The organism is Streptomyces fulvorobeus (assembly GCF_013167895.1).
Classification (GTDB): Bacteria; Actinomycetota; Actinomycetes; order Streptomycetales; family Streptomycetaceae; genus Streptomyces; species Streptomyces fulvorobeus.
The window spans coordinates 1-115,343 of sequence record NZ_BLWC01000001.1 but is presented as its reverse complement, the minus strand read 5'-3'; the positions used below and the strand labels follow the sequence as shown (position 1 = coordinate 115,343).

General features: G+C 67.6%; 87 protein-coding genes and 16 pseudogenes. 49 read left to right on the top strand and 54 right to left on the bottom strand.

Going from position 1 to position 115,343, the window contains the following annotated elements; translation table 11 throughout:
- Positions 1 to 137: 137 nt before the first annotated feature.
- A complete protein-coding gene (locus Sfulv_RS00495; protein WP_173310229.1) occupies positions 138 to 1,481 on the bottom strand; it encodes a M14 family metallopeptidase in 1,344 nt (447 codons plus the stop codon).
- A 651-nt stretch (positions 1,482 to 2,132) separates the two neighbouring features.
- On the opposite strand from Sfulv_RS00495, the gene Sfulv_RS00490 reads away from it, so the two are divergent.
- Complete coding sequence (locus tag Sfulv_RS00490) at positions 2,133 to 2,384, top strand: hypothetical protein (RefSeq protein WP_173310227.1); 252 nt, start codon at positions 2,133 to 2,135, stop codon at positions 2,382 to 2,384.
- A gap of 345 nt (positions 2,385 to 2,729) precedes the next feature.
- Here Sfulv_RS00490 and Sfulv_RS00485 read toward each other — a convergent pair whose 3' ends face one another.
- Together Sfulv_RS00485 and Sfulv_RS00480 are read right to left on the bottom strand one after the other, a co-directional pair.
- Positions 2,730 to 4,838 carry an MMPL family transporter gene (locus Sfulv_RS00485; protein WP_173310225.1) on the bottom strand — a complete coding sequence of 703 codons (2,109 nt, stop codon included), beginning with the start codon at positions 4,836 to 4,838 and terminating at the stop codon, positions 2,730 to 2,732.
- Positions 4,839 to 5,016: 178 nt separating this feature from the next.
- The gene (locus Sfulv_RS00480; protein ID WP_173310223.1) at positions 5,017 to 5,943 is read right to left on the bottom strand and encodes a 3-methyl-L-tyrosine peroxygenase-related protein; all 927 of its coding nucleotides are present in this window, start codon (positions 5,941 to 5,943) and stop codon (positions 5,017 to 5,019) included.
- 134 nt (positions 5,944 to 6,077) lie between these two features.
- Between Sfulv_RS00480 and Sfulv_RS29990 the strand changes: the two genes are divergently transcribed.
- From Sfulv_RS29990 to Sfulv_RS00470, 3 genes are all read left to right on the top strand, one after another.
- A complete protein-coding gene (locus tag Sfulv_RS29990; RefSeq protein ID WP_256668760.1) occupies positions 6,078 to 6,608 on the top strand; it encodes a pyridoxal-dependent decarboxylase in 531 nt (176 codons plus the stop codon).
- A gap of 14 nt (positions 6,609 to 6,622) precedes the next feature.
- On the top strand, positions 6,623 to 7,453 hold the full coding sequence (locus Sfulv_RS29985; RefSeq protein ID WP_256668759.1) for a pyridoxal phosphate-dependent decarboxylase family protein: 831 nt from the start codon (positions 6,623 to 6,625) through the stop codon (positions 7,451 to 7,453).
- Between the two features lie 176 nt (positions 7,454 to 7,629).
- Positions 7,630 to 8,961 carry a WS/DGAT domain-containing protein gene (locus tag Sfulv_RS00470; RefSeq protein WP_173310221.1) on the top strand — a complete coding sequence of 444 codons (1,332 nt, stop codon included), beginning with the start codon at positions 7,630 to 7,632 and terminating at the stop codon, positions 8,959 to 8,961.
- 298 nt (positions 8,962 to 9,259) lie between these two features.
- Here Sfulv_RS00470 and Sfulv_RS00465 read toward each other — a convergent pair whose 3' ends face one another.
- From Sfulv_RS00465 to Sfulv_RS00445, 5 genes are all read right to left on the bottom strand, one after another.
- Complete coding sequence (locus Sfulv_RS00465) at positions 9,260 to 10,210, bottom strand: acyl-ACP desaturase (RefSeq protein WP_173310219.1); 951 nt, start codon at positions 10,208 to 10,210, stop codon at positions 9,260 to 9,262.
- Positions 10,211 to 10,442: 232 nt separating this feature from the next.
- Complete coding sequence (locus Sfulv_RS00460) at positions 10,443 to 11,666, bottom strand: beta-ketoacyl-[acyl-carrier-protein] synthase family protein (RefSeq protein WP_173310217.1); 1,224 nt, start codon at positions 11,664 to 11,666, stop codon at positions 10,443 to 10,445.
- The gene (locus tag Sfulv_RS00455) at positions 11,656 to 11,913 is read right to left on the bottom strand and encodes a phosphopantetheine-binding protein (protein WP_246352944.1); all 258 of its coding nucleotides are present in this window, start codon (positions 11,911 to 11,913) and stop codon (positions 11,656 to 11,658) included. Before Sfulv_RS00455 ends, Sfulv_RS00460 begins: the two co-directional genes overlap by 11 nt.
- A 78-nt stretch (positions 11,914 to 11,991) precedes the next feature.
- Positions 11,992 to 12,912, bottom strand: a complete 921-nt coding sequence (locus tag Sfulv_RS00450; protein WP_173310213.1) for an acyl-ACP desaturase — start codon at positions 12,910 to 12,912, stop codon at positions 11,992 to 11,994.
- Between the two features lie 673 nt (positions 12,913 to 13,585).
- On the bottom strand, positions 13,586 to 13,744 hold the full coding sequence (locus tag Sfulv_RS00445) for a hypothetical protein (RefSeq protein ID WP_173310211.1): 159 nt from the start codon (positions 13,742 to 13,744) through the stop codon (positions 13,586 to 13,588).
- A 314-nt stretch (positions 13,745 to 14,058) separates the two neighbouring features.
- Between Sfulv_RS00445 and Sfulv_RS00440 the strand changes: the two genes are divergently transcribed.
- A complete protein-coding gene (locus Sfulv_RS00440) occupies positions 14,059 to 15,777 on the top strand; it encodes a glycosyl hydrolase (RefSeq protein WP_256668758.1) in 1,719 nt (572 codons plus the stop codon).
- 265 nt (positions 15,778 to 16,042) lie between these two features.
- Here the strand turns inward: Sfulv_RS00440 and Sfulv_RS00435 are convergent.
- Positions 16,043 to 16,255, bottom strand: a pseudogene (locus Sfulv_RS00435) (serine protease); the annotation flags it as partial.
- Between the two features lie 1,749 nt (positions 16,256 to 18,004).
- On the opposite strand from Sfulv_RS00435, the gene Sfulv_RS00430 reads away from it, so the two are divergent.
- The 4 genes and pseudogenes from Sfulv_RS00430 to Sfulv_RS00415 form a co-directional block, all read left to right on the top strand.
- Entirely contained in the window at positions 18,005 to 20,530 is a 2,526-nt protein-coding gene (locus Sfulv_RS00430) for an RICIN domain-containing protein (RefSeq protein ID WP_173310207.1), read from the top strand.
- Entirely contained in the window at positions 20,527 to 22,407 is a 1,881-nt protein-coding gene (locus Sfulv_RS00425; RefSeq protein ID WP_305961356.1) for a family 43 glycosylhydrolase, read from the top strand. The genes Sfulv_RS00430 and Sfulv_RS00425 overlap by 4 nt, the downstream gene beginning before the upstream one ends.
- A gap of 62 nt (positions 22,408 to 22,469) precedes the next feature.
- The gene (locus Sfulv_RS00420; protein ID WP_173310203.1) at positions 22,470 to 24,191 is read left to right on the top strand and encodes a ricin-type beta-trefoil lectin domain protein; all 1,722 of its coding nucleotides are present in this window, start codon (positions 22,470 to 22,472) and stop codon (positions 24,189 to 24,191) included.
- Between the two features lie 83 nt (positions 24,192 to 24,274).
- Positions 24,275 to 24,988 (top strand): annotated as a pseudogene (locus tag Sfulv_RS00415) (IS701 family transposase); the annotation flags it as partial.
- Positions 24,989 to 25,020: 32 nt separating this feature from the next.
- On the opposite strand, the gene Sfulv_RS00410 reads toward Sfulv_RS00415, so the two are convergent.
- A protein-coding gene (locus Sfulv_RS00410; protein ID WP_173310201.1) for an IS3 family transposase occupies positions 25,021 to 26,186 on the bottom strand; the annotation gives its coding sequence in 2 pieces (ribosomal slippage) (positions 25,021 to 25,922 and positions 25,922 to 26,186; 1,167 coding nt in all).
- Between the two features lie 64 nt (positions 26,187 to 26,250).
- Positions 26,251 to 26,886 (bottom strand): annotated as a pseudogene (locus tag Sfulv_RS00405) (IS256 family transposase); the annotation flags it as partial.
- A gap of 710 nt (positions 26,887 to 27,596) precedes the next feature.
- Here Sfulv_RS00405 and Sfulv_RS00400 point away from each other — a divergent pair.
- The gene (locus tag Sfulv_RS00400; RefSeq protein ID WP_173310199.1) at positions 27,597 to 27,986 is read left to right on the top strand and encodes a peptidase inhibitor family I36 protein; all 390 of its coding nucleotides are present in this window, start codon (positions 27,597 to 27,599) and stop codon (positions 27,984 to 27,986) included.
- A 349-nt stretch (positions 27,987 to 28,335) separates the two neighbouring features.
- Here Sfulv_RS00400 and Sfulv_RS31360 read toward each other — a convergent pair whose 3' ends face one another.
- Positions 28,336 to 28,488, bottom strand: a complete 153-nt coding sequence (locus Sfulv_RS31360; protein ID WP_371874612.1) for a hypothetical protein — start codon at positions 28,486 to 28,488, stop codon at positions 28,336 to 28,338.
- The gene (locus tag Sfulv_RS31355) at positions 28,464 to 28,799 is read right to left on the bottom strand and encodes a transposase (RefSeq protein ID WP_371874611.1); all 336 of its coding nucleotides are present in this window, start codon (positions 28,797 to 28,799) and stop codon (positions 28,464 to 28,466) included. Before Sfulv_RS31355 ends, Sfulv_RS31360 begins: the two co-directional genes overlap by 25 nt.
- Positions 28,800 to 29,565: 766 nt before the next feature.
- Here Sfulv_RS31355 and Sfulv_RS31090 point away from each other — a divergent pair.
- Together Sfulv_RS31090 and Sfulv_RS00390 are read left to right on the top strand one after the other, a co-directional pair.
- Positions 29,566 to 29,916 (top strand): annotated as a pseudogene (locus Sfulv_RS31090) (transposase); the annotation flags it as partial.
- A gap of 61 nt (positions 29,917 to 29,977) precedes the next feature.
- Positions 29,978 to 30,172 carry a hypothetical protein gene (locus tag Sfulv_RS00390; RefSeq protein WP_173310197.1) on the top strand — a complete coding sequence of 65 codons (195 nt, stop codon included), beginning with the start codon at positions 29,978 to 29,980 and terminating at the stop codon, positions 30,170 to 30,172.
- Positions 30,173 to 30,729: 557 nt separating this feature from the next.
- Here Sfulv_RS00390 and Sfulv_RS00385 read toward each other — a convergent pair.
- Positions 30,730 to 31,140, bottom strand: a complete 411-nt coding sequence (locus Sfulv_RS00385; protein WP_173310195.1) for a RidA family protein — start codon at positions 31,138 to 31,140, stop codon at positions 30,730 to 30,732.
- A gap of 76 nt (positions 31,141 to 31,216) precedes the next feature.
- Here Sfulv_RS00385 and Sfulv_RS00380 point away from each other — a divergent pair, with 76 nt between their 5' ends.
- Entirely contained in the window at positions 31,217 to 31,594 is a 378-nt protein-coding gene (locus Sfulv_RS00380; RefSeq protein WP_173310193.1) for a winged helix-turn-helix transcriptional regulator, read from the top strand.
- 195 nt (positions 31,595 to 31,789) lie between these two features.
- Entirely contained in the window at positions 31,790 to 32,452 is a 663-nt protein-coding gene (locus tag Sfulv_RS00375; protein WP_173310192.1) for a GOLPH3/VPS74 family protein, read from the top strand.
- A gap of 18 nt (positions 32,453 to 32,470) precedes the next feature.
- On the opposite strand, the pseudogene Sfulv_RS29980 reads toward Sfulv_RS00375, so the two are convergent.
- From Sfulv_RS29980 to Sfulv_RS00365, 4 genes and pseudogenes are all read right to left on the bottom strand, one after another.
- Positions 32,471 to 32,828, bottom strand: a pseudogene (locus tag Sfulv_RS29980) (transposase); the annotation flags it as partial.
- 260 nt (positions 32,829 to 33,088) lie between these two features.
- On the bottom strand, positions 33,089 to 33,280 hold the full coding sequence (locus Sfulv_RS29975; protein WP_256668756.1) for a hypothetical protein: 192 nt from the start codon (positions 33,278 to 33,280) through the stop codon (positions 33,089 to 33,091).
- Entirely contained in the window at positions 33,277 to 33,600 is a 324-nt protein-coding gene (locus tag Sfulv_RS29970) for a hypothetical protein (protein WP_256668755.1), read from the bottom strand. Before Sfulv_RS29970 ends, Sfulv_RS29975 begins: the two co-directional genes overlap by 4 nt.
- A gap of 18 nt (positions 33,601 to 33,618) precedes the next feature.
- Positions 33,619 to 36,540, bottom strand: a pseudogene (locus tag Sfulv_RS00365) (RHS repeat-associated core domain-containing protein); the annotation flags it as partial.
- Here Sfulv_RS00365 and Sfulv_RS00360 point away from each other — a divergent pair.
- Positions 36,530 to 36,745: pseudogene (locus Sfulv_RS00360) on the top strand (hypothetical protein); the annotation flags it as partial. The pseudogenes Sfulv_RS00365 and Sfulv_RS00360 overlap by 11 nt on opposite strands.
- Before the next feature lie 451 nt (positions 36,746 to 37,196).
- Here Sfulv_RS00360 and Sfulv_RS00355 read toward each other — a convergent pair.
- From Sfulv_RS00355 to Sfulv_RS00335, 5 genes are all read right to left on the bottom strand, one after another.
- Positions 37,197 to 38,459 carry a hypothetical protein gene (locus tag Sfulv_RS00355; RefSeq protein ID WP_173310189.1) on the bottom strand — a complete coding sequence of 421 codons (1,263 nt, stop codon included), beginning with the start codon at positions 38,457 to 38,459 and terminating at the stop codon, positions 37,197 to 37,199.
- 310 nt (positions 38,460 to 38,769) lie between these two features.
- Positions 38,770 to 38,982 carry a hypothetical protein gene (locus Sfulv_RS00350; RefSeq protein WP_246352940.1) on the bottom strand — a complete coding sequence of 71 codons (213 nt, stop codon included), beginning with the start codon at positions 38,980 to 38,982 and terminating at the stop codon, positions 38,770 to 38,772.
- On the bottom strand, positions 38,972 to 39,202 hold the full coding sequence (locus tag Sfulv_RS00345) for a hypothetical protein (RefSeq protein ID WP_173310187.1): 231 nt from the start codon (positions 39,200 to 39,202) through the stop codon (positions 38,972 to 38,974). The genes Sfulv_RS00350 and Sfulv_RS00345 overlap by 11 nt, the downstream gene beginning before the upstream one ends.
- 833 nt (positions 39,203 to 40,035) lie before the next feature.
- Positions 40,036 to 40,992, bottom strand: coding sequence for a hypothetical protein (locus Sfulv_RS00340; protein WP_173310185.1), 957 nt, complete (start codon positions 40,990 to 40,992; stop codon positions 40,036 to 40,038).
- Between the two features lie 208 nt (positions 40,993 to 41,200).
- Entirely contained in the window at positions 41,201 to 43,549 is a 2,349-nt protein-coding gene (locus Sfulv_RS00335) for an Orn/Lys/Arg family decarboxylase (protein WP_173310183.1), read from the bottom strand.
- A 475-nt stretch (positions 43,550 to 44,024) separates the two neighbouring features.
- Here Sfulv_RS00335 and Sfulv_RS00330 point away from each other — a divergent pair, with 475 nt between their 5' ends.
- Complete coding sequence (locus Sfulv_RS00330) at positions 44,025 to 45,035, top strand: ferritin-like domain-containing protein (protein ID WP_173310181.1); 1,011 nt, start codon at positions 44,025 to 44,027, stop codon at positions 45,033 to 45,035.
- Positions 45,036 to 45,220: 185 nt separating this feature from the next.
- Positions 45,221 to 45,361 (top strand): annotated as a pseudogene (locus tag Sfulv_RS00325) (transposase); the annotation flags it as partial.
- A 172-nt stretch (positions 45,362 to 45,533) separates the two neighbouring features.
- Here Sfulv_RS00325 and Sfulv_RS00320 read toward each other — a convergent pair.
- Positions 45,534 to 45,737 (bottom strand): hypothetical protein, encoded by a 204-nt coding sequence (locus Sfulv_RS00320; protein WP_173310179.1) that lies wholly within the window; start codon positions 45,735 to 45,737, stop codon positions 45,534 to 45,536.
- An 868-nt stretch (positions 45,738 to 46,605) separates the two neighbouring features.
- Here Sfulv_RS00320 and Sfulv_RS31680 point away from each other — a divergent pair.
- Positions 46,606 to 47,678, top strand: a protein-coding gene (locus Sfulv_RS31680) for an IS630 family transposase (RefSeq protein ID WP_425576920.1) whose coding sequence is annotated in 2 segments (ribosomal slippage) — positions 46,606 to 47,116 and positions 47,116 to 47,678 — 1,074 coding nt in all. Because the reading frame shifts where the segments join, the coding sequence is not laid out codon by codon here.
- A gap of 17 nt (positions 47,679 to 47,695) precedes the next feature.
- On the opposite strand, the gene Sfulv_RS00305 is transcribed toward Sfulv_RS31680, so the two are convergent.
- Positions 47,696 to 49,525 (bottom strand): PhoX family protein, encoded by a 1,830-nt coding sequence (locus tag Sfulv_RS00305; protein WP_173310174.1) that lies wholly within the window; start codon positions 49,523 to 49,525, stop codon positions 47,696 to 47,698.
- Between the two features lie 396 nt (positions 49,526 to 49,921).
- Here Sfulv_RS00305 and Sfulv_RS00300 point away from each other — a divergent pair, with 396 nt between their 5' ends.
- Positions 49,922 to 50,359: a GNAT family N-acetyltransferase gene (locus Sfulv_RS00300; RefSeq protein WP_173310172.1), complete on the top strand. Its 438-nt coding sequence runs from the start codon at positions 49,922 to 49,924 to the stop codon at positions 50,357 to 50,359.
- 496 nt (positions 50,360 to 50,855) lie between these two features.
- On the opposite strand, the gene Sfulv_RS00295 is transcribed toward Sfulv_RS00300, so the two are convergent.
- Both Sfulv_RS00295 and Sfulv_RS00290 read right to left on the bottom strand, forming a co-directional pair.
- Entirely contained in the window at positions 50,856 to 51,065 is a 210-nt protein-coding gene (locus Sfulv_RS00295; RefSeq protein WP_173310170.1) for a hypothetical protein, read from the bottom strand.
- 998 nt (positions 51,066 to 52,063) lie between these two features.
- The gene (locus tag Sfulv_RS00290; protein WP_173310168.1) at positions 52,064 to 52,420 is read right to left on the bottom strand and encodes a MerR family transcriptional regulator; all 357 of its coding nucleotides are present in this window, start codon (positions 52,418 to 52,420) and stop codon (positions 52,064 to 52,066) included.
- Between the two features lie 427 nt (positions 52,421 to 52,847).
- On the opposite strand from Sfulv_RS00290, the gene Sfulv_RS00285 reads away from it, so the two are divergent.
- The 7 genes and pseudogenes from Sfulv_RS00285 (at position 52,848) to Sfulv_RS00255 (ending at position 60,121) form a co-directional block, all read left to right on the top strand.
- A complete protein-coding gene (locus tag Sfulv_RS00285) occupies positions 52,848 to 53,753 on the top strand; it encodes an NADP-dependent oxidoreductase (RefSeq protein WP_173310166.1) in 906 nt (301 codons plus the stop codon).
- 803 nt (positions 53,754 to 54,556) lie between these two features.
- Positions 54,557 to 55,651, top strand: a complete 1,095-nt coding sequence (locus Sfulv_RS00280) for a replication-relaxation family protein (protein WP_173310164.1) — start codon at positions 54,557 to 54,559, stop codon at positions 55,649 to 55,651.
- A 1,238-nt stretch (positions 55,652 to 56,889) separates the two neighbouring features.
- Positions 56,890 to 57,435, top strand: a complete 546-nt coding sequence (locus tag Sfulv_RS00275; protein ID WP_173310162.1) for a replication-relaxation family protein — start codon at positions 56,890 to 56,892, stop codon at positions 57,433 to 57,435.
- A complete protein-coding gene (locus Sfulv_RS00270) occupies positions 57,432 to 58,247 on the top strand; it encodes a replication-relaxation family protein (protein WP_173310160.1) in 816 nt (271 codons plus the stop codon). The genes Sfulv_RS00275 and Sfulv_RS00270 overlap by 4 nt, the downstream gene beginning before the upstream one ends.
- Positions 58,248 to 58,561: 314 nt before the next feature.
- Positions 58,562 to 59,029: a hypothetical protein gene (locus Sfulv_RS00265; RefSeq protein WP_173310158.1), complete on the top strand. Its 468-nt coding sequence runs from the start codon at positions 58,562 to 58,564 to the stop codon at positions 59,027 to 59,029.
- Between the two features lie 114 nt (positions 59,030 to 59,143).
- On the top strand, positions 59,144 to 59,812 hold the full coding sequence (locus tag Sfulv_RS00260) for a ribonuclease FAU-1 family protein (RefSeq protein ID WP_173310157.1): 669 nt from the start codon (positions 59,144 to 59,146) through the stop codon (positions 59,810 to 59,812).
- Positions 59,813 to 59,881: 69 nt separating this feature from the next.
- Positions 59,882 to 60,121, top strand: a pseudogene (locus Sfulv_RS00255) (hypothetical protein).
- A gap of 11 nt (positions 60,122 to 60,132) precedes the next feature.
- Here the strand turns inward: Sfulv_RS00255 and Sfulv_RS00250 are convergent.
- Entirely contained in the window at positions 60,133 to 60,978 is an 846-nt protein-coding gene (locus Sfulv_RS00250; RefSeq protein ID WP_173310156.1) for an IS5 family transposase, read from the bottom strand.
- A gap of 311 nt (positions 60,979 to 61,289) precedes the next feature.
- Between Sfulv_RS00250 and Sfulv_RS00245 the strand changes: the two genes are divergently transcribed.
- The 6 genes and pseudogenes from Sfulv_RS00245 (at position 61,290) to Sfulv_RS00225 (ending at position 64,623) form a co-directional block, all read left to right on the top strand.
- On the top strand, positions 61,290 to 61,979 hold the full coding sequence (locus Sfulv_RS00245) for a transposase family protein (RefSeq protein ID WP_376772353.1): 690 nt from the start codon (positions 61,290 to 61,292) through the stop codon (positions 61,977 to 61,979).
- Positions 61,886 to 62,434 carry a transposase gene (locus Sfulv_RS00240; RefSeq protein WP_173310155.1) on the top strand — a complete coding sequence of 183 codons (549 nt, stop codon included), beginning with the start codon at positions 61,886 to 61,888 and terminating at the stop codon, positions 62,432 to 62,434. The genes Sfulv_RS00245 and Sfulv_RS00240 overlap by 94 nt, the downstream gene beginning before the upstream one ends.
- A gap of 166 nt (positions 62,435 to 62,600) precedes the next feature.
- Positions 62,601 to 63,053: pseudogene (locus Sfulv_RS31780) on the top strand (3-methyl-L-tyrosine peroxygenase-related protein); the annotation flags it as partial.
- Positions 63,054 to 63,269: 216 nt separating this feature from the next.
- Entirely contained in the window at positions 63,270 to 63,464 is a 195-nt protein-coding gene (locus Sfulv_RS29725) for a hypothetical protein (protein WP_218578026.1), read from the top strand.
- 62 nt (positions 63,465 to 63,526) lie between these two features.
- Positions 63,527 to 64,207, top strand: a pseudogene (locus Sfulv_RS00230) (O-methyltransferase).
- A gap of 26 nt (positions 64,208 to 64,233) precedes the next feature.
- A complete protein-coding gene (locus tag Sfulv_RS00225) occupies positions 64,234 to 64,623 on the top strand; it encodes a methyltransferase family protein (RefSeq protein WP_246353318.1) in 390 nt (129 codons plus the stop codon).
- A 32-nt stretch (positions 64,624 to 64,655) separates the two neighbouring features.
- Here Sfulv_RS00225 and Sfulv_RS00220 read toward each other — a convergent pair.
- The 3 genes and pseudogenes from Sfulv_RS00220 to Sfulv_RS00210 form a co-directional block, all read right to left on the bottom strand.
- A pseudogene (locus Sfulv_RS00220) lies at positions 64,656 to 64,868 on the bottom strand (IS30 family transposase); the annotation flags it as partial.
- Between the two features lie 8 nt (positions 64,869 to 64,876).
- A pseudogene (locus tag Sfulv_RS00215) lies at positions 64,877 to 65,226 on the bottom strand (helix-turn-helix domain-containing protein); the annotation flags it as partial.
- Positions 65,227 to 65,443: 217 nt separating this feature from the next.
- On the bottom strand, positions 65,444 to 66,007 hold the full coding sequence (locus Sfulv_RS00210; protein WP_173310066.1) for an Ig-like domain-containing protein: 564 nt from the start codon (positions 66,005 to 66,007) through the stop codon (positions 65,444 to 65,446).
- A 223-nt stretch (positions 66,008 to 66,230) separates the two neighbouring features.
- Here Sfulv_RS00210 and Sfulv_RS29720 point away from each other — a divergent pair, with 223 nt between their 5' ends.
- Positions 66,231 to 66,467, top strand: a complete 237-nt coding sequence (locus Sfulv_RS29720; protein WP_218578025.1) for a tryptophan synthase subunit alpha — start codon at positions 66,231 to 66,233, stop codon at positions 66,465 to 66,467.
- A 4-nt stretch (positions 66,468 to 66,471) separates the two neighbouring features.
- A complete protein-coding gene (locus Sfulv_RS00200) occupies positions 66,472 to 67,380 on the top strand; it encodes a DMT family transporter (protein WP_173310151.1) in 909 nt (302 codons plus the stop codon).
- Positions 67,381 to 67,572: 192 nt separating this feature from the next.
- On the opposite strand, the pseudogene Sfulv_RS29965 reads toward Sfulv_RS00200, so the two are convergent.
- The 9 genes and pseudogenes from Sfulv_RS29965 to Sfulv_RS00160 all read right to left on the bottom strand — a co-directional run.
- Positions 67,573 to 67,863 (bottom strand): annotated as a pseudogene (locus Sfulv_RS29965) (IS701 family transposase); the annotation flags it as partial.
- 204 nt (positions 67,864 to 68,067) lie between these two features.
- On the bottom strand, positions 68,068 to 68,760 hold the full coding sequence (locus Sfulv_RS00195) for a CehA/McbA family metallohydrolase (protein WP_246352938.1): 693 nt from the start codon (positions 68,758 to 68,760) through the stop codon (positions 68,068 to 68,070).
- A gap of 211 nt (positions 68,761 to 68,971) precedes the next feature.
- Positions 68,972 to 69,748 carry an SDR family NAD(P)-dependent oxidoreductase gene (locus Sfulv_RS00190; RefSeq protein WP_173310150.1) on the bottom strand — a complete coding sequence of 259 codons (777 nt, stop codon included), beginning with the start codon at positions 69,746 to 69,748 and terminating at the stop codon, positions 68,972 to 68,974.
- 19 nt (positions 69,749 to 69,767) lie between these two features.
- Positions 69,768 to 70,925, bottom strand: coding sequence for an MAB_1171c family putative transporter (locus Sfulv_RS00185; protein WP_173310149.1), 1,158 nt, complete (start codon positions 70,923 to 70,925; stop codon positions 69,768 to 69,770).
- Positions 70,915 to 71,445 carry a hypothetical protein gene (locus Sfulv_RS00180; protein ID WP_246352934.1) on the bottom strand — a complete coding sequence of 177 codons (531 nt, stop codon included), beginning with the start codon at positions 71,443 to 71,445 and terminating at the stop codon, positions 70,915 to 70,917. The genes Sfulv_RS00185 and Sfulv_RS00180 overlap by 11 nt, the downstream gene beginning before the upstream one ends.
- A gap of 166 nt (positions 71,446 to 71,611) precedes the next feature.
- Entirely contained in the window at positions 71,612 to 72,094 is a 483-nt protein-coding gene (locus Sfulv_RS00175) for a helix-turn-helix domain-containing protein (protein WP_173310148.1), read from the bottom strand.
- A 478-nt stretch (positions 72,095 to 72,572) separates the two neighbouring features.
- Positions 72,573 to 72,947 (bottom strand): hypothetical protein, encoded by a 375-nt coding sequence (locus tag Sfulv_RS00170; RefSeq protein ID WP_173310147.1) that lies wholly within the window; start codon positions 72,945 to 72,947, stop codon positions 72,573 to 72,575.
- Between the two features lie 48 nt (positions 72,948 to 72,995).
- Positions 72,996 to 73,139, bottom strand: a complete 144-nt coding sequence (locus Sfulv_RS00165; protein WP_173310146.1) for a hypothetical protein — start codon at positions 73,137 to 73,139, stop codon at positions 72,996 to 72,998.
- A gap of 45 nt (positions 73,140 to 73,184) precedes the next feature.
- On the bottom strand, positions 73,185 to 73,394 hold the full coding sequence (locus Sfulv_RS00160) for a transposase (protein WP_173310145.1): 210 nt from the start codon (positions 73,392 to 73,394) through the stop codon (positions 73,185 to 73,187).
- Positions 73,395 to 74,116: 722 nt separating this feature from the next.
- Between Sfulv_RS00160 and Sfulv_RS00155 the strand changes: the two genes are divergently transcribed.
- The 12 genes and pseudogenes from Sfulv_RS00155 to Sfulv_RS00085 all read left to right on the top strand — a co-directional run.
- Positions 74,117 to 75,679: an amino acid adenylation domain-containing protein gene (locus Sfulv_RS00155; protein ID WP_173310144.1), complete on the top strand. Its 1,563-nt coding sequence runs from the start codon at positions 74,117 to 74,119 to the stop codon at positions 75,677 to 75,679.
- A 1,124-nt stretch (positions 75,680 to 76,803) separates the two neighbouring features.
- On the top strand, positions 76,804 to 78,006 hold the full coding sequence (locus tag Sfulv_RS00150; RefSeq protein WP_173310143.1) for an ATP-binding protein: 1,203 nt from the start codon (positions 76,804 to 76,806) through the stop codon (positions 78,004 to 78,006).
- A 177-nt stretch (positions 78,007 to 78,183) separates the two neighbouring features.
- A complete protein-coding gene (locus Sfulv_RS00145) occupies positions 78,184 to 78,939 on the top strand; it encodes an SDR family NAD(P)-dependent oxidoreductase (protein WP_173310142.1) in 756 nt (251 codons plus the stop codon).
- A gap of 35 nt (positions 78,940 to 78,974) precedes the next feature.
- Entirely contained in the window at positions 78,975 to 79,979 is a 1,005-nt protein-coding gene (locus Sfulv_RS00140) for a Fe(II)-2OG oxygenase family protein (protein WP_173310141.1), read from the top strand.
- A 53-nt stretch (positions 79,980 to 80,032) separates the two neighbouring features.
- Positions 80,033 to 86,611 (top strand): annotated as a pseudogene (locus Sfulv_RS29960) (AMP-binding protein); the annotation flags it as partial.
- Between the two features lie 116 nt (positions 86,612 to 86,727).
- Complete coding sequence (locus Sfulv_RS00115; RefSeq protein WP_443098601.1) at positions 86,728 to 89,586, top strand: non-ribosomal peptide synthetase; 2,859 nt, start codon at positions 86,728 to 86,730, stop codon at positions 89,584 to 89,586.
- A complete protein-coding gene (locus tag Sfulv_RS00110) occupies positions 89,478 to 90,677 on the top strand; it encodes a thioesterase domain-containing protein (protein ID WP_173310139.1) in 1,200 nt (399 codons plus the stop codon). The genes Sfulv_RS00115 and Sfulv_RS00110 overlap by 109 nt, the downstream gene beginning before the upstream one ends.
- A gap of 49 nt (positions 90,678 to 90,726) precedes the next feature.
- Positions 90,727 to 91,497, top strand: coding sequence for a CatB-related O-acetyltransferase (locus Sfulv_RS00105; RefSeq protein WP_218578024.1), 771 nt, complete (start codon positions 90,727 to 90,729; stop codon positions 91,495 to 91,497).
- Between the two features lie 200 nt (positions 91,498 to 91,697).
- The gene (locus tag Sfulv_RS00100) at positions 91,698 to 92,699 is read left to right on the top strand and encodes a cytochrome P450 (protein ID WP_256668751.1); all 1,002 of its coding nucleotides are present in this window, start codon (positions 91,698 to 91,700) and stop codon (positions 92,697 to 92,699) included.
- A gap of 37 nt (positions 92,700 to 92,736) precedes the next feature.
- On the top strand, positions 92,737 to 92,949 hold the full coding sequence (locus Sfulv_RS00095) for an MbtH family protein (protein WP_281385845.1): 213 nt from the start codon (positions 92,737 to 92,739) through the stop codon (positions 92,947 to 92,949).
- Positions 92,950 to 92,999: 50 nt separating this feature from the next.
- Complete coding sequence (locus Sfulv_RS00090) at positions 93,000 to 93,350, top strand: nuclear transport factor 2 family protein (protein ID WP_218578023.1); 351 nt, start codon at positions 93,000 to 93,002, stop codon at positions 93,348 to 93,350.
- 565 nt (positions 93,351 to 93,915) lie between these two features.
- Positions 93,916 to 94,177 (top strand): annotated as a pseudogene (locus Sfulv_RS00085) (IS110 family transposase); the annotation flags it as partial.
- Between the two features lie 838 nt (positions 94,178 to 95,015).
- On the opposite strand, the gene Sfulv_RS00080 reads toward Sfulv_RS00085, so the two are convergent.
- The 11 genes from Sfulv_RS00080 to Sfulv_RS00030 all read right to left on the bottom strand — a co-directional run bounded on the left by Sfulv_RS00080 (position 95,016) and on the right by Sfulv_RS00030 (position 109,210).
- Entirely contained in the window at positions 95,016 to 99,584 is a 4,569-nt protein-coding gene (locus Sfulv_RS00080) for a non-ribosomal peptide synthetase (RefSeq protein WP_173310136.1), read from the bottom strand.
- Positions 99,581 to 100,606 carry a branched-chain amino acid aminotransferase gene (locus Sfulv_RS00075; RefSeq protein ID WP_371874713.1) on the bottom strand — a complete coding sequence of 342 codons (1,026 nt, stop codon included), beginning with the start codon at positions 100,604 to 100,606 and terminating at the stop codon, positions 99,581 to 99,583. Before Sfulv_RS00075 ends, Sfulv_RS00080 begins: the two co-directional genes overlap by 4 nt.
- Positions 100,596 to 102,041 carry an amidase family protein gene (locus tag Sfulv_RS00070; protein WP_173310134.1) on the bottom strand — a complete coding sequence of 482 codons (1,446 nt, stop codon included), beginning with the start codon at positions 102,039 to 102,041 and terminating at the stop codon, positions 100,596 to 100,598. Before Sfulv_RS00070 ends, Sfulv_RS00075 begins: the two co-directional genes overlap by 11 nt.
- Positions 102,038 to 103,327: a glutamate synthase-related protein gene (locus Sfulv_RS00065; protein ID WP_173310132.1), complete on the bottom strand. Its 1,290-nt coding sequence runs from the start codon at positions 103,325 to 103,327 to the stop codon at positions 102,038 to 102,040. Before Sfulv_RS00065 ends, Sfulv_RS00070 begins: the two co-directional genes overlap by 4 nt.
- Positions 103,324 to 104,337: an asparagine synthetase A gene (locus Sfulv_RS00060; protein ID WP_305961355.1), complete on the bottom strand. Its 1,014-nt coding sequence runs from the start codon at positions 104,335 to 104,337 to the stop codon at positions 103,324 to 103,326. Before Sfulv_RS00060 ends, Sfulv_RS00065 begins: the two co-directional genes overlap by 4 nt.
- A 16-nt stretch (positions 104,338 to 104,353) precedes the next feature.
- Complete coding sequence (locus Sfulv_RS00055) at positions 104,354 to 105,607, bottom strand: methylaspartate mutase (RefSeq protein ID WP_173310130.1); 1,254 nt, start codon at positions 105,605 to 105,607, stop codon at positions 104,354 to 104,356.
- Positions 105,604 to 105,987, bottom strand: a complete 384-nt coding sequence (locus Sfulv_RS00050; RefSeq protein ID WP_246352931.1) for a cobalamin B12-binding domain-containing protein — start codon at positions 105,985 to 105,987, stop codon at positions 105,604 to 105,606. The genes Sfulv_RS00055 and Sfulv_RS00050 overlap by 4 nt, the downstream gene beginning before the upstream one ends.
- Positions 105,988 to 106,085: 98 nt before the next feature.
- Positions 106,086 to 107,123, bottom strand: coding sequence for a 2-ketoarginine methyltransferase (locus Sfulv_RS00045; protein WP_173310127.1), 1,038 nt, complete (start codon positions 107,121 to 107,123; stop codon positions 106,086 to 106,088).
- A 6-nt stretch (positions 107,124 to 107,129) separates the two neighbouring features.
- Positions 107,130 to 108,125, bottom strand: a complete 996-nt coding sequence (locus Sfulv_RS00040) for a pyridoxal phosphate-dependent aminotransferase (RefSeq protein WP_173310125.1) — start codon at positions 108,123 to 108,125, stop codon at positions 107,130 to 107,132.
- Positions 108,094 to 108,903, bottom strand: a complete 810-nt coding sequence (locus tag Sfulv_RS00035) for a thioesterase II family protein (RefSeq protein WP_173310123.1) — start codon at positions 108,901 to 108,903, stop codon at positions 108,094 to 108,096. Before Sfulv_RS00035 ends, Sfulv_RS00040 begins: the two co-directional genes overlap by 32 nt.
- The gene (locus Sfulv_RS00030; RefSeq protein WP_173310121.1) at positions 108,890 to 109,210 is read right to left on the bottom strand and encodes an acyl carrier protein; all 321 of its coding nucleotides are present in this window, start codon (positions 109,208 to 109,210) and stop codon (positions 108,890 to 108,892) included. The genes Sfulv_RS00035 and Sfulv_RS00030 overlap by 14 nt, the downstream gene beginning before the upstream one ends.
- A gap of 222 nt (positions 109,211 to 109,432) precedes the next feature.
- Between Sfulv_RS00030 and Sfulv_RS00025 the strand changes: the two genes are divergently transcribed.
- The 3 genes from Sfulv_RS00025 to Sfulv_RS31675 are packed head-to-tail and all read left to right on the top strand — an operon-like array spanning position 109,433 to position 111,820.
- The gene (locus tag Sfulv_RS00025; RefSeq protein WP_173310119.1) at positions 109,433 to 110,017 is read left to right on the top strand and encodes an ArsR/SmtB family transcription factor; all 585 of its coding nucleotides are present in this window, start codon (positions 109,433 to 109,435) and stop codon (positions 110,015 to 110,017) included.
- Between the two features lie 32 nt (positions 110,018 to 110,049).
- Positions 110,050 to 111,330 (top strand): MFS transporter, encoded by a 1,281-nt coding sequence (locus Sfulv_RS00020; RefSeq protein ID WP_173310117.1) that lies wholly within the window; start codon positions 110,050 to 110,052, stop codon positions 111,328 to 111,330.
- 7 nt (positions 111,331 to 111,337) lie between these two features.
- Positions 111,338 to 111,820 carry a zinc finger domain-containing protein gene (locus Sfulv_RS31675; protein WP_443098529.1) on the top strand — a complete coding sequence of 161 codons (483 nt, stop codon included), beginning with the start codon at positions 111,338 to 111,340 and terminating at the stop codon, positions 111,818 to 111,820.
- Between the two features lie 57 nt (positions 111,821 to 111,877).
- Here Sfulv_RS31675 and Sfulv_RS00015 read toward each other — a convergent pair whose 3' ends face one another.
- From Sfulv_RS00015 to Sfulv_RS00005, 3 genes are all read right to left on the bottom strand, one after another.
- Positions 111,878 to 112,900, bottom strand: coding sequence for an ATP-binding protein (locus tag Sfulv_RS00015; RefSeq protein WP_173317458.1), 1,023 nt, complete (start codon positions 112,898 to 112,900; stop codon positions 111,878 to 111,880).
- Between the two features lie 165 nt (positions 112,901 to 113,065).
- The gene (locus tag Sfulv_RS00010) at positions 113,066 to 114,079 is read right to left on the bottom strand and encodes a TniB family NTP-binding protein (RefSeq protein WP_218900255.1); all 1,014 of its coding nucleotides are present in this window, start codon (positions 114,077 to 114,079) and stop codon (positions 113,066 to 113,068) included.
- A 71-nt stretch (positions 114,080 to 114,150) separates the two neighbouring features.
- Positions 114,151 to 115,343 (bottom strand): TnsB C-terminal domain-containing protein (locus tag Sfulv_RS00005; protein ID WP_173310115.1); only part of this gene is annotated, 1,193 nt, incomplete at its 5' end.

The following is a 115,343-nucleotide window of genomic DNA, read 5'->3' as shown; positions in this document are numbered from 1 at the left end:
GAATTGTCAGACAGGTCCTAGTCGGCGTGCCAGGGAGACAGCCGATTCCTCGGCGGTGCCAGCCCCGGTCACGTTGCCCCGGGACGGGCCCCCGCCCCCCTAAGGCGCCGGTGGAAGCCAAGCACCGGCGGCCTGCGTCAGGCGCAGTACTGCTGCTCCTTGCCGATCGAGCGGTACATGCAGTCCGCGTTCTCGATCAGTTGGAGCACCGCGTCGCGGTTGCGGCTGGTCTCGCGCTCGATGACCTCGTCGGGCGGGTAGAAACCGCCCCCGCTGGCACCACCCGGGTACATCTCGAAGGTGTAGCCGAAGATCTTCTGGTTGCCCCACAGCCAGTCGTCGATGGAACCATCGGTGATGTACAGGTCACTCGACTGCTCCGGCGTGTAGCCGTTGCTGGCGGCCATCTTCCCGCCGACGGCGGCGAAGGCGTTGCGGTCGTCCTGGGTCAGGCCCGGCGCCGTGTCGGCGCTGGTGTAGCCGAACGGCCAGAGGATCAGCTCGCTGTACGTATGGAAGTCGATGCCCGCCCTGATCTGCTGTTTGCCGCCGATCACCCGGGAGCGCACGAAGTCGGCGACGACCTTCACCTCGGGAGCCGACTCGGCCGACGGGCCGCGATAGGTCTCCGAGCTGGTCGAGCCCGAGGAACCGCCGCAGCAGCCCCACTTGAAGTTCCAGTTGCGGTTCATGTCCGTGCCGACGTACGACGAGCCGGCGTTGGGCTGCCGGTTCTTGCGCCAGCTGCGGTAGGAGCCGGAGGCGATGTCGTACTCGCCGCCATCCGGGTTGAGGTCCGGCACGATCCAGAGTTCACGGCCGTTGACGGCGTTGGTGATCCGGGAGTCGGAGCCGTAGCCCGCGCCCAGCTCGCGCAGCAGGTACAGGGCCATCTCGACGGTGAGGTGCTCGCGTGCGTGCTGGTGGTGCGTGAAGAGGACCTCGGGCTCGTTCTCGTCGGTGGCCACGTTGTCACTGACCTTGATGGCGATGATGTCCCGGCCCTGGTACGTCTTGCCTATAACCCGCTTGGTCATGATGCCCGGGTACTGCTGGAGCCGCTGATTGATCTCCGTGTTCATCTCGGCGTAGTTGTGGTAGCGGGAGTCGGCGGAGGGGAAATCCATCGGCCGCACGGCCCGTCCCCCGGTCCGGTCGGGCGGCGCTGGCAGCACCTTCAGGCTGTGACCGAGTGCCCGCAGGCGGGCAGCCTGCTCGGGGTTGGCGCTGACGACGACCACGTGGCCGTCCGCCTCGTCGACGGAGACGCCCGCGGCGGTGAGGGCGGTGCGTTCGGCTGCGGTGTCCGGGCCGTGGATCTCGTACTGCCGGATGACCTCCTCGCCTGCCGCGACCGGTGTGGTGGCCGGTGATGCGGGCGAGCTCGGGGTGGGCGCGGTGGCGGTGAGCGGTACCGCGACGGCGAGCGCCAGTAAGGCCGTGAGGGTGGCGGACCTTCTGCCGCGTATGCGAAGTCGCATGCTGTCTCCTGGGTGGGGGTACGAGGGCTTCCCGTGCGACGCATCGTGCAGGCATGGCATGGACTCGTCAAGAGAGCCACTCGGGCCAAGGTCCCGTCCTGCATTCCTGAGTGGTCGGCTCCGGAAGTCCTTCGGGGGTTGATCATGCGGCCAAGGCGGCGGAGGATTCTTCGTGCCGGCTGGGTTGGTGCCGGTCGAGTCTGGCCAGAAGATCGTCCAGGTCGGAAGTGGTGATCTTCCACTGGAACGGCTGTGCCGTGGCGTTGTAGCGGTCTGACCCCCTCCACCTTGCCGAGCTGTTCGGGCTCCACGAGAGGACCGCCATGCGCTATGCGGACTCCGCACGGGCCCTGCTGGAACAGGCCGCTGAACAGCAACTTCGACAAAACCTGCTCGGCCAGGACGCACGGTGAAGGCAATCATGAGTGAGTGACGTCGACCGAAGCAGCAGAAACCGCCCTCCAGGATCATGCCGCTTCCTCCACGCGTCGCGGTCCTCGCGCAGCCACAACCCGTGGTCGAGGACGACGTCGTGGCGGCCGCCGGCTCGTCGGCCACCTGCTGTCGTACCGGAGTTCGGGCGGTGGACCTTGGTCGTAGGTCACCGGTCCTGGCAGGGTTGTGGTGCGTGAGGTCTTGAGGTGCCGGGGTGTGACCGGCGGCCGCTTCCGCGCGGGTCTGGCCGGCGCGGGGGTTCCACTGGAAGCCGCTGCGGGCTTCGACGCTGGGCAGGAGCCGCTGGTCGGGTCCGTAGTCCTCGCGGGGGTGCATGAAGAGGGGGTCGGTGGTCTCGATGGTGCACAGGTGTTCGGCGTAGGCGTCGAGGTACCCCTTGCGTCCCTGCTCGGTGGCGAGGCGGGGGCGAAGGCAATGAACGGGGGCAAGGGCGTGAAGCCCATGTAGTGGAAGATCCCGTTGTTGACCGGCCACAGCAGATGCAGGATGTCGAGGTTCGGGGAAGTCGTGCAGCCCGCCAGCGGCTGACTGCCCGTCGCCCGCGATGGCGGCCGTTGCCCCAAGCCGCACCTGCACGTGAGCAGCAGCGTCTTCGCCTCGTACTTCTATCAGGACAGCCCGGAGCGGGGGGGCGTACCGCCGAGGTCGGCTCTCCCGGCCCGCCAAGCCGGCGACCACGGCTAGCGGGGCCCACCGCGTTGTTCAGGAGCCGCCTCGCGCATCAGCCGGTTGCCGTCACCGTTCACCGTGACACAGGCGGTGGGTGTGGGTGGTGGCCGGGCAGCCGGGCGGTCAGCTCGCCGCGGGTTCAGTGGTCGCGGTGCGCGGGCCGCGACGACGTCGCCGGCCGATGGGCGCGGGTTTCCACCAGTTGGCGGGGCCGAGAAGTGCCATGACGGCGGGGACGAGGATTCCGCGGACCAGGATCGCGTCGAGGACGGCTGCGGAGGCGATGCCCGCGCCCATGAGTTTGAGGATAGTGACGTGGGAGGTCGTGATGGCAGCGGTGGAGATGGCGAGGGCCGCTGCGGCGGAGGTCATCAGCCGGCCGGTGCGGGAGATGCCCTTGACGATGGCCGACTGGTTGTCCAGGCCGCGGTCGAACTCCTCCCTGATTCTGCCCAAGAGGAAGACCTCGTAGTCGATGGACAGGCCGAACGCGACGGCCAGGGTGAACAGCAGCAGACTTGCGTCGAGGGAACCGGTGACCGTGAACCCGCCCAGCACGTCCGCCCCGTGTCCGTACTGGAAGGCCCACACGATCAAGCCGAGAACGGCAGCCAGGCTGATGAGGGCCACCGCGAGCGCTTTCAAGGGGGCCATCGCACTGCGGGTGAACGCGGTGAGTGCGGCCAGCAGAACCACACACATCGCCACTGCCACCCAGGGCAGTGCGCCGCGCACCGCGTCTGTGGTGTCGGTGATCTGCGCGGCCCGACCGCCTACCAGGACCAGGCCCGGCGCGGGAGTCTTGCGCAGCCCATCGACCAGGCGCGCGGCCTGGGGCGTGTCGGGTCCCACCGTTGCCGCCACCAGCACCGCTGCCGGGCGCCGCTCCTGCGCCACATGTCCAGGCCGACCCGCCGCAGGACTGGGCACCACGCGCACCGCACCCGCATGCGGCAGCCGGGCCACGGCGGCCGTGTAGTTGCCAAGGCCCGCTCCCGGCTGTTCGAGGACCACCACCTGGACTCGTTCCGGGGGTACGTCGAAGCGCCCGCGGAGGTCCGCGGCAGCGGCGGCGGCTGAGGCCGTCGGCGGCAGCGTCCGCTCGTCGATCGCGCTCAGCCGCAGACCTGTTGCGGGCCAAGCCATCACCACCAGCACCGCGAGCGCCCCCAGGCCCGCCGCCACAGGCCGGGCAGTGACACGCCGGGCGGCCTTCTGCCAGAACCGGCTGGCTCCTCCGATCGGCGCCCGGCGCAGCCTGCGCAGCGGGTCGGCGCCATCGACGCGATCACCCAGTAGCGTCAGCGCGGCCGGCAGCACCGTCAACGCGGCCAGCGCCGCGAGCAACGTCACCGTCACACCCGCGAGGGCGAGCGCGCGCAGCAGCGGGACGGGGATGGCGGCCATCGCCACCAGGCATGATGAGATCACCACAGCCGAACAGAACACGCAGCGACCCGATGTATTGAGCGCTACGTCCAGTGCTCGGGCGCGCGGCATTCCTTTCACGTGTTCCTCGCGGTAGCGGGCGAGGACGAACAAGGTGAAGTCGATGGACAGACCGAAGCCGATGGCTGCGGCCGCGTTGACCGCGAACGCGGACACATCACTCACGTGGGCCAGCAGACCCAGCAAGGGAACAGAGCAGACGACGGCCAGCATGGCGACGACGAGGGGCAGCGCGGCCGCAGCCCACGAACCGTAGGTCAGCAACAGGAGAAGCACGATGAGCGGCGCAGCCCAGAGTTCCGCCTTCAGCAGATCGGCCCCGCCTTGCTGGTCGATCTCGGCCGTCGCCCATGAGACGCCGCTCGCGTCCACCCGCATCCCCGGCACAGCCGCACGCGCCTTGGGCACGAGACGTAACGCCGCTTCCTTGCGGTCCGCGTCGCTGCCCGACAGCGAGACCGTCACCAGTCCGGTGCGTCCGTCCCGCGAAATCAGCCAGGGATCTCCCGTGGCGGCCGACTGCACCGTACGCACAGCCGGTTCGTCCGCCAGCACACGGGCAACGGTCCCGGTACCCGCTGCAACCGCCGGCCGTGCGCTCCCGTCGCGCATCGTCAGGGCGAGCACCAGATCCGCAGTGCCGACGCCCAGCCGCTCAGCCTGGGTCTGAGCCCTGGCTGACTCGGTGCCTGTGGCGATGGTCCCGCCTGCGCCGAAAGCGCCGGACACCGCTGGGAGACTCAAAAGCGCCACGCCCAGCGCAACCGCCGCGCACACCACCACCCCCCAGGCCCGGGACGTTGACCACGCCCCCCTCCCTGTCACATCCCCGCTGTGTACTGGCATACCTGCACTAACGATCAAGGCGTACCCAAAGTGATGTTGCTGCTGGCCGGAAGTCCACCCAGCCGCCGAGCCGAGCCGGCTTCCCCCGCCCGCTCCAGGCGCGTCAAGTGCGGGTTCAGTGGTGAAGGGTGAGGTCTTCATTCCGGGCGTCACGCAGTTGGGCCGGCCTGCCGTCGGGCGCGGCGTCCAGAGCGGTGCGGCGCCGCTGGCACAGGCGGTCCAGGACCTGCACCCCCGGTTCCGCGCCGCGGAGCAGGGAGGGCCCGGAGCCGACGAAGCGCGAGCAGACGCCCACGTGGGCGTGGTGAACATCTGTCAGGACTTCCACCAGGCGCCGGTGGGCGGGGCGCAGGATAGAAGACCTGGCCGGTGCGGCCAGGCCCCACTCGCGCAGACTCTGCACCAGGACACGATGATCGGCCGACCACAGGCCGGAGAATCCACGGGGAGCCTGCGGTGGGGCCATCGAGGGCCTGACCGTGTCGTGGTATGCCTGCGCGTCGAAAGACGCGGTGATGCGCAGGGCGGACGCGCTGGCGCGCAGGAAGTGAGCGGCGCTTTCCAGGCCGAGGGCGGAACCTGCGGGCGAGGGGGCGCGAAGGGCGTGCCGCAGGGCGATGACGGTCGCCTGGGTGAGGGCGAAGAACAGCCGGTGCCCCTGGATCCAGCGCTGGCGCACCGTGGCCTGCGTCCGGGACTCGGAGAGGCCGGTTCGCGGGATCAGGCCGGCCGCGTGCGCGGCGAGATCGAGGTCGGGCTCCGTCAGAGATCCGTCCGGGTTCCGGGAGAAGGCCCGCACTGTGGCCAGGGTGTCGTCGAGGGCGTCGATCAACAAGAGCGCGGGGGTGCAGGCGCACCGTGCGACCGCGAAGAATTCGTCGAAGGCGGCCTCGCGGGGGTCGCGTTCGGGGAGCCGGCGGTGGTCCGGGGCTGGGTGGTGACGGTCAAGTCGGTCCGCGGCCTCCCGCAGGGTCGCCAAGTCGTGGGGCAGGTGCTGAGGCGGGGCGAGCCACAGCACGGATTCGTCTGTCATCTGGGTCATTTCACTAGTTTTTATGCGGTACGTTACCCGGCATGTCAGTGACTCCTGGTGATGATTCGTTTCGCAGCGCAATCGGCGAAGTCGCCGCGATCCTCGAGGACTATTGGGAGGACCTGCGCGAGGAACGCCTGCCGGTGACACCAGACCTTCACCCCGGGGACGTACGTGCGATGCTGCCGGACTGTGCACCGGTGCACGGCGAGCCGATCCGGGATGTCCTGGCCGATGTACGGCGGGTGGTGATCCCCGGGCTCGTCCACTGGCAGCACCCTTCGTTCCTTGGCTACTACCCCACCCAGACCAGCCCCGCGTCGGTGGTCGGCGAGCTTCTTGCCTCCGGCCTGGCGGTCCAGCACATGATGTGGTCGACGGGCCCGGCCGCCACCGAACTCGAGGAGACGGTCCTGGACCACCTCGCGGTCGCGCTGGGCCTGCCGGAGCGCTTCCTCAGCACCGGGGACGGCGGCGGGGTCCTGCAGGACTCCGCGTCCTCAGCGGTCCTGGTGGCCGTAGCCGCCGCCCTGTACCGGGCCTCGGGTGGGCGCTGGCGCGAGCACGGCACCGAGGGGCGCTACCGCCTGTACTGCACCGACCAGGCGAACTCCTGCGTCCCCAAAGCATCACGCATCGCCGGCCTGGGGAACCCACCCAGATCCCCACCCTGACAGGCACCTGCGAGATGGACCCCCGCGCCCTGCGTGAGCAACTGGCAGCCGATCGCGCGGCAGGCGTCGTTCCCGCGATCGTGGTCGCCTCGGTCGGCACCACGGGCACCTGCGCCATCGACCCGGTCGCCGACATCGCCGTCGTATGCCGGGAGTTCGGTGCCTGGCTGCACGTGGACGCCGCCTACGCCGGCTCGGCCGCCGTCTGCCCCGAGAACCGCTGGATCAACGAGGGTGTCGAGCACGCCGACTCCTACGCCGTGAACTGCCACAAGTGGCTGCTTACAGGACCGCCCTGCGACGCCATGTGGGTAGCTGACCGCCACAGCCTCACCGCCGCCATGGACATCTGCCCGCCTTTCCTGCGCAACCAGGCCAGCGAATCGGGCGATGTCACCGACTTCCGCGACTGGCAGGTGCCGCTCATGCACCCATTCCGTGCCCTGAAACTGTGGTTCGTCCTACGCACCCACGGCGTCGAGGGCCTGCGCGCACACATCCGCGAACAGCTCTCCCACGCCGCGCTGCTCGCAGACCTGGTGCGGGACAGCCCCGGCTTCGAACTGGTCTCGCACTCACTCGGACTGGTGTGTTTCCGCCTCACCGGTGACAACGCCCGAACCGAGTGCCTGCGCAACGATCTCGACGCCACCCACCAGATCCTGGTAACCCCCACCACCGTTGACGGCCGCTACATCCTGCGCGCGGCCCTGGGCTCGCGCCTGGCGTCCCAGACCTCTGTACGCAACGCCTGGGCTCTGGTGCGCGAGATCGCAGCCACGATCCCCGACAACCGGCCCGCGTCATCCGAATCCTCGCCGACGACCCCGGTCGGCGCCCGGTAACCAGGTACGTGCCCGGACATCGCTCAGGGGGAGCCGCGGACCGTGAACGGGAGCAAGTGAGATCCGGCCGCACCGGGCGCTGCGTCGATGTCGTGTCCCACGGCGTGGCGTGCCTCATGAACACAAGCCCATCGCCTCAGCCTTCGCCACGCGAACGACATTCAGCGGAGAACCCTGTGCACGACCATGACGATGCGACCGCGGCGGGCGAACGCTGGTTCGACTACGCGGCCGCGCACCCGCACACGAACGTCGAGATCGGCGGGGTGGCCGTGGTCGCCGGCCCCGCCCCTTCGACCGTCGAACTGCACGCGTTGATCAACTTGATGCGGGCGGCCCACCCGCCGCTGCGCGACCGCGCTCGCCCACGGGGCGCGAGCGCGGTAGGCCCTGCAGCGCCAGCCGATCACCTTGAGGAGGTCGCGCTGACGGCGTTGGGCGGTGACCTCGCGCTGCACGCGGCGATCGAGCGCGTGTGCGCCCAGCCGCTTAGGGACGTCACCTGGGGCATGACCTTGCTCCACGGCCACCGTGACAACGAGTTCGCCCTGCTCCTTCGCGCCCACCACGGCCTCCTCGACGGCATGTCCCTGATCGCGATCACGCTCGCCGCGGTGCGGGAACCCGGCCTCCCGCGCCGCCGTACACCCCCCGTGCACCCACCCTCCTGGACGAGCGCACGCGTGCGCGCCCTGCTACGCGCGGTCGTCGGTATCGCGCTGCCCGCGAACGCGATCAGCCTCGGCCCCGACCGTGTGCAAGCCCCGACCGGCCCACCCAGGCGCATGTGGGTCCACACCCCCCTGCCTCGTATGAAGGCCATCGCCCGGGAAGGTGGTGTCAGTCTCAACGACGTCTACCTGGCCGCCCTCGCCGGCGCCCTGCGGCCCTGGCTGCCCGACCGGACCACAGGCACCGTACAGGTGACGGTCCCCCTCAACACCCGGCGCAGCAGTACGAACACCGCGCTGGGCAACTTCCACCGCGGTGTCCCCGTCATCCTGCCCTGCCACCTGCCCACCGCTGCCGAACGCCTGGCCGCCACACGCCTGGCCACCAGAAACATCCGGTTCAGCCACCGCGATCCCGACGCGGATGTTCTGTTCGACATCCTGCCCACGCGCTGGCATGGCAGAGCCCTGGCACGAATCCTGCACCCGCGACGCACCACCATGGTGGCCACCCACGTCCCCGGTCCCGCACGTCCCCTCGAACTCCACGGCCACAGCATCAACGCCTTGCTGCCGCTGATGTTCCTGCCCGCAGGACACCACCTGTCGGTCTGCCTGGGCGAATACGCCGGAACCGCGCACCTGGCCGTCGTCGGCGACCCCAGCCTGCCCGAGATCGACGAACTCCCCGCCCGCTGGCTCGCCGAGCTCGACGCGCTTGAAGGTGCTTTCACACAGCCCTGCCCTGCCACAGCTTCCATGCCCAGCACAATCAGGGATCCGGCACCGGACAATGCGGAACGTGTCGTGACAGGTTCCGCCGAACAAGACGCGTAGCTGAAGCAGTACAGATTCCTGGACGCGCCGGGCAGACGGCCTGCTGCCGAGTCGGAGCAGACCCGGGCTGCCCGCGCTGGGCCGGCAGATCGCAGGTCGTCCGGCGGTGACGCAGGATTCCCTGCGCGCCCTGGCACGAACTCCCCCTGGGCCTGTTCGCCGGGCCATGGGTTCACGGCAATCTGGACCACCACAGGCTGCGGTCCAGATTGCCTGCGCCCCCAGGCTGCCCCTACGGGGACTCGAGGGGGCGGCCACTGACGTCTCCGTGGAAAGCGGCGCGGATCTGCAGCCCTGCTCAGTGCACCGAGGCTGGGTTGGACGGGGCTGAGGATTCGAAGATGCGGGTGAACCGCGCGGCCTGGCCGGCGGAGTGCTCAAGCACGGCCGCGAGTTCCTCTCGAGCCTGTTCGCCGTCCGGGCGCAGGCCACTGGCGTCGAAGATGCCCAGGAAGCGCACGATGGGCTGCAAGACCTCTTCGTAGTGGGTGACGGGGCTGTAGATACCGGAGCGCGCCATCGACTGAGCCAGCCGTGCATAGCCGGGGGCACCGTGGCCGGGCGCACGGATGGAAGCGGCGACATCTGCCACAGCCCGTACGGTTCGGTCAGGATGCAGATCCATCGCTGCCGCCAGGACCGTGCGGTAGAAGAGCATGTGCCGGTTCTCGTCCATGGCAATGCGGTTGAGCATTGCCTCGCAGGCCGAGTCGCCGCACTGAAGCTTGATGTTGCGGTAGGAGACGCGGGTGCCGAGTTCCTGGAGGGTCACATAGACCAGGGAAGCGACGACATCGTCGCCGTAGTCCATGCCCCAGCCGTTTTGGACGTGGGCGGTTCGGTCGTTCTCCAGGGCGACAGGATCAACCGCGCGGGTGACCATGAGGTAGTCGCGAATGGCGATACTGTGGCGGCCTTCTTCGACTGTCCAGCGATTGACCCAGGTTCCCCAGGCTCCGTCCCGGGTGAAGAGCTCGGCGATCACACGGTGGTAACTCGGCAGGTTGTCCTCGCTGAGGAGGTTATGCACCAGGCCGTCCCGGGCTGCCTTGCCGAGAGTGCCCTGTTCCGGCTCCCAGGGTGTCCCGCCCAGCACGCCGTCGAAGTCGGCGCCGCGACTCCAGGGGGTGTACTCATGGGGATACCAGTCATCCGCGCTCTCCAAATGGGCGTCCACCGCCTTCGCCACCACCGGCTCGAGCTCGCGCAGCAGGCTGACGTCACGGCGAGGTGCCTGGTAGGGGTCCATGGTTACTCCAAGGGATCTCGACCTGCGGAGCGCCGCTGGTCCGGCCCTCCGACAGGGGTGTCACGTGATGTCCGGTCCTCCCCTGACGGCTACACCTGCGGGGGTGGCTCCTGGACCTGCACCCGTTCGTTGTCGTCGACGTCCGGCGCGGCCCTCGGGGGCCCGTGGCAGGACCGTCACCACCGGGTCAGGTTCAGCTCGATGGCCGTACGATGTGGCGTGCTGCGGTTGGCTATGTGCTGGTGAGCAGCAGGACCGCGTTCTGGCCGCCGAAACCGAAGGCGCAGCTGACGGCTGTGTTGGTGGTGACCGGACGAGGCGGTCCGGCCACGATGTCCAGCATGTGCTTGCTGTCCTGCTGCTGGAAGTTCGCGGTGGGCGGGACCGTGCCGTGGCGTAGCGCGAGTACCGTGTACGCCGCCTGGATCGCGCCCGCCGCCCCCAGGGAGTGTCCGATCACCCCCTTGGACGCCGTGACTGGAGGCGTGGTGTCGCCGAAGACGCGCGCCAGCGCTGCGGCTTCTGCCTTGTCGCCAAGCGGGGTGGAGGTGCCGTGCGCCTGTACGTGTCCGATGTCGCGAGGGCTGCACCCCGCGTCCTGGAGGGCGGACACGATTGCGCGGACGGCGCCGTCGCCCTGTGGGTGCGGGGCGACGGGATGGTAGGCATCGGAACCCGCACCGTAACCGCGCAGCAGGGCCAGCACCTCGACCTGACGAGCGCGTGCGTCGGCGGCCCGTTCCATGACGAGGACGGCGGCGCCCTCACCGAGGACGAATCCGTCCCGAGCCGCGTCGAACGGCCTGCTGGCCGACTCGGGTTCGTCGCGGCGCGGCGACAGCGCGCGCATCCGGGTGAAGCAGGTGGCCGTCATCCGGGACCGGCCCGATTCACTGCCGCCCGCGAGCACGATGTCGCAGGTTCCCGACCGCAGCAGATCGCGTGCCACCCCGATCGCGGTCGCGCCCGAGGCGCAGGCGCTCGCGGTGGTGAAATTGGGACCTTGGGCGCCGAGGTCCATGGCGACCTCACCGGCAGCCATGCTCGGCACGCTGCGCGGCAGCGCGAGCGGCGAGACACGCACCGGCCGGCCCGCGCCGAGATGGCCGAACTCGGTGACGTATGTGCTCAGGCAGTTCGATCCGACGCCGAGCACGACCCCGACCCGTTCGCCGAGTCCGACATCCGTGGGCAGACCGGCGTCGATGACTGCCCGGCGGGCGGCGAGAAGCGCGAACTGGATGAACCGTCCCACCCGCCGGGCCAGCGGCGGGCCGAGTCCCGCCGCAGCGTCGAGGCCGGTCACCTGGCAGGAGAAGTCGACGGGCAGGCCGACGAGCTCGGGGTCCTGGGCGGCCAGCGATCGGCCCCGGCACAGGGCCGCCCAGTTCTCCTCAAGCGTGTGCCCGGCCGGGGTGACGAGCCCGAGCCCGGTGATGGCGACGTCAGCGGGCATGGGCGAAGGCACGGGCGGCGGCGGCGAGGGTGGCAGACGGGGCCAGGTCCATCGCCTCTTCGGAGGGCACGATCCCAAACCGCTCCTCCGCCGCCACGACCAGTTCCATCAGGGCCAGGGAGTCCATGCCGAGACTCTCGAAGGTGAGGTCCGGCGTGAGTTGCCGGGCCTGTGCCTCGCCGCCCAGCTGCTCATTGACCAGGGCCACAAGCTGCTCGGGAAGGGTGTTGTATGAGGCTTGGGTCATGTCTGGTTCCTCCTGCAAGAGTTCTCTGTCTGTACGTGGCTCGCGGCAGTCACGCCGGTCCTCATTCGGATGAACGACTCACGGCCTCCATGCGCTCGAACAGTTCCCGAGCTCGGGCCCCCGTTCCGCGAGCTGCTCCACATGCGCACCCAGGCGTTCCTGCGCCTGCTCGCCGACCGCTCCGAGGCCGGCCAGAGAGGTGACCTTCAGCGCCCGCACAAGAGGGGCCACCACATGCTCGAGGTGGACATCCAGGTTGTAGATGCCGGACGCCGCGATGCGCGCCGCACGTCTCCGGAAGCCAGGGATCATCGCGCCGGGCATCTCGAAGTGTTCGAGGACATCGGCCAGAGCGGCGAGCGCCGCGCCGGGGTACAAGGCAAGCGCGTCAGCGAACAAGTCCCGGTAGAAGAGCATGTGCAGGTTCTCATCGGCCGCAATCCGTGCCATCAGCTGCTCGCCGACCTGGTCCCCACAAGCTGTCCCGGCATTCCGGTGGGCCTGTCGAGTCGCCAGTTCCTGGACGGTGACGTAGGCCAGCGCATGCAGGGGCGTTGTCGCACCGGAGTGGTAGCCGGTGCCGACGTGCCGCATCCGCAGATTTTCGAGGGCGATGGGGTCCACGACGCGGCGGGCGTGGACGTAGGCGCGCAGGACCGAGGCATGCCGGTCCTCCTCGGCCGTCCACCGATGTACCCAGGTGCCCCAGGCACCGTCCCGCCCGAATCGGGTGGCGATCTCGAAGTGGTAGCTGGGCAGGTTGTCCTCGGTCAGCAGATTGACCACCAGCACGTCCTGCACGGCCTGGGGCAGTGCTGTCTGCTCCGGTGACCAGGCCGTGCCGTCCAGCGGGCCGTCGTAGTCGCGCGCTGCGCTCCACGGCACGTACTGGTGCGGGAACCATTCACGGGCGGTGGCCAGATGCCGCTCGAGGAGTCGCTCCACCGCCGGCTCCAGCTCCCGCAGGACGCGCTCCGTCTCGGCCAGAGCCTCGGTCATCCACCTGTGCCCTTCTCCATATGCAGGGACATGCCTGTCCGCAGACTGCAAACGCATACGGCGGGAACCGGAAACGATCATTCACCCGTTTGATTGATGGGCGGCATGTGATGTGCATTGGGTGTGCCTCACTGGTTTTCACTGGTGGTGGGTGTGGCGGGCTTGGTACCGCGTTGTTGGGGTGTCCGTGGTGAAGGATGCTGTCGATTTCTGGTGAAGGCCGGTTGTCGTGTGTGCAGGGCGTGGCTGTTCAGGGTCGGTTTTTGTGATCAGTTCAGGGTTGGCTGAGCTGGGCTGATCAGTTGCAGGTCGGGGCTGGGTTCGTGGGGGAGTGGTTGGGAGGCCATCGCTGGTGGCTGGGTTGTCGGTCTTGGTCATGGTGTGAGCTGTGGGTTTGTCAGGTGTCAGGCTCGCTGATCAGGTGTGGTCAACTTTTCTGTGCGCTGGTCACTTTCGCTGATCATGGGTAGGTACGGGGCCGCGTGGTGGTGTGTCGGAGAGAGAGCCGGCGTACGACGGAGCGGGCCGTCGGCGCTGGTGGGCGTCGCGAAGGGCGGGCAGGCGTCACCACAGTTCGGCCGAGTTTCAGTGCAGGAACCTGCCCTTTGCCCCGGCGCGTGTCAGCCCCCGGGGGCGGGACGCTCACGTAGCCGAGCGCCACCGCCTGCAGGGCTCAGGGCTGGCGAAACCCGCGACCGGGATCACGAGCCTGATCCGGGCGGAAGGGCTCGAACCACTCGGCGGCGCCCAGGCTCGACAAGCCCCCCGCCTGGTTGATCTCATTGCCGCTGTTCTCGATCCCATACAGAGAAACGTCGAACAGCATCAGCACATCGTGGTCCTCGAACAGAACACTCGAGCACCACCGGATCGCCGGTCTCTTCAGGAGTTGGGGCGCGGGGTTCAGGCTGCCCGCGTACTGTTCTCCAATGCTCCGCGAGACCGGAAACGGGGCGTACGACCGCCGTTTTTGGACGGAGAATGCCAGGTCATTGACAGGTTCGCGAAGCTCCGGGTCAATGGGAGCGCTCCCACTCCATGTTTTCTCGCCCAGGAGGTACCGCGCCGATGCCTGTACCGCTCGTACCGCCCCGCCCGGCCGCACCGCGGCCCCGAAGACTGGTCCGACGCGTGCCGCGTCGGTCGGTGGCCGTCCTGACGGGCCTCTTGATCGCCGCCTCGTTGCCCGCCATGACCGCGCACGCCCGGACGGAGCCCTCCGCGGCCGTCACCGTCATCGAGGCGGAGGACGGTGAACTGCGGGGCGTCACCGTGGCGTCCACCGCTCCCGGCTTCTCCGGCGCCGGCTACGTCGAGGGGTTCGACACGGCCGAGGACGAGGTGACGCTCACCATTCCGGACAGCCCCGGTGGGCTTCACGACCTGACCGTGCACTACCGCGGGCCCTTCGGCTCCAAAGTCACCTCGCTCCTGCTCAACGGCGAGGGGGCCGGCGACGTCCCACTGCCGGAGTCCCATGCCTTTACCACCGCAGACGCCGGCCGGCTTCTCCTCCGGCCCGGCGACAACACCGTCACCCTCCGCAGCAACTGGGGCTGGTACCAGATCGACGGCATCAGCATCAGCCCGACGCCGCCGCGCGGACCGCACCAGGTCCACGGCACGCCGGTCGACCCGCGGGCCACGCCCGGAGCGCGGTCCCTGTTGCGCTACCTCTCCGACAACTACGGCGAACACACCCTCAGCGGCCAGCAGGACATGGACTCGCTCGCCTGGGTGGAGGAACATGTGGGCCGCACCCCGGCCGTCGCCGGACTGGACATGATGGACTTCTCCCCGAGTCGGGTGGAGCGCGGAGCCTCCTCCAAGGAGGTGGAGCACGCGCTGGCCTGGCACGCGCGCGGCGGCGTCACCGCCTTCGTCTGGCACTGGAACGCCCCCGCCGGGCTGATCGACGAGCCCGGGAAGGAGTGGTGGCGCGGTTTCTACACCGACGCGACCACCTTCGACCTGGCCGCCGCCCTGGCCAACCCCTCGTCCGCGGAGTACCGGCTCCTGATCCGCGACATCGACGCCGTCGCCGCCCAGCTCTCCCGCCTCCAGGACGCTGGCATCCCCGTGCTCTGGCGGCCCCTGCACGAGGCGGAGGGCGGCTGGTTTTGGTGGGGGGCCAAGGGACCGGGACCGGCCAAGGAACTGTACCGCCTGATGTACGACCGCATGGTCGGTCACCACGGACTGCACAACCTGCTGTGGGTGTGGAACTCGCTTGACCCCGAGTGGTATCCGGGTGACGACGTCGTCGACATCGTCAGCGCCGACACCTATCCGCCGGCAGGCGACCACAGCGCTCAGAGCGGTGCGTACGAGCGACTGGTAGAGCTGGTGGGTGACAAGAAACCGGTCGCCCTCAGCGAGAACGGCCCCATCCCCGACCCCGACCTGACCCGCGCCTACCAGGCCCACTGGAGCTACTTCACGACTTGGAGCGGCGGCTTCGTCAAGGACGGCGTCAGCAACTCGCGGGAGCACCTGAAGCACGTCTACGGCCACCGGGACGTCATCACCCTCGACGAGTTGGGTGACTTCACCCGCCACGGCGGCTGCCGGGCCGACTGGGAGGTCGTCGGCGCCTGGGGCGAGGGCCATCTGGTCAAGGTCACGGTCACCAACGACGGGGACGAGCCGCTCTCCGGCTGGCGAACCGGCGCCAACCGGAAGCCCGGCACCGCGCTCGGCGACCACTGGAACGCCCGGGTGGATCTCACCCCGGGTGGCTGGTCGGCCGTGAACCTCGGCTGGAACGCCGCTCTGGAACCGGGTGATTCGACATCCTTCTACCTCCGATGGACCGCAGCCGAACCGGCGGCCTCGTCACCGGCGTTGAGTTGCCAGGCCCGGTAGCCCCGGCCGGGCGGCGCCCGGGGGTGCCGGGCGCCGCCCTTTCGCCGGCGGGTGCGCGGCCGTGAACACGACAGATCGCCGTCCGCCGGCTCAGCACCGTCGTCCGCCCGACGACGTGAGGCGGCCCATACCCGTGAATTGGCAGGTACGGGCCGGTGAAGACCGGATCCGGGTTCTTCACTCAGCTGTTCGGCGGGCCCCATGGTCCTTTGGAACGCCGGGTGGATGACGCCCCGGTTCTCACGGCTTCATGATCGCGGACGCTCTAGGAGACGTTGAGGCCGTACAGGCTCAGCGGCCGGGTGACCGGCTCGAAGAACGTGGTGCCGCCGCTGTCGCCGGGTTCGGCGCAGGCGTTGGTCTGGATCGTGTTGTAGACCAGTTGGCCTCCGCCGTAGTTGACGGTGGCGTTCAGGCCGGTGACGGAGCCGGTGGTGCTGCCCGAACGTTCGATGCGCTGGCCGACGGTGGGGCTGGCACGGGTCTTCAGGGCGAGGTGTTCGAAGACAGGAATGTCTTGACCTGCATGTGTCCTCCGATGAGGGGTCCTGGGCCCGTCCGGTGCCCGGGCCGCCGGCACGACAGCGGCAGGCCCAAGGACCGTGGGGGCGCCCTGGGAGTGCCACATCGATTGGGTGAAGCTTCGATGGAGCAGTCCTTGCCAACAAGTTCGACTTTCGGACAGCCCGGTGCAGAGCTGTGGGCGCGGGGCGGTTTTGGCAGGTTGGCGCCCTTGCCGGGTCCGGCGCCGGATGCAGTGGGAAGGGTGCGATAACGGTCTCCCCGACCCGCACGTATGGACCGCACGGTGCCGGTGCCGCTGCGCAGGCCGCGTAGTGGTGAGAAATGCGCCACCTATGACCATGGCTCACGATTTCTCACGACATGAGGCGTGACGGAGATGGTGCTGCTCAGGGTCGGGCTGCTGTCTGGGGAGTCGATTCCGCCGCCCGAGACATTTGGGGCGCGGCTGGTTCATGCCGTGCCGGGAAGGTGAGTCGGTGCAACGGGGAGGGTGTGGGCGTCGCCCGTCTCCAGTCCGGGGACGGCCCGGAGATGATGCTGCTTCGTGTGCGGTTACGGCGAAAACACTTCGGGTACTCGCCATGAGAACAAAGGCTTTATGAGAGAAATTGTCAGAACTTGTTGTGTTGGTTGGGTGTCCGGTTCGGGACCTCTCAGGCGAACGGTGTTCCTTCGGGCGCTTGGGTTCTCATACGGTCGTGGCCCGCGGGCACCTGTCACCGTGCCGGTCTCGCGGAACGCTGATCGGGTCACATCTGCCGACAGGCGTTCCGCGAGACCGGGGTTCGAGCTGCCTTGATCGCTCGTCCCACTCAGGTGGCCGTCAGGAAAGGCCGCGGGGAAAGGGCGGCAGTACCGGTCCCCTTCGGTTTGAGCTCCCCAACGACCGGCCGCCTTGCCGCTTGCCGAGCAGCCTTTTCGAGGGCAGGGGCATCGTCGGAGTTGCGGTGAGCCGTAGCGGCCAGGCGGTCGGGATCTCCGACGTCTTCGTGCTTGCGAGCGACCCCGACGTGGCCTGACCGGTCCTACCGGACACGATGCACCGCCTGGTCCTCGCCCTGCCTGCGGTCGGCTTTGAGCACGGGCGAGATCCGGCAGCGGCCGTGCGCCAAGGCTTTCAGCGCGCCGCGCCGTTGCGGATTTGGCTGCAGGGAGCGAAGGAGCGGAAGGTCCATGGAGACTTGCTGGGAACGGCCTGAACCCCCGAACGCCGAAAGGGGTGCCGATCACTCTGAAGAAATGTCGGGCGTCACTGCGTGCCTGGCCTTGGAACTGAACCGGAGGCGCCCTTCCAGGCGGGCGCGTCGGAGGGAGCCGCTCGCGCGAGGTCGCCGGACACGGGGCCCGGTCAGGAGGTGCCGCGCAGTCCGGCCTCCTCGGCCGCAGCGGCGGCACGGGTGAAGGGCTCGCCGTGGCCCGGCTTGTTGGCGTTCTCACGCGAGTGTCAACGACCTCATGACTCTACGTCACCACCGAATGTGAGACAGGGCCGAAAACCGCACAGTTCCTGGCGTGGTCCCGTCGTCTCGCATCGATTGCCGAACCTATTGACGCGCGCCGCCGACGAATTTACAGTTCGGTATTGATTGATTTTGGTGACTCGTGTTGGGCGCTTTGGTCGATCAGCTCGGTTCGGCCGAACGTACCCCCAACCCGGGAATCGCTGCCTCGGCTCTCCCGACCGCCATATGGGAGCACTCCCATGAAACCTCTCTTCTGGCACCACCAGCTCGCCCCGACACCCGCGGCCGCCCTGGTACCTCTGACGGTGATCGCATCAGCCGTCGCCGACACCGGCACCTACTGGGCCGAAGGCGGTTCCCTGAGCGGGGTGTTCACGGCGACGGTCGTCCCGGACTGCTCGGCCAGCGGCTGTGTGGCCGGCTTCGACGACCCCACGGACCAGATCGCGATCACCGTGGCGGGCGGTACCGGCGGGCTGTTCGACGTCGCGGGCGTCTACCGCTCACCGTTCGGATCGACACAGACTCGGCTGCTATTGAACGGCACCTTGGTCGGCGGTCTGGAGCTGCCCGGCGCCGAGACCTTCGGCAGTGTCCCGGTCGGACGCATACTGCTGCGGCCCGGCGGCGACATGGTGACCCTACAGAGCAACTGGGGCTGCTGCGAGATCGGCGCGCTACGGCCGACTACCGCCCCGGCATCGCCGCCCGGTGGCTTCCTCACCGACGGCCGGTCCAATTCCCTGGACTTCCTGCGCCGGTTCCATGCCCACCCGCGGGTGGATACGCTCGGCGTGGCCGGCGACCTCAAGCACCGGCCACGCGCCGTCTCGATCCGTACGGTCGGCGACCGCTGCGTCGACGTGGTCGGCGGCAACCGGGCGAACGGCACCCGATCCTCCTCTGGGATCGCATCTGTGGCGGTGTGCGGATCTGGACCGTACGCAGTAACGGCACCCTGCGTGCTGGGCAAGTGCCTCGACATCAAGGTGACCGCGGCGACCGGCCGGGACACCAAGCCGGTACACCCGTGCAGATGTGGGGCTGCTGGGATAGCCCGACGCGGCGCTGGGTCCCGCAGCCTGCGCGATCCGTACTCCGGCCGATGCCCGGACGCCCCGGCCGGCCACACCCGGCCCGGCCCCCGCCTGCAGATCTGCAACCAGCTTCCCTCTCAGGTGTTTCCGCCTTCCCCGAAGCCTGGAGTTCCCATGTCCGACCAGTCCCCGTCCCGGCGCACGCTGCTCCGCACGGTCGCGCTCGGCCTGCCGCTTGCCGCGGCCGGCATTCCGACGAGCAGCGCGCACGCGGCGCCGCTGCCGGACATGACCCGTTCCCTGCACCTCGACAGCACGCCCGACGCCGTGGGTATGTGTTACTCGGTCTGGCTGAACCTGGCCGTCGGGGTAGGGCAACCGATCTACGACAACACCGACCTGCTGGCCGAGGCAGCCCGGACCGGCCAGCCGCCCCGATGGGGCCCCGCGAACTGGTGGCACCACTGGGGCCGCCCGGCCGGCGGCTACTACCGCAGCGACGACCGGGCCGTGTTGGACCGACATTTCCAGCAACTGTCCGACGCCCGCGTTGACTTCATTGTCGTGGACGCCACCAACTGCAGCGGTTACGGCGGGTACGACAACCTGTTCACCCATCCGGTCGACGTCCTGCTGGATCAGATGCGGGTCGCCCGGGGCGCCGGGCGACGGACTCCGCACGTGGTGTTCTGGGTGGGCAGCTGGGCCAACTCCGGGGACGCCTCCGCAGTGGCCCGCTTCGTCTGGGACCGCTGGTACGCCAACCATGCCAACGATCATTTGTTCGCCTTTTATCAGGGCAAGCCGCTGCTGCTGGTGACGGAGGTGGTCCCAGGGCAGCTCGCCGACCGCTTCACGCTGCGCAAGATGTGGGGCCTGCAGGCCAGCCTGCCGCAACGCGAGTGGTCGTTCCTGCAACCGTCTCCTCAGCAGGTCGCCTACGACGGCGGGGCCGCCGAGCAGATCACCGTCAGCGCCGCCCTGCAGCGCAGTTACATGACGGACGCCGGGAGCGCGATCTGGCGTCGCGGTGGGCTGACCTTGCAGGAACAGTGGCGGAGGGCGTTCCAGGTCCGTCCTCGCATCACCGTGCTGACCTGGTGGAACGAGTGGATCGCGCAGCGCTTCCTGGACGGGTCGGGCAACACCCGGTTCGTCGACAACTACCACTCGTCGGCCAGCCGCGATCTGGAGCCGCAGGATCCCGGTCAGTCCGGCGGCAACGGCGACCGCTACTACCGATGGACCCGGCAGTACATCGCCGCCTACAAGGACCATGCCGGCTTCCCGGAAGGGCTCACCGACAGCGGAGGCGGTTGGACTGCCCTGCGAAACCGGCACTCCGGCAAGGTGCTGGACGTCTCGAACATCTCCCAGGACAGCGGGGCGCGGGTCTGGCAGTGGCACGAGACCGGCGGGGCGAACCAGAAATGGCGTTTCGTCGACAACGGGGACGGCTGGTTCCGGCTGCAGGTGCAGCACAGCAGCAAGGTCCTCGCCGTCGCCGGGATGTCGCGCGACAAAGGTGCCTGGATCACCCAGTGGAACGACACCGGAACAACCGACCACCTGTGGCGACGGCTCGACCGCGGCGACGGCTGGTTCGTGCTGCAGAACCGGCACAGCGGCAAGATCCTCGCGGTCGACGGCATGTCGTTGCTGGACGGCGCCCAGACCACGCAGTGGGACGACAACGGCACCCCCGACCACCTGTGGCGCCTCGCATGAACCGCCCCACCCACCGAGAAAGGTCTTCCATGACCAGATTACAGCGATGCCTCCTGGTAATTGCCATGCTGCTCACCGGTAGTCTGTTCGCCGTCTCCAACGCGCCGGACAGCGCCGCGGCAGCTCCGGCGAACACGTTTCGCAACCCGCTGAGTCCGGCACCGGACCCCTATATCACTCATCACAACGGCCGCTACTATGCCGTTGAGACCGGCGGCGACAACACCCTCCGAATGCGCACCGCGGCCAGCCTCGGCGGATTGCTCGCCGCACCCGCAGCCGTCATCTGGACTGAGACCAACACCAACCGCAACCGCAACATCTGGGCGCCGGTCGTCGTCAGCCTCAACGACCGCTGGTACGTGTACTGGACCGGCGACGACGGTGACGTCTTCAAGCACCGCATGCAGGTCCTCGAGTCCGACGGGTTGGTCTCGCAGGGAGCGACCCCGGCCGGCCCGTACCATTACAAGGCCCAGCTGAACGACCCGAGCAGCGGCTACTTCGGCATCGACGGGGTGCCGTTCCTGCACAACGGGTCGCTCTACTTCGTCTGGGCCTCCGGTTACTGCTGCGGCTTCGACCGGCTGCGGCTCGCCCCGATGGCCAACCCGTGGACATTGACCGGCACCAGTTACGAGATGCCCGTCGACATCTGCGACGCCGTCGCCGAGGCACCGGCCACCCTGCACCGCAACGGGCGTACCTTCCTCACCTACTCGGTCTGCGACACCGGTAAGCCCACTTATCAGATGAAGATGCTGTCGATCGGTGACGGTGCCGACCCGATGAACGGCGGCCACTGGCGCAACCACGGCACGGTCTTCGCCAGCAACCCGGCCGCCGGGGCCTACAGCGTCGGCAGCAACGGCTTCTTCACCTCGCCGGACGGCACCCAGGACTGGATCGTCTACCAGGCGAAGAACACCGATGCCGCAGGCGACAACACCTACGCCGGGCGCGACACCCGCGCACAGCGGTTCACCTGGAACGGCGATGGCACACCCAATTTCGGTACGCCGGTGGCCAAGGGCGCCGACCTTGCGCTGCCGTCCGGCGATCCCGGCCCGGCGCCGAAGGTTGTCAACGACACCGACACCCAGGGCAGCGGCGCCGTGACCGGCCCGATCCGCGGCCCCGGCAACACCGGCAAGTGCATCGACGTCAGCGGTGTGGACACCGGAAGTCTCGGCGCGAAGGTGCAGCTCTGGGACTGCCAGAACGCGCAGGATCAGCAATGGACCGTCCAGGGCGACGGCACACTCCGATCGATGGGCCGGTGCATGGACATCGAGGGCTACGGCACCGCCAATTTCTCGAAGGTCCATCTGTGGGACTGCCACGGCGGGGCCAACCAGATCTGGCAGCCGCAGCCGAACGGGGCCTTGCGCAACCCGGCCTCTGGACGTTGCCTCGACCTCAATGCCGGTAACACCACCAACGGGGTGCAACTGCAGCTCTACGACTGCAACAACCAGTGGCCCCAGCAGTGGCAGCTACCGGCCGCCGGCAGCTCGACGGTGTCGTACTCCGCCGGCTGGAGTGCCGGAACAACCTGTGGCACTCAGTGCTACCAGGGCGACGACCACTACACCAACCAGAACGGCGCCACCGCGACGATCACCTTCACCGGAGCTCAAATCGCCCTGCTCGGTGTACGCGACGTCGGCAACGGCATCGCCGCACTGTCAATCGACGGCGGACCGGAGACTACCGTCGACCACTACGGCCCGGTCCGGGACGGAGAAAGAGTCCTCTGGGTCAGCCCGCGGCTGAGCCCCGGCCCGCACACCCTGCGGATCCGCAACACCGGCACCAAACAGCCGGCGTCACAGGCCACCTACATCGGCTTCGACCGCGCCGAGATCTACCCGTAGCCGCAATACCGGGCGCGCCCGCCGGAGGCGGCCCCCGAAAACCGATCACACAAGGAGCACACATGCTCAGCATGCCGCATATCACTCCGCTGCTGCGCGGGTCGGCCGGCGTGGCAGCGCTGGCCCTGCTGATGTCGGTGGGCCTGCAATCCAGCCCGACACCGGCACACGCCGACGCCGACGCCGCAGGGCCGATCCGAGGACCGGGAGCGGCCGGCAAATGCATCGACGTCAGCGGTGACGACGTCGGGCACAACGGCGCGTCTGTACAGCTCTGGGACTGTCTCGACGCCCGCGACCAGATCTGGACGGTGGTGGCCGCCGACAACACCGTCCGCACCCTCGGCAAGTGCATGGACGTCGAGGGTTACGGCACCGCCAACTTCTCGAAGGTCCAGCTGTGGGACTGCCACGGCGGGGCCAACCAGATCTGGCAGCCGCAGCCGAACGGGGCGCTGCGCAACCCGGCCTCCGGACGCTGCCTCGACCTCAATGCCGGCAACACCACCAACGGGGTGCAACTGCAGCTCTACGACTGCAACAACCAGTGGCCCCAACAGTGGCAGATCCCCGGCGGCTCGAGCGGCGGACCGTTCGGCAACACCACGATCCATCCACAGAAGCTGGGAATCTACGCCATCCCCGACCTGTACTACAGCGACTCCAACCGCACGCTGGCGTCGCTGCGCCGGCTGCACGGCATCCTGCCCGACGCGTGGCTTCGATGGGACAACGAGACCGGGCACTGGCGCAACACCCCGGCGGCGGTTCAGGGCTTCATCGCGCAGGCCGACCAGGCCGGCATTCCGATGATCATCGCGGCGTGCTGCGTCGACGGCTACGACAACTGGTGGGCGGGTGGCGGGCGTCAGCCCACCGTCTCGATCACTCAGATCGCCGATGGCCCGTACCTGGCCTTCGCCGACCGGATGCGCCGCACCTATCCGAATGTGCGTTACATCGAGACCATCAACGAACCGGACACGCATTGGTTCGTCGCCGACCCGGACAACGTCGGTGCCTGGAACCACTACATGAATCGGCTGTATGCGGCCGTCGGCAACAACACCGGCATCCTGATGGGGCCGGCCACCGCCTTCCGTAGCTCGCAGATCTGGAACAACACGGTCGCTCGACCAGAGATCCGTCAGGTGTCGTACCACACCTACGGCGGCTGGCAGTCGCTCGGCGACATCCCCGGCAAGGCGGGAACCTGGGTGACCGAGTACGGCGACGACGGTGTTTCCGACGCCGTCGAGCGATCACCTGGCCATGTCCTGACCGACCTGTGGCATGCCGAACGCAGCGGCAAGCTGTCCGGTAGTATCCGGCAGCTGTTCTACGTCGACCTGCAGCACATGGTCACCGCGGACACGCTGGAAGGCGACCACTACGGCTTCTCCGGCCATCTGCGGACCCTGGCCGCCTACCACGCTCTGGGCCGAATCTCGTCCCGGGCCTACCTCGACCCGGCCCACCCCGACTTCGCCGCAGCCGACAACGGCGGCGGCCAGTTCGCGGCGCTGCTGTGGAACAACAGCCCCGGCATCTCGAGTGGGCAGCGCCGAACGGTACCGAATACCAGCCTGCCCGCCGGCGTGCCGCTCAACGTCCTGACGGTCTTCGATCGCCCGTCGCACGCGGCCGAATGCGTCCCCCTGAGCGGACAGAACCGGATCGGTGTGGCGGTGCAGGGCTCCACCGTCACCCTCGACGTCCGCGCGCTCGACCCGAGGGCCGCGGTGCTGGTCAGCACCGCTCCATGCACCGACCTGGCGAGCTGATCATCCACTGTGATGCGCCTGAACTCCCGATACTGCAAAGGCGTTTGGCGTTACTGGTGGCCAGGTTGGTCGTTGGGCTGGTTATGGGTGGGGTACTTGGTGATGTGAGGGCGTGGGCGGCGGGTCTGGGTGAGGTGCATGAGCGGTTCGTGCACCGGTTTGCCCGGTCGGAGCCGCGGGAGTCGGCGCTGGCGTATATGCGGGGGCTCATAGCGCCGTTGGAGCGGAAGCACGGCTGGACGCTCGCGGAGGAGGCTGGGCATGGGAGCCCTGACCGGATGCACCGGCTGCTGAACCGATGTGACTGGGACGCCGATGAGGTACTGGACGACGTGCGTGACTATGTGGTCGAGCATCTGGGTGACCCCGGTGCGGTGCTGATCGTGGACGACACGGGCTTCCTGAAGAAGGGGGTCCGCTCGGCCGGGGTCCAGCGCCAATACTCGGGAACGGCGGGGCGGACAGAGAACTGCCAGGTGGGCGTCTTCCTCGCCTATGCCGGCGAACGCGGCCGCACGTTGATCGACCGGCGTCTGTATCTGCCCACATCATGGACCGATGACCGGCAACGCTGCCGGGCCGCGGGCATCGAGGACGCGGTCGCCTTCGAGACGAAGGTGGCCATCGCCAAGACGATGGTCCGCCGGGCGATCACGGAGAAGATCCCGTTCCGGTGGGTGACGGCGGACGCCGCCTACGGTTTCAGCAAGGGCTGGCGGACCGAGCTCGAGCGGGCTGGCGTCTTCCACGTCATGGCCACCACCCGGCACGACACGGTCGTGACCCGCTGGGCTATGAGGGCTTCCACCTTGATCGTGGACACCGGTTGTCATGCAGCGATGGCCAGCGTAGTGGATCTTTGTTCGAAGGCGACCGGCGCAAGGTAGCCGATGGTGGAGTGCCTGTGCTGGTGGTTGTAGAAGCCGAGCCAGCGGAAGACTGCGAGGCGGGCGGCTCGTGCGGTCGGCCAGCCTCGCCGGCCGGGAAGGATCTCCCGTTCGAGCGAGGCGAAGAACGACTCCGCGGCGGCGTTGTCCGCGGAGGTGCCGACCGCTCCCATGGACCGGCGGATCCCGGCCTGGTGGCAGGCGTCTGCGAATGTCTTCGACCCGTGTTGAGCCCCATGATCGCTGTGGAAGATGACGCCGTCCACCCTGCCGCCGCGCGTGCGGATGGCCGCGTTGAGCGCGTCGGTGACAAGCTCGGCCCGCATGTGGTCGGCCATCGACCAGCCCAGCAGGCGGCGGGAGAACACGTCGAGGACGGTGGCCAGGTACAGGAACTTCCCGCCGGTGATCGGCAGATAGGTGATGTCGCCGACCCAGGCCCGGTCGGGGGCGGCTGCGGTGAAGTTGCGCCGCAGCAGATCGGGCACCGCCTGGGCGGCGGGGACCGTGGTGCGGTTCCGCCGCTTCAGCCTCCGTCCCTGGATACCGTGTTGGCGCATGAGCCGCTCCACACGCTTGCGGTTCACCATCGCACCGCCCTCGCGGAGCTCGGCGGTGATCCGCTTGGCGCCGTACGTCTTCCCGGACTCTGTGTGGATCTTGCGTATGTGCCGGGTGAGCGCGGCGTCGGCGGCCTTCCTCGCGGCCCGCGCCGGGGCGGTCTCCAGCCACTGGTAGAACCCGGACCTCGACAGGTTCAGCACGGTGCACAGCCGCTTCACGCCGAAGGCGCCTTGATGGTCGGCAACGAACCCGAAGCGGCTCACCAGTTCGTCTCGCCCGCAAAATACTTGGCCGCCCGGCGCAGGATGTCACGTTCCATCTCCAGCTCACGGACCTGCTTACGCAAGGCCGCGATCTCCGCGTCCTTCGTGGACTGAGCGACCGCCTCGGGCCGCTCGGCGTTCTCCGCGGTCTTGATCCACTGCCGCAACGTCTCGTGGTTCACGCCCAGCTCGGCGGCAACACGCAAGACGGGCCGACCCGACGAACGGGCCAGGGCCACCGCGTCCGCCCGGAACTCCGCCGAGTACTTGTAGGTCCCCACCTGAGACTCCTCTCTCTGGACTCAAGATCCAGTGTCGAGGTGTCCACGATCAAGGTGGAGGGCCCGCCTTCGTCGCGCCCGGTTGCGCGGACTTCGGCAGGCACTTCGTGACATTCCGGGCCTTGTGGACCCAGCACCTCTGGTGCCGGGCACCGGGGAACACCTGCCGCAGTGCCTTCCACAGGCCCATCGCGCCGTCACCGACGACCAGCTCCGGGTCGCGCATGCCCCGGCGGTGGCAGTCGCGCTGCAGGTCGGCCCACGACTCGGTGCTCTCTCGCGGCCCCTCGGCCAGGGCGATTAGCTCTTTCGTGCCGTCCAGCCGCACCCCGAGCAGCACCAGCACGCAGCTGTGCGCCTGGCCGAGCCGAACCTTGGGGTGCACGCCGGCGGCCCACACGTAGACGAAGTCGCGGTCGGACAGGTCCCGCTGCTGGAAGGCGGCGTGGTCGTCCTGCCACTGCTTCGTCAGCCGGGTCACGGTCGCCGCCGACAGGCCGGCCGTGCCGCCGAGGAACTGCTCCAGCGCGGGCACTAAGTCTCCCGACGACAGTCCATGCAGGTAGAGCAGCGGCAGCACCTCGGAGATCTTCGGGGACTTGTGGCACCACGGCGCCAGGACCTTGGAGGAGAACCGCTTGCGCTCGCCGGTGGCCTCATCCACGCGGCGGTCGTTCACCCGCGGCGCGGTGACCACGACCCGGCGACAACGGCCGCACCGCCGCCCTCTCCGTGTCCGTCATGTCCGATGGATACCGGCGCACCCGCTCCGGATGATCCGCCGCGTTCCCGTACACGTGCGCGAAACAATCACACGATCGGGCACCCGAGTTGAACGAGGTAGGCACGAGCGCGTAGAACTGCGACAACAGGGCCTCCTGGAACTGCTCGGTTCGGTTCGCACCTCCAAGCTCCCAAAGGCCCTGCCTTCATGCACCCGCCACCGGAAGATCACCCCGCCGGGAAACCCGTTCGACTCACACGTTCCATAACCGGTTGAGATACGGCTTCTCACACCAGCCGAGTTCGGACAACAGCTCATCACGACACGTACGCTGTCACTCGTCGCATGAAACCCGGTGTCCACTCCCCGGGATCAACCTCACTGGTTCAGTTGGTCCAGCGCGGTGGGCATGAGGAAGATGCAGGGGCAGGCGCCGACTCACCAAGTCTTCATGGCACTTCGACACTCACATGATCACCGAAATCGTGCCTGCGCTGCGTGCACCCCTGCCCGAACCAGGATGTCCACTCCACCACCGGGCCAACCCGACGTTCCGGACGGAGCTCAATTATGTAAACAGAACCTGACCAACGACCCAGAACTCGGATCGATAGCTCTGGACGTGCGTGATGTCGGCGTGCGAACATACAGTGTTCTAATTTCTGGCGCCAGCAGGGGAGGCGACGGTGCGGAAAAGATTAGGCGTTCTGGCCATAGCACTGGGTTTCGGAGGAGCTGTAGCAGTGGCTCCCACGGCTTCAGCCGAACCGAGCCCACCGGACTGCCCGAGTGGATATTTCTGCGCATGGAGCGGGCCAAACCAGACAGGCCAGCTCGTAGTGAAGACCGCCGGCGACTGGACTGGCACGGAACTCATTCAGTCCATATTCAACAACGGATATCCGTACCCAGGCGCCGATCACGTCGACGTGACTATCAATTACAACGGATATCGCGACACATTCTGCGTTCACCACAACCCGGGGCCGGGGCAGTACAAGGGAAACCATGCATTCTACACCGCTATCATTGCGGTCAAATGGCGCGGCGAGTGCCCCTACCTGCGGAAGCAGTAAATCGAAGCACAGTCAAGCAAGCCCCGGGCCGATCGGCGCCATGGGCGCGGTGGCAGTAGCCCTGTCGGCCGCACTGAAAGCCTAACTGTAGCAATATTGCCGTATTTTTCTAGGATTGCCCTTCGGGGCGCGGAGGCGGGAAAGGCTGCCTGCGACTGTTCTCGCGCCGGATTACCAGCGGATCCTGGGCATGGTGGCGTGCCGGTCGGTCCAGGGGCCGATGCGGGCGAAGGAAATTTCGGTGGTGCCGGGGGCTGGGGTCGACGCCGGCGAAGGTGGAGGGTGTGCGGTCGAAGGCGAGGCGTTTGGGCGGAGCGCGGGTGGTTGCTCCAGGAGGGGTCGGGGATGGTCAATGCCGACCGTGGGCCGGTGGCCGGGCCAGGCGGCGGCTCATGCGCGTGATCATGGACCACTGGATCATCGCCTCGCTGGTGGCCGTCAGGGTTTCGTAGTCGCGGGCCAGACGGAGTGAATGCATCAGCCATGCGAACGCGCGCTCCACCACCCACCTGCGGGGCAGCACCAGAACCCGTTCATGTCGTCGGTGCGTTTGACGACCTCCAAGGCGAGTGCGAGTTTCGCCTTCGCCCAGCTGACAAGGCCACCGGTGTAGCCGCCGTCAGACCAGACCAGGGTGAACTCCCGGTGCAGTGAGAGCAGTCGCCTCGGCAGGGGCATGGCCGCGTCCCGGTCCCCCACGTTCGCGGCAGTCACCGCGACGGCCAGAAGCAGGCCGAGGATGTCGGTCAGGATGTGCCTTTTTCGGCCCGGGACCTTCTTCCCGCCGTCGTACCCGCTCGAGGCAGTCGGCACGGACGCGGCAGCCCTTACCGACTGCGCGTCAATGATCCCCGCCGAAGGCTCCGCCTCCCGGCCCTCGTGCTCACGCCACCGGCGGAAGAAGGCGTAGACCCGGCCTCAGGCAGGGAAGCCCGTGGGCATCGCCCGCCAGGAGATCCCGCCCGCGACCAGGTACCAGATCGCGTCCAGCAGCTTCGGGGGCGCTGCCCTCGGCCTGCCCGCCCTTACCCTCCAGCCAGGCCGGCACCGGCAGCAGCGGCCGCACCGCCGTCCATTCCCCGTCCGTCATATCCGACGGGTACCGACGTACCCGGTCCGGTTGGTCAGCCGCGTTCCCGTACACCTGCGCGAGGCGATCACACGATCGGGCGGCTGAGTTGAGCGAAGGGGGCAAGCGCGTAGAACTGCGACAACAGGGCCTCCTGGAACTGCTCGGTTCGGTTCACAGCTCCGAGCTACCAAGGGGCCCTGCCTTCATGCGCCTACCGTCGGAAGTTCACCCCGGCGGAAAACCGTTCGACTCGCACGTTCCATCATCGGTTGAGATACGGCTTCTCAGCCTGAGCGGCTCGTACATAGTCAGACCTGAGGGCCTGCATGGTTCGAAAGGACGGCGTACGCCCCCCGAGTGCGTACGCCCCCTGCGCTCACGACTGGACACAGGCTCCTTGGCGCCTCGCTGTCGGGGCGTGGGCGAGTTCCGGGGTCGTGCCGTTGGTCGGACCGTGACCGGTTGGGCGGACAGCAGGGGAGGTACAGGCTTCGTGATCCTTGAGGCGTCGCGGTCGGCCAGTGGATGCCCGGGACCCAGACCTCATCATGTCGTGCACGCCGACTACGACGTCACTCGCCTGACCTGGATCCTTAGGGGTCCGCCCGTCGAGCTGATCGGGCGAATCCGCGGCGACCGGGTGATGCACTGTCCGGCGCCCTCGCGCGAGGAGTTCCATTGAGCCCATCCCCGTGGCGGTCATCTGCCCGAACACGGACGGAGTTCCGCCTCAACAAGCCCGAGACCTGGCCTGAACCGGCGATCACCACGGCCACCGAAACTACCCACTACGGAAAGGCTGAAGCCCAGGCGCAGAACCGGATCCACTCGCGGCTGACCCACCGCTCGGCCTGGCTGGCCGGGGCGTGGGCAAGATCCCCGCAGTCGGAAGCGTCACCGCCCGAAAGAGGAGTCTGTCTTGAGGCGCAGCAAGCAGGAGAACGGGGAAGTGCCGGCCGAGGGCGTCGTCCCGCCGACAGGGATATGGCATGCCAGGGCGGGCCTCCACGCTTCCCATCGTGAACCGGCGGGCTACGGCCTCCCTTTACGGGAGCCGAAGGCGCTGCTGTCCTTCGTCGAGCCGGACGGCGTCTCCTCCCGCCGCCCGGGTTGAGGGCGACGGGCGGAGGGACGGTCGACGAGGTCCACCGCCTGGTCCGCCCATCGTCGAGGCCGCACTCCTGGAACCCGACGGGCCCACCGGGGCATTCCTGGACGCCGAGTGCGTCAGCCCCTGGTTGCGATCTCTCGGTTCTGTGTCATGTTGTAGTCGGCGGCTTGCTGCGTTGCGAACGCGGCGACTTCGCCTCCGCTCGGCGAGCAGGCTGAGGGCCTCGGCTGAGGTTACGGTCAACAGGTCCTTCCAGCACGTGGCGGGTGTCTGTCAGCGCCCCTGGATGAGGTCGACGCCGAGCTGATGGAGAAGCCCGACGTTGTCGTACTGGGACCCACTCCTCGGCCAGCCGGCCGTTCTCGTCATAGCGGAAGTGGTTGATCAGTTCGAGTCGCATCAGCTGCCCGGTCGGCGCGATCGTGCCGACCAGGGACGCCTCGAAGGGTGCGGTGAAACACCCCGACATGCAGCGCCCCTGCAGGGTATGCCGGCCTCCCGGTCGAAACCGATGCTCTCCTTCACCAGCGACACCAACCGGGCGTTCTCCGCTTTCGGAATCAGTCGAGCAGTGCGGTTGCTTCGACCTCGACGAGCACATCCGGCTCGAAGAGGTAATCGACCCCGATCAGGGACGCCGGCGGCATGGGAAGCCGAAGGCCGATTTCATCGGCGACAGCTTCCACGCCGGTCATGAATTCACCGATCCTCTCCGGGCTCCACCGGGTCACATAGAACGTCATGCGCAGCACGTCGGCGAACGACGCGCCCGCGCCTGCCAGCCCGACGGAGATGTTGCGCAGGGCCTGGGCGACCTGTCCGGCCAGATCGCCGGGCGCGACCGGAGTCCCGTCGGCCTGGCGGGCGATCTGCCCGCTGACGTGGACGTGCTTCGTCCCCGTGCCCACGGCCACGTGGTGGTACGGGACCGGCTGGAGCATGCCCTCGGGCGTGAAGTGGTGAACAGTCATGGCTGCTTCTCCTCAAAGTAGGTATATAAAAGCTACCTAGTAGCAGGAGGACACTTCAACGAGACCAGGTTTCACCATGGATACCAACGACGAACTCCGCATCGACGCCCCGCACCGCGAACTGCTCGACCAGGTCCTCGACAAGTGGTCGCTCAGCGTCCTCAACGAGCTCTGCGAGCGCCCCTGCCGCTTCAACGAACTGCGCCGAGCCATCCCACAGGTCACACAGAAGTCGCTGACCGCGACACTGCGGCGCCTCGAACGGAACGGCGTGATCGAGCGCGAGGTCCTGCCCACCCGCCCCGTGGCGGTCAGGTACCGGATTACGCCCCTGGGCAAGACACTGCGGCCCCCGATTGACACGCTGCTGGCCTGGGCCACGGAGAACCTGCCCGCCATCGCCCGCGCACGCGCAGCCTTCGACTCAACGGACGAAGAAACAGGTGACTGCTAATCCGGGACGCCGAGAACTCGGTCAGCGGGGTCTCCATTTCAGATGCCAGTTCCTCGTGTCCCGTGACTGTTACTTCTGCGAGGTACGCGAACAAAATCACGAGACACTGGGCCGGAATTAACGGGGGAACTTCTTAGCGGCTCCGGGCGTCTGATCATGAGAAGCGATCACGGGGCGTATACGGGGGTAGTGGGTATGGCGATCACACTGGCCGAGGAGATCATGCTGCTGTCTCTGGACGATGAGTCCGGGTCGGCGAAGCAGCGGCAGGCCGCTGGGTGGGCGGTGTCGGGAGGGATCCTGCTCGAACTGGTTCTGGCCGGGCGGGTGTCCGTTGCAGGCAAGCACCTCGAACTGACCGACACGACGCCGACCGGGGACCAGTTGCTCGACAGGCGGACGGCACTGATCGAGACGTGGCTGCGCGGTCGCAAGAAGCGACGGGTGACGGAGTGGCTGACGAGGGACCAAGCCAAGGCCGTCGGTGCGGCTCTGGAGAGTTTGTGCAGGCGCGGAGTGGTCGTGAAGGAGAAGCACAAGGCACTCGGCGTGTTCCCGATACGGCGCTATCCCGAGGCCGATGGCGCCGTCGAGGCTGAGTTGCGGGAACGGCTCCGCGCCGTCGTACTGGGCGGCGTCGAGCCGGACTCACGGACGGCGGGTCTGATCGCGTTGATCCACTCCGCCAAGCTGCACCGCCTGGCCTTTCCGGACAGCCCGCGCAAGCAGGTCGCCGCGAGGATGGGGGAGGTGGCCGCCGGGCAATGGGCGGCCGAGAGCGTCCGTGCTGCGATCCGCGATATGCAGGCGGCGATGGTCGCGGTCACCGTGGTCACGGTCGCCACGGCTGGGAGTTAGACCATTTTTTTCGGATCATCAGGGGGACCGGATGAGGATGCCTGCGATGTGGAGTCCGGCGAGGTAGATGGTCGCGGTCTTCTCGTAGCGGGTGGCGATGCCGCGCCATTGGTCGGGTCTTCAAGCGGTTGATGCACCGCTCGACGGTGTTGCGCTGTTTGTATGCCTCGCGGTCGAAGGCGGGTGGTCTGCCGCCTCAGTTACCTCGCCGTAGGCGGTGGGCCCGCTGGTTGGCCGGGACCGGGATGACCGCGCGGATACCGCGCTTGCGCAGGTGCTCGCGGATGGTGTGTGAGGAACAGGCATTGTCGGCCAGGACCACAGTGGGCTGGGTGCGGGGCCGCCCCGCTGGCGGGGAACCCGCAGTGGGGGCTCGGCAGATATGAGATACGGCTCGTGCCGCGGCCGAGAGCCGCCAGGAGCATGAACAGCAGCACCAGCAGCCGGGCCCCGGCCAGGGTCTCCAGCCGTGACACGCCACGGACCCGCCCGGCGAAGGACACAGGTGCTGCTTCTGACCGACACCGAAGCCGCCGAAGGGGGCGCCGCCACGGAGATTGAAGAGGACTGACCGACCCGGAGTCGAACACACCGCGGGCCCCGGGAGTGCCGGGGCCCGCGGTGCGGTGCGAGCGGTCAGACCGTACGCAGCGTGGCCTCGTGCGAGGCCCGCTTCAGGTCCTGCTCACGCGACGGCGTGCCGCCGCGGAGCAGGTCGGTCCAGCCATCGCTGCGGCGGAGGTGGAGCTCCGACGCCCCGCCGAAGAGGCGCCTGCGCTCAGATACCCGGAGCTCCCGGGAGAGCTCTGCCTCGACGGCGGCCGTCATTTCCACGAGGGAGGGCGCGGCCGACTCGAAGGACGCCACGAGCGGGCTTTCCCCAGCTCGCCGCCCCAGCCGACGGTGAACGACTCGCTTGTCAGCAGCACGCGCAGGGCTACTTCACGGTCCCAGCCGAGCGGCAGGGCGAGCTCCAGATTGTCCCCGTCCTCCAGCGCTGTGCCCAGGTACCACTGGGTCTCGTCCCTGATGATCCCTGCGGGGTCGGCGGTGGTGAGGAGCGCGTCGACCGCGTCGATCAGCTCCCGCTCGCGCGCCGTCGGCTCGTCCCGGGCGTTGAGTTCCGGGTCGGTGTGCAGGTAGGTCATAGCGTTAGGCATCCTTCGTCAGAACAGTGTGAAGTGCCGGGGCTTGTTGCGCCAGCGCCAGCCCACGCGGAAAGTGGGCCGGCTGGCGAACCGGTTGTGGTTCCAGCCGACCTTGACTCGGCGTGCCTGGTGGTTCCAGCGCCCGGCCGCGGTACCCCGCTGCCAGGAGTTCTTGGCCCGCCCGTAGTTCGCCACGCTGATATTGCCGTACCGGTAGCTCAGACCGCCGTAGCGGCCCGAGCGCAGCGCCCGGCTCGCGAACTTCGCGGACTTGGCGAGGCGGTAGGCCCGGTACCCGGTGTAGGCGAAGCGTGCTGCCAGGACGAACTGGCCGCCGGGTGCGAAGGTCAGCGCCGCCGCCCCGATGTTCCACTTGTTCTTCCAGGCCCAACGCCCGGCCTTCTTGCACCAGCCGCAGCTCCACCTGCCGTCCAGGTCGTACTGGTTCAGCGGGTCGGCATTGGTGTATTCATACGCGTTGGCCGAACCGCCGTATACCGGGTCCAGGGAGAAAAACCGGCCTGCCTGCGGGTTGTACAGGCGTACGCCCATCAGGGTAAGGCCCGTGAGGGTCTCGGCGGAACGCTGCTTGGCACCGAGCCAGTTGTACCGGGTGGCCGCCTGACCGGCGCGCGCGTTGCCGTACTCGTCGGCGTCCAGTGCGACCGGCGCCTCGGAGGTGTCCAGGGGGAGCTGCAGGGCCACGTCGCCGTGGATGTTGCTCAGCTGGAGGACGGTGTCGCCCGTTTTGGTGGTGGTGGCGCCCATGTCGCCGGAAGCCGTGTCCACGTTGCGGGTGAGCGCGCCGGTGGCGGTGTCCTCCGTGATCCAGCGCGGGTTGTCGCCGTCACCGTCGTAGTGGTTGACCTTGGATGCGGTCTGTGTCCAGGTCTGACCGCTGCCGGTCTCCACCTTCCAGGAGCGGAAGCGCTGGTTCGCGTCCAGCTGCCAGGTCTGTCGCTGGCCGCCGGAGGTCTGCTGGTGGACCAGGTCGTTGCTGTAGAAGCCGAACGTGGATCCGGGCAGCGCGGTGGTGCGTCCGAAGGCGTCGTACGTGTAGCCGCTGTCGACGAGGCGGTCGCCGTTGTCGTAGGTGTGGCTAGTGGTGGTGCCGCCCGTGGTCGGGCAGTCCGCGCCCGGCGTGCCGGTGGCGGTGGTGCGGGTCTTGCGGTTGGTGCGCGTGTCGAAGGTGTACGTGCGCTTGGTGCACTGGGTGCTGTACGTGTCCTCGGCCGAGACCAGGCGGCCCACCGCGTCGTAGCCGTATACCTGGTCGGACCAGCCGGCGTGCGAGGTGACCTGGCCGTGGACGGATTCCGTCACGGTGTCGGAGTACACGACCGTGCCGTCGCTGTCCCTCCTGTACGTGCGGTCCACCGGGGAGCCGGTGGAGTCCTCGCTGACGGTGAGTGTGTAGCCGCCGGGCAGCTTCTCCGAGATGACCGAGCCGTCGGCGTCGTACGTTGCCTGGAAGGCACCGGCAACGGAGTCGGTGGTCTTCGTGGCCAGGCCTCGCGGCTCGATCGCGGTGTCGTACGTGTAGGTCACCGTGGAGGGCACGTTGTCGGAGACCTTGACCGGACGGTCCAGCAGGTCGTACTCGGTCCTGGTGGTGCCGCCGTCGGCGTCGGTGTACGAGATCTGGCGGCCGAGTCTGTCGAACGCCTCGATGATGGTCCCGCCGGTCGGCGAGGTCGCCTTGACCGCCTTACCGGAGGCCGGGTCATACTCGGTGGTGATTTCGGGCACCGCCTGTCCCACGCCACCGGTGACCGAGGTCTTGGTGACCCGGCCCGCGCCGTCGTAGGTGGAGGTGGTGGTGCGGGTCACGCCGTTCGCGGTGTCGGAGACCACGGCCGGGTTGCCGTACCAGTCGTACTGGGTAGTGGTGGCCGGCAGCTGCGCGGGGTTCGAGCCGCCGCCGGTGATTGCTCCCGCCTGGCCGGTGGAGCAGACGAGGTCCGCCCACTCCGGGCGGCCCTGGCAGGTGCCGGTGCCCGTGCCCGACCAGTACGTGGTCACCCGGGTGGCGGCGTCGGTGCCGTTGGCGCCGGGCAGCAGCTGCTTGACGACCCGGCCCTGGGCGTCGTACTCGGTGCCCTCGGTGATCGCTAGGCCGCCTGGGTCCTTGACGGTCTGGGTCGGCAGGCCCTTGGTCCAGTCGTAGACCGTCTGGGTGACGCGCGTCTCGCCGTGGACGGACGGGTGCTCGCGCACCTGGGCACCCGTGGTCACCTTGGTGGCCACATCCTTGACCTTCGCGGTCCCGTCCGTGGGACGGCCGGTGTCGAACTCGGTGGCCGTCCATGAGCGGGCGATCACCGAGGTGCCGGCCGGGACGTGGACGGTTGAGCCGGACTTGAGGTCGGAGGTGAGGTCGACCCGGCGCAGCGGGCCGAATTCTTCCAGCTCGCGGGTGCCGGTCGAGTTGTATACGGACCGGGTGGCCAGCAGGTCGGCCCGCTCGGCGGAGGCGAGCTGGGCGATGCCCAGTTCCGCCTGGGTGGTCCGGTCGGCTGCGCTCAGGCCGAGGGCCACCGCGCGGTTGGCCGCCGAGAGCTCGCGCACGGTGTTGCCGAAGCGGTCGTACTCGGTGGTGGTGACGTGCCCGCCGGGGGAAGCGGAGTTGACCTCGCGGCCGGAGACGCCGAGGTACTGCAGCGAGGCGCGGGCGTAGTCGCCCGAGCCCAGCGAGGAGCCGTTGTGCGAGGCCGGGACCGCGTCCGCCGGGAAAACGGCGGTGGCGTCGGTCGGGGCGTCAAGCTGGCCCCAGTCCTTCACGTTCGCCACACCCATCGGGTACGGGGCCGCACCGCCGGTCAACGGTACGTCGTACACCACCGAAGTGGCGGCGGTGCCGGACTCGACATCTGCGGTGCCCTGCTGAAGCCCGGAGCGGGAGGCATTCAGAAGCATGCCAGCACCCGCGGTGTCGGCGTGGAACTTCCACTCCGGCAACTACACCGGCACGTCCTGCCCCACCCAGTCGTGGGAGGTGTGGTCCACCGGGGCAGCGACAACCTCCTCGCGATGGGCAGCGCCGAATCAGCCGGCGTGGACCGCGGAAAAGGCCACCTCCTCGGAAACCCGCGGCAATCCCTCCTGCTCGACCCAGCCCGACGGCTGGATCGGCGCCGCGACCACCGAGGTCGGCCTAGACAGGCTGGTTGTCACCGACGGCGTTGTGGGCGATTGAGCCTGAGCGCGACAGGTCGACAAGTGTGGTCATCCGTGTCCGGCCTCCTACATCCCGCACACGATTCCCGAGCGGACAGACCAAGCCCGCAACCGGGCCCGGCGGGCAGCCGCGGAGGCCACCCGCCGGCCTTCGACCGCGAGGTTCACAAGCACCGCAGCGTCGTAGAACGGTCCCTCAACGCCTGCAGCAGTGGCGGGGCATCGGCTCTCATGCGTCACGTTCCTTCGATCGAGGTGTGCGGGCTGGGGCGGTGCGAGGCAATTTGTTGGACCGCTGCGGAGTTTCGCCGCGTCTCACAGCTACGTCAGGGCATCCGGAGGCCGCTGGCGGCGTCGGCTGGCGTAGGAAGCCGGTACGAAGGAATGTGCTCCAGGCTTGCGCATGTCGCTGTGAGGTGTCAGAACGCGGCGTTCTCGCGTGACCACGCGTGCCATTCGTTCCACACGGAGTGGGTCTTCGCGCGGTTCCAGTGGTGGTTCTTGGCGCGGGCGTAGCCGTTTCGGCGGTCGACGGTGATGAGGTAGCCCCACAGGTCGGTGCGTGTGGCTCCCTCGTGGGTGAAGGGGAAGTTGAAGAAGTGGCCGTGCCAGTGGTTCTGCTTGACGAGCAGCTTGTGCAGGGCGCGGACGGTGTTGTAGTTCCACCGGGGCCGGTTGTCGAGGGAGGACATGCTGAAGATGCCGTCGCCGATGTCGCCCCAGAACACCACGTGGGTGTGGTTGGGGAACTGGGCGCGGTGCCCGTGCAGGTAGCGTTCGAGGTCGGCCAGGCCCATCGTGGTGCGCAGGAAGCGGATCTGCTCGTCTACCGTCTTCTTCGCTTCGTAGCCGACGTTGGTCAGCCATCGGTCGTTGAGCCGGCCGAGCCGGCAGATGGCTTCGGGGTGGCTGATCATGTGCTTGTAGAGGAAGGCGAAGCGGCCGGTCTGCGCGCGCATCTGCCGCAGCCATGTGGTGCCGCCGTCGTGGATGCCCTTGAAGTACGGGCCCATGCCGGCGCCGGGGACCATCAGGGTGTGGGTCTTGAGCCAATCGCCGGTGCGGTCGTTAATGCCCCGGGCGATGTACAGGGCACGGTTGCGGACCTCGGCGCAGTTGTTGAGGTTCGTCTCCACCGGCATCACGCCCTGCAGTGAGCCGGCGATCCCTTCACGCTTGGCGCGCTGGATGAGGGCGGTCATGTCGGCGATGAACTCATCGGCTCCCGGATGCCGGTTGTAGGCGCCCCAGGACTTGTCGCTGCGCTGCAGCCACTGCCGCTTCCACAGGTACACGTTGATGCCCCGGCGGTTGAGTTCCCCCAGCACCTTGATGATCTCGTCGTTGCGCTGCTTCTTCGTGGTGCCGCGGGGCAGGTCGCCCATGTTCGCGACGCGCAGGACCACCGTCTTGAAGTCGTTGTTGAACAGCGACGCGACCGCGGTGCGGTAGGACAGGCCCTGGGTGTCGAACCGGACGCCGAACGTGTCGAAGTTGTCACCCGGCTGCGCCGGGCGGCGTACGGTGCGCCACTTGATACCGCGGATGCTGTCGGGGTTCTGCGACACCGGGCCGGCCAGGGGCGCGGCCCCGGCAACCTCGACGCCCAGCGTGCCGCCGGCCACCGCCGCACCGGCCACGGAGATTCCGATTCCCAGGAAACGACGCCTTGATGTTGCCATAACGGCCCCCTTGAATAGTCCGGTTCGTACGACCGGTGTACCGGCGGCTGCACAACGGCGGTGTGCCTTTGCCCGCCGGATCACCCGTATGGCGGTACGGCTTCGCCACGGCAATCTCGCACTGCGCAGACGCCACACAGCAGCGCTCAGCCACTGCCAAACGCGCGCCCCGCACGCTCCGAACGCAACAACGCGCTGCTCACTAGCCGTGGTGCCGGACGCCGTGGTCCTCGGTCCGGGGCTCTGCATGGGTGCTCGGGAGGCCCCTACGCCTCAACGTAGGCGACGATCGTGATCGTCCGCAGGGCCGTCACGAAGTAGATGATCCGGCGCCGTCGATCTCGTCCGCGTAGTCGCGCAGCAGGGTGCCGGGGATTTCGGTGCCCAGCTCGGGGTTGACGCTGATCGTGACGATCGCGCGGTCCAGGCGGTGCGTCTCGGACGCGGTGAGTTTGGTCAGCTGGGTGAGCGCGGGCTCCACCGTGATGACGCGCGAGCGGCGCGGTGCGTGCTCAGGCGCCACGGGGCTGCTCGTCGCCAAGGCGGGCGAGGTGGGCGTCGCAGGCGGTCTCCCACGGCACGCCGGACTCGGGCGAGGGGTAGCCGTTGGCCGCGATCTCCTCCAGCACCGAGGCGAGGACATCCACCTTCGCCCGCTGGTCGGCCGCGTACGCGCGGACGGACGCGGCGGCGTGCTCATCGAGGGGCTGACGGGCGGGCGCGGTGGCCGGCTGCTCGCTCATCCGGAGGCTCCTGGCTGTCATCTGGCGTGTGTCACGACGGTATCGCCGGGCCGGGCCACCGGACCCCGGTACGGACGAACCGGCCGCGGGCGGGCCGTTCCGGGCGAGAACGGAGTATCCTCTGGCAAGGGTCCTGCCGACGTTGAGCGTCTTCACCTGCGCGGGTCTTGTGTGCGTGCTTGTTTTCGGTGGCGCTCTCGATCGTCTTCTGGGCCGTGTGCAGTAGCCGTAATACGGCGTTCCCGGGCCCGTGGGATCGAAACGGCCCGCGCGGGTTGAGCCATGCTGTGGGCCCGGGGCCGTCATGACGGCCCCGGGCCCACTCCTGGCACTGCGTCGTGTGCACCCGAGTGTCTCGGGGCCCGTTCAGGAAGTGCCGACGATCACGTTGTCGATCCATGTGGTGACGTTGCTGATGCGGGTGAAGACGGGACTGCGGGGTGACGGAGCGGCCAGACCGCAGCTGCAACCCCAGTTGTAGATCCCGATTGGTTTTCCCGCGTGAACGTGAGCTCCTTGGTCTGCTGGACAGAGGTGGGGCACAGTGCTCTGACGTGCCTGTACACGCGTTGCGTGGTCCTGGCCGCGTGCGGCACCACCCGCCGGGGCACGCCGAGCGGCCCCGCGCGGGAGGCCGCCCGCCCGCCGGGCCCGGACAGTCGCGCCCGGGCCTGTCCTGACGCCCTATGGCCCGCCACGGACGAGTTCCATCGGTCGCCCGCAACAGGGTTGACAGCTCATCGGGAATCGGGGCCGGAACACGAAACGCTCCAGACGTAATACCGACCGAGGGTGCTCCACAACGGCCCAGATTTACGCGACCGTCGTCAGCCTTAAACCCATTTGACCCATTCGACGGTGTCATTGTGGTCGTTGGATTCCTCCAGCGGCTCGCCGGCCTTGAGGACGCGGCAGATGCCCTTGCTGCCGACCAGCTTCGCGTCGCTCTCGGTCCTGTTGACCCAGGAAGACACGTTCCTCGCCATGCTGTCGCCGTCGTCCGTGGGCAGCTTACTGAGGTCCACCGGGTATCCCGCGCCGATGCCGTAGGCGCGACCCTTGCGGCCGCGGTCCTTCCACAGCCCCAGAGTCCTCGGAGGGCACTCACTGTTCGAAATCACGACCACACCGTTAGGCAGCGTTGGCGTGTTCTCCTGCGGTTTGCTGACGGAGGCGTCGAGGAGGCTGATACGGCATGCGTCTTTGCCGGCAGCGCAGTAGATCAGGTCGGGCATGGTGAACTTTCCCTTGGTGATACCGAGGGTGGGACGCCATCCGGTGTCCTTGACGATGGAGTGTTTGGCGGCGGTCGTGGCCTCCGCGAAGACCTGGGCGACGATGCCGACGCCGGTGAGGCGTCCGTCCTTCTTGTGGAAGGCCGGGGTGCCGCTGTTGAAGATCCGGTTCCATCCGTAGGTCCGGCGGACCATGGCGTGACCGAAGCGGTAGGCGGCCGCGGAGAATTCCAGCGGCATCAGGAAGGGCTGCGCCGAGGTGCCGGCGGCGTCACTGTACTGCGCCTTCAGGATGTTCTCGTCGATGATGCGGGGCAGGAAGTCGTGGCGGACCAGCCACTGGTAGTTCTTGGTAACCTCTGCCCGGGCTTGCCCGCCCTGTACGTGCAGGCCCGCGCGGAGGGGGACCGGCCGGTGCGCAGGGAGGCGTTCGACGCGATGGCGACTGGACGGCGGGAGTTTGTGCCGCACCGGAGTGGCAGGAGACCGACCTGCTCCTGTGGAACCGCCCACGGCCTGGTGCCGCTTCTTGCCTTCTACGTGCCCGACGGCCACGGCGCGACTCGGAACCGGTACGTCAACTTCGAGCGCTCCCGTCGTCGTTCCACCGCGTTTCCAGTGGCGCGGGTGGGCCGCCCAGTGTGCCTGACACCCGACAGCCCCCGACCGCAGACCCGCGAACTATGCGGTCACAGCACCAGGCACCTCCGGGCCGAATCCACCATGGCGGGCGGTGAGGTGAGGGCAGGTGGCCTCATGCAGGTCATGAGACGCCGTGGCTGGGCGTGTCGTCCGCGCGCACACACTCGATGAGGTAGTCACCTGTGTCCGGGTCGATGGTCACGCCGTGCGCCTCGCTGTGGAAGCCAGGGAAGGCCCGGTCGAAAGCCTCCAGAGCGCTGAGGTAGCTCAGGATGGGTCCATCGGGTGCGCCCAGCGCTTCTCCAGGCATCAGGACAGGGATGCCCGGAGGCGTGACAGTGACCATTGCGGCGGCGATCCGCCCCGCGGCCTGAGCGAGTGGCAGGCGTTCCGTGCCGCCCCTGATCAGTCGCTGATAACAGTGCTGCGGAGGGTGGACCGGCTCGGGAAGCTGCTGGAAGGCGGTGTCCAGAGCGGTGATCAGCTCGGCGCGGGTGAGGTGTTCGTGCATGTCCTGGCACAGGCCGCGCAGGGTGACGTGGGCGTAGCGCTGCGGGTACTGCTCGACCAGTTGGGGCAGGACCTGCCGCAGCGGGGTATCCGCGTCGTGAAGCGACTTGAAGTCCATCAGGGCGTCCATGAGTGTCCCCCACTTCCCCTTGGTGATTCCCATGGAGAACAGGACGAGCGTGCTGTAGGTGTCGGTTTTCTCCACGACGATGCCGCGGCGCGCGAGGTAGGAGGTCAGGACGCGGGCGGGGATTCCCCAGGGTGCGGTCTCGCCCGTAGCGGTGACCCCGGGACAGGTCAGTGTCACCTTGATGGGGTCCAGCATGCACTGCCCCTCGCTCAGCCCCGGGAAGCCGTGCCACTCGGCGCCGGGTTCGAGCAGCCAGCAGTTCGGGTCCGAGGCCAGCAACGTCGGGGAGGCGTCCGCGAAGGCCGTACGGGTTCCGGAGACCGGATCGGTCACCGCGTCGGGCTGCCAGACACTGAAGAACCACGGCAACCGGTCGCCGGCCTCGGCGATCCTGCGGCCGGTCCGGACGACCGCCTGCCGGAACCGGATCGCCTCCGTCACCGCTTCGTTGACCAGCCATTCGCCTTGGGGTCCGTCCATCATGGCTCCGGCCACGTCGAGCGAGGCGATGGCCGGATACAGCGCCGAGGTCGTGCCGTGCATCATGAACGCTTCGTTGAACCGCTCGTGCTCGACCGGCGCCCTGGGCGAGGACTTCACGTGCACCATGGCGGTCTGAGAAAGGGCTGCCAGCAGCTTGTGGGTGGACTGGGTCGCGAAGACGGTAGGACGGTCGTCTTGCTCCTCGAACGTGTCAGGTCCCACCGCCATGCCGTACCGGCCGGCGTAGAGCGGATGGAAGCGCGCGTAGGCGAACCACGCCTCGTCGAAATGCAGTCGGGGAGTGCTGGGCGAGAGGGCACGGGTGGTCTGCAGGGTGTCGTAGCACAGACCGTCGTAGGTGGAGTTCGTGATCACGGCATACTGCGCCTGCGCTGACACCGCACCCGAGGCCAGAGGATGCGCGGCGATGCGGGCGGCCACAGCCTGCTCGCCGATCTCACTGGCCGGCAGGGGGCCCGCCAGCCCGTACCCGTTGCGGGTGGGCACGAGGTAGACCGGGCGGGCGCCGGAGATCACGAGTCCGTGCAGGACGGACTTGTGACAGTTGCGGTCCACCAAGGCGATCTCGTCGGTGGTCACGCAGTAGTGGCCGACCATGCGGTCCGCGGTGGAATCACCGTGCAGCACGAAGTAAGTGCGATCGGCGCCGAAGATCCGGGCGGCATTACGCTCGGCCTCGCCGATCGGGCCGCTGTGCTCGAAGAGCGAGCCGAGCTCTCCCACCGAGATCGACAGATCCGTCCGAAAGAGCCGCTCACCGTAGTAATCGAAGAAGGCCCGGCCCACGGGCGACTTCAGGAACGCGACCCCTCCCGCGTGTGCGGGGGTGTGCCAGGAGTACTCGTGGGCGTCATCGAAACGGCGCAGCGCCTTGAAGAACGGCGGCAGGACGGAGTCACCGTAGGCCCGTGCCGCACCCGCCACACGCCCCGCGATGAAGGATGGGGTGTCCTCCAGAGGCCAGATGTACCCCACGGCAATCTCGGCCACCCACAGGGGAAGCCTGTCCAGGCCGTGGTCGGACTCTTCCGTCATCACGACGAAGGCGGGAAGGTCCATGAACCGCTGGGAGATCTGCCGCAGGACCGCAGCCCCGCCGCCCTCGGCGCTCCCGCCGGCTTCGGACTGAAGATCCCAGCCCACCACGGCCGCGGTCAGCCCGGCTTCTGTGCGCAACACCGCGCAGGCGCCCTCGGCTGTTCGTGCCCAGCGGACCTCCAAGCCGCGGTTCTCCAGCTCCTTGCCGATACGCCGAAGCTGGTCACCGCCCACCCCGCCGCCCAACGGGTCCTCGCGCAAGGCCAGCAGGACAGTTCCGTTCGCCATGACACTCTCCATCGGGTTGGTTGATCTTCACTCCACAGCCGAGTGTTCCGGTTGCCTACGGGAGGTTCGGCGACTTCCGTACGGATCACTCGAAAGGGGAGCGAGGGCGCGGTGGCCAGGGACGACGGGGAACTGTGGACTCGTCCGGTCATCCCGCGAACCGGTGCAGGTGCCGCCGCGTGTGCTCGGCCTCCAGTCGTTCTCTAGGCCGAAGCCATCCGTCTGATGTCCGCTGCCCGCCTGCCAAGCTTGGCCTCCGGTCCGCACCCGTTGACTACGTTCCCCGCTGGGATACGGGACTGGCAGCCACCGCTTCCGGAGTTTGACGGTGGTATTCACTCATTCCGGTTGGTTGATGCGGGAGCCGGTCCGGTGGCGTGGGTTCGTGCGGCAGTGTCGCGAGGGGAGCGGCTTGCTCCTGTGGCCGTTGCCCGCTGTGGCGGGCTCGGCCCGGCATTCGACGCAGGGACACCATATGACCAGCACAGTTACCGGATCGCCCGAAATCGTCCGGCTGGTGACGATTCCCACTGCGGAGCGGGATCTGCAGTGGCTCAAGGAGGGTTTGCAGGCGGCCGTGGCCCTGGAACTCTCGACGCTCCCGCCGTACCTGTGCGGCTACTGGTCCATCACAGCACCGTCATCCGAGGCCGCACGGCTCATTTCGCAGATCGCCGTCGACGAGATGTTCCACATGGGGCTGGTCTCCAACATGCTCACCGCGATCGGGGGGACGCCGCGCATCGTCGAAGTGGCGACGGAGATCTCCTATCCGGGTCGGCTGCCGGGCGGGGTGCGGCCGCAGCTGAGCGTGTACCTGTCCGGCCTGACGAAGAATTACGTGAAGGAGGTGTTCATGGAGATCGAGATGCCGGAACACCCCCTGGCGTTCACCGACGAGGGTGTGCCGACGATCGGAGCGTTCTACGACGCGCTCCTTGATGCCTTCAAGGACGTCAACCCCACCATCGATCCCACCAGGCAGCTGACCAGCAACGTCGGTGCGGGGAACGAGCTCGTGGCGATGACCGACCTCGACGTCGTCGAGGAGAGCATCGCCCTGATCAAGGAACAGGGCGAAGGCACGCCGGAGTCACCGAGCGGCGGGGACCTCCCGGCCCACTACTACCGCTTCGGCGAGCTCTACCACGGTCACAAGCTGCGCTGGACGGGAACCGACTGGAAGTTCGACGGCGACCCCGTCGCATTCCCCGATGTGTACCCGATGGGCCGGCTCACGACAGCCTCATGGCCCAACCCGGCTCCGGACGTGGCCGCACTGCTGATGACGTTCAACCAGACCTACACCGCCATGCTCGGACACCTGGACAAGGCGTGGGAGACCGGGTCCGCCACCGAGCTGAACGCGTCGATCGGCAAGATGTACCAGCTCGCTTCTCCCGCGCGTTCACTCATGCAGATGCCGCTGCCGGACAGCGACGGCACGCAGCACTACGGACCCGAATTCCTCGTCGTGGCGACCTGAACCGACCCGGCGAATGCGACCGGTGAGCCGACAGACCGGGCATCGTTTCCGTTACTTCATCAGGTCCGGGGTAGGAGATCCACCCCTCTCCTTATCAACCTGGTCGGCCTCAGGAACAACGGTACGGCGCTGACCTTCCTCTTGGACCTGACATCGGCCACTCCGGCACCAGCCGAAAGCTCCGCATCGGGGTCAGGACCGCGGCCCGCATCCTCGTCGACGTCGGTGACGGCAGCGGCTTCCCCGCCGCCGGACATCTCGCCGCCTACGCCGGCCTGGCACCCGTGACCAGGAACTCCGGCGCGGGCGGCGTGGTGCGGGGGCAGGGCGATGGTGAGGTGGCGCAGGCGTGCGTCGTCGGTACACGTCGCGGCGCTTGGCCCCCGGGCACGGCGTGTGAATTGCCCAAGTCGGTAGCCGTAAGCGTCCTCGTACTTGGCTGGGCCAGGGGCTGCTGACGTCTGACCGGCCGCGCGTGTTCCACTTGCAGTGCGTTGCCTACCGCGACTCGCCCTCCTTTGACCAGTCGCGGTCGCGGTTGTGGCAGGTGAGGGCGTGCCGCAGCGCGGTCTGTATGTCCTCGGGGAGCTGTGCGCCCTGGGCGTGCTCGAGGAGCTGTTCGGCCACGGCGGTCAGCTTGGTGTTGGTGTGCTGGGAGACTTCCCGCAGCACTGCGAGCCCTTCGTCCGTGGGGACAGCCACCAGCCGCCTCCGTGCCGTCCCTGGCGAACAGAACGATCCAAGCCTCCCTCGACAACACCGCAAAGAATCTTCAACTCGGGTAAGTCGGCGGGGTGGGCAAGAAAGCGCAACCGAAATACCATCAGGTCGTAAGGTGTGCCGAATTTCGCTTTCATGATCAGCTCGGCTCGTTGCTTGACGCGCCTCACCATTATGATCACGACTCGGGTGTATATCGAACGGAGTGCGTAATGAGGGTTTTTGCTCGCGTGGCCATGCGGGCTAGTACCGCATTATGCCTGGCTCTGGGGACGACCCTGTGGATGGGCGGTCAGTCGGCCGCCCACTCTCCCGCTGCAGGCCCGACGGGCCACTGCACGTTCTACTGGCCTGAGAAGACGACGACGTGTGCGTATTCACTCAATGATTCAGTCATAGACGGGAACATGGTCGGTGTCTCAGTGGCCGTTTTATACGACTGGGTGAATTACAACTCCAACGGCCCGACTTTGGTCATCTCAGTCCCGAACGACTGTACCAGCACTCTGAATGACAAAGACCATAGAATTCCCCAGATGCCCAGTGACTGGGAAAATGCAGTCAGTTCAGTAAGTACCGAGTTGTGGAGTTCTCATTGCGACGTATGATTCTCCGCGGATACATATTTCCGAGGTGAGTGTGGGGATCAATGGTTCCACAAGCACTGGGATCTCACCCAGGTGCCATACGGCTGCTACAACAAGGCCAGTTCCTTCGAACTCAGTTAATACCGGGGCGGGTCAGCGAGGGCCCTGCCGGGTCAGTTCCGGCAGGGCTGTTGTCACTTACTGAGGTTTTCGTGTTGTCGTCGGGTAGTGACGGTTCATGATCCCTGCGGTATGCCGGCGGAGTGAGGTATTCGGAGGATGGGGGCCTGAGCGCTGAGCGTCGGGCGTTTCGTGAGGAGATCCGGCTTCGGGCCGGGCAACGGTTCGCGGCGGGTGAGGAGACCGCGGTGATCGCGAAGGACTTGGGAGTGAGCGTGCGGTCGGTGGAACGCTGGCGCCGTGCCTGGCGCGCGGGCGGCATGGAGGGCCTGCGTTCCGCGGGTCCGGCGAACTCGCCGACCATCACCGATGCCCAGTTCGCCGTGCTGGAGGAGGAGCTCGGCAGAGGCCCGGCGGCGCACGGCTTCGAAGACGAACGCTGGACCCTGGTCCGGGTCCAGGCGGTGATCCGCCGTCGGCTGCGAGTGAGCCTGTCGGTGGCGACGGTGCGGCGGCTGCTGAAACGGCACGGCTGGTCCTGGCAGGCGCCCGCCCGCAGAGCACTGGAGCGTGACGAGCACGCGGTGGAGTTGTGGAAGAAGGAGGTGTGGCCCCGGGTAAAAGGCTCGCGGCGGCCTCTGGGGCCTGGATCGTCTTCGAGGACGAGGCCGGCTTCTCGATGACGCCGCCCCGGGCCCGCACCTGGGGCCGGTGCGGGCATACCCCCGTCATCCGCGTGCGTGGCAGGTCCCGCCGCCGGACCTCGGTTGCCGCGCTGTGCTGCTACAAGGCCGGCGAGAAGAGCCGTCTCATCCACCGGCCCCGCACTCACCTCCTGCTCAAGGGCGCCCGTAAAAGTTTCTCCTGGCAGGACTACCGCGACCTCCTGGTGCGGGCACACATCCAGCTCGGCGGACCGATCGTGGTGGTCTGGGACAATCTCAACACCCATCTGGCCGCGGGGCTGAAGCGGTACGAGGCCGAACGCGACTGGCTCACCACCGTCCGGCTTCCACCGTATTCACCCGACCTGAATCCCGTCGAGGCCGTCTGGTCACTCGTGCGCAGAGCAATGGCCAACACCGCTTTCACCACACCCGACGACCTCGACCGCAAGCTCCGCAGCGAGTTACGCAGGATCCAACTCCGACCCCGTCTCATCGACGGCTGTCTCACCGCCACCAGACTGGCCATCAACCCACCGACCCCACCCTGAAAACCTCAGTAGTGTGTTCAGCGGGCGCCGACCACACCACCGTCTTCCCTGGTGATGACGATCGTGGCCGACCGGGGACGGCCGGTGGGGCTGAAGTCGGGCCAGTTCGAACTCAGCCGGGGGTTCTCCGGCGTACCGGAGTCACCGGGGTGCTGGATGTTCACGAACAGCGACCGGCCGTCCGGCGTGGACGTGATGCCGGTGATCTCGCAGCGCGGCGGACCGACCAGGAACCGGCGGATGTCGCCGGTGTCGGGGTCGGCTGCCAGCATCTGGTTGTTCTGCGCGACGCCGTTGACCGTCGGCTGGGTTCCGTCCGTCTGGATCCACAGGCGGCCCTGCGCATCGAACCAGAGGCCGTCGGGCGAGCCGAAGGCCTGGTCCGGGGAAACGGTGGCGCCGCTGGCCTCGTCCCCGGCGAGCAGGAAGATGTCCCACACGAACTTCTCCGAGCTGGGGTTGCGGTTCTCGTCGATCTTCATGATGTGCCCGAAGCGGTTGTTGAGACGCGGGTTGGCAGCGTTCACCGACTCGGTCCGGGCCGTGTTGTTGGTACAGGTGAAGAACACCGCGCCTGTGCCGGGCTGCACCGAGCACCATTCCGGGCGGTCCATGGGGGTGGCTCCCACGGCATCCGCGGCAAGACGTGCGTGGATCAGCACCTCGGCCTGGTCGGCGAACCCGTCGGCCTTGGTCAGGCCCGGCTTGCCGTGCACCAGCGGCAGCCACTTGCCGGAGCCGTCCTCCTCGAAGCGGGCGACGTACAGGGTGCCCTTGTCGAAGGGGCTGCGCCGACGTTTGAGTGCGTCCTTGATCGGCTCGGCCCCCACGAACTTGTAGAAGTAGTCGAACTGCGTGTCGTCACCCATGTAGACGACGGCCTCGCCGCGCCTGCCGCGCACGACGACGGCGTTCTCGTGCTCCATGCGACCCAGGGCGGTCCGCTTCTTGGGCATCGACGAAGGGTCGAAGGGGTCGATCTCGACCACCCAGCCGAACCGGTTGTACTCGTTGGGCTCCACCCGCATGTCGAACCGCGGTTCCGTGGTGTACCACGGGTACGGGCTCTCCGATCCGATGCCGTAGCGCTCCTCGGCCGAGCCGGGCGGCGGCGGTTCCTCGTCGTAGAAGAAGTACTTGTTGATCGTTTCTTCGCACGTCAGGTAGGTGTCCCAAGGGGTCGGCCCGCTGGCGCAGTTGTTCAGGGTGCCCAGCACCCGCACGCCATAGGGGTCCGCGCTGGTGCGAAGCAGCGGGTGGCCCGCCGCCGGCCCCGTGATCTCCGCAGGCGTGGTCATGGTCACCCTGCGGGCGTACGTGGATTCGTTGAGGTGCCACTGGCCGTTGCGGCGCCGTTCGATCTCGACGATCGACACTCCGTGCGCGGCCATCGACTTGGCGGTCTTCTCCGGCGTCCAGTCGGTTCGGCCGTCGGTATGCAGCAACTGCTCGGCCGTGGCCTCGTGGTTCACACAGAGCAGACCGGAGCGATCGCCCTTGAGGGGGAAGTACCACATGCCGTCGTGCTGGTCACCCGCCTGCTCGGCCTGGTCGGCAGCGGTGTTGCCCGCGTCCTCGGCGAAGGCGGGCCCGGACGGCACGATCGGGTGGCCCCAGGGATAGAGCACCTGGTATTTGTAGCCCGGCGGCAGCACGACCTCATCGGCGGTACTCGGTGAGACAGCGGGGAACCCGAGCAGCGGCTTGCGGCCATCATGAGTCGCCGGTCTTGCCCGGTCGGTAGTGGCAGCCGCAGGTGGGGCTGCGAAGAACGACGCAGCGGCGGTGACGAGCCCTCCGGCCACCACCGTCCTGCGGGACAGACGACGGTGGGCCAACTCGGACATCGAAGGTGAAGCGGGTGTGTCGGGGTACACGTACGGTCTCCAGCCAAGATCAACTACAAGGTTTCCCTGTCACGGGTTCGCCACACTAGGAAGCCGAGATGGCCCACTCTCCCCTCGAAGGTGAATAAGAGGTCAAGAGGGGGGTGTCGAGATGGAACTCGCGGGGCCGCTGGGACGCCGTGGACACAGCGTGGTCGCGTCACGAACACCGGAGATGCGCGCCGTGCGGCCCCGGCCCACCCCACGCCTTGTGCACGAAAACGCGGGGGGAAATTCGCTACGTCGGTCTCTCCGGACCAGGAACCGTGCGGGCCGCGTACGGGACTAGTAGGGCTTGGTCAGGTCGGTTGGAGCCCGCTTGCCTGTGTATTTGTAAGCGATGGATAGGCTCCCGGTATGGATGTCCGCGTAGAGATCATTCGGGAAGCTCGTGAGGAACTCGTCGAAGCCTTCAGTCGGCTGCTGCCGCAGCTGTCGTCGACGGCCAAGCCCCTCGACTCTGACGCGATCAGCCTTATGGTGACGTGCGATGCCAACCGCGTGCTTGTCGCCCGGACGCCGGACGCGATCATCGGCTCCCTGACTCTGGTGCTGCTGCCTGTGCCGTCTGGATTGCGGGCCCGTATCGAAGACGTGGTTGTCGACGTTGGAGCACGAGGCAAGGGGGTCGCGTCCCTTCTTACCGAGGAAGCTTTGTGTATCGCTCGGCAGGCCGGTGCTCGCACGGTGGATCTTACTTCTCGGCCGGATCGCGCCGCGGCGAACCGGCTTTATGAACGACTCGGCTTTGCGGTTCGGGAGTCGACGGTTTATCGCGTCCCCATCGACAAGTGACCTGAGTAGTCCGGTTTCCCGGGTGGAAGCCCGGCGGACATGGGAGAGTGGGCCAGAAGCTCGGCCCCCGGGGAACGAAAGTGGCGGGGCTGGCCAGCCCCGCCATTCCGATCAGTCCCGGTGTGCTTCGCGGGACTCGGGTTGACCGCTGCAGCGGGGTGGCAGTCCAAGGCTCGGTGGATCATGGCCTGGGCCTGGACGCCTCAGACTCAGGACTCCGCACCGTCACGATCACGGTGCGGGGCCTGGACCTCTCGGCCAGCATCAGTAATCACGGGACCGTCACGCTTACTGGGTGAGTTCCACTCCACCAGGGGTGCGGATGGACTGTTTGAACTTATCCCCGGAATCAGACTCCACTTACCGAGCGGTAATAGTTGGTGCCGCCGGCGTTCAGCGGTCCGTTCCAGCGCATGGTCCAGCGTCGGCGCCCCTGTCCTGTGAGGTCCAGGCTCATCAGCGCCATATATGCGCACTTGAACCCACGGTGCTCGGCTCAGAAATCCGACTTTTCCCCGAGCGCATACGTCAGCACATAGACAGCACCGAAGTTTGCGATCGTCTCGTGCTGGAGCTCGTTGAGAGGTGAAGAGTTATCACCGATCACAACCCCACCGAGGTTGTCGTCACCTCCGATGTCTTCCTGATCGAAAAGATCGATCGTCATCTCATGCTGACCTGGGTTGAAGTCCAGGTCGATGCGCATAGGAGCGTGGTTGCCTCTGCTCATCGAGAAATGCCCGCGTGGTGGCCAAAACTGGCGACCGTCCCTTTGCATCATCATCTCGTCAGTCAGCTGATCGTGAGGTGAGACGCACTCGAGGTTCCGAAGACCTATGAATCTGCCCATCATCCTTCCCTCTCTCCCTGCCCCTGCTTCAAGTTGGCCACCATTACAGCATTCACGCAAACGGAGCAGGAGAGCGCAGCACGGTGTACGGGCTGGCAGCGGTATGCAGGTCAGGCGATATCCGCACAGGCAATCTTTCAAACTGGCGTCAGAGCAACACGGTCGCAATCGCAGGGCCCGCGGCAGAGGGCCGACTCATGCCGGGTGGCGAGATCGCCCCCCTAATAGTTCAGCCAGTGGTTTACGTAACGTGATGGCCGTTGACTCATTGCGGTTCCTGAATCTGATGCCCCCGCCAAGGGCGGTGGGGACAGGTGATGAGCGAGGCCGAGATCCGAGCTCTGGATGGGGAGCTCACGGGCCGACTAACGCGCATATTAATAATTTCGGGAGGGTGTGGCTTATTTGACGGTTTCACCACTCGGCGGCGCGCGTGCCTACCGGGGGAGTCGCCGTCCATCACCATGCGTCGCATCCGGGCGGCGAGCAGCGGCCACTGACGAGCGGTCCTGTGCCTGATGCCAGCAGCGGGCCGCTTCGACCGCTTCCGCGTCTTTCTCGCAAATCGGCATCGCACCTCGCGCGGAGCACCCGGGATGTCCGCCCCCGGATGGCGTGCGCGCACTATTCGCGCCGCGCGCACTGCCTGGACCGCACCACCGCGCCGACGTGCGCGCGCCGCCCGCACCATCGGGCCGAGAGTGGATGCCATCGTGCGGAGTGGACCCCACCCGATGTCCGCCACCGCATCCGATGCCGGGACGATGCACCGCATTGTGGGGAGACCTGTTCACGCGCGATGTCGCCCGGTAGATGCAGGATAGGTCGGGGCCCCACCCCTGGCGACGGGTTGATCAGTCGCGCGCCACGTTCGCCGCGGTCACATTCTCGATCACGCGGCCGAGTTTGGTCTTGGCCCGGGTCAGGTCCTGGATGCGTGCGGCGATGCGGTCGCGTTCGGTGATGAGCTGGTCGAGCATGGCAGGGGTCGCGACGCCGGTGCTCACGCACGGCAGGAGTTCAACGACGGTACGGCTGGAGAGGCCGGCCGCGAAGAGGTCCTGGATGAGCTGGACCCGCTCCAGGGCTTCGTCGGGATAGTCACGCTGCCCACCGGGTGTCCGCGCCGATTCCAGGAGCCGCTGTTCCTCGTAGTAGCGTAGGGCCCGCACGCTGACCCCTGACCGCCTGGCGAGCTGTCCGATGCGCATGACGCAGGTCGCTCCCTTCCCGCTCGTACCTCACGTTTACGTCAGGTTGAGGCTAGCAATGCCGGATCCGAGGGCAGCCCAGGGGGCTGATCGAACCGTCGTCGGCGCCGATATTGATCATGACCCGGTGGCGGAACCGAGGGGCGCTCACGCGGTTCACGTACGCACGGCAGCCCTCGCGTCGTGCCGGGATCGCCGAGCCCGCCCGAGGGCACATGGGTATCGACCGTGACGGGCGGCGTGATCCCTCGGAGTGGCGCAGGCTCCCACGCTCGCCCCCGCCTGCTCGCCAACCTCACCCATCCGCGCCTGCCCTCCTCCGGCCGGGTGGCAGTTGCGGCTTGCATCTCACGTCAACGTCAGGTTCTAGAGTGACGAGCGCCGGATGAACACGTCATTCCGGCCCGTCAAAGTAAGGCAGACTGTTATGCGCGCAGCCCGGTTCCACGAATACGGCGGAGCGGAGAGCCTGGTGATCGAGCAGGTCCCCGACCCTCACCCCGGACCCGGTGAGATCCGTGTCCGCGTCGCGGCGGCCAGCGTAAATCCCATCGACTGGAAGCTGCGCTCCGGTGCCCTGCACCAGCTGATTCCCCTGGAGCTGCCCGACATTCCCGGGCGCGACGGCGCCGGTGTGGTCGACGAGATCGGCGACGGGGCGCAGGGGGTGAGCATCGGCGACCGGGTCTTCGGGCTGGGCGGCGTCACCGGCGCGACCGCGGAGCTGCTCATCCTCTCGGCCTGGGCGCACACCCCCGCCACGTGGAACGACGAGCAGGCCGCTGGTGCCGGTCTCGCGTCCGTGACCGCGATGGGTGGACTGAACGCGCTCGGCTCCCTCGCAGGGCGCACCCTTCTCGTCGAGGGCGCCGCCGGAGGCGTGGGCAGCGCGGCGGCCGAGATCGCGGTAGCGCAAGGTGCCACTGTGATCGGGACAGCCAGTGAACGCAACCACGAGTTCCTCACCTCTCTCGGCGCCGTTCCCACCACCTACGGCCCCGGCCTTGCACAACGCCTCACCACCCTCGCTCCGCACGGCGTCGACATCGTGCTCGACACCGCGGCCTCCGGCTCCCTGGACGACCTCGTCGCGATCGCGGGCGACCCGAAGCGCGTTGCGACGGTGGCCGACCACGCGGGCGGGCAGCGCCTGGGCGCGCATGTGGTCAACGCGGAGAACGATCCCGCTCTCCTGTCCGCTGCGGCGGAACTGGGCGGGCAAGGCCGCTACACACCCCGTATCGAACAGGCATATCCCCTGCAGCGGATCGCCGACGCCCACGCGCACGCCGAGCGTGGGCGCACCCGGGGGAAGATCGTGATCTGCATCTGAACAGGCCGATCTGTATCTGAACAGGCTCACGAGGTGGGTAACTCGCAACGTACGGGCCTGCTTGGCGAGCGTGCCCTCGATCGGTACCGGCGAGCGGACGGTCCGGAGCGGGCCGATCTCCATGGCGCCTCGTCAAGCAGGCCGCCCCCACTCGGACACCGCGCGTGACACATGAGCCGTCGTCCCCGGTGCACTAGCCACATCCAGCTTCAGCAGCCCCGTGAGAGGGGCTCACATACGGGTTCTCGATCGGTCGCAGCGAAGCCCGCCAGGCGGAGTCAGAACTGACCTACAAGTGGCGTCAACCGTCACCTACGAAGCCAATCCGGTGCCCACCGCCGTGGCCAGGCCGATGCATCGTTCCTTGACCGGGGTGGAAAGGGGTGGCATTCCGCCGGACCGTGACGGCACCCGACAGGGAGAAGTCTCCGTCCCCGGGCCCGTACGGGCTTCCGCTCGGCTCAGTAGGCCACGGCCGCCGGCCACCGGGCGGCGTCGCTGCGGACGTTGGACAGGAACTGGCTCACCTGGTCGACCTCCTGCTGCGCTCGGCCTGTGTCACACCCTCGGTGCCCGGCCCGGAGGCCGGACATCAGGACAGAGCCCGCTGTCTGTGGCGTCGCTCACGAACAAAAGGGTTGCAAAAAGGGTGCAACCGGGAGGAAGTGGCGGCAGTCGGCAGTGAGCGTCAGACAGCGGACAAGGGGGCGCTTTGGACGGTAGCTCCGGCTCATGCGCACATCCGTGTGCGGGCCGGACCTGCCACCGATCCGGCCGCAAAGGGCCGGAGAACCGAGGACAAGATGACCACCGCCCCCACCCCGCCCACCCCGCCGGCCCCGACGGACACCGCCGCGACAGCGAGCCCCACGGCGGGCCCCGCTGTGAGCCCCGCGCCCAGCCCCGCAGCCATCGGCCGCCGCCTGAGCGTTGTTGCTGATCAGACCCCTGATTCGCCTGCCCCGGCCGGTTGCAACTCCTCTTCTGAAAGTACTGATGTACTTGGAGAAGCGTCCCGGCCCCGCAAGGCCGCGGCGGCGAAGGCGGGCGCGGACATCCGCGGCGAGGTCCTGCTCACCCTCGCCCAGTTGCGTCTGGCCACGCCCCGCCAGCTCAAGGCGCTGCTGCTGCCGCGTCAGCAGGGCACCGACCACGTACGGCGGGCGCTGCGCAACCTGCTCGCCGAATCCCCGGCACTGGTCGGCCGGACGAACCGCGCGCAGCAGAGCTACTGGTACTGCACCCCGGCGGGCCTCGCCGAAGCCGCGGCCTCCGGTGAGCTCGCACCGACGACCGGCCGCACCACCGGCAAGCGGATCGCGGCCAGCAAGACGGGCCTGCGTGAGCACAGCCTCGCCCTGGTCGACACCGTCATCGCCTTCCACCGGGCGGGAGCGGCCGACTTCGCCGACTGGCCGGTGGAAGGCGCCCACCCCACCCCGGCCGGGAACCTGATACCCGACGGCGTGGTGCTCCTGGCCGACGGGGCGAGCGCGTTCATGGAGATCGACCGCACCATGTCCTACGCCCGCCTCATCGCCAAGCTGGAGCGCTACGACGCCTACCGCAACGCGCCCGCGTCCGGGCGTGGGAACGCCGCCCGGCCCCCGCGCTCCCACTGGCAGGAGACCTACGCCGGGCCGCCCCTGCAACGGTCCTTCCCGCCGGTGCTGTTCGTCTTCGCCCCGGCCCCGCGCCGCGCGGCCCCGGACACCAGGGAGGCCGTCTTCCACGAGCGGGCCCGCAACGTCGCGAGCGTGAACTACAAGCTCACCGTGGCGACCACGACCGTGCCCCTGCTGACGAAGACCGGGGCGGGCAAAGCGGTGTGGCGGATCGTCGGCAAGGGGCACGGTGAGGAACACCGGACCCTAGCCACGCTGCCGAAGGCGCGGTGAAGCGGGGTCCGGGTAAGCAATCCCGCTGCGAGAAGTCTGCAGTCCAGCGGGGATTTCTCGGATTCACCTCAATCCGATTCGTTCCCCTATATAGAGTTGCATGGGTGTCCTGATCGCCGGATGGCTGAATCCGTCACCCGGGCCGGGCACTGTCTGGACTCCACCGGCCAGCCGGTTGACCATCTGCAACCCCTGGCAGGGCAGCTTGTTCCGCTTCCGCCCTGGCTCCTGCTGCGGGTGGGGTGTCAGGCGCCGCAGGGGGTGTCGTTGTTGCGCAGGCCGTGGATGTAGTCCGGCAGGTGCCGTACGGAGCCGTCGACGGCTCGTTTGACGTAGGGCTGGCCCTCGAAGTTGATCTCGGGGTAGATGCAGACGAACCCGCGCGCACGCGATCTGGTGCCGGGCCGCGGCGGGGGCGCCCGCTGTGGTGGTGGCGTGGGCGGGTGCGAGGCCGGTCAGTGATGCGGCCAGGATGGGCGTGATGGCGGCGGCGAGAAGCGCGCTCGTGCGGTGCAGGAGTTTCATAGCAACGGCCTGTCCTGACGAACCGTTCCGCCATTCCGCCTGCCGCCGTTGTTCCCCCGGATGAGTGACTTCTGCCCCGCTCCTCGGCCGCCCGCAGGACGACGGAGGTGTGGACGGGGCAGGACCGCGGCGGCATCGCCGGACCGGCGCGCCCGCTGCTTTCCGCTGCCTCAGCCCGACTGCAGACTCCCGCGAACGCGTCACCGTCCCCGCCACCACCTCCCTGGCCGCCACCCTCAACGCCGCCCCCAGCGCCCGGACAACGCCGCCGCCCAGCAACGCCGCCTCGTCGCGGGCGCCGTCCACGAACGACGGGCGCGGTCGAGGATTTGCAGAGGCCGCGGACTGACGGCGTACGGCCTGGCGGCCACCGCGGTGTGACTGGACGCGCTGGGTGGCGGCTGGCCACTGGCTTCGACGATCACGCGAGCAGCGGTTCTGTCCGCGATGCCAATCTTGCGCGTTCCAGCCCCTACGCACCGCCATACGGCTTCCCTACGTTTCCCCCTACGCTGCCCCACCCGCCAGCGCGCCGCGTTCTCACAGATCAGACCCCCTGTCCACCCCGTTTCCGAAACCTCGACAACCCTTATATCAACACTCTTAAGTCAGTAGGGAGTGGTAGGAGTGGTGATCGGGTTCGGGGCGGCGGGGCGCGCGCCGGCCTTCCGGCCGGACAGCGGTCGGGCGTACGGGAAGGGTGGGGAGTCACGGTGGGTGGGACGAAGGTGTGTCCGTTCGGGTCGACGGAGAAGACCCGGACGATGATCCTGACCGCGCTGGGAGTGGTGAAGGTCGCGACCGCGGCGCAGCTGCGGCGGCTGATGGCGCCGGGCCACGCGGCCAACCAGACGATCCTGAACGGGGCGAAGGACCTCGCCGCCCATGGCCTGGTCGTCTCCCTGGGATCGGCGAAGAGCGTCAACGCGAACGGCAACCGGGTCACGGAGAAGCTGTGGAACCTCACCCCGGCCGGCCTCGAGGCCGCAGGCGTGGTCCTGGAGCGTGAGGTCCGGGACATGGGCAGCACCGCGAAGGCATCCGTGGCGTCGGGAGCCCCGCACGCCCGGAAGGTCACCGACACGATCACCGCGTTCATCCAGCCCGTTCCCGTCCCGACGAAGCCGGTCGTCCGGAAGAACCGGCCGGCTCCCCTCCCGGCCGCCGCACCGCCCTCCCACCGCCGGGCATCGGCACGATCGACGCGTGGGAGACCGAAGTCGTCCTGCCCGTCGGCGGATCTTTCGTCAACCCCGTGAAGGGCAGCCTGCGCGCCGACGCCGTCCTCACCGCCCCGGAGGCCGGCCTGCCGATGCTGTGCGTGGAGGTCGACAACGGCACCGAGGACCGACCCCGCCTCGCCGCGAAACTCGGCAAGTACGTCCGCTTCTACCGGCGCACCGTCCACGCCCCCGGCCGGAGCGAGGTCCCCCTGTGGACCACCCTCTACGAGAAATGCGACCGCGAGGGGTACCCGCCCCTGGCGATCGTCTTCACCGCCGACGTCGGCGCGAAGGCGATGATGAACCGCATGACGGCCGTCCGCGACCTGACCCGCCACTGCTGGCGGGGCGAGTGGAACGGCGACGACACCTACGGCGGCACATCCAAGGACGGCTACCGCGACCACAGCCGCGCCCTGCCGGTCATCGTCACCACCCTCACCACTCTCACCAGCCTCCAGCAGCACGGCCCGCTGGGACCCATCTGGTGGCGCTACGGCCACTCCGACTGGGAGGCCCTCCAAACGGCTCTGGACAACCCCGACGACGTCCGCGCCTACCGTGCCCGGGACGAGGAACGCCGGCGGACAGCTGAGGCCAAGAGGGAGCGGGAGAGCCTCGCGTACGAGGAAAGGCGGCGCCGCCTGGAAGCAGCTACCTGGCCGTGCCCGACCTGTGGCCGCAAGACCTACCCCGACGACGGGGCCGAAGCTCCCCACGGCAACTGCCGCGTCTGCCTCAGCATCAAGGAAGGGGAACGCCGCGAGGCTGGGGAACGAGCTGAGCAGGAAGCCGCGGCGAAGCAGGCCGGCTTCTTCGGGTTCCTTCACGGACGGAAGAATGAGTAGCGGAGCTTCGCCGATCCTGGCAGGAAAGGGTTATCCGGACACGGTGGCGGTCGGTGTGCGCCGTGACGACGTGCGCGCCGGCGCCGAGGCTGCCCGCCCCAGACTGCCCTGCGACCCGAGCCGGAGGACGACCCTGAGCAGGGAGGGTGACGCGGCTGGTTCCGCCGGCGGACCTGACCCGGGCAAGTCGCCCCCGCCGGGCCGGGCGTGAGCGCCCCGCCCGGCGGGACGGCCCGGGAAGTCGCGGCACCACCGTGCGGGAGGGAGCACCCCGAGCCCGGCTGTACGCCGGTGCCAGGCCATAGACAGATCTCATGAGACGCAGCAGAGAAAAGACCCCACCCCAGGACCTGCCGGGCGACCTGTGGCACGCCCTGGCCCAGCTCCAGCACACCCACCCCGAACCGGTGGGCCGCGTCGGGCCCCTCGCCCGCCCTGCCGCACTGCTGACCTTCACCGCGGCCGCCGACACCATCCTCACGGCCCGGGTGCAGCTGACCGGCGCGGAGACGATGTACCAAGTCAACGAGACACTGCGCGCGATGACCGGCAATCTCCCCCACGCCCACTTCACCGGCCCCGGCGTCGCCCTGGAACTCACGCTCAGCAGACGGCAGGAACTCCCGATCCACGTGGCGCACACCACCGGCCTCACCCAGCTCTTCCGGGACGCCGCCGACACCATCTGGGCCCGCAGTACGCCCGGAGGTTGCTCGTGCTTCCACTGCGACGGGAGCGGGCGCGCCCGCTCCCTGTGGGAGCCGGCGGCCGGGGACGCCTGAGGGAGGCCCCCTGGGCAAGCCGCCCCGAACGGCGGCTTGCCCACTCAGCCCCCGGGCGCTGAGGTAGTGCCCGCCCGGCTGGACGTTCTGGCCGGGCTCGCGAGGGAGGCACCGGTGAAGACGTTCACGACGGGGGAGACGGTCGTGCGGCGCGACGTGCACCGCTCCGGGCAGGTGTGGAGCGAGCAAGCACTACGGGTCCTCGCCGACACCAGCGAGGCGCTGGTGACCGCTTGCGCACCGGGTGCTCAGGCGCTGTGGCCGTCCCTGTACGCCAAGGCCCGAGCTGACGGCGACCGGTCGGTCCGTACGGAGGCGTTCGACGCGATGGCGACGGGGGAGTGGGAGCTGGCGCCCGGGGTGTGGCAGGAGACGGAGCTCCTGCTGTGGAAGCCGCCGACCGCGTGGTTCAGCATCAACGCCTTCTTCACCGCGGGCGGGCTGAGGAACTGGTACGTCAACTTCGAGCACCCCACCCGCCGCAGCGAGTCGGGGTTCGACACTTTCGATCTGACCGTCGACCTCGTCATCGACCCCGACCTGACCAGCTGGCGGTGGAAGGACGAGGACGAGTACGCCCACGTGCGGCGCCTGGGCATCGTGACCGACACCGAGCACCAGGCGGTGGAGTACGCCCGCGCCCAGGTCCTCGCGATGCTCGAGGAGCGGGCCGGGCCGTTCGCGGACGCGGACCGGTGGGCGTCCTGGCGCTGGGAGCCGGCCTGGCCCGCGCCGCGCCTGCCCCGAAGCGGTGTCGGTGAACGGTTGGGACAGCGCTCTTGACCGAGGGTGCCGGTGCGCGGGACGGTCATTGCGCAACTATGCGCAACCGACTCGACACGGGAGAGCGCCATGACGTTACGGTTCGTCGGGATCGACCCGAATACCGGAGGCGGTGGGTCGCCGACGGTGTGGGTGGAGGAAGAGAGCGCCGACCTGATTGTTCAAGGCGCGGAAGCCGAAGCGTTGCTGAAGGCGATGGTGGGCGTGACCGAGTAGGTGCCCGGCCATACGGCGGGAATCCCGCCGCACGAGACGGTGCTCCGGATTCCGGTCCGGATGGCGGCGATTCTGAGAGGACGTTCCGGTTAAAAAAGGGCGATTCATGGGTTGTGCCAAGTTATAGGCGTTTCGCCGGTCGCTCGTTTTGCGAGGGTGGAGATCATCGCGATGCGGATCATGCTCTCGGAATGTGTGGGTTTGGTCTCGTAGTCACGGGCGAGGCGGCGGTGCATCATGATCCATCCGAAACTCCGCTCCACCACCCAGCGCCTGGGTACCACGGAGAAGCCTTTGGCCTGCTCGTTTCGCGGGACGACGTCGACGTCGATGCCGAGGGTGGCGCCGTGTTCGATGGCCTTGGTCTTGTAGCCGGTGTCGACCCACGCCTTGGTGATCGTGGGGTGGTCGGTGGCGAGCTGGGTGAGGAGCTGTTTTCCGGCCTCGTTGTCAGAGACGCTGGCGGCGGTCACGCTGACCAGCAGTAAAAGCCCGAGGGTGTCGACGACGATGCTGCGCTTGCGGCCCACGATCTTCTTTCCGGCATCCGTGCCCTGGGTGTCGGTGGGCACGCTGGTCGCGGTCTTGACGCTCTGCGCATCGATCACGCAGGCGGTGGGCTCGGCGGTGCGTCCTGCCTGTTCACGGACCATCCGGTGGAGGTGGAGGCCGAGTTTCTCGATGGTGCCGTCGGCGGTCCAGGCGCTGAAGTAGCCGAACACGGTGATGTGCGGCGGGAAGTCGTGCGCAAGGTAGCGCCAGGGGACGCCGGTTCGGTTGAGGAAGAGGATCGCGTTCATAACTTCCCACAGGTCAGTGATCTTGCCGCCGAGATTGAGCGAGGTTTTCTGGCGCTCGGCCCGCCAGGCCGTCAACGTCGGCTCCATCAACGCCCAGCGGGCATCGGAGAGATCACTCAGGTACGGCAGGCGCGGCTGCGAAGAGGTCATAGGGATACTCACGCACGAGGCTCACACCCGGGCATATCGCTCGATCGGGCGAGGCAAAAGCCGTGTTCAGTAAGTTCTTCGAACCGGACAGGAGGTATCGGCTGCGACTGGGGCGAATCGTAAGGTCGCACCTGCCGACGCCGTGGACACAAATCGCCTGTTCTGCCTGTACGTAGCCAATTCCGGCGTCGCAGAACTACCCCAAACCGTCATGTAAATGACACGAACGTCCTCTCAGTACGGCAGTTTCGCACGCAACGAAGCTCCGATGATCAAGGGGACCTCCAAGTCGCCCGATCACCGGAGCCCCGATGTGCCGCCAGTCTGCCACCGTGTGTCTGACCAAGGCGCCCTCGCGTGAGCAGCGTGAACGTTCCGGCACGGCGGCCCGGCTGGCATCCTTGCCCGATCCCCGCGACCGGCGGGGACGGCGTCATACCCTCGCCTCGGTGTTGCTGACCGCCGCCTGCGCGGTCCTGGCCGGCGCCCGCTCCTATGCCGCCATCGGGCAGTGGGCCCGCCACGCGCCCCAGGACACCCTCTCCCGCCTGGGGTTTCATCCGCGTGGCCCCCTCGGTGTGCGCCGTCCGGCCTCGTCCTCGACCGTGCGCCGGGTGCTGGTCCAGGTGTGCCCAGGCGGACTCGCCGACCTTCTCGGCCACAGCCCGGCCGGCACAGAATCGGTCTCGGTCGACGGCCAGGGTGCCCGCGGCTCACGCACCGAGACCGCTCCGGCCGCCCACCTCCTGTCCGCTGTCACGGCCGCCGGCCGCACCGTCAGCCAGCTGAGGGTGCCGGACAAAACCAACGAGATCACCGCGTTCACCGCCTTGTTGGACCCCTTCGACCTGGCCGGCGCGGTGGTCACCGCCGACGCCCTCCCCAGCGCGAGCATGCGAAATGGCTGGTGGAGGTCAAGGACGCCCACTACCTGCTGGTGGTCAAGGGCAACCAGCCGAAACTCCACGAGGCTGTCAGATGCCTGCCGTGGAAGGAGGTGACCGCCCGCCGATACGACCGCCGCGAGACCCGCTCGATACGCACCCTCACCGTCACCGGCCTCGGCCTGGACTTCCCCTACCTGGTCCAGGCGGTGAAGATCCACCGGTACCGCACCGATCTGAAGACCGGCAAGGTCACCCGGCAGACCGTCCACGCCATCACCGACATGACCGCACGCGAGGCATCACCACAGGCCATCGGCCGCATCGCCAGGTCGCAATGGGGCATCGAGGCCGTCCACCACATAAGGGACACGACGTTCGCGGAGGACGCCTCCAAGATCCGGACCGGACACGGACCGGAGAACATGGCCACCCTGCGGAACCTCGCGATCAACACCCTCCGCGACGCCGGCCACCACAGCATCGCAGCGGGACTCCGAGAGGTCTCCTACACACCCTTCGTCCGCCCGCTCGACCTACTCGGACTACCCCCGACCTGCAACGGGACATGATCAACCAGACTATGAATTAGCCCTGCGCTTGAGCCCCCCCCGCAATTGGGCACCTATATCCCCATAGACCCCGTGTTCCGAGCCCACCCCGTCTCCTCTGCTCGGCGCAGTCCCGTTCAACCCCGCGCCCATGGGGTGTAGGAATCAGTGACGCGGAGGTACGAAGGTGGTATCCGAGGCGCTGCGCCTGGTGTTGCCGCATCCAGACGCTGGGAGGTCGAACACCGTGTGTGGACGGTCCTGCGCGGCAGTCGACCCCGGCCCTTCGCAGGTCTCGCAGTGGGCCGCACTGTTACGGGCCGCCGAAGGCGGTTCTCCCCCGGAGGTATACATCCCCCCGTCTCGTGCATGCGACCTTGCCTGGTACCGCTGGGTCGTGGGCCACCAAGCCGCGTTCTTGGAGTGGTCCTTGCTGCGAGCCGTGCTGATACGGGAAGGGCCCGAATCAGCTGACGAAATCGTGCAATTGTTGGACCTGTACTCGACGCTGCTGTTATACGCGGGTAGTTGTCCCCCCGAGCTCTACCAGCAGGCGATCCGACCTCGGATGGCGCGCGCTCATCCGGCGTTCAGCGGGGAGTGGGCGCCTGACCACGAGGGGCTGCCCCAGCTCCTCAAGCGGGCGGCGGACGTGGGTCCGCCGACGGTGGCCGGGGCCGTGCGGCGTAGTCATCGCGTGCACGTTGCAGTGGCCGAGCATCTGGTTCCCGGGGGCGTCTCCCTGCTTCAGCAGGCTGGGCGCAGCGCAGGCGGACCGCCCAGCAGTCAGGAACGTGCCCTGTACGACCGTTTCTTCTTGGTCAGCAGAGGGCCGGTGTGCACACACGCGTTGGACGTGCAGCTGCTGCATCGGCTGCTGAGGATCCTCGTAGACGTAGAGGGTAGCGGACTGTACTACGGCGGCCCGCCTGTGTCCGCGGCGGCGGGCGGATTCAATGAGATCGCGGAACTCGAGCAGACCGTCCTGACCCGGCTCAGGGCGCAGGGTACAAAACTCGCCGCCTCGATGCAGGACAAACCCCACCAGTGATTCGCACCGGCTCTGCGGACTCTGTGGAGGCCGGGCCGCGCACGCAGGAACACGGAGGCTCAATGAAACGGGTCAAGAATGTCGAACTGACCGGTGAACTGCGGCGATACATGATCGAACACGGAGCGGTGCCCGACGCCGTGGGCCATGAGCTCATTGCACGTACCCATGCCCTCGGTGAGATCGCGGAGATGCAGATTCCGCCGGAACAAGGATCATTACTCACCCTGCTGACGCAGCTTGTGGACGCGCGCCTGGTTGTGGAGGTTGGAACGTTCACCGGATATTCCACACTATGCCTGGCTCGTGGGATGGCGCCGGGCGGCCGGGTAATAACGTGCGATGTGTCTTCGGAATGGACGGACATGGCCCGCGAGGCGTGGCAGCGAGCCGGCGTGAGCGACCGTATCGACCTGCGGCTGGGCCCGGCTGCCCAGACCCTCATGTCGCTGCCTCACGAGTCCGGCGTGGACCTGGCGTTTATCGACGCGGACAAGATCGGCTACATCGACTACTGGGAGCAGCTGGTGCCACGTCTGCGGCCGGGCGGACTGATTGTGGCCGACAACGTCTTCTGAGGCGGGGCCGCCGCGGATCCTGAGGCCACGGGCAACGCCGCAGCCATTCGCGCCTTCAATGACCACGTCACGGCCGATGCTCGGGTGGAGCAGGTCATGCTGCCTATCGCCGACGGCGTGACCCTCGCCCGCAAGATCAAAACCGCTCCAGGAAGGACACCTTGAACAAACCGACGTCACCCGTACCTTTAATGGAAATCACCTCTGGGATACACGCCTTCAAGGCCCTGGCCATAGCCGTCGAATTGGGCCTGTTCAGCGAGCTTCCCGAGGGAGGCTCAACGACGCCTACCGGTGTCATGTCCCAACATGGCCTTCAATCGCGGCCCACGGAAATGCTGTTGACTGCCTGTACGTCGCTAGGCATGCTTCGACGGGACAACGACGACAGTTACCGCAACCCACCCCTGTCCGACAAATTCCTGGTGAAAGGCAAGCCTCACTACTTCGGCGATTGGATCACAGTCGTAGACCGTCATGAGTACCCGGCTGCCCTGAAACTGGCCGACTCCCTGCGCGAGAACCACCCTGCCGCCTGTGGTCGGCGGATTCAAGCAGTGAGAGCATCAAGCGGCGCTTAGCAATTCGTCCAGCTTCTCTGCCGGAGTGCGATATCCGAGGGTTTACTCGGCCGCATGTTGAGCCGCGACGCGATCTCATCGAGTTCCTTTTGAGTGCACCAAGAAAGGTCAGTTCCCTTGGGCAGGTATTGCCGGACCAGGCCATTCGTATTCTCGTTGATTCCGCGCTGCCAGGGCGAGTGCGGATCGCAGAAGAAGACCGGAATGCCGGACGCGACGGAGAAGTCCGCGTGATCGGCTATCTCGACAGAATCGCTTGGCCGTCGCCTACGCGATCGTATTCGGCGGGAGTCCCGTCGAGCAGGGCGAAGTCAGGATCCGCCTCCCGCAACACCGTCAGCAGGCTCGATGCACCAGTGACGGGCAGACTGACGACGGCGCTGACGTTGAGCGTGAGCGGTCCCGGCGGAGATGCCGAACCCGGCCGAGAGCTGCGCGAGCGTGTCATGGCGGCGCAGGTGCACCAGGCCGACCAGAGCACGCTGGTGCGGCGGCAGCCGGCGGCGGCCGGCGGCGGCGGTCACCCGCGCGGGTGACGATGAGCATGGTGACGCACTCGATCAACGCGTGCGGTAGGTCGAGTGCGTCAGGATAAGTAACCAATGAGGCACCCATGCCGATGAGTGGAGTCTTCGAACATCTCCCTCAACGGCACAGGTGCCTCGTGCGTTGCGGCCCTTCTGGTGGTCACCCATCAGCGGCCACTCTGAAAAGGCTTCAGTGATGTTGGTGAACAACCCTTCCAGAGCGGTTCACTCCCCTGTACCGTCTCGCCCGCGCCTCTCTGCCAATACTTTGACTTCGAGTGTCCTGCGCGGGATCAGATGAGGTCGCGGGTGAAGTTCAGACCCAGGTTGATGCCGTGTTGAACTTTCATTCCGTCCTGCGCGCAAGCTGTCTGATCTGTTGCAACGAGCTGTTCGTTGTGGACCATGCGGCCTGGGTGGATGATTGATCCAGCGGCGGTCTTGGCGGTGATGACGACGACGTTGTTGCCGTTGGGCCGGAGGACAACTGCGAGGGCGCCTTCCTCGCCTACAACTGTGGTGCCGATGACGGTCCCGTCGCTCTTGTGCCACTTCCAGTTGGACTTGCCCGCGGCGCTACCGGTGAGGCAGCTGAGGGTGCCGTTACCGTTGTATTCATAGGTGCCGTAGGACAGGCCCGGCACATCCGAGACGCAGGTACCGACCGTGCCTTCCTCTTTGAGGTGAGTCGGCTTCGGCTCGAACGTGAGCGGGGGGGTGAACGTCTGCGTGCTAAAGCCAGTCACACACTGGATGAAGGTGCCCTGGCTAGAGGCATGCGCAGGCGAGGTGAAGCCTATGGCGGGCACTGCCAGCAAGGCTGCGGCGGCGAACGTGCGTACGGCACGGTTGGGCATGGAACTCCTCGTATTTTGGCACCGCAGGGCGATCACGGTGCAATTGTCGAGTTCATGCAGACAAGTAGCATGTTCCCGCCCAACGCCGCCAACGACAAGGCGGAATCCGGCTACACTCTGCCTCCTGACTGAAAGCCGCTTGGGACTGACGACAGGTGTAGCAGAGTCATTGCGTGATGGTGATCTGTCCAGGTGCGATAAGGTGAGGCCAAGGGCTCGCGGGGTGGGCGGCAATGACGACTCTTCACAGCGCGTGGCCTGCCTGCGCAAGCTGTCGAACAAGCCGCTCGTGATGGGCTTTGGAATCACCCGCGGGGAACAGGTGGTCGACTTCTGGACAGCAGGATCGAACGGCGTGATCGTTGGAAGTCATTTCAGCCTCCTCGTCGAGCAGAAGCTGGATAATCTCAGCGTGGCGCGCAAGGAGATCGGGGAGTTCGTGCGCAGAGCGAGAAGTTGAGGTCATGCGGCCATCCGACTGGGCACGTCTTGTCGTCCTGAGCGCGTTGTGGGGGGCGTCGTTCATCTTCTTGCGTGTGCTGGCGCCCGTACTGGGGGCGACGACGACCGCCGGACTGCGGGTAGGGGTCGGGGGGCTGGCCTTCTTGCCCTATTTCGCCGCGATCCGCTTCGCTCCGCGGTGGCGCGAGCACTGGGTTCAGTACCTGGTAGTGGGGCTGTTCAACGTGGCCACGCCGATGTTGCTGTTCTCTTTCGCGGCCGTGCACATCCCCGCGTCGTACTCGGTCGTCATCAACTCCAGCACCCCGTTGTTCGGCACGCTACTCGCGGCTGTGTTCCTCGGCCAGCGCCTCACCGTGCGTGGTATAGCCGGGCTCACCCTCAGCATGATCGGGGTCGCGTTGGTCGCGGGCGGGGGTTCGACCGATCAGGACTCGCGGCTGTTCTGGTGGAGTATCGGGGCCTGCCTCGCAGCTGCGGTGAGCTACTCGCTGTCTGGCATCTATGTGAAGAGGTTCGCCTCGCATGTGGACCCAATCGGCACGGCGGGCTGCTCCCAACTGCTGGCGGGTGTGCTGTTGGTGCCCTTCTGGGTCACGGATATTCCGCCTGTGGATGTCACTCCCACGATCGTCCTCAACGTTCTCGCTCTGGCTGTACTGTGCACGACGATCGGTTTCCTGCTCTACTTCCGCCTGATCGCCGACGTAGGCCCGTCCCGGGCGATGACAGTCGGCCTGCTTACGCCGGCGTTCGGTGTGTTGTGGGGCGCATTGTTCCTAGGGGAGCGGCTGACCCCGATCCAGGGAGGTGGCTGTGCGCTCATCGTTGTCTCGGTCGCGATGGTGTTGCTTCGCAGCAGCGAGAGTACGGCGCCGAAACTACAGGTTCGAACTCACCTCAGGCAGTAGTGGGGCCGCAGTTATGGGGGTGGGTGGCCGCGGCGTTCGGTAGTGGCTGAGGCGGGCGCGGTATTGATGGCGGCGGCGCCAGTGTGACCAGTGGAGAATGTGTCCGGCCTCGTGCCGGACGGTGTGAGCGAATCTGCTCAGCAGGCGGCGGATCTCGTTCACGCTCAGTCGGATCAGATCGCGGCCTGCTCCGCCTTTTCCGCGGTGGCGGCGCGCAATGGCGGTCAGGTGCGCGGCGGCCGCCATGGCCAGGGTGATGTGCCGGTACCAGGCCGGGTTAGCCGGACCTGGTAGTGATCCAAGCCGGCTTCGTTCTTCGCGGACTGGAAGCACTCCTCGATGGCGCAGCGGGCGCCGGCGGCCTTTACGTTCCGCCAGCCGGGTGCCCGCCGGGGTGTGGGTGAGGTAGTAGGCGCGTTCCCCGTCGGTGAGGCTGCGGCGGATCAGCAACGTGTTATCGGAGCCGTCACTCGAGGCAGGTCTCGCTTTCGACAAGGACGGCGACAAGACGGTTGGAACCCACGTAACCCGCCCCCTCATTGTCCTTGCAAAGCTCGACAGACTTCGATTTCAGCCCATAACAAAAGAGCGCCGAACCCTGCGCTTGTCTAGTTTTTTTATGGACTGCCACCCACCCCTTGACCCACGCCCGTTGGCCTTTCGGACGGAGTCCGAAAGATGGGGCTGTCAAACAAGCCGCTCTCCCACCCCGGCAACGCGACCATCGGCATGGGCGGTGAATGACACGTCTACATCCGCCGACTCGGCGATCCAGCTGCGGCCGGCGCGGATCCCGGCCAGGACTGCCTCCGCGCTCAGTTCCTCGGCGAAGACCACGGTGTGAGGGATGCCGATCTGCCCTTCCAAGTGGGTGTCGCTGTTGCCCATCGCCGGCCGCCACGAGCCCGTGTGGAGATCCGCCGCAAGGCTCCGCCCCCATTCGGCCAGGGCCGCCTCGTTGTCAGCGTTCCAGGGCCGGTCCGAGGTCCACAGCCCGTTCCACACCTCCACCACGTCGAAGCCGAGGAAAGGGAACATGAAGTCGCCCGACGGGTAGGGTGCGTGCGGATGCGCGGCAACGCACAGGCCCCCTGCTCGGTGGACCTGGTCCAGGCACTTGTCCACCAGTCCATCCCTGACCTGGTGGTTCCAGTCGACGACCTCGCCGGGATTGAGGCCGAGCGCGAGCCAGTGCCCGGTCTTCGTGGTCACCTCTTCACCGAGAAGGATCAAGAAGTCATCGGCGGGCAGATGCCCCCAGACACCCGGGGCCGCCGCGGAGTTGTGCTCCGTCGTCGCGATGAAGTCGAGCCTGGCCGCGCGCCCGGACAGCCAACTCCTCGGGAGTGAGTTCCCCGTCCGAGTGAACGGAGTGGACATGGCAGTCCCCGCGGTACCAGCCCGCCCCGCGTCCGACCGCCCGCCCCGGCGAGAAGCTCAAGCTCGGCGCACTTCTCCTCCAGAGTCCTGTCGAGTCAACGCACCACCAGGGGCAACCCGTTCCATCCCCCACTGAGCACCATCTCAGTCGAGACGTCAGACCAAGATCTCATGCTGAAACGATCAGTAAGGCCCATGACCTGACAGAGGCTCAATTGGTCGAAGCCGGGGGCTTCCGAGGACGAGCCATCCTCTTGGCAACCACAGTTCTCGGCAGGTGCCGAGCAGCGAGGGCAAACGCCTTGTAACGCCAACCGGTGATGCTGACTGGCCGGTTGTGGTGCAGGTCCCTCAATGCCTGCGTCACAACCGCGTCCGCTTCTAGCCACGCTGACGACGGTAGAGCACTCACATCCATCCGTGCTCGCTCCTGGAACTCCGTGCGCGTGAAGCCTGGGCAGACAGCAAGCACGCGCACTCCATACGGCGCTAGGTCGACACGCAGGGATTCACTAAACGCCGTGATCCATGCCTTGGCTGCACCGTAGGTCCCTGTGGGCAGTAGGCCAGCCATGGAGGAAAGGTTCACGATGGCACCCCTCTCCCTCGCCCGCATCCCAGGCACGGCTGCGTGGCTGAGCCTCAGGGGTACACGGACCAGAAGGTCCAGCATCCGCTCCTCGTCCTCAAGGGGGCTGTACGGGAAGGGGGCTGCCAGTCCGAAACCGGCGTTGTTCACCAGAACGTCGACCGGCCGGTCCCCCGAAGCGACGCGGTCCGCCACCCTCCGGCAATCTACGGGATTCAGAAGGTCGGCCACAAGGACGTCGACAGAGACCGAAAACTCAACCCGCAGGTCGTCAGCAGCGCGTTCCAGACGCTCCTGGTCGCGGGCGACCAGGATGAGATCGCAGCCTTCAGCTGCGAAGCGGCGAGCGAACGCCGCCCCGATACCTGCGCTAGCGCCAGTGATGAGAACCGTGGTCAAGGTAATTTCGCTTTCAGAGTCATGGCTTGAAGGTCCGAGTGGAGGCTGATCCATAGGCGTGCGCCAGGGCGACGAGAAATCTCTTCTCGTCCTCGAGGTCGCCGCTCTCGAGAACGGACGTGCTATAGGAACTTTGCTGCTGCTGCTGCGGTCGGCCAGCCACCTTGAACCTGCACGCTTCCATGATCACACATGCCAACACAGCCGCCTCGCGCCCCGAGGCTGGACCTCCAGCAACTGCCACGTGACTCCGAGCGAGATTCGGGACCTCGGGCTCGATGTATTCGTTGAGGATCAGAATGGCGTCCCGGATCTCGATGACCTTGCGGTATACGAGCAGTTCGCGAGGGACGGGGGGCCACAGCAACTCGACGAGTCTTGCCCGGGGCTTTGTCAGCGCCACATGAGGCACGGCCCGCACGAGGTCTCGCCAGAGCGGCCAAAGATGCCATGCGACGGCAACTTCCGCCACAAGGCGACGCAGCGTAAAGAACGTCGGTACCAGGATGGCAGCCGCTCTTAACAGACCGTGCAGATTCATGAGGAGGGGCAGATAAGGCAAAGCCCAGGTGCTGCTGACGGTGACTTGGAGCAGGTACGCGAGCCAGAAGAGTCCGGCCAGCGCAGTACCTAATCCGAAGAGCCGCAGACTGGCCGCGAGACTGCGGCTCTCGGTGCGCCTGCTGTAGTGCCAGCACACGAGGAAACAGACGGTATTCGCCAGCAGATGCGCGGAAATCAGGGTCACCCAGTAGGCAACGGAAGGAGTGGCATCTCCCACCGCTGGGACGCCGTGTTCCCGATGCGGCGGCGCCAGGATCTCGAGAGTCACAAGGGCAGCCATCGTCATGCCGACCGTGATGCAGGAACCGATCTTCAGCCGACTGCTACTGGTGGGCGCGCCGACGAAGTAGAGAACAGCACCGGCTGACACCACGCCGATCAAGTTCCTCGTCAACGCAATGAAATGGGCTGACCCAGAGCCCCTGACGGCGAGGGCGACGACGTCGGGAAGATTGAGAGTCATCGCTGCGGCCGCTGTCGCGACAGCAAGCCACAGCCCGCGCTGCTTCGGTGAGCGGACAGCTGAAGGAAGGCGAGTCAGTACTGCCATCCAGAGACATGCAACACTCGGGTATGCGAGCCCTCTACCGAAGTCCGCTATGTCAGCGGACATCTGATGCCCTAACGCCAAGCGCCGATTCGAGTTTCGCCAGGGCTCCTTGCGGTTTCTCCTCATGCGGCCGATTTGCGCTCATACGTATCAGACTGGCGAGCATCTCGGCTTCCTGCTCCTGGCGAGTGGTGTAGTTGGTGCGTCCCAGGAGGCGCTGAACGCGCCCCATGTCCAGGTCAGGCAGCAGTTTTTCAATGCCGTCACTAACGCCCTGCTGCAGCGCATTGTGCCCAAACAGGATATGCCCGAGTTCGTGCAGCACTATGTGTTCTTGGTGTAACCGGGAGGTCTGCCCCTCATAGAATACGTGGTCAGCACTGGAGGTAGCGAGCCACAGCCCACATACGCCCGCCGACGCAGCTTCTTGCGGCAGCTGGTGAAGATGTAATGGTCTGTCGCGGAGTTTCTCAACACGGCGGCAGAGAACATCTAGAGAGAATGGGTGTGGTATGTCAATATTGTGCAGCATCACTTGGCAGCGCCTACACAGGTTGAGGTATTTGCGCGACATGTGCTCCATTTTTAATCCATTCCATGGACAACGGCGATAGGCATGCGTGCGAGATGGCGCCATATTCTCTCCCCTCAGATAACCGACTCAACACGAGCGTGCCGGGTCGCGTGCAGGAGATTCCTCCAATGCCAGAACTGCGTGATGGCTGGCTAGCCACCGTCAGAACACGCATCTATTCAATAGGATCCATACCTCCCGACTCGAGATCACTTATTCGTGGGAGATTCTGTACCTTCCGAGCCTCGTTGATCATGGCAAGAAATGCATCAAGAGTCGACGGAGATAGCCCTTCGGATCGCAGGGCTAAATTTCTGATCTTAATGTCACGCAACGCAGAAACCAGAGCCAATTGGTGCCTGACTCGCTCGGATGCCTCATCGTTCAGAAAATATTCTGGCGGGACACCAAAGAACTCGGCAAGGACATCCAATTGTTCAAGCGTCACGTTGCGCTTTTTGCCTGTGGAGAGTTCCCACAGGTACGTAGCGGAGATAGTACCGCCCGTCGCCTCCCTGATTTCCTTGGCGAGTCGAGAAAAGCCGGGGCGTTTTCGCGGGTCAGGATATATGGCCTGAATTAGCTCATTAAGGCGCTGGTCAAATTTCTGGAGCAATGGGCGACCAGCTCCGTGGCGTTCCGGTTCGCCGCTCCTCATACATGATCCTTCGTCTTCAGGGGTACCCATGGGGGGCTGGCCCGTCCGCCGCGGCGGACGGGCCAGCCCCCCATGGGTACAGAACATCCGCTGGAGTTGGCAAGGGTGAGTCCGGGCGAGGGGGGCGATCAAGCCATCATTCGCTATAGCGGTTGTGCTGACAGTCCATTATCCGCTCTCCTGATAACCCTCCGCATGACTGCGCCAAGCGTGGGCGGCCATGCCGGCCTGCAACTTGCACCATCCGCGTATGCCGCCTCGAGGAGCTGTTCCGTAAATGATCTTCAAATCGATGCGAACGAGTTCTCACCCTGTACTACAGCCGGTGTTGGCACGGTGAGTGGTCTCGTTGGCGGTAGTGGCTTATGCGGGCCGGTGTCTGGTGGCGGCGTCGCCAGCGGTTCCAGTGCAGGGTGAGCCAGGTCCTGGCGGCGCGGGCGGGGGTCAGGCGCACGGCAATCTGCTGGTACCAGCAGCACTACTTTCGGACCTCATGCTGGTCGAATCCGACGTCGCTCTTCGCGGCCTGGAAGGTTTCCTTGATCATCCATCGCTGGCCAGCGGCGATCGGCAGCTCGGCCGGAGTGGTGCCGGGGGTGTGGTGACACAGGAAGTAGGCCACCTCGCGGACGAGTTCACCTTTCTTGTTCCTTTTGTTCAGCACGGTGGAGCAGCGGATCAACAGGGTCCGTGCCAGGCCGTGAGGGGTGGCGGCCAGGTGAACGTTGGTGAAATCGTAGGTGCGCGGGCCTTTGGCGCCGTCTGCGCACGAGCGGCGCTCCATCATCGCCTCGGGCACTCTCGCCCACAGCTGCCGGGCTTTTTGGGGACGGCCGCTGGCCAGCGCGCGCATTCCGTTCTTCGGGATCGCCAGAACGCAGCGGACCTGGTGCTCCTCCAGTCAGGCCCGCAGGGTGCGCGAGCCGCCGTAGAGCTCGTCGGCCGGGGGGTAGGTAAAGGGCTCCCCGGCCGCGAGGGCGCGCTTGACCATACGCCGGGCCAGCTCCGGTTTGGTCACCATCGTCAGGGCCCCGTCCTCGGGCACTGTGGCCTCCTCGCAGCGGCGCCGGTGTTCCTCACCGCGACCCGCCTAGTGCTGCCCGGCATACAGTTCTCGATCGATGATCACTCTGCCAAGCCGGGATCCTTCGGGCAGGTGCACGCTTACCTGGGCGTTCTCGACGTTGCCGACGACGCCGGTGTACTGCCGGGCCACCTCGACACTCTTGGTGCCCTTCTTGATGCCACCGGTCTCGTCCGCGAGCAGCAAGGCGCCCTCGGTCGGCAGCGAGGTCACCACGAACTCCCCTTACGCGACGCGGCAGTTCATCCGCATCCCAGGCCGCGCGGGCCAGGAAGTCCTGCAATCGGTCCGGCGCCACAGGCCCGGCCGCCACCGCGACTTGCCACATGTTCTTGCGCGGCACATCCGATACCAGCCCGCGCACCTTCGCCCGCAGATTACCCCTCGAGGCCGGCCGACAGAACACATCGTCCACCGGCACGCCCAACGTCTCCAGGGCCGCGTCCCAGGACCGAACCTCGTCTGCGGTCAATTCATCGCGCCGACCCAGACGTGGCGGCAGTACCAGCTCCTTACACCACCCACGAGTGCGATCATCACGTGCACGACCGGCTGTAGTACCCGTCACTCGAGCGAGTTCGGAAGCGCTGCCCTGTTTTGGCTTCCTGCGTATCTAGGTCTTAAGGAATGGAGGCTGCGGCGTGCTATTCATCTCTCTTCTCGCACGAGGTTGTGCATGCTAAGAGGAAGGCAATAGCCACCAGCAAACCACAGGAATTATCCCGATGGTTCTGCGATTCTAGTGACGGATGGCAGGGGTGTTGGGGTGGTTCGGTGAGATCTTGTAAAAACTCGGGTGAATTCCCCCAGACATTCCTGAATACGCATATCACTGCATTCGTCTTCCTGGCCACTGCACGCACGTGCTGGGTGCAGTGCTCCACACCCACATAGACCCTTGTGCCGTCCGTGCGATCCGCGAGCATTAGGAGTTGACCATGCAGGCTCCCCCTTCGGCTATGTATATACGCTTCACAGATATTGCCCTGCGTCAGCCTGACCGAGAGGCCCTGATCGATGACGACGGCTCTGTCACCTATAGCGAACTCTGTGCCGCCGCAAGCGAAGTGGTCGCAGCGCTCTCCGCTGTAAGCACAGGCGACGATCGTCTGGTCGCCGCACGGTTCGGACGGGGCAGATCTGCACCTATCGGCTTCCTTGGAATCCTAGGCAGCGGACATGGCTACGTTCCCGTTGACCCGGACTATCCACCGCAACGACAGGCCCTTCTGCTTGACGACTGTGGTGCCCGGCTGCTGCTGACAGATGGACAGCTGTTGTCAGATGAAAAGCTCCTGGCCAAAATCGGTGATCTCACCATTGCAACTCGGCAGCAGTTCCGGGCCGAAAAATTTGATGCTGTCCCAGCCGGGACCGCATATGTCATCTATACCTCTGGATCCACGGGTACCCCTAAGGGATGTGTCATTGGAAATGATCAGGTGCTTGCGCTACTGGACGCCTGCGCCGAGTTGTTCCATTTTAGTCCAGCCGATACATGGACGGTGTTTCACTCGTTCAGCTTCGACTTCAGTGTTTGGGAGTTGTGGGGTGCCCTGCTGAATGGGAGTACGGCCGTACTCATACCGAAACAGGTAGCGGTGGATCCCGGTGCCCTTATGGAAGTGCTGACTGTAAGGCGCGTCACGGTTTATAGTCAGACGCCCTCAATGTTCGGGTTCCTGGTCAGACAGCTTGGTCAGTGCAATCGCTCGCTGCCGCATCTTCGCTATGTGGTGCTCGGAGGTGAGGCCCTCAATATTCAGGACGCTCTCACGTGGCTCGAATGCAGAATGGCTCCCAATGGGCGGCTCATCAACATGTACGGCATCACGGAGACAACCGTGCATGTCACGTACGCGGAGGTGAATTCCGCGACGTGTCATTCAGCTTACCCCGCTTACACTCCTATCGGCCGACCGCTTCCGCATCTCGAAGTTTCCTTGCGGGACACGAGGGGGCAATTGGTTGCCGATGGTGTGCCGGGCGAGATCTGGGTCTCCGGAAGCGGACTCGCCACGGGATACCTGGGACGAGACGACCTTACCCTGGAGCGTTTCGTCGTGGAATATGTGGACGGATCGGCTCGACGCCATTATCGCAGCGGGGACTGGGCGATTCGTGACAGTAGGGGAGAGCTTTACTACATCGGCCGGATCGACGGGCAAGTCAAGATCCGCGGTCATCGCGTCGAATTCGGCGAAGTGGAGGCGGCCATCGCTGCCCTTGAAGGGGTCGAGAGTGTCGCTTGCGCCGTACAAGCCCATGGGGCGGGTCCGCACATCCTTGTGGCGTATCTGGCCACGGACTCGGAAACTGCCCTCGATCCAGGTCGGATTCGCTCACAACTCACCCAGCACCTTCCCGCCCATATGCGCCCTCATCAGTTCAAACGCGTCGCAGGTCTTCCGGTCAACGCCAACGGAAAGCTCGACAGGGCCGCCCTAGGTTCTCTTCCCACGCTGGAATGGTCGACCGCCGCAGTCGAGGACCGCTCATGACCTCCCGCCGTCCAGGGTGGCCGCCAGTTCCGGGACGTGCGGTCGGTGGGCCTGTGACCGATCTACGCGGATGGTCGGCAGGCGCGGGTGTGGACCTGCGCCCCTCATCCGGTTCGTTGCCCGATTCTTGTTCGCGGCAGGGGTGGTGGTACTTGCTGACACCGATCCTGCTGGAGTGTCCCGGTGCGGTTGCCTCGGGAGCGAGGAGCGTCGACGAGTTCGCGGAGCGGGGCGCGCGTGTCTCGAAGGCGGTGGCGGCGGTCATCGGTGTCCGCCGCTGTCCATTCGCGGGGCGGCCCACCCGCCACCGCACGATCGGGCGCCTGCCTCGCCGGCCGACCGGCACCGCTCGGTCACCGAGTCCGGCACGACACCGACCTCCTCCATGCGCCATCCATGGCCGGTGATCACTGTCCACGGCAAGGCGCCCCAGGGCTCCTCCCACCTCACCGCGAAGCGCCGACATCCGCTCTGCGCGCTCACCCTCGGCACCGCCGTGACCCTCGCCCAGGCCAAAGCCGGCGCGAAGACGAACGAGACCACGCACTTCGGGCCCTGCGGGCACCACTGCACCCGCTCGGCACCGTCGTCGCCTTCGAGCGCCGTACTCGGTCTAGGCGGACATCTCGTGGCTGGTCGAGGCCCGGAATGCCCACTGCGTCACCCTGATGAAAACAACCCGCCCCCGCCCACAACCAGGCCGGGGTCCGGCCGTGGCGGGACCCCGGCCGGCCATGGACGCCGCAGAGTCCCGCTCGATCCGAATCTGCTTCATCGCGGACGACCCCGCCGGGATTGCCCTTCCGTATGCCCGCCTGGCCTTCCCGTGTACATCGCCGCCGCACCCCGATCGGCAAGCGCGAGAACTGCGAAAGGATCTGAGCTGTCACCAGCCCCGACGCTCATCAAAGCACCCACACGACGGATGCGATCCGCGGGCACTGGGCCGTGAGAAGCCCTCGCACCACATCAGGACGTCACCTTCCGAAGGCGCCTCCACCGGCCACGCCGGGGCCCGCGCCTCGCCCCATGGCGATCTTCCGCGAACCCCGCCATCGACGTGCTGAAACCCTCGGAGCCGACAACATCGCCAAGACCACCCGACGAGAAGGGCTGAACCAACCTTGAACAACAGAGAGGCGCTCCGGCACCTGCGTATCCAGCGGGGCCTGACCCAGGAAGAGCTGTCGCACCAGTCCGGCATCAGCGTTCGCACCATCCGCAACATCGAATGCGGTCTGATCGAGCGGCCCCGGCACAACTCGGTCGACCGGTTACTCGCAGTGCTCGACCCCGAGCAAAGGCACCTGCGCCGGGTCACTACGGACAAGGTTCAGCCGGGGACGGGAGCGTGGCGTGGCCCCAGGCCACCGCACACGTCACTGGTCGGGCGCGAGGAAGATGTGCGGGAACTGGGTGAACTCGCCCTGGCCAACCGGGTCGTGATGGTGACCGGTCCCGGCGGTGTCGGCAAGTCGCGGGTCGCGCTGACGGCGGCAGAGAACGTCGGCCCGCGGTTCTCCGACGGCGTTGCCGTGGTGGAGATGGGCCGGGTGCCCAGGGAGCAGGATCTCGACGCTGAGTCGGCGGTGAGGCATGCCCTGGAAGCGGTGCACGGCCTGCTGGGTGGTGAGGACGGCCCCAGCCTGCTGCTCGTCCTCGACAATACCGAGCACTTGGCGTCCACCGTGCCCGTGCTGGTCGACCGCCTGCTCAACGACCACCCGACGCTGCACGTGCTGGTCACCTCCCGCCGCGCCGCTCCGCTCTACGGCGCCAGGATCTGGGAGCTCGGGCTGCTGTCCGGCGAAGCCGCAGTGCAACTGCTGACCGACAGGATAGGTATGAGTTGCCCGACCCTGGACATCTCCGACGACCTGCCTCGGCTCACCGAACTCGCCCGGCAGCTCGACTGCCTGCCGCAATTACTCGAGTTCGCCGCGCACCGGCTGCGAACGACGCCACTGTCCACGCTGCTGTCCCACCACTACGGAATGAAACTGCTCGGCTCCACGGACTCGTCAGCACTGCCGCACCAGCGCAGCGCCCAGGACAGCCTGCAATGGAGCCTTGACCTGCTCGACGAACGACACCAAGAAGTGCTCATCCGGCTGGCGCAGCGTACGGAGAGCTTTTCTTTCGATGCCGGGGGCACCGTAGAGGACGAGTTCACCACACTGGAGATTATGGACCTTCTGGCCAACCTGGCCGACGCTTCGCTGCTTCAAGTCAATCGCGGCCGGAGCTACGAGTACCGCATGCTGCGCCACGTCAAGGCGTTCCTGGTGGGCTCCGGCGCCCACGCGCACGAAGCGGCGAGGCCGTAGGGCCGCCACCCCACGGCAACCAACGGCTCTCGATTGCCCGCCATGTGCCTGCCGCCTTGCCGCCGCCGCCAACATTGCCGGGCGCGCCGTTGAGTAGCCGGGGGTCTGCCTGTACCGACGCGCTGCCGCCGACGACGATGAAGCGGGGCCAGGCAATCATCGGGATGGAGCATGGTCATGCGCATTGTTGTGGTGTCCGGTGCGTCGAGCGGAATCGGATTCGCCGCCGCAGAGCGATTCGCCCGAGCCGGCGACCGAGTTTATAACCTGGACGTCAAACCCGCGGAGACGACGGTCGAGAACGTCACCTGGCTGGCGACCGACGTCGCCGACTGGTCCGCCGTGGAACAGGCCGTCACGCACGTGCACGACTCGCACGGCCAGATTGACGTCGTCATCGCTAATGCGGGCATCAGCATCCGGCGTGGCGTCCTCGACATCACCGTCGACGACGCCCGCCGCGTCGTCGACGTCAACCTGCTGGGCGTACTGGGCCTGTGGCAGGCAGCCGCACGTCACATGGTGCACCGGGGCGAGGGAGTGCTGCTGGCCACCGCCTCCGTCAACGCCCACCGCGGCTTTCCCTACTACGCGGACTACAACGCCACCAAGGCGGGAATAGCGGCGCTCTGCCGCACCTTCGCGATGGAGTTGAGCCCGGCCGTCCAGGTGGTGTGCGTCTCTCCGGGAGCCGTGCTCACCCCGATGCAACTCGCCGAGTACACCCCGCAGATGCTGGACGAAGTCAACGCACGCATTCCGGCCGGGCGACACGCACAGCCGGAGGAGATCGCGGAGGCTTTCCATTACCTCGCGTCCGCCCAGGCGCGGTTCATCACAGGCCAGGAACTCATCATCGACGGCGGCGAAACCACGGGGTCCCTGACCTCTGAGTTCGGTACGGCGATCTCCGCAAAGCAGGGTCGTCGGTAATGAATCCCCTGCGGTTGAGGAAGGATCAGGCAACCATGGTGCGCACCGACCAGTACACGCTGAGCTGTGACGAGGTCAATGACCTGCGGGCCACGCTGGACGAACTGAGCGAGGGTGGACTGTCGCCCACCGAGGCCGACTTTTACGAGAAGTACCGCGACTGCTACGAACTGCTGCCGAGCGGGCTACGCCGCTTCCTCACGGACTTCCGTGACGACGTCTCGTCCGCCGTCTGCCTGGTGAACGGCTTCCCGGTTGATGACGCGGCCGTGGGACCGACGCCCCGTCACTGGGAGCGTCCCGAGGGCTACGACGCGACGATCAGGCCGGACATCTACCTGGCCATGTGCGCCTCGACGCTGGGCGCGCCGTTCGCTTGGGCGACGCTTCAGTACGGCCGTCTCGTACAGGACATCTTCCCGATCAAGGGCGACGAACGGCGCGAGAGCGGGCATGGCAGCGAGGCGTTTCTGACGTTTCACACTGACGACGCGTTCCGCCCCGACTCGCCCGACCATCTGCTGCTGTTCGGCATCCGTAACCCCGATGCCGTACCCACGTTCGTCGCACCGTTGCGCCATATACGGCTCAGGGACACTGACTGGCGCGTGCTGTCGGAGAAGAGGTTCCACATCCTCCCCGACGACGAACACATCCGACAGCTGGAACTGCACGCGCCAGACGACCCAGCCTTGCTGCGAGCCATCGAAATGCGCGACTGTCCGCAGCCCGTCTCGGTGCTCTTCGGCGACCCGGTCAATCCACGCATCCGCCTGGACACCCCGTTCATGCGCTGCGCCGGTGACGACCCGGAGGCGCAGCGCGCTCTGAACACATTGCTGAGCGAACTGGAGGGGGTCCGGAACCCCCTGGTCGTCCACGCTGGCTCGCTATTGATCCTCGACAACCGAAGGGCCGTGCACGGGCGGGACTCCTTTACCGCGCGGCACGACGGCACCGACCGCTGGCTGCGCAAGGTCATCGTCAGTCGCCAGTCTGCGGCCCACGGGGCCGAGCCGATCGACCGCGTACGGCTCTGACGACTGGATCGCCCGTCCGCCGACCTCCCGAGAAGAAAACGAGGGTCAACCGCATGGCCGAATCATCGAAGTCCGTCGCATCGGAAGCGTCGCGCAAGGCGCGCGAGGAACTGCTCCAGGCCCTCTTCGCGGAAGTTCTGAGCGTCGCCGAGGTCGGGGCCGATGACGACTTCTTTGAGCTGGGTGGGGACTCGGTCGCCTCAATCAAGCTGCTGGCCGGCGCGAGCCGTGCGGGACTCGCCCTGGAGTACAAGGACGTCTTCGAGCATCGGACGGTGGCGGAGCTGGCGCTGGCCGCACGGGAGGTCCGCGTCGAGGAAGCAGAGCCGCACGGGTTGGGCGGTGTGGCGGACCCGCTGATGGGCATGGAGGCGCAGGAGCGTGCCGAGCTGCTGGGCGGGTTCGGTCCGGAGGCCGAGGTCTGGCCGGTGACCCCGCTGCAGGAGGGACTGCTCTTCCACGCCGTCTACGACCGGGAGAACGCCGACCCCTATCTCATGCAGCGACCGCTGCTGATCACCGGCGCGCTGGACGTGCTGAGGCTGCGGGAGGCGTTCCGGGGGCTGCTTCGGCGCCACCCCAGCCTGCGGGCCGGGTTCGTGACACGCCGAAGCGGCGAAACGGCGCAGGTCGTCCCGGCCGACGTGGAACTTCCGTGGCGCGAGTTGGACCTGAGGGACCTGTCCGAGGACGAGCGCCGTAAGAGGGTCGCCGAACTGCTGCGTCAGGACCGGCTCGAACGGTTCGACCCGGCCAGGCCGCCACTAATGCGGGTCACCCTGGTCCACCTCCGCGGACCCCGGCATCTAGTGCTGCTGAGCAGCCATCACATCCTGTGGGACGGCTGGTCCACTACGCGGGCACTCACCGAGCTGTGGCGGCTCTACGAGGGGCGAACCGACCTACACCAGGCGGTGCCCTTCAGCGCATACCTGTCCTGGCTAGACCGCCAGGACGCTGAGGAGAGCCTGACCGCATGGGACGAGGCGCTGGCGAGCCTGGACGAGCCGACCCTGGTCGCACCCGGTGCGGACGGCGTGCTGACCGCGCCGCCCGAGCGGGTGGTCGACGAGCTGAGCAAAGAGATGACGACTGCGCTACTCAACGTGGCGCGTGGCCGCGGGCTGACCCTCAACACGGTGATACAGGGTGTGTGGGCACTGCTGCTTGCGGACCTGACCGGACAGCGGGATGTGGTTTTCGGCGCCACAGTGTCCAGCCGACCGCCCGAGGTCCAGGGTGTCGAGGACATCGTCGGCCTGCTCATCAACAACGTTCCGGTGCGCGTGCGGCTCGACCCGGCCCAGCCGCTCGGCGAGTTGCTCGCCGACATCCAACGGCAGCAGGTCGCCCTGACGCCACACCACCACATCGGCCTGCCCGCAGTACAGCGACGGACCGGGCACAGCCGGCTGTTCGACACCTCCACCGTCTGCCAGAACTCACCGCGCGACAGCCGTTCGCACCAGGCATCAGGCCTGGAGCTCAGCGGATACGACGCCGACGAGGAGCAGGGGTTCACGCACTTCCCGCTGAGCTTCGAGGTCTACCCCGGGGAGCGGCTGCGCATCGAGATCAGCCACCGGGCGGAGATCTTCGACGCCGACTTCACCCGGCGGCTGGCCAACCGGGCGAAGCGCGTGTTCGAGCTTGTCGCCATCGAACCGGGCCGGCTCACCGGGCAGATCGACCTGCTCACCGAGACAGAGCACCGGCTCCTCGACGTCTGGAGCGGCGAGGACGGCGCGGATTGCGAGGGAACCCTGCCGCCGCTCTTCGAGGCTCAGGCGGCTGAGACCCCCCATGACATCGCCGTGGTCGCCGGCGATCAGCAGCTGAATTTCGCCGAGCTCAACGAGCGCGCCAACCGGCTCGCCCACGCCCTGATCGCCCAGGGCGCCGGCCCGGACGAGCTGGTCGCTGTAATGCTCCCGCGGACCGCGGACGCCGTCGTGGCCTGGCTCGGCGTTCTGAAAGCCGGGTGCGCCTACCTGCCGATCGAGCCGGGCTGGCCCGCCGACCGCATCGCCGCGTTGCTCGCCGACGCGCGCCCGACAGCGGTCCTGACGGACGTCTGCCACACGCCACCCGAAGGACGACCCGTACTGCGTATCGAAGATATCGGACCCGGTTTGCCAGCGCACGACCCGACCGACGCCGACCGGATCCGTCCACTGCTGCCGTCGCATCTGTCGTACGTTATCCACACCTCGGGCTCGACCGGGCACCCCAAGGGCGTCGCGCTCACCCACCGTGGCATTGTCAACATGCTCCAGGCGCAGAACGACGGCTACATGCGCGCCGCCGTCGAGGCGGCTGGCGGCCGCAGGCTGCGCGTCGCACTGGTGTCCGGCTTCGGCTTCGACGCCGCCTGGGCGGACCTGCTCCGGATGGTCGCCGGGCACGAGCTGCACCTGATCGGGGAGGAGCTGCGCAAGGACGCCGCCGCACTGATCGACTATTCGGCGCGGCACGCCGTCGACTCGTTGAGCGTTACCCCGCTGTACGCCAACCAGCTGCTCGCGGCCGGGTTGCTAAACAGGCCGGGCTACCGGCCCCACCTCATCTCGCTCGGAGGCGACCTGGTCGACGAGGCCCTGTGGACCGAACTGGCCGCAGCGGAGGTGCCGAGCTACAACTTTTACGGCCCGACCGAGTGCACGGTCGACTCGACGTTCAGCCGGATCGCCGGCGACGTCCGCACGAACATTGGCCGTCCTGTCGCCAACGCTCGCAGCTACGTGCTGGACACCGCGCTGCGGCCGGTGCCGCCCGGGGCTCAGGGTGAGCTGTACCTCGCTGGCCCCGGGCTGGGGCGCGGCTACCTGAACCGGGCTGCGCTCACGGCTGGGCGGTTTGTCGCGTCCCCGTTTGGGCCGCCGGGCTCGCGGATGTACCGGACCGGCGATCTGGTGCGGTGGACCGAGGATGGTGCGCTAGAGTTTCTCGGCCGCGCCGACGACCAGGTCAAGATTCGTGGCTTCCGGATCGAGCCCGGCGAGGTCGAGGCAGTACTGCGGACGCACCCCGGTGTGCGCGACGTCGCCGTGGTGGCGCGCGAGGACCGGCCGCGGGTCAAGCGGCTGGCCGCCTACATAGTGTCCGCAGGCGACGAGGTCGTAGACGTCGCGGAGCTGCGCGTGCACGTCGCGGCACGGCTGCCCGAGTACATGATGCCGACGGCGTTCGTGACGCTGGACGCGCTGCCGGTGACAAGGACTGGGAAAGTGGACCGGCGAGCACTGCCCGCGCCAGAGTTCACCGGGTCGGGCGCGACCCGTCCGCCGCGCGACGCACGCGAAGAATTACTCTGCGGCCTCCTCACCGACGTCCTGGGCGTCACTGACATCGGCATTGACGACGACTTCTTCGAGCTGGGTGGCGACTCGATTACCTCGATCCAGTTCGCCGTGCGCGCCCACCGCGAGGGCCTCCCCATTTCCCCGCGCGACGTCTTCGAGCGCCGGACGGTGGCGGAGCTGGCGCTGGCCGCACGGGAGGTCCGCGTCGAGGAAGCAGAGCCGCACGGGTTGGGCGGTGTGGCGGACCCGCTGATGGGCATGGAGGCGCAGGAGCGTGCCGAGCTGCTGGGCGGGTTCGGTCCGGAGGCCGAGGTCTGGCCGGTGACCCCGCTGCAGGAGGGACTGCTCTTCCACGCCGTCTACGACCGGGAGAATGCTGACCCTTACACTACGCAGTCCCCGCTGGACGTCACCGGCGCGCTGGACGTGCCGAGGCTGCGGGAGGCGTTCCGGGGGCTGCTTCGGCGCCACCCCAGCCTGCGGGCCGGGTTCGTGACACGCCGAAGCGGCGAAACGGCGCAGGTCGTCCCGGCCGACGTGGAACTTCCGTGGCGCGAGTTGGACCTGAGGGACCTGTCCGAGGACGAGCGCCGTAAGAGGGTCGCCGAACTGCTGCGTCAGGACCGGCTCGAACGGTTCGACCCGGCGCGGCCTCCGCTGCTGCGCGTGACACTGATCAGCCTGACGAACCACCGGCACCTTCTGTTGCTGACCAGTCATCACATTTTGTGGGACGGCTGGTCCATGACGCGCGTACTCGCCGAGCTGTGGCAGATGTACGAGGCGCGGACAGCGCTGCCCGAGGCGGTGCCCTTCAGTACGTACCTGTCCTGGTTGGACCGCCAAGACCTCGACGAAGGGCTGGCCGCCTGGGGTGAGGCCCTCGCCGGGCTGTCGGAACCCTCGCTCGTCGCACCGGGAATGGACGCCTCACTGCCCTCGCTGCCCGGACTCGTCGCCGGCGAACTGGGCGAGGCGGCGACCACCGCACTCGTCGCGACGGCCCGGGCACACGGACTTACGCCGAACACCGTCGTCCAGGGCGCCTGGGCACTGCTCCTCGCGAGCCTGACCCGCCAGCCGGACGTCGTCTTCGGCGCCACCGTCTCCGGCCGCCCCGCCGAGATCCCGGGCGTCGAGGACATCGTCGGCCTGCTCATCAATACCATCCCGGTACGGGTCCGGCTCGACCCCGCCCAGCCACTCAATGAACTGCTCGCCCACATCCAGCGGCAGCAGGCCGCTCTCAGCCCGAATCACCACATCGGACTCCCCGCGATCCAGCAACAGACAGGCCTCGGAGCGCTGTTCGACACCTCTACGGTCTTCCAGAACGCGCCGCGCAGCAGCCAGTCCTACCAGGCGACCGGCCTCACGATCAGCGACCACGACGCCGACCAGCAGCCGCCGGTCGCCCACTATCCGCTCAGCCTAGCCGTCATCCCCGGCCCGAACTGGCGCGTGGAGCTGGGGTATCGGCAGGACGTCTACGACGCCTTCACCGCCCGGCAATTGTATGAGCGTCTCATCCGGCTGCTCGAAACCTTCGCGACCGATCCCGCACGGCTCACCGGACAGACCGAGCTGCTGTCCGAGGCCGAACGCACCCTCGTCCTGAGGCAGCCGGGCAGGACCCGCCGCCCCACACCGGCCGGATCGGTCGTGGACCTGTTCGCAGCCGCAGTACGGCGGAGCCCGTCGGCAATTGCGGTGGAGTGCGCGGACACACGGCTGTCGTACCGGGAACTGGACGAACGCTCCGACGCGCTGGCCGCGGAGCTGGCCGCGCTGGGCGTGAACGCCGAGGGCCGGGTCGGAGTGCTGCTCGACCGGTCGGCCGAGGTAGTGGTCACCGTGCTGGCCGTAGCGAAGGCAGGCGCCGCTTATCTGGGTCTTGACCATCGGGCGCCCGCAGACCGGCTGCGACTTATGCTGACCGAGGCGGACGCCGAGGTGCTGATCACCGACCCGACGTGGCGGGCGACCGCCGAGCAAGTCCACGACGGCCGTCTGCTGACCTTCGGCGAAACCGGGCCCGAGCCAACCCCCGGCACCGCACCGCACCGCCCCATCCACCCCGACCGGCTGCTGTACGTGATGTACACGTCCGGGTCGACCGGCGTGCCCAAGGGCGTGGCCGCCCGCCACCGGGACGTGGTCGCCCTCGCATTCGACGGACGCTTCGACGGCGGCGCGCACGACCGCGTGCCGATGCACTCGCCGATGGCCTTCGACGCGTCGACATACGAGCTGTGGGTGCCACTGCTGCGCGGCGGCACGGTCATCGTTATCCCGCCCGGGGACGTGGACCCGCGCACGCTGCGCCGGGCGATCACCGACCATGGACTGACCGCAGCGTTCATGACCACCGGGTTGTTCCGGATCGTCGCCACGGACGCGCCCGATTCTCTGGCGGGTCTGCGCGAAGTCTGGACCGGTGGCGAGGCCGTCCCCGCCGACGCGGTCCGCGCTGTCATCGAGGCATGCCCGGGACCAGCGTCATCGACGTCTACGGCCCGACCGAGACCACCACCTTCGCGACCGCGCACGTGCCTCTTGCCGCGGCAGACGAAGTCCCGAAGCACCTGCCGATCGGCGGACCGCTCGACCACACACGGGCCTACGTCCTGGACGGGTGGCTGCGTCCGGTCCCCGTCGGCACGCCCGGCGAGCTGTACATCGCCGGTGCCGGGCTCGCCCGATGCTACGTCAACCGGCCTGGCCTGACGGCGGAGCGCTTCGTTGCCGAGCCGTTCGGGCTGCCCGGAGCGCGGATGTACCGCACCGGCGACCTTGTGCGATGGGACGAGGAAGGCAGCCTGATCTTCGTCGGCCGGGTCGACAGCCAGGTAAAACTGCGCGGGTTCCGGATCGAACTGGCCGAGGTCGAGGCCGCGCTGGCCGAGCACCCCTCGGTGCGGCAGGCCGTGACGGCGGTCCGCGAGGACCGGCCGGGCGACCGGCGGCTCATCGGATACCTTGTCCCGGCAGCGGGTGCCGACGCCGGGACGCTGGCTGCCGAGGTGACCGAGTTCGTACGGCGACGCCTGCCGAACTACATGGTGCCGTCCGCACTGGTGGTGCTGGACGAGCTGCCGATGACGACTACCACGAAGGTTGACCGCAAGGCGCTGCCGGCCCCCGAGATCGGCGCCGCGGCCGACGGCCGGGGCCCGCGTACCGTGCACGAGCAGGTCCTGTGCGACCTGTTCGCCAAGGTGCTCGGTGTCGAGCGGATCGGGATCGACGACGACTTCTTCGACCTGGGCGGGCACTCGCTGCTGGCCATGCGCCTCACCAGCCGGGTCTGGTCGGTCCTCGGCGTCCATCTGACGATCCGGGCGTTGTTCGAGGCCCGGACCGTGGCCCGCCTGGTCAAACGACTGCACGACCGGCAACCGGCGCGGCCCGCGCTGCGGGCGGCCGCCCGGCCCGACCGCGTCCCGATGTCGTTCGAACAGCGCCGGCTGTGGTTCCTGAGCGAACTCGACGGCGGCGTCGCCTACAACATCCCCCTGGCTCTGCGCCTGTCGGGTCCGGTGGACGCAGACGCGCTACGGGAGGCACTGGCCGACGTCGCGGACCGGCACGAGGTGCTGCGCACGGTCTTCCCTTCCGCAGACGGCGAACAGCGCCAGCGGGTGCTGACCGGCCCAGCCGCCCGCCCAATTCTGCGGATCGTGTCGACCGACAGGACCTCCCTCGACGGTAAACTCGCTGCGGCCGCCGACGAGCCGTTTCATTTGACGCGTGAACTCCCCCTGCGCGCAGAGCTGTTCAGGCTCGCGCCCACGGATCACGTGCTGCTGCTGGTCATCCACCACATCGCGTGCGACGAATGGTCCCTGGAGCCGATGCTGCGTGACCTGGCCGACGCCTACGCGGCGCGCCTGCGCGGTACAGCGCCGAACCCGCCTGGGCTGCCGGTCCAGTACGCCGACTACGCTCTGTGGCAGCGGGAACTACTCGGTGGCGAGGACGATCCCGCCAGCCTGGCCGCCCGTCAGCTGGACCACTGGCGGGAAACGCTGGCCGACATTCCCGGCCAGCTTCAGCTGCCGTTCGACCACCCGCGGCAGCCGGGGGCGGCTCCGGTGGCCGGCATCGTCAGATTCTCGGTGCCCCCGCAGGCCGCCGCACGACTCGCAGCGGTGGCCCGCGCCAGCGACGCCACGCTGTACATGGCGCTTCAGTCCGCAGTCGCGGTGGTGCTGTCCCGGTCGGGCTCGGGCCTGGATATCCCGCTGGGCACAGCCACGTACGGACGGACCGACGAACTGCTCGACGGCCTGGTCGGTTTCTTCGCGAAGACCTTGGTCCTGCGGACCGACGTGTCGGGGAACCCGACGTTCGTCGAGCTATTGAAGCGGGTGCGGGAGACCGATCTAGCGGCGTTCGCAAACCAGGATGTGCCCTTCGAGTCCCTGGTCGAAGCACTCAACCCAGAGCGCGTACCCGGGGCCAACCCCTTGTTCCAGGTGAGCGTCTCGATGCAGACGGGGGACTGGACGGAGTTGGCCTTTCAGGACCTGGAGGTCGAGTGGCAGGGGGTGGGCCCCGGCCTCGCGCCCTTCGACCTGTCCTTCGTGTTCCAACACGTCAAGCAGCCCGATGCGGCGGACGGCACGGACGACGGAGCCGGGGAGCCGATCGCCGCGTCAGTCCGATACCGGGCCGATCTGTTCGACGAGGCCACAGTTGAAGCACTGGCGGCCCGCCTTGTGCGTGTGATCGAGGAGGCGTCCGCCGCCGCAGAGACCCGGGTCGGTGAGCTCAACATACTTACCCCCGAGGAGTTGCGGCAGACGCTGTTCGAGTGGAACGACACAGCCCAGTCGGTACCGGACGCCACACTGCCCGGCCTGTTTGCCGCGCAGGTAGCTCGTACCCCCGATGCAACGGCCGTGGTGTTCCGGGACCTCGAGCTGACCTATGCCGAACTCAACCGCGAGTCAAACCAACTGGCGCACGAGTTGATCGCCCGAGGAGTCGGCGCCGAGCAACTCGTCGCGCTGGCGCTGCCCCGTTCCGAGCGGCTCACCCTTTCCATGCTGGCCGTGCTCAAGGCCGGAGCCGCGTACCTGCCGATCGACCCCGGCCTTCCCGGTGACCGCATCGGCTTCATGCTCGGCGACGCCCGGCCGACGTGTGTGATCAGTACCGGAGCGGTGGCGTCCACGCTGCCCGTCGACCCAGGCACGGAGATCCTCGTCCTGGACGACGAGTCGCTCGCTCGGTCGCTGCGGCAGCGGCCCACCGACGATCCGTGCGACGCGACCCGTATCCGGCCGCTGCTGCCCGCCCATGCCGCGTACGTCATATACACCTCCGGCTCCACCGGCCGGCCCAAGGGCGTGGTCGTCTCCCACACGGGTGTCCCCAGCATGGTAGCCACCCAAAAAGTGCACCTTGGTCTGGACTGCGAGGCACGGGTACTGCAGTTCGCACCGGCCAGCTTCGACGCCTCCGTCTGGGAGACATGGATGGCGTTGGCGAACGGCGCCTGCCTGGTCGTGGCACCGGATTCGGACCGTACCGCCGGACCTGGGCTCGTCGACTTCGTCCGGACCCACGGGATCACGCACGCGACGCTGCCGCCGGCCGTGCTGCTCGGTACCGACTTCGAATCCGATGCGGCGGGGGTGACCCTGGTGACGGCTGGCGAGGCGTGCACAAGCGAGGTCGCCGAGGCGGCCCGCGTCTTCGGACGCGTCATCAACGCCTACGGGCCCACCGAGTCAACGGTCTGCGCCACTATGCACCGGCTGGACCCTTCGGATGCGACGGTGCCGATCGGCCGTCCGCTGGCCAACACCCGGGTGTACGTACTGGACCCGATCCTCGTCCCGGTTCCGCCCGGAGTGCCCGGCGAGCTCTACATCGCGGGCGCCGGCTTAGCCCGCGGCTACCTGAACCGGCCCGGGCTGACGGCGGAGCGCTTCGTTGCCGATCCGTACGGCGCACCCGGAGCACGCATGTACCGCACTGGAGACCTCGTGTCCTGGTCCCGCGAGGGCGAGTTGGTGTTCCTCGGCCGAACGGACGAGCAGGTGAAGATCCGCGGGTTCCGGATCGAGCCGGGCGAGGTCGTTTCGGTGCTGACCGGGCACCCAGCAGTGAGCCAAGCTGCGGCTATCGCACGGGAGGACCGCCCGGGGACGTCCGCCTGGTCGCGTACGCGGTGCCCGCCTCCGGCGTGGATCCGGCTGGGTTCGATCCGGCCGAGGCGCGCCGCTTCCTCGCGCACCGGCTGCCCGAGTTCATGGTTCCGGCGGCGGTGGTCGTTCTCGACTCCCTGCCGCTGACACCGAACGGCAAGCTCGACCGCAAGGCCCTGCCAGCCCCGGACGCTGGCCCGTCCCTCCGAATCGACGAACGCCCCGACGAGCGGTCGGCCTCAGACCGGCAGACGAAGATCCTCAGCCAGGTTTTCGCCCAAGTGCTCGGACTGGAGCAGGTCGGACCGGACGACGCCTTCTTCGAACTGGGCGGACACTCACTGCTCGCCGTCCGGCTGATCACCCGCGTCCACGCGCTGCTCGGCGCCGAGATCAGCATCAGGACCCTGTTCGAGGCGCCGACCCCGGCCGCGCTTGCCGCCAGGCTGGACGACATCCCGAGCGACCCGTTCTCGAACATCATCGAGCTGCAGCGCGATACCGGCCACGGCCGGCCCGTCTTCTGCATCCACCCGATCGGCGGGCTCGCCTGGTGTTACGCGGCGCTCCTGCCCTATCTGGACCGCGGGCAGCCCGTCTACGGCATCCAGGCGACCGAGAGTCACGGCCGCTTCCGGGCGGTGGAGTCGATGGCGGAGCTGGCCGAGCGCTACGCCGACCTGATCACCTCGACGTACCCCGACGGTCCGTACATCATCATGGGCTGGTCCCTCGGCGGCGTGCTTGCCTACGAGGTGGCGAGCCGGATCGAAGCGTCCGGCGGACAGGTCGACCTCGTCGTCATGTTCGACTCCCGGCCGTACGAGAAGGCGCTCGTGCTCGGTGAGAACACCGACGCGTTTGTGGACTGGGTTGCCAACGAGGTCCTCAGCAGCGGAGGAACGGAAACCGTCCTTGGCGACCGGCAGAGCAAGGCGCTGATCGACGCGGCACTCGCCATCTCCGCCATTCTCGGGCCACCGGTACCAGTTGGGTACAAGGGTCGGGTGCTGAGTATCGCCGCGGCCCACTCGGTCGCGACCCTGGGTTCCGCCGAAGCCGCGTGGAGCCAGTACCTCCGCAAGATCGAGCACCATACGGTCGACGCCGAGCACGGCTCGATGATGACGAAGGCGGCGGTGGACCAGCTCGGACCGATCCTGCAGACCGCGCTGTCGGAGCTGCCCGGCGCGGGCTTCTCGCCCCACGGACCGGCGGACAACCCGCCCTCTGGCTGACGTAACACAGCCGGTCCGCAACACTCTTCAGAAAGGTGGGTTCATCCGCGTGCCACGACAACACAAAGAGACGGGACGGGACGGCCGTCACGCGCTGATCCACGCTTGGCGCAACGCAGCCGACCACGGCCTGGATATCCCCGACCCTGACGAGCCCCGCCCGCTCGGTGACGACCGCTGCGTCTTCGTCCAGCCGGTGCTCTCCCCCGGCGCCAAAGTCGCCGCGGGCAGGTACTCCTACTACGACGCCTCCGAGGACACCGGTGGGTTCGAGGAGGAACGGGTCCTCTACGCGTTCGGACCACAGCAACTGCGGATCGGAAAATTCTGCTCCATCGCCGCCGGTGTCACGTTCGTCATGGCGGGCGCCAACCACGTGTACGACGGGCCGACCACGTTCCCGTTCGCCACCTTTCCCGGGGACTGGCAGGACCGCCTCATAGACCCACTGATCGAGCGTGGCCCGGTCGGCAAGGGCGACACGGTGATCGGCAACGACGTCTGGATCGGCCGCCATGCCACCATCATGCCGGGCGTCACTGTCGCCGATGGCGCCATCATCGGCGCGGGTGCGGTCGTCGCCTCCGACGTCGGCTCCTACCAGATCGTCGCGGGCAATCCGGCTAGGGCCATCCGGTCCCGCTACGCTCCCCACGAAGTCGGCATGCTCCTCACCGCGAGGTGGTGGGACTGGCCGATCGAGGTCGTCTCCCGCCACCTCCCGGAACTGGTGCTTGGTACCCCGGGCGGCGTCCTCGCTGTCGCCCGGGCCGAGCGCCTCGTCAGCGAGCTGGGTTCGGCACAGGACGGTAGGTCATGATGACGGACGCCCACGCGGCCCTGGCTGAGATCGATCTCGCGGACGAGGACTTCGCCACCCGGAGCGATGCCGAGGATGTGTGGGCTCGCCTACGCCGCGAGCGGCCGGTTCACTGGAACACCCGGCCGGACGGCAGTGGCTTCTGGGCAGTCACACGCCACCAGGACGCCGCCCGCGTCCTGAAGGACGCGAGGACGTTCGTGTCCGAGCGGGGCATGCGGCTGGACCACAATCCCGCCGCCACCGCGGCTGCGGCCGGCAAGCTGATGATCGTCACGGATGCCCCGCGGCACGCCAAGATCCGACGGGTGGTCAACTCCGCGTTTACCCCGCGGATGGCCGCCCGACTCGAGCAGAACATGCGCGTCACCATACGAGAGGAGCTGGCCGCGGTCCGCGACGGTGAGCGCTGCGAGTTCACCGACGTCGCGTCCGTGCTGCCGCTGTCCGTCATCTGCGACACGCTCGGAGTCCCCAAGGCCGACTGGCCGTTCATGCTGCGCTCCACCAGAACCGCGTTCGGCGAGGGGGGCTCCGATTTGCTGGAGCGTCTCGAGGCTCACGCGAGCATCCTGGAGTACTACCGCGAGCTGGTTGCGGAGCGGCGGCGCACGCCCCGCGAAGACGTCATCAGCACCATGGTCAACGGCGCCGTCGACGGGATCCCGCTCACTGACGAGGAAATCTTCCTCAACTGTGACGGCCTCATTTCCGGCGGCAACGAGACGACCCGGCATGCGAGCGTCGGCGGCCTGCTGGCGCTCGTCGACCGCCCCGACCAGTGGCGGGCGGCGGCCGAAGCGCCCGAACACATCGACACACTGGTCAACGAAGTCCTGCGCTACACCAGCCCGGCCATGCATGTGCTGCGGACACCGCGCGAGGACACCGAAATCCGCGGTCAGCCGATCCGCGCCGGTGAACCGGTGACGGTCTGGATGCCTTCCGCCAACCGTGACGAGGCGGCTTTCGCCGACGCCGCGCGGTTCGACGGACTGCGCACCCCGAATCCACACCTCGCCTTCGGGAATGGCCCGCACTACTGCTTGGGGGCCACCCTGGCGCGTATCGAGCTGTGCGTGCTCTTCGGCGAACTGCTGTCGACGTTCTCCGGCGGAGAGAGGGCCGGCCCCGCGCTGCGGCTGCGCTCCAACCTCATCTGGGGCTTCGAGTCGGCACCGGTCCTGCTGCATAGCCGCTGACCTCGCCCCATCGCGAAACCTGTGGAAAGGAAACATGATGACCAATCCGTTCGACGATGACGAGCAGTCCTTCCTCGTTCTGGTCAATGACGAGGGCCAGCACTCCCTGTGGCCCGGCTTCGCCGAGGTACCCAAGGGCTGGCACCGCGTCTGCGGCCCTGCCAGTCGGCAGACCTGCCTCGACTACGTCAATGAGCACTGGACCGACATGCGGCCCAAGAGCCTCATCGCCGCGATGGACGCCGACTGATGGCGGCAGCGGATGACTGGAACGGAGGATCTGGTTCCACCATGGGAGACATGACGCATGCTGACACGGTCCGCCGCTGCTACGACTTGATCGACGCCGACCGTCTCGAGGAATTCCTTGCGAACTTCCACCATGACATCGTCTACGAACGCCAGGGTATGTCCGACATACGCGGCGCGACCGCCCTGCGCCGCTTCTACGAGCACGACCGCATCATCTCCAGCGGCCGGCACTCGCTTGACCAGGTCATCGCGGACGGCCCCTGGGTTGCCGTCCGTGGCCGCTTCACCGGAACACTCAAGGACGGCTCGGATGTCGACTTCCGATTCAGGGATTGGGCGCACTTCCGCGGCGGCCGCATCGACCACCGTGAGACGCTGTTTCCGACCTTCGAAGTCTAGTAATACTTCGTTACCTTGAGTGATATTGCCTGCTGGTGGGCATCCTGATGGCGTGAAGCCGGGGATAGCCAGCGGCTTTGTGGTGGGTTGGCGCAGCTCATGGGCGCGTTCGGGCCGTTGCCGCGGCGGGACCAGTGGTGGTGAGGCGGGTGTTGGCTGCGGGGCCCGAGGCCGGACGGCCGGCGTAAGCCGACCCAGCCGATGGCCGCGCAGCTGCCGGCAGGCTCTGCAGCAGTTTGTTAACCGGTTGCCGTGGGATCCACTGACGGTGCGGCAGAGGATCACCCGGAGACAGTCCGAGCCGATCACGCCACGGAGGTGAGAGAACGACGACGTGTCGTTTCCCCCGTGCGCAAAGGGTTCAGTCGGGGTGACCCGCGCCCCCCGTCACCTTTTTTCGTGGCTCCGCAAAGGGCCGCCGGCCTTCGGGCCCGGAGGTATCGATGGACCGCTGATGAAGGGCTTGACCGCTGGCTTCACCCAGGCGGAAGAGCTCTCCGTAACGTGGATGTGGGCTTGGTGCCGTGGCAGGCTGGACGAAAGGCGTGAGCGAAGGGGCCTCGTGATCGACACCGGCGACATAGACGTCTTCCTCGACCTGGACGTCGGCAAGGGCTACGCCACCGCCGTCACATCGGCCGGAACGGTGCTGGTCGTGGTCGACCAGCCGGCCTCGATCGGCGCCCTGTCGCTGACGGTCGCGAAGGAACATGGGCTGCCCGGTCGCCTACCTTCCCGGCCTGACGATGCGCCGGATCGCCGCCGACCTTTACGCGGGCGAGGCCGAGACGCACATTCGCCCGCACGTTTCCGTGCTCGCGGCGGCTGGGGGCAGGGCCTTGGAACCCTGCCGCCCGGCACATCTACATACCCGTCCGGCCCTTGATGCTCCCGCCGGGCTGGACCTACGAATACACCGGAGTCGACACCTCCACGGACGGCTGACGCTCCCACCTCGGATCTCGCAGACGCCCAGACAGTCGCCCAAAGAGTAGGGGCCCCGGGAGCGGACGGACGAGCCTGGCCGTTGCCGCCGAGCAGCATCCCGGCGGACACCGCGCATCAGGACGAACGGCGCCTCGCGCCTGGGTTGCTGGACAACGTGTCCGGGTGGGGATCGAGGTGCTCGTTGCGGGTGCGGGTTACGGCGTCAGCACACCACTCCGCTATCGCCTGGAGGAACGAGGCCCGGCTCATGTGCTGGCACTGAGCGGAAGGAAGCGGCTCACGAGCTGAACATCTCGCCGGGTTATGGAGGGCTAGGACCGCCAACGCTTTCCCGACACCGGACGGCGCCGCGCGCTTCTTGCTTCGGCGATCCGGCCAGCGGGCAAGCAGACCCTGGCCACCGCCCAGACGGCAGGCGGCGGACGCAACCAGCGGAACGGCGTCCCGCCACCCTGACGCCGGCTCCCGCGTCACACCGGTCTCGCCCGCGACTACTTTCGTCGACGCTGGAAGCCCGCCCTCACCCACCGCTGCACACGCCAGGACCAAGCGGGCGCGAAAAGCCATGTCTTCCCGGACTGGTCATCTCCCAAGCCGCAGAGGCATTGCTGACTCAGAACACGGGAAGTCACCGCCGACACACTCGTGCTGCTCGTGGCCTTCCCTTCTGCGGAGGGCCACGAACAGCATCGCTCGGTCCCGCGGTGCTCGTCAGTGTCACGGCGTGGGCAGGGAAGGAAGGTTTACCTTGCCACGTGGGCCAAGCGGGAACGTGGCCAGTTCGACGACTGCCGTCGGTACCTGGTGGCGCGGCAGGCCCGCGAGGCAGAACCGGCGCAGCGCCGTCGTATCGACGGGAACATCGCGGCGGCCCACCACGTACGCGATCAGAGATTGCTCACCGCGGGGCCCCTCCCGGCCCACCACTAGCACCTGCCCGACATCCCGATGCGCGTACAGTCGGGCCTCGGTCCGGTCTGGGCCGGCCCACAGGCCGCGGCTGGCGACCCGGTCGGCGCGCCGCCCGAGGAACTCGATCGCACCGTCGGCGCGCACCCGAACCAGATCCCCGGTACGGAACATCCGCCCGCCCGGCACGAAGGGGTCGGCGACGAAATGCAGCGCGGTCATGCCAGGCCGGCCGTCATATCCGCGGGCTAGGCTGCGGCCTGCGACCATCAGCTCGCCCGGCACGCCGACCGGTACTTGGGCGAGCCGGTCGTCGAGCACGTAGAGTTTGGTTCCTGCGGCCGGCCGGCCGATGAGCCGCCCAGTATCGGCATGATCCAACTCCACCGCCGAGCAGGCGAATCCGGTCGCCTCCGTCGGCCCATACACATTGTCCACCCGCACGCCGCGATCGAGCAGTGCCCCTACGAGCACTGGGCTGAGCGGCTCGCCGCCGGTGACAAGTCGGCGCAGGCCGTCAAGTGCTTCCGGCCGAGACTCCAGGAGCGCGTGGAGGTGCCCTGTTGAGAGCCACGCCGAAGCCCCTTCGGAGCGCGCAACTGTTTCGCTCAGCCCCGCCACGGTGGGCGGGGCCAGTACCAGCCGGGAGCCGTTGCCGAGAGCGCCCCACACCCCGAGGACCGAGGAGACGGATTCCATGGGAGTAGCGACTGCCACCACTTGACTGGGTTCGCGCAATCCCGCAGGAGCCATCCGTGTGACGCCCTCATGGGTGAGCTGTACGGCCAGGGGCGGCCCCGTCACGCCAGACGTAAACACGACGTATGCGGCATTGCTCCGTCGGACGGTACCCGGTTGTGTCATGGGCGCGGTGCCCAACTCCTCCCAGAACAGAACGGGAGTGCCCGCCCGCGCGTCGAGTTCCTCGCCGAGACCGCGCCGCGTCAGCACGACGTCGGGCCGGGCGGCGGCCAGCACCCGTGCGACCCGATCGGCCGGTTCGTCGGGCTCGAGCGGTACGACGATCCCGCCGGCCCTCAGCACCCCCAGTGCGGCCGCGACCGCATCGGCGCTCCGCGGTAGGCACACCGCGACACGGGCCTCCGGCCCGGGCACGGCGGCCGCCACGTGTGCGGCGATCCGAGCCGACTCGGTGTCGAGCTCGGCGTAAGTCAGCCGTCGGGCTCCGTCGTCCACCGCGACCGCCGCAGGGCGCAGCCGTACCTGCCGCGCCACGAGCGCGGGGAGGGTCGCTTCGCCCGGGCCGGTCTGCTCAGGGCTGTCCAGCATGTCCGCCAGCCAGTTGCGTTCCGCGCCGGTCAGCATCGGCAACCGGGCCACCGGCAGGTCAGGTAGCTCGATCGCGTGCTCCAGCATGCTAAGGTAGTGGCGGGTCAACCGGTCCATGGTCGCCGGGTCGAAGAGGGCCACAGGGTACTCGACCATTCCGGCCAGGCTCCCATCGGGGCGCTCCTCCAGGTCGAGGAGCAGGTCGAACTTGCTGGTGCGGGTGTCCGCAGGCAGGCGTTGGACGTCGAGTCCGGGCAGTGGCCAGGAGGATGTCCTAGCCGTCCGCAGCGTGAAGTTCAGCTGGACGAGCGGGTTGCGTGAGGCCTCGCGTACAGGCTTCACCTCGTCGACGACGCGGTCGAACGGCAGCTCCTGGTGGTGCAGGGCGGTCAGGACCGTCTCGCGAGTGCGGGCGAGCACGGTGGCGAAGTCGGGGTCGCCCGACAGGTCGGCGCGCAGTACCACGGTATTGACGAAAAAGCCGATCAGCGACTCGGTATCGGGATGGTCGCGCCCGGCCACCGGTGTGCCGATGCCGAAGTCGTTCATGCCGGTCCGGCGTTGGACGAGCACGGTGAACGCGGCGAGTAGAACCATGAAACTGGTGGCTCCGCGCGCGCGCCCGAACGCAGCGACGCGCGCCACGAGTTCAGGCGGCACTGCGAACCCCCGGCGGTCGCCGAGGACGTCGCGCCGTGTCGGCCGGTCGTGGTCGGCGGGTAGTTCCACGACGGTGGGCATACCGGCCAGCCGCTCGCGCCAGTACGCGGCCGTGGAGCCGAGTCGGCTACTCCGCGCACGCTGCCAAGAAGCCACATCACGGAAGGTGACTGGCAGCTCCGGCAGGGCGTCTTGTTGAGGACCGGGCAAACCGACGGCGTCGGCGTAGTGGTGGGCGAGTTCGGAGGCGAGTAATGACACGGACCAGTCATCGGCCACGATGTGGTGTACGCACAGCGTGAGCACGTGGTCGTCCCGTGCGATGCGACCCAACGCGACGCGCAGCAAAGGCCCAATCTCCAGGTCGATGCTACGTTCCGCCTGCTCGGTGACGAACCTGTCGATGGCATCTATGTCGGTGACCGGAACCGCCACTGGTTCGACCGGGTCGACCACCTGGACCGGCTCGCCGTCGGTCTCCACGATCCGGCTCCGAAGCGGTTCGTGGCGCCGCGTGAGCTCGGTGAGCGCCGCCGTCAGCGCTGCGATGTCCAGCGGCCCGCCGATCCGCAGGGCGATCGGGATCACGTACTCTGCGGTGCCCGGGTTGAGCCGGTCCGCGATCCACAGTCGTGTCTGGATCGGGGACAGCGGTGCCGGGCCGTCCTTCGGCCGTCGCTCGATGTCGTTGGTGGGTCTGGTCGCGGCGTGCCCGGCTTGCCGTGCTCGCTCCAGTCCGGCCGCGAGCTGCGCTGCGGTAGGCGCGTCGAAGACGGTACGCGCCGGCAGCAGGACGCCCTCAAGCCGCAGTAGTCGGCCGACCACCTTCGCGGCGGCCAGCGAGTGGCCGCCCAAGGCGAAGAAGTTCTCCTCGGGCCTTACCTCGGGCAAGGCGAGCACCTCGGCGAACAACTTGCAGAGCAGCTGCTCGTCCGCCGTTGCTGCGGTCCGGCCAGCCGGCTCGAGACGTGTCGGCGACGGCAGCGCAGCACGGTTCAGCTTGCCGGTCGCGGTGCGCGGCAGCGCAGGAAGAACGAGGAACCGGCTGGGAACAAGGTGCGAGGGCAGCCGCCCGGCCGTGTGCGCGCGCAGCTCCTCCTCGTCCGCGCCGCCGACGACGTAGGCGACAAGCTGCGTCTTGGTGCCCTCGCCGAACGGGACGACGGCGGCCCGCGTGACCCGTGGGTGAGAGGTCAGCACGGCCTCGATCTCGGCCGGCTCCACCCGGAATCCCCGAATTTTCACCTGCTGGTCGGAGCGGCCCAGAAACTCCAGGGCGCCGTCCGCCCGCTCGCGCACCAGATCCCCGGTTCGGTACATCCGCTGCCCGGGCAGGCCGAACGGGTCGGCCACGAAGCGCTCGGCGGTCGGCGCCAGGACGCCAACATAGCCGTAGGCCAACCCGTCACCGGCCATATACAGCTCGCCGGTGACGCCTGGCGGCACGGCGCACAGCCTGTCGTCGAGAACATACGTGGTCTTGTTCGCGATGGCCCGCCCGACCGGGATCGACGCGGTCGCGACGTCGCTCGGCTCGATGGTGTGGCAACAGGTGAAGATGGTGTTCTCAGCGGGGGAGTACCCGTTGATCACGCGCAGCCCGGGAAACTCTCGCAGCAGCCGGTCGACGTGGGTCAGCGAGGCAGGCTCCCCGCCGGTGAGCACCTGCCGCAGGCGGGTGAACATCAACGGGTGCTCGTCCAGCAGAAAGTTCATGAGACTGGCCGAAACGTATACCGTCGTGATGCCATGGTCCATGACCAGCTCGGCGATCTCCTCCGGCTCAGGGGCGCCGCCGGACTGCAGGACGCAGACGCCGCCGGTGATCAACGGGCCGAACAGCTCGAGGGCGAAGGCGTCCCACGAGACTGGCGAACATTGCAGCCACACCTCCTCCGGGCCGAACGCGGCGTAGGTCTGCCCGATGAGTGTGGCCGTCAGCGAGGCGTGCGAGGTCAGAATGCCCTTGGGCGCGCCGGTTGAGCCGGAGGTGAACATTACGCACGCCGGGTCGGCGCCGCGGGTCCGCACCCGCAGCCCGGCGCCGTCATAGGCAGCGACCTCCGCGAACGACACGGCGCGGGGCAGCGCCCGGCACTCGGTGAGCACCGCTGCGGCATCGGCCGAGGCGATCACCCGAGTGAGCCGCCGGTCGGGGAACGCCGGATCGAGCATCGTGTAGGCGCACCCGGACTTGAGCACGCCCAGCACCGCCACCACAAGGTCGATCCCGCGGTGCAGACAGATTCCCACGGTGCGGCCGGGTGGCACGCCGTGAGCGGCGAGACCACGTGCCAACCGGTCAGCGCGCGAGTTCAGTTCCGCGTAGCTGATCCACTCGCCGTCGTGGACGAGCGCGGGCGCGTCGGGACGCGTTGCCGCCTGCTGCTCGAACAGCTCGTGCAGGCAGCCGATGTCCCGGCTCACCGTACGGTGCCCGGCACGCGCACCGGGTGCAACCAGCCGTCCGGGCCGGGAGACCGGCCGTGCTGGACGTTGACGAGCCGGTCCCGGAGGGCCATCGTCGTCGGACCGGCCTGACCGTCACCCACCGTCCACGCGCTCTTTTCGTCCCGCAGCCTTCCGATCGGAGTGACCACGGCCGCCGTACCGCAGGCGAACATCTCGGTTACTACGCCGGACTCGCAGTCGGCCCGAAGCCGGTCTATCGAGATCCGTTCCTGCCGCGTCTTGTACCCCATTAGTGTGGCGAGGGCCAGCAGTGAGTCGCGGGTGACACCGGGCAGCAGCGTGCCAGTCAGCTCGGGGGTAACCAGTTCCGCATCGGGGCCCTCGCCGCGGACGAGGAAGAGATTCATTCCGCCCATTTCCTCCACCCAACGCCGCTCCTCCGAGTCGAGCCACATCACCTGCTGGCAGCCCGCCGCAGCGGCCTCCTGCTGAGCCATGAAGGATGGTCCGTAATTGGCGGCGCACTTGACGTCGCCGGTGCCCCCTGGCATCGCGCGGCTATGCGTGCGGCTCACCCACACCGACAGTGGAGCAGGCAGGTTGCCGAAGAATCCGCCAGCGAGGAACGCCACGGTTAGGAAGCGATACTCCCGCGACGGTCGCAGCATCAGATTTGACTCCGACCCGTACATGATGGGCCGGATGTATAGGCTCAGTTCGTCGTTGCCTGCGGGCAGCCAGGACTCGTCCGCCGCGACCAGCCGCTCGATTGCTTCGATGAACATCTCTGTCGGAAGCTCCGGCATCGCCAGTCGGCGCGCCGACCTCTGAAATCGGAGGGCGTTCTCCCACGGACGGAACACGGCGATCGAGTCGTCCTCCTGACGGTGCGCTTTCAGGCCCTCGAAGATGACCTGTGCGTAATGCACACCAAGCATGCCCGGGTGCATCGGGATCGGCGCGAGCGGGACCAGTTCGGACGGCTGCCAGCCGTCCGACCCGTCCCAGACGGAGCTGACCATGTGGTTAGTGAACACATCTCCATGGCCGACTCTGGTCAGAGCCGCCGGGCTTGTCTGCGACACGGTGATCTCCTCGGGTTGCTGGCTCACGGCATGTGCCGGGTGAATGCCGCAGCGCGATACGGGGGGCAGAACTGTTCGACGGCCCCGGCCAGGGGAGCAGTGCGGCTAGTTTCGGCGGCCCGAAGACGGATACGCCAAGCGGCAGCCCTCCGTACTCGGCCGCCGGGATTGACACGTTCGGATATCCGGCCAGCGCCGCGAGCACGGAGCTGGTCGCGGGGCGCGGGTCAGGCCGACCGGGTTCCAGCCGCCAGGCGGGCGGGTTCGTGGGGGCGAGTACGGCGTCCACGCGGCGCAGCGCGTCGTCGAGCAGTCGACGCGCACGGGCCCGGGCCTGTCGGCCCGCCTCGACGCGCAGCGCGCGGTTCTCGGCCGACAGCGAAGCCGACGCTTCGAAGACGCCCTGGTCGAACAGGCGCAGCTCCTCAGGGTCGGCTCGGTTTGCGGCGATCAACCCGTCCAAGCTGTCGGGCACCCCGGGGCGGGTACGGAGGTAGTTCGCCACCGCCTCGGGGAACTCGGCCTGCATGGCGATTACCTCGGCGAGCATGAGGCCGGAGTGCTCCGGGAAGTGCACCTCGACCAGCTCGGCTCCTGCCGCCCGCAGCGCGGAGGAAACCGCCCGCAGCGCGAGCCGTGGTATACCCGGCGTGTGCCACAGCCCGAAGCGCCGCCCGGCGAGCCGCGCCGGGGCCGCCGACAGGTCGGTACGGTTGGTCAGTTCGGCCAGGCAGAGCACGGCATCGCTCAGCCTCGTAGCGAACACCCCCACGGAGTCCTGTGCGGGAGCGATCGGCACGACGCCGCCCGAGGGCAGTAGGCCCGGCTCTGGCTTCACACCGACGACGCCGTTCGCCCCGGCCGGGCAGACGATCGACCCGTCGGTTTCGGTGCCGAGGGCCAGCGGCGCCATCCCGGCCGCCACCGCGACGGCCGAACCTGCGGACGAACCCCATGGGCTGCGCTGCGGCGCGTGCGCGTTGCGGGTCTGCCCGCCGACGGCGGACCACCCCTCCGGCGCGTCATAGGAGCGGAAGTTGCCCCACTCGCTGAGGTTCGTCTTGCCCAGGACGACCGCGCCGACGACGCGCAGCCTTGCGACCACCGGTGCGTCCTGGGCGGGCGCGGCACCGATAAGGAGCCGGGAGCCGGCCGTACAGTCGAGGCCGGCTACGTCGATGTTGTCCTTGACCAGTACCGGTATCCCGGCCAGCGGCGCGCGGTCGCGCCGCCGTTCCGCCCGAGCGGCTTGCTCCAAGGCGGTTGGGTCCAGAGCCAGGACAGCGTTGACCAGCGGGTCGTACCGTTCTATCTGGCTCAGGCACCTCCGAGTCAGCTCCAGCCCGCGGCGTGCGTGTCCGGTCATCGCGAGGTCAGTGACGCTCATGGGAGGCGCTCAGCTTCCCCGGCGGCCCCGATCGGTGCCGCCGGAGACCAGAGGTTGTGAGGCAGCCAGACATCCTCGGACTTGAGGTCGCGGGGCGCATAGCGGCCCAACGCACTGATCAGTAGCCGCATCTCCAGCGCCAGGCACTGCACGAACCGCTTGAGACCGTCGGCGCGGTCCTCGTCTGCGGCAAGCAGTGCTGCCCGGCCGAGGCCCACCGCCCTGCAACCAAGCGCCAGCGCCTTGACGCACCGTGCCCCCTCCCACATCCTGCCGGACGCGAGTAGAGCGCCCCCGCCCCGGCCGATCCGAAGCAGGCACTCGCCGAGCGGCAGTCCGACATGGTTCAGGAACGCGTTCGGCGCCCAGCCAGTGCCGCCCTCCGCCCCGTCCACAGTGACCGCGTCGGCCCCGGCCTGCCAGGCCAGTGCTACCGCGGCGGCGACGTCCCGGGCCGGGGGAAGCTTCACCCACACCTGGGCGCGCGGGAAGTTGTTGCGCATCAGTCGAATCTGCTGGCGCAGGATCTCCTCGGTATAAGTGCCTGGGCTGCTGCTGCGCAGAAACCCGCCCGTGCCGTGTACTGGTTCGAGCGGGTAATGCTGGTGGAGCCGGGCCGCGGTACTGGGGTCCACCAGCGTCATCCCCCCCAGGCCCGGCTTCGCGCCCTGGCCGACTTTAAGTTCGAACGCCAGCCGCCCCGACTCCAGCAGGTGCAGGGCCGACGGATCGCTGTAGACCAGGTTCCACACTTCGGCGTCGGCGTCTTCGGTGCTCTGCTGTACGGCGACGCCGCCGAGCCCTTCCGGCAGCATCTCGCTGTACACCCGCAGCCGCCGCAGCATGGAGCGCTCGGGCGCGCCGTCGGTGCGTCCGTAGCCGCCGTGCGCCACGACGTTCTCGCCGAGAACCATCGGCAGACCGAGCTGACCAGCCTGCCGACTCGCCGCCTCGCCGACCTCCGCGCTCGCCGCCCTGGTCGACCCCAACGCGGACAGGTACACCGGGAGCGGCGAACGCAGGCCGCCGATGTCGGTGGCCAGTTCCACGTCGCTGTAGAGCGGTTCCCGGCCCAGGTCGACCAGCTTCTCCAGGCGCTGCGGCATGAACACCGGCGGCACCAGCCGGGCCAGGCCTAACGGGTCCGCGGAGGCCCGCTGCGCCGCCCCACCGCCGAATAGCGCCGCACCGTAGTCGGTGCCCTGCGGAAAGGCTGCCGCGGCGCCTTCGCGCGCGCGGAGCCGAATCTCGGTCTCCGGGAATCCGTCCGCCCGCAGCGTGCTCACGCTGAGACCACGCCGGGCAGCTTAGGGAACATGCTGGTCTGCCAGACGGCGTCGAGACCGGCAACGTAGCGGGTCAGCCGCTGCACTCCGATTCCGAAGCCGGAGCTGGAAGGGATGCCGCCCCGGACCAGTTCCAGGTACCAGCCGTACTTTGCCGGGTTTTCCCCGGTTTCGCGCATGCGGGCGACCATCCGGCGATAATCGAATTCTCGCTCACTGCCACTGCCCAGCTCGCCGTATCCCTCCGGCGCAATCAAGTCGAAGTTGCTCAGCGTGCCCGGCTCAATGGCGCTCTCCCGGTCGTAGAAGCCGCGTGAGCCCTTCGGATAGTCGGTCACGAAGAAGGGGCGCTTCTCACCTTCGGACAGGAGGCGCTCACCCGCCCAGTCGATCTCGGTCTCCGGGTCCTGCGCGTGCCCGAGTTCGTGCAGCCGTCGGACCGTCTCGCGGTGCGTGATCCTGACGAAGGGGTCGTCGAGCCAGACGGCGAGGGCGTCACGGCTCCGGCCGAGCTCGTCGAGATGATCTGCCGCCTTGTCCAGCGCCCGGTGCACGGCGTGCGTCACGACGCCTTGCGCCACTTCCATCGCATCCTCGCGGCTCGCGCCTGCGATTTCCACGTCAAGCTGGTGGAACTCGGTGAGGTGCCGGCTGGTGTTCGCGGTCTCCAGCGGCTCGAGCCTTACGTTCGGAGCAATGCAGAAGATCTTCCCGAAGGACAGCAGTGACGCCTGCTTGTAGAGGATTGCGCTGGTCATCAGCTTGTAACGGTGGCCGTAGTAGTCAATGTCGACCTGTTTCGACCCGCGCGCGCCAGGGTCGGTGACCGGTCCCATGATCGGCGTGAGGAGTTCGGTGAAGCCCTCGCCGGTCAGGTACTCCCGGGCCGCCTGCAGGATCGCCTGCTGGACGGCTATGGCGCTGCGTGTCCTTGGCGAGGACAGGTGCGTCCGCAGGTCCGGCAGCGCCGCAGCCAAGCTCGCGCCCGAGGCGAAATGAATGGTGGTCACGGATCACTCCCAAGGGTCAACGGGGCAAGGGGTCGAGTCGACGCCGGTGGAACTCCAGGTCGGCCAGCAGCGCTTCGAGGCTGGTCGGGCCGCGATGGCGGGCTGCGGCCTGCAACGGCATGCGGCCGGTTTCGCACCATTCCAGCCGGCCATCCGGTCCGAGCGCGCACCTGGCTTCGTTGCGGTTGTCCGGGTGCAAGCAGTACGGCACGTCGAGCACCCCCCGCTCGAACGCGATCGGCAGTGCCTTTGCGACGCTCGGCGCGAGTGCGAGGACGGCGTCAATAAGGGTCCTGCTCTGCTGGTACACCTCTGTGCCGCGGCCATCGGCCGGTTCCGGCGTGAGCTGTTCGGCTTCCGCGGTGCGGTGAGCGAGCAGCAATGCCTCGACGTTCTCCTCGATCGTCGGAATCCGGTGGGCCTCCGCGACAGTCTTGACGATCAGCCGCTCCGTCCCGGTGCGCACCGCGAGCCGGGCGCTCTGCCGGAGCAACTCTCGCGCGCCACCTGGGCTCTGCGGATAGAGGCCCATGAACGTGTACAGCACGACGTGCCAGTTCACGCCCGGAAGGTACTCGGCACACAGCAGGCGCAGCGCGCCCAGCGCCTCTGCGTCCTGCTCAGGACAGTACTGCTGGGCGTAGCTCGCAGACATGCTGGTGATGCCGTGCTCGGCGAAGAACAGGCACTCGAGTACCGAGATCGCAATGAGCAGCGAGGGCGGGCACAACTGGCCGAGCATGCACCCGCCGAAGGTCTCCAGATGGCAGCGCACGCCCTGGTCGGCCTGCCGGGCCAGTAGCCGCGTCGCCTGCGACCAGGCCCGGATCGACTCTCGCAGAGGCACGCGGCTGTACGGCAGGCAGTATGACACCGGCCCGCCCTCGGTGGCCTCCACGCCCGCCGCGAGCATCGTGCGGAAGATCTGCTCGGGGCGGGGCGAACCGTGCCGGACCTGGACGGGGAAGTCGGGGCCGCCGATCCCGGCGAGCATCCGGGAGGTGCGCTCCTCGCCCATAGCCACCAGGGCGTAGCCGTTGAGCTCCACGTCCGCCTCGCGAGCCATTGCGGCGCGGTCGTGCTCGCCCTGCCGCGTGAAACTGTCCAGAGTCACCGTGCCCACTGCGGGCACGCCGGCCGCACGTACGGCCAGCAGCCCGCGGCGCATCACGGCCGGGTCGCTGAATCCCATCCGAGGCTGCACGATCAGGGTGTTTGTGTGTTGCCGAGCAGCCACGAACGCACTGAACGGCGCGTGCTCAACGGTCATCGGGCCCGCTCAAGCGTGGCCGCCACGAACGCGCGAAACCCGGCAAGCGCCTTCTCTGCGGACTCGGCGACGGGGAAGACCCCGTCGTAGCCGAGCTGGCGCAGCTCGGATGTGGGGTCGGTGTCGCTTGTGCCCCTAAGCCCGAGCTTGCCGCCGATCACGACGGGTAGCGTGGCCAGGTCCGGCTCGGCGCGCAGGGCCGTGATCAGCCCGGCGCCGTCGATGCAGCCAAGCCCGTTGACCGTACTGACCACAACGCAGTGCGGCCGCTCAGCCCGGCTGGTCTCGATCACCAGCGGTACGCTCGTGCAGGCACCGAGGTTGACCACTCTGTGCCCCATCTCCTCGATCAGAAGCTGGAGCGCGACCAGGTTCCACATGTGAGAGTCCGAGGGCACACTGCACAGTACGAAGGTCAGCGACCCGGCACGGCTCCGCTCGCCGCGTGAAGGCTGGGCGGCCTTCACGACCGACCCGCTCATCGCCGCTTCGCCAGCAGCACGCCGAACTGCAGGTCGGTAGAGTCGGCGCGCGGGTCAGGAGCGGCCACCGCCTCGACTGTCAGACCCAGGCGATCGAACATAGCGTCCCACCACTCGCGGGTCTCCAGCCGTTGCTGCGTGATCGAGTGGATCAGGAAGTAGGGGTTGTAGAAGTTCAGTGCCAGGCCGTGGCTGCCCATCACCGGGGAGAGCGGCTGGTGATCCATCTCGACGATCAGCCAGCGTGCCTTCGGGTGCCGATCGAACACCGTGGCCAAAAGGTTCTCGACGGCCTCCGGACTCTCCTGCTGCATGACCTCCTGGAGCACGAACGCGGTCATGAAGCAGATCCCGTCGCCGCCGTCGGCCAGGTCGAACCCCGCCGCGTCCAGGGCGCCGCCCTTAACCAACTCCATACGGTCTTCGAGGCCCAGCACCGCGCGGCGGCGCTCGCCGAGGACGATCGACTCCCCGTGCGGCTCGACACCGACGCCGGCCAGTTTCGGCCGGGCCACCAGCACGTCCATCAGGAAGCTGCCGTCGCCGCAGCCCAGGTCAACGATCTTGCTAAGACTGTCCCCGGCCGAGTCGAGCAGTGTCTGCACCAGCGGCAGCGCGTCGTACGCGCCGATGCCGCAACTGCCCTCACCGACCTTTGTGGTGTTGCGCGATGCGTAGCGCGTGCCGTCCTTCAGGACCTCGCCGAGCTGGTCCATGGACGGCGCGTAACCGCCGACCAGCATTTTGTACCAGGGCGCGAATGTGCGGACCTCTCGCCCCTTCGCGCTGAGCGACCAGCCGCCGTCTTCCAGAGTCGTGTACCCCTCGTTGCGCAGGTAACGCAGCAGGGCTTGGGTGCGGTACGGAGCGAGGCCCAGTTGCTTGGCCAGTCTCCCGGCGTCGGCGCCGGGCTCTTCCTCCAGCGCGCCGAACACACCTACGTGCATGGCGTGGTGCAGCGCCTGGGCCAGGAAGAACTGGCGGACCGGCTGAGTGTGGTCGATCAGACGGCGCTCGAAGTCATCGGTAAGCATGGGGTGTCAGCCTTTCTCTGTGGTCGTCACTCTGCCGAGAGCGTTGGTTAGGCGTATGTGGTCGTCCCAGGAACCGACGCTGATCCGGAGCCAGCCGGGCAGGCCGAGCACGGCACAGTCCTTGACCCGGACATTGCCTTGGTCGAGCCGCTGGGTGATGTCACGGGCTGTATCGGTGGGCCGGGCGAGCACGAAGTTCGTTTCGCACTCGACGACTTCGGCGAACAGTCCGCTGCTGCGAAGCAGCGCACACAGCGCCGGACGGGCCTGGAGCACATGGGAGGTGAGCTGGGTCATGAAGTCGGGTTCTTCGAGCAGGCCGACGACGGCGTTGAGGCTGACGGCGTCGATCGGCATGAAGCGGCGCAGCGGTTCCAGCCGGGCGATTGTCGCTGCCTCGCCGATCAGGCAGCCGACCCGGATGCCCGCGAGGCCAGCGGCCTTGGAGAAGCTGCGGTACACGAGCCTGCCAGGGCGCTGTGGGCGCGTTAGCAAGCTGGGCCGGGAGGAGAAGTCAAGATATGTCTCGTCGATCAGGAGGTGCCCGGAGGCGACTGCGTCGATCCACTCATCCGGCAGGAGGAGGCCGATCGGGTTGCCCGGCTGTGCCAGGTAAACGATGTCACCGTCGCCCAGTCCCGAGGGAGGCGCTGGTGGCTGCCATCGGTTGTCGAGCTGGATCCCGTAGAACGGCTTGCCGTTGGCCGCGGCGCGGTCGGCATACCCATCGAAGCCCGGCCTCAGGGCCCAGGCGCGCCGCGCCAGCGACAGTGTCAGGTCGACGGCCTCGTCCACCCCGGCGGTGAGCAGCACCTGATCTGGGGCGACACCGACGTGGGCGGCGGTGAGCGCTGTCACCTCCTCCATGAGCCCGCGGGGGTAGCGGTGCAGCCGCCCTGCTGCCTCTATAACGCGTTTGACAGCCATCGGCGGCGGGCCGATGGGGCTTTCGTTCCAGTCGAGGAGTGCTTCATAGTCGCCCGACTCGTGCGCTGCCACCACGTTCGCCTCCTGTGCTCGCTGGCGCGCCGAGGACGAGATTGCCCAGAGCGCGCGTGATGATGGGGATGTTGGGCCGATCGATGATGAAGAAGTGGTCGCCGGGCAGGACGAGAACCTCGCACCGGCCGCTCGTACGCCCTGCCCATTCGTCGAGCCCGCCCGGGTCGACGTACGAGTCGTCGGCGCCGCCGAGGACCAAGAGGTCCTGGTTCAGCGGACCGGTCTCGATGACCTGGGATGCCTGTTCGCCCAGCTCCGAGTCGCTGCGGAACAGTTCGAGCAGTCTGTTCCTCCAGAACGCGTCGGCCAAGAGCTCCGGGGCGGTGTTTCCGGCGGATTCGAGGAAGTCGACGATGTCCGCGTCGTCCAAGTGCGGAGAGGTCGTCGGTACGCCTGGAGGGTTGCGCCCGCTGACGGCGGCACCTCCGACGAGGTCCCGATGCGCCATCGCGAAGACGAGCGCCATGCCGGCGCCCATGCAGTGGCCGAACACAGAGGTCGGAAGCAGCTCGCCGGCCGTCAGCTCCGTGCCTACCGCGTCCACGATCTCGTCGAGCCCGTTCGCCAGTGGGTCGCTGAAGCGGCGTTCCCGGCCAGGTAGCGCAACGCCGAGCAGTTCGACCTCATCGGCCAGCCCGGTCAGCACCGGGCGCAGGGCGGTTGCTCCTGCGGCTGCGTACGGGAACACGATGAGCCGGGCCCGCGGGCGAGCGGCGGCCTTGCGCAGGGGGTACAGCCAGATGGACCGACCGCCGGTCTGTGGCTCACGCCGGTGCATGGGCGCTTGCCTCCTCGGCGGATCCGTCTTCGGGCTCCTTGCTCAGCACGGGGATGAGGTCGTTGATCGAGGGATAGGTGTAGAGGTCGCTGATCGTGATGTTCCAGCTGGGCAGCTCGCGGCTGAGGATCGCGTGGACACGGATGAGCTGCAGCGAGTCTCCGCCGACGTCGAAGAACCAGTCGTCGAGCCCGAAGTCGTGGTGGCCGAGTACCTGCTCCCAGGCGTCCGTGATCACCACCACCAGACGGTCCGCGTCCGATGGCTGCTTCTGGGCGCGGTTGACACCGCTGTCCCGGGCGTCCATGCATGACCTCCTTCGTCGATTCACGTTCGGCCCGCAGGCTCGCCACCAGATCGGCGCTTGACCGATTAGATGCCTTGCCCGGAAACAATTGCCAGGCAACGCAACGGCAATACCGGCGTCGATCGCGGGGGCAGATGCCGGGCAGGGCGTTACGGAGAGGCCCGGGCGGACAGGTGTGAAAATACTGTTGCGCAATTTTTGTTTCACGATTAGGTTGCACACATGCCGCCACAACGAAAAGCCGAGCGGATCACCGACCTCTCCCAACTGAAGGCGTTCACAAACCCGTTGCGAATGCGGCTCTACCGGCTGTTGCACGCCATCGGCACCGCCACCGCCTCCCAACTCGCCGAGCACGTCGGCGAGATGCCCTCGCTGGTCAGTTACCACGTACGCAAGTTGGCCGAGCACGGTTTCGTTACCGAGGCAAGCGCTCAGAGCACCGACGGCCGCGAGCGGTGGTGGCGGGTGGCAACCGAAGACGGCTGGGGCTTCCGCGACTCCGACTTCGCAGACACGCCCGAAGGGGCCGCCACCGTCGGTGCCGTGACCCGCAGCCTCGTCGACGCCCGCGTCGCCCAGTACCGCGCGTACCTGGATCAGACAGCCGCCTGGGGTGCTGCGTGGACCGACGCCGCGTTCAGCTCCGAATCGATGCTGGAACTCAGCCCCGACGAGCTCGCCGAGATGAGCGAGGAGTTCGACGCGCTCGTCCGGCGGTGGCGAGAGCGTGGCAAAGCGGTCAGTGGGATCAAGGACCGCGAGCACGTTTCCGTGCACCTGTATGGCTTCCCGTTCCGGCCCTGACCGGACCCGCCACCCATCGATTGGAGCCAGCCGTGGCCTCCACGGACACGCCCCCGCCTGAACAAGCCACCAAGAGCCGACCGGCCTATCGCGACGGCAACGTGCTGCGGTGGCTCACCGCGTACACCGCCTCGCTTGTCGGCGACAGCGTCTACTTCGTCGCCCTGGCCTGGTCTGCTCAGAAAGTCGCCGGGCCCACCGAGATCGGCTTGGTTATGGCGACGGGAGCGCTACCGCGCGCGTTGCTCATGCTCGGCGGCGGTGCGGTGGCCGACCGCTTCGGCCCACGTCGGGTAGTCCTCGGTAGCGACGCGGTGCGCTGTCTGCTCATCCTCGCCGTGGCCGCCGCCATTGCCCTGACCGGGCCTTCCTTATGGATTCTCATAGCTACGGCGCTGATCTTCGGCATCGTGGACGCACTGTTCATGCCCTCCGTCGGTGCCCTGCCGCCACGGATCACCAGCCCGGACCAACTGGCCCGGGTGACCGGCATGCGCTCACTGTCGATCCGGCTCAGCCAAATCGCCGGCCCGCCAATTGGTGGCCTTGCCATGGGACTGGGCGGCGCGGAGGCCGCCTTCGCCGTTGCGGGTCTGCTCTTCGCGCTGTCGATCCCGCTGCTCTTGACCCTGCGGCTGCGGCCTCTGGAGCCGCGCGACGCGGAACAGCCGCCGACGCCGGCCAGCAGTACATGGCAGGACCTCATCGACGGCCTGCGCTACATACGAGGCCAACGCCTCATCTTCCCACTGGTCCTCGTCGGCGCGATCGGTGAGCTCGGACTGACCGGGACCCTCAACGTCGGCATGGTGCTGCTCAACGACGAACGCGGCTGGGGACCTTCCGGTTATGGCTTCATCATCAGCGCCTTTGGAGCCGGAGCGGCTGCGAGTGCGGCGCTGCTGGCCATCGTCGGATGGCTTCCCCGGGCTGGCCTGACGATGTCCGCCACGCTGCTAGTGAGCTGCGTTGGGGCGGCGTCAATCGGGCTGGCCCCCGACCTGTATCTCGCTGCGGCGGTGGCCGCAGTGACTGGGCTGAGCGCGGGTGTCTTCGGCAGCCTGAGCAACACCCTTGTGCAGACCGAGGCGGATCCCGCCTATCTAGGCCGGGTCACCTCGGTCACCATGATCACCTCAGTCGGCCTCGCGCCCCTGACCTATCCGCTGGTCGGCGCGGCGATCGGCGTATGGGGGGCCGCATCGGTGTTTGTTGGATCGGGGGCGTTCGCCAGCGTGGGCGTGGTGATCGCCTTGGCCTCCAAGGCTGTACGGCGCGCCGAACTCCCTCGCACATCGAAGGATCCGGCCTAAGCGATCGATGCGCTTTCGCTCTGTCTGGAATGACGCAGAGCACCCAGCATGTTGGGGCGCGCCGACACCAGCACGGCCAGCGGCACGGCACACACCACTGGGCTCAGGGAGACCAATGGACGCGGAGGACGAACCGCGGAACACCACGTGGGGCGGCCAGGGGCGAAGGAGCCTGCGATCCGGACCTGAACTGGACCTCGTGCGCTCCTGGAACCGCCGCATCGAATGCCCCACCTGCAAGGCCGTCGCGGGACGTGCCTGCCGCACCGAAGGCGGCCACCCAACCAATCACCACCGCGCCCGCCGCGACGCTGCCGGACCACTCCCGTACGAGAAGTGGAGGCAGCAAGGTCTGATTCCTCCACCCCGGATCTACACGATGCCTAACGCTGGGAGGGGGTTTGTTGGTGTGCGGCTGGGCGGCTGGTCTGGGGTTATGTGTTCTGTGTTGAGTGGGGCTGGGTCTGTTGTAGTTGGTTCTAGCGTGTAAAGGCCCGATTGGTGTTTGTGCTGGTCAGGGCTGTTCTGCTTGGTCGGTGGGCGTGGGTTATCGGCTTCGGCGGGGGCGGTGTTGGGTTTCGGCGAGGTGGTCGAGGCGGATGGTGTCGAGGGTGGTTTTGGTGATGCGTTCGGTGCCGGCGTGGATGGCGGTGATGGCGGCTTGGCGGATGAGCCTTGTGAGGGATCCGATGCGGCCGGCGGTGCGCTGGTGGAGGTAGGGGGCGTGGCGGGGGAGGGTGCCGGCTTTGTGCTGTTGGAGGTCGAGATGGTTTTCGATGTCGGTGATGACGTCGCGGAAGGGTTCACGCTTGCCGTGGCGGGCGGGTAGGGGGCCGCAGTCGACGAGGGTGGCGCGTCCGGCGAGTTGGGCGCCTCGGGTGCCGGTGAAGAGGGGGGTGTCGGTGACGTTGATGCCGGCGTAGACGAACGTCGCGGGAAGGCGTTCGCTCAGGTCTTTCAGAAGGTCGGCGGTTTGGGCGCCGGTGGTGGTGCGGGGGTTGAGGCGGTGGATCTCGTCGATCATCACGAGCTGGATGCCGGCCTGGGTGTAGGTGTGGCAGACGGCTTCGGTGATCTGGGTCTGGGTCATGCGCGCGGTTATGGGGATGCCGAGGTAGCGGGCGAATTCGGTGATGAGAGTTTTCGCGGTCGCGCCGGGCGGGACCAGAACATACGCGACGGGTACCGCGGTGTGTGCTGATCCGGGTGGTGGTGGGTTTTTGCGGGTGTGGGCGAGGTGGCAGGTACGCCCGACGTTCAGGAGCGCGGTGGGTTTCCCTGCGGCGGCCGGTCCGGTGACGATGAGGGAGGGCCGTGCGGTGGTCTGCTGGTGGCGTCCGAGGATCATCAGGGTGCGGACCTGGGCGGCCAGGGTGTGGATGGCGGGGGTGCGGATGGTGACGAAGCTGGAGTGGTAGGCCAGGCGTTCCTCCGTGCTGCGGGGCGGGTCGCCGGGCCGGGGAGGGACGACGGGGTCGGTGGTGGCGAAGCGGTGCCAGTGTCGTTTCGTGGGGGTGTAGTTGAGGTGTAGGTGTTGTTGTGTGCTGGGGTATCCCGGTTTGGTTGAGATTGTGTGAGCGTGGTCTTGTCGGGCTGTAGGCCCACTGGCGTGGGGTTCTCTCGTTTTCGTTGAGAGTTTTCCGGTGTCCCTCGTGTGGTCCTGTCTTCTAAAGGTCCGGTGTGTGTTTCCCCTGGTCACAGCGTTGTGCCGTGTGGGCGTCGGGCGGTGCGGGGGTTATCGGTTCGGGGTGGGGCGGTGGTGGGTTTCGGCGAGGTGGTCCAGGCGGATCCCTTCGAGGCTGGTTTTGGTGATGCGTTCGGTGCCGTCGTGGATGGCGGTGATGGCTGCTTGGCGGATGAGGCGGGTCAGGCTCCCGATACGTCCCGCGGTCCGCTGGTGGAGGTAGGCGGCGTGGCGGGGGAGTGTGCCCGGCTGGTGTGCCCGTAGATCGAGTGCTGTTTCCACGCCCGTGATGAGTTCGCGGAAGGGTTCGCGTTTCCCGAGGCGTGCGGGGAATGCTCCGCATTCCACCAGGGAGGCCCGCCCGGCGAGTTGTGCTCCGCGTACCCCGGAGAACAGGGCGGTGGTGGTGACGTCGATGCCCGCGTATACGAAGGTCGCGCGGATGCGTTCGGTGAGGTCTTTGAGGAGATCGGCGGTTTCCGCGCCGGTGGTGGTGCGGGGGTTGAGCCGGTGGATCTCGTCGATGAGGATCAGGCGCACGCCGGTGTGGTTGTAGGTGTGGCAGACGGCGTCGGTGATCTGGGCTTGCGTCATCCGGCCGGTCACGGGAATGCCGAGGTAGCGGGCGAACTCGGTCGCGAGGGCTTTCGCGCTTGCCGCGGGCGGGACCAGCACATACGCCACGGGCACCGGTGCGTGCACGCTGTGGTCCGGTGGCGGGTGCTGTCGGGTGTGGGCGAGGTGGCAGGTGCGCCCGGTATGCAGGAGGGCGGTGGTCTTTCCGGCCGCTGCCGGCCCGGTGACGATCAACGAGGGCCGTGCGGTGGTCTGCTGGTGCTGTCCCAGGATCATCAGCGTGCGCACGGTCGTGGTGAGGGTGTCGATGGCCGGGGTCCGTACCGTGACGAAGGCGGAGTGGTAGGCGAGGCGTTGTTCTGTGCTTCGTTCTGGTTCTCCGGGTGTGGGTGGTTGTGGGGGAGGGGTGGTGGCGAAGTGCTGCCAGCCCTGCCAGGTCGTCACCGGCCATGCCGCGTCTGTTGGCCCGTCGCCGTCTGGGGCGCTCATGCCGTGCCCTGCTCGGGCGTCCTTTCCGTGCGCTGTGGAAGGACTGCTTCCTGTTCCCGGGCGGGGGCCGGTCACCATTTGAGAGCTTCTTCCTCGGCGTCGTAGAGCCCGTACCCGCTCACCGATGCTGCCGGGCCGTCCATAGTTTCGTCCTGCGCGAGGTCTTGTGTTTCCTGGCCTTGGTCGAGGCCGTCGAGGCTGTCCTCTCCCGCATACGTGGCTCCCGGATGCGGTGGGGGTGCCTGGTACGGGCTCTCGGAGCGGCGGGGTGGGGGAGTGCGGACGGTGGTCGTGCGGTTGAGGAGGTGCTGCTCCTGGGCGGTGGCCTGTCCTGCCCGGGCACGGCGCATCAGAGCGTCGAGGGCCTCGGCGAGAGCGGCTTCGGCCTGTTCGGCGTCCTGGCCGGCCCGCTGACCGGTGATGGTGCGCAGGTAGTGCCAGATGCGGTCGTTGAACGGCTGGTGGGTGTGGTCCCGGTGGATCCACGGGATCTCGGTGAGCTGGCCGTCGGGCAGGCGGATCCAGATTTGGCGGACGTCGTGGGGGTTGTAGTGGATCTCCCATTTCCCGCCGCGGCCTGCCACGGTGGAGGGCTGCCCGCGGTGCGGGCCGAGCAGGTCGTGGTCGTAGGTGCGGTGGTGCAGGCGGATGCCGTGCTCGGTGATGGCCTGCCACCGCACAGGCAGCAGCTCCAGGTAGTCATTGCCGGTCAGCGGTACGGGCACGTATCCGGCGACCGCGACCAGGGCCGCCCACATCTGGTTCGGGGACAGGGCGATCTTCGGCAGCATGGGATGCCGCAGGCCCTGGTGCGGGCGGTGGTGATAGTGCACGACCCACTCATCCAGCAGCTCCTGCAGCTCGGCGACGCTGTAACAGGCTTCGCGTGCCGCGTCCTTGCCGCGGCGGGTGACGTCGGAGCCGGTGTAGCCGGGCAGGTGCTGGCAGAACAGGGTGTTGATCGACCCGAAGGTCCGCTCCACGATGCCTTTGGCTGTGGGGGCGAACGGAGGTGCGGCCTGCACGCCGATCCCGAGTGCTTCGCAGGCGCCCGTGAACGCCTTCGACAGGAACACCTTCCCCCGGTCCACCACCACGGTCTCGGGCACCACGACCGGCCGTGCGGCCGCTCCGCGAAGACGTTCGTCCAAGGAAAGCAGACGCTCGGCCGGCAGGACCGTGCTGTGTGTGAAGCGCAGCACGTCAGGCCACGCCGGGCGTGCCGGATGCGGCACAGCCATCTCCGCCAGCAGCAGAGCGGCGT

What these genes read in the sequence shown, in the direction of transcription:
- Sfulv_RS00495 (WP_173310229.1), bottom strand. Translation starts at nt 1,481, where the DNA reads ATGCGACTTCGCATACGCGGCAGAAGGTCCGCCACCCTCACGGCCTTA.
- Sfulv_RS00480 (WP_173310223.1), bottom strand. Translation starts at nt 5,943, where the DNA reads ATGACCCAGATGACAGACGAATCCGTGCTGTGGCTCGCCCCGCCTCAG.
- Sfulv_RS29985 (WP_256668759.1), top strand. Translation starts at nt 6,623, where the DNA reads ATGGACCCCCGCGCCCTGCGTGAGCAACTGGCAGCCGATCGCGCGGCA.
- Sfulv_RS00465 (WP_173310219.1), bottom strand. Translation starts at nt 10,210, where the DNA reads ATGGACCCCTACCAGGCACCTCGCCGTGACGTCAGCCTGCTGCGCGAG.
- Sfulv_RS00460 (WP_173310217.1), bottom strand. Translation starts at nt 11,666, where the DNA reads ATGCCCGCTGACGTCGCCATCACCGGGCTCGGGCTCGTCACCCCGGCC.
- Sfulv_RS00455 (WP_246352944.1), bottom strand. Translation starts at nt 11,913, where the DNA reads ATGACCCAAGCCTCATACAACACCCTTCCCGAGCAGCTTGTGGCCCTG.
- Sfulv_RS00450 (WP_173310213.1), bottom strand. Translation starts at nt 12,912, where the DNA reads ATGACCGAGGCTCTGGCCGAGACGGAGCGCGTCCTGCGGGAGCTGGAG.
- Sfulv_RS00430 (WP_173310207.1), top strand. Translation starts at nt 18,005, where the DNA reads ATGAAACCTCTCTTCTGGCACCACCAGCTCGCCCCGACACCCGCGGCC.
- Sfulv_RS00425 (WP_305961356.1), top strand. Translation starts at nt 20,527, where the DNA reads ATGAACCGCCCCACCCACCGAGAAAGGTCTTCCATGACCAGATTACAG.
- Sfulv_RS00420 (WP_173310203.1), top strand. Translation starts at nt 22,470, where the DNA reads ATGCTCAGCATGCCGCATATCACTCCGCTGCTGCGCGGGTCGGCCGGC.
- Sfulv_RS00385 (WP_173310195.1), bottom strand. Translation starts at nt 31,140, where the DNA reads ATGACTGTTCACCACTTCACGCCCGAGGGCATGCTCCAGCCGGTCCCG.
- Sfulv_RS00380 (WP_173310193.1), top strand. Translation starts at nt 31,217, where the DNA reads ATGGATACCAACGACGAACTCCGCATCGACGCCCCGCACCGCGAACTG.
- Sfulv_RS00375 (WP_173310192.1), top strand. Translation starts at nt 31,790, where the DNA reads ATGGCGATCACACTGGCCGAGGAGATCATGCTGCTGTCTCTGGACGAT.
- Sfulv_RS29975 (WP_256668756.1), bottom strand. Translation starts at nt 33,280, where the DNA reads ATGACGGCCGCCGTCGAGGCAGAGCTCTCCCGGGAGCTCCGGGTATCT.
- Sfulv_RS29970 (WP_256668755.1), bottom strand. Translation starts at nt 33,600, where the DNA reads ATGACCTACCTGCACACCGACCCGGAACTCAACGCCCGGGACGAGCCG.
- Sfulv_RS00355 (WP_173310189.1), bottom strand. Translation starts at nt 38,459, where the DNA reads ATGGCAACATCAAGGCGTCGTTTCCTGGGAATCGGAATCTCCGTGGCC.
- Sfulv_RS00345 (WP_173310187.1), bottom strand. Translation starts at nt 39,202, where the DNA reads ATGAGCGAGCAGCCGGCCACCGCGCCCGCCCGTCAGCCCCTCGATGAG.
- Sfulv_RS00335 (WP_173310183.1), bottom strand. Translation starts at nt 43,549, where the DNA reads ATGGCGAACGGAACTGTCCTGCTGGCCTTGCGCGAGGACCCGTTGGGC.
- Sfulv_RS00330 (WP_173310181.1), top strand. Translation starts at nt 44,025, where the DNA reads ATGACCAGCACAGTTACCGGATCGCCCGAAATCGTCCGGCTGGTGACG.
- Sfulv_RS00305 (WP_173310174.1), bottom strand. Translation starts at nt 49,525, where the DNA reads ATGTCCGAGTTGGCCCACCGTCGTCTGTCCCGCAGGACGGTGGTGGCC.
- Sfulv_RS00300 (WP_173310172.1), top strand. Translation starts at nt 49,922, where the DNA reads ATGGATGTCCGCGTAGAGATCATTCGGGAAGCTCGTGAGGAACTCGTC.
- Sfulv_RS00295 (WP_173310170.1), bottom strand. Translation starts at nt 51,065, where the DNA reads ATGCGCATCGACCTGGACTTCAACCCAGGTCAGCATGAGATGACGATC.
- Sfulv_RS00290 (WP_173310168.1), bottom strand. Translation starts at nt 52,420, where the DNA reads ATGCGCATCGGACAGCTCGCCAGGCGGTCAGGGGTCAGCGTGCGGGCC.
- Sfulv_RS00285 (WP_173310166.1), top strand. Translation starts at nt 52,848, where the DNA reads ATGCGCGCAGCCCGGTTCCACGAATACGGCGGAGCGGAGAGCCTGGTG.
- Sfulv_RS00280 (WP_173310164.1), top strand. Translation starts at nt 54,557, where the DNA reads ATGACCACCGCCCCCACCCCGCCCACCCCGCCGGCCCCGACGGACACC.
- Sfulv_RS00265 (WP_173310158.1), top strand. Translation starts at nt 58,562, where the DNA reads ATGAGACGCAGCAGAGAAAAGACCCCACCCCAGGACCTGCCGGGCGAC.
- Sfulv_RS00250 (WP_173310156.1), bottom strand. Translation starts at nt 60,978, where the DNA reads ATGACCTCTTCGCAGCCGCGCCTGCCGTACCTGAGTGATCTCTCCGAT.
- Sfulv_RS00245 (WP_376772353.1), top strand. Translation starts at nt 61,290, where the DNA reads ATGTGCCGCCAGTCTGCCACCGTGTGTCTGACCAAGGCGCCCTCGCGT.
- Sfulv_RS00225 (WP_246353318.1), top strand. Translation starts at nt 64,234, where the DNA reads ATGGAAATCACCTCTGGGATACACGCCTTCAAGGCCCTGGCCATAGCC.
- Sfulv_RS00210 (WP_173310066.1), bottom strand. Translation starts at nt 66,007, where the DNA reads ATGCCCAACCGTGCCGTACGCACGTTCGCCGCCGCAGCCTTGCTGGCA.
- Sfulv_RS00200 (WP_173310151.1), top strand. Translation starts at nt 66,472, where the DNA reads ATGCGGCCATCCGACTGGGCACGTCTTGTCGTCCTGAGCGCGTTGTGG.
- Sfulv_RS00195 (WP_246352938.1), bottom strand. Translation starts at nt 68,760, where the DNA reads ATGTCCACTCCGTTCACTCGGACGGGGAACTCACTCCCGAGGAGTTGG.
- Sfulv_RS00185 (WP_173310149.1), bottom strand. Translation starts at nt 70,925, where the DNA reads ATGTCCGCTGACATAGCGGACTTCGGTAGAGGGCTCGCATACCCGAGT.
- Sfulv_RS00180 (WP_246352934.1), bottom strand. Translation starts at nt 71,445, where the DNA reads ATGGAGCACATGTCGCGCAAATACCTCAACCTGTGTAGGCGCTGCCAA.
- Sfulv_RS00175 (WP_173310148.1), bottom strand. Translation starts at nt 72,094, where the DNA reads ATGAGGAGCGGCGAACCGGAACGCCACGGAGCTGGTCGCCCATTGCTC.
- Sfulv_RS00170 (WP_173310147.1), bottom strand. Translation starts at nt 72,947, where the DNA reads ATGCGCGCGCTGGCCAGCGGCCGTCCCCAAAAAGCCCGGCAGCTGTGG.
- Sfulv_RS00155 (WP_173310144.1), top strand. Translation starts at nt 74,117, where the DNA reads ATGCAGGCTCCCCCTTCGGCTATGTATATACGCTTCACAGATATTGCC.
- Sfulv_RS00145 (WP_173310142.1), top strand. Translation starts at nt 78,184, where the DNA reads ATGCGCATTGTTGTGGTGTCCGGTGCGTCGAGCGGAATCGGATTCGCC.
- Sfulv_RS00140 (WP_173310141.1), top strand. Translation starts at nt 78,975, where the DNA reads ATGGTGCGCACCGACCAGTACACGCTGAGCTGTGACGAGGTCAATGAC.
- Sfulv_RS00115 (WP_443098601.1), top strand. Translation starts at nt 86,728, where the DNA reads ATGTCGTTCGAACAGCGCCGGCTGTGGTTCCTGAGCGAACTCGACGGC.
- Sfulv_RS00095 (WP_281385845.1), top strand. Translation starts at nt 92,737, where the DNA reads ATGACCAATCCGTTCGACGATGACGAGCAGTCCTTCCTCGTTCTGGTC.
- Sfulv_RS00090 (WP_218578023.1), top strand. Translation starts at nt 93,000, where the DNA reads ATGACGCATGCTGACACGGTCCGCCGCTGCTACGACTTGATCGACGCC.
- Sfulv_RS00070 (WP_173310134.1), bottom strand. Translation starts at nt 102,041, where the DNA reads ATGAGCGTCACTGACCTCGCGATGACCGGACACGCACGCCGCGGGCTG.
- Sfulv_RS00055 (WP_173310130.1), bottom strand. Translation starts at nt 105,607, where the DNA reads ATGACCGTTGAGCACGCGCCGTTCAGTGCGTTCGTGGCTGCTCGGCAA.
- Sfulv_RS00050 (WP_246352931.1), bottom strand. Translation starts at nt 105,987, where the DNA reads ATGTGGAACCTGGTCGCGCTCCAGCTTCTGATCGAGGAGATGGGGCAC.
- Sfulv_RS00045 (WP_173310127.1), bottom strand. Translation starts at nt 107,123, where the DNA reads ATGCTTACCGATGACTTCGAGCGCCGTCTGATCGACCACACTCAGCCG.
- Sfulv_RS00035 (WP_173310123.1), bottom strand. Translation starts at nt 108,903, where the DNA reads ATGCACCGGCGTGAGCCACAGACCGGCGGTCGGTCCATCTGGCTGTAC.
- Sfulv_RS00030 (WP_173310121.1), bottom strand. Translation starts at nt 109,210, where the DNA reads ATGGACGCCCGGGACAGCGGTGTCAACCGCGCCCAGAAGCAGCCATCG.
- Sfulv_RS00025 (WP_173310119.1), top strand. Translation starts at nt 109,433, where the DNA reads ATGCCGCCACAACGAAAAGCCGAGCGGATCACCGACCTCTCCCAACTG.
- Sfulv_RS31675 (WP_443098529.1), top strand. Translation starts at nt 111,338, where the DNA reads ATGCGCTTTCGCTCTGTCTGGAATGACGCAGAGCACCCAGCATGTTGG.
- Sfulv_RS00010 (WP_218900255.1), bottom strand. Translation starts at nt 114,079, where the DNA reads ATGAGCGCCCCAGACGGCGACGGGCCAACAGACGCGGCATGGCCGGTG.